This is a genomic window from Paenibacillus shirakamiensis (assembly GCF_017874255.1).
Taxonomy (GTDB): Bacteria; Bacillota; Bacilli; order Paenibacillales; family Paenibacillaceae; genus Fontibacillus; species Fontibacillus shirakamiensis.
In genome coordinates this window covers 1-114052 of record NZ_JAGGLD010000006.1, presented here as the reverse complement: position 1 = coordinate 114052, position 114052 = coordinate 1, and the positions used below count along the sequence as shown (strand labels likewise).

Annotated in this window: 121 protein-coding genes, 14 tRNA genes, 1 riboswitch and 1 other annotated feature (1 of these 137 cut by a window edge); of the genes, 39 read left to right on the top strand and 96 right to left on the bottom strand. The window is 43.6% G+C overall.

Features of this window, described 5'->3' with window-relative positions; translation table 11 throughout:
- The 15 genes from J2Z69_RS15630 to J2Z69_RS15560 form a co-directional block, all read right to left on the bottom strand.
- Nucleotides 1-978: the 5' portion of a glycosyltransferase gene (locus J2Z69_RS15630; protein WP_209864651.1), read on the bottom strand. It extends 525 nt beyond the left edge of the window; only the first 978 of its 1503 coding nucleotides appear in the window; the start codon lies at nucleotides 976-978; the stop codon falls past the left edge of the window.
- Between the two features lie 62 nt (nucleotides 979-1040).
- The gene (locus J2Z69_RS15625) at nucleotides 1041-2177 is read right to left on the bottom strand and encodes a CgeB family protein (protein WP_209864648.1); all 1137 of its coding nucleotides are present in this window, start codon (nucleotides 2175-2177) and stop codon (nucleotides 1041-1043) included.
- A 45-nt stretch (nucleotides 2178-2222) separates the two neighbouring features.
- Nucleotides 2223-3317 (bottom strand): CgeB family protein, encoded by a 1095-nt coding sequence (locus J2Z69_RS15620; protein ID WP_209864645.1) that lies wholly within the window; start codon nucleotides 3315-3317, stop codon nucleotides 2223-2225.
- 317 nt (nucleotides 3318-3634) lie between these two features.
- A complete protein-coding gene (locus J2Z69_RS15615; RefSeq protein ID WP_209864642.1) occupies nucleotides 3635-3997 on the bottom strand; it encodes a hypothetical protein in 363 nt (120 codons plus the stop codon).
- 2 nt (nucleotides 3998-3999) lie between these two features.
- Nucleotides 4000-4305 carry a hypothetical protein gene (locus tag J2Z69_RS15610; protein WP_209864641.1) on the bottom strand — a complete coding sequence of 102 codons (306 nt, stop codon included), beginning with the start codon at nucleotides 4303-4305 and terminating at the stop codon, nucleotides 4000-4002.
- The gene (locus tag J2Z69_RS15605; RefSeq protein WP_209864639.1) at nucleotides 4302-4643 is read right to left on the bottom strand and encodes an alpha-helical endospore appendage domain-containing protein; all 342 of its coding nucleotides are present in this window, start codon (nucleotides 4641-4643) and stop codon (nucleotides 4302-4304) included. Before J2Z69_RS15605 ends, J2Z69_RS15610 begins: the two co-directional genes overlap by 4 nt.
- Nucleotides 4644-4666: 23 nt before the next feature.
- Nucleotides 4667-4954 carry a nucleoside-diphosphate sugar epimerase gene (locus tag J2Z69_RS15600; RefSeq protein WP_209864637.1) on the bottom strand — a complete coding sequence of 96 codons (288 nt, stop codon included), beginning with the start codon at nucleotides 4952-4954 and terminating at the stop codon, nucleotides 4667-4669.
- A 116-nt stretch (nucleotides 4955-5070) separates the two neighbouring features.
- Nucleotides 5071-6420, bottom strand: coding sequence for a glycosyltransferase family 2 protein (locus J2Z69_RS15595; protein ID WP_209864635.1), 1350 nt, complete (start codon nucleotides 6418-6420; stop codon nucleotides 5071-5073).
- Between the two features lie 22 nt (nucleotides 6421-6442).
- Nucleotides 6443-7561 (bottom strand): GT-D fold domain-containing protein, encoded by a 1119-nt coding sequence (locus J2Z69_RS15590; RefSeq protein ID WP_245339386.1) that lies wholly within the window; start codon nucleotides 7559-7561, stop codon nucleotides 6443-6445.
- Between the two features lie 27 nt (nucleotides 7562-7588).
- Nucleotides 7589-8581, bottom strand: a complete 993-nt coding sequence (gene rfbB / locus J2Z69_RS15585; protein ID WP_209864632.1) for a dTDP-glucose 4,6-dehydratase — start codon at nucleotides 8579-8581, stop codon at nucleotides 7589-7591.
- Nucleotides 8578-9309 (bottom strand): sugar phosphate nucleotidyltransferase, encoded by a 732-nt coding sequence (locus tag J2Z69_RS15580; protein ID WP_209864629.1) that lies wholly within the window; start codon nucleotides 9307-9309, stop codon nucleotides 8578-8580. The genes rfbB and J2Z69_RS15580 overlap by 4 nt, the downstream gene beginning before the upstream one ends.
- A gap of 27 nt (nucleotides 9310-9336) precedes the next feature.
- Nucleotides 9337-10080: a glycosyltransferase family 2 protein gene (locus J2Z69_RS15575; RefSeq protein WP_209864626.1), complete on the bottom strand. Its 744-nt coding sequence runs from the start codon at nucleotides 10078-10080 to the stop codon at nucleotides 9337-9339.
- Nucleotides 10080-10937, bottom strand: coding sequence for a glycosyltransferase family 2 protein (locus J2Z69_RS15570; RefSeq protein ID WP_342591603.1), 858 nt, complete (start codon nucleotides 10935-10937; stop codon nucleotides 10080-10082). The genes J2Z69_RS15575 and J2Z69_RS15570 overlap by 1 nt, the downstream gene beginning before the upstream one ends.
- Before the next feature lie 81 nt (nucleotides 10938-11018).
- The gene (locus J2Z69_RS15565) at nucleotides 11019-11846 is read right to left on the bottom strand and encodes a glycosyltransferase family 2 protein (RefSeq protein WP_209864621.1); all 828 of its coding nucleotides are present in this window, start codon (nucleotides 11844-11846) and stop codon (nucleotides 11019-11021) included.
- A gap of 182 nt (nucleotides 11847-12028) precedes the next feature.
- Nucleotides 12029-13201: a glycosyltransferase family 4 protein gene (locus tag J2Z69_RS15560; RefSeq protein WP_209864618.1), complete on the bottom strand. Its 1173-nt coding sequence runs from the start codon at nucleotides 13199-13201 to the stop codon at nucleotides 12029-12031.
- 207 nt (nucleotides 13202-13408) lie between these two features.
- Between J2Z69_RS15560 and J2Z69_RS15555 the strand changes: the two genes are divergently transcribed.
- The gene (locus J2Z69_RS15555) at nucleotides 13409-14491 is read left to right on the top strand and encodes a YheC/YheD family endospore coat-associated protein (RefSeq protein WP_209864615.1); all 1083 of its coding nucleotides are present in this window, start codon (nucleotides 13409-13411) and stop codon (nucleotides 14489-14491) included.
- Between the two features lie 202 nt (nucleotides 14492-14693).
- A complete protein-coding gene (gene asd / locus J2Z69_RS15550) occupies nucleotides 14694-15482 on the top strand; it encodes an archaetidylserine decarboxylase (RefSeq protein ID WP_209864612.1) in 789 nt (262 codons plus the stop codon).
- Nucleotides 15483-15647: 165 nt separating this feature from the next.
- On the opposite strand, the gene J2Z69_RS19325 is transcribed toward asd, so the two are convergent.
- From J2Z69_RS19325 to pdxR, 3 genes are all read right to left on the bottom strand, one after another.
- Complete coding sequence (locus J2Z69_RS19325; protein ID WP_281069417.1) at nucleotides 15648-15770, bottom strand: hypothetical protein; 123 nt, start codon at nucleotides 15768-15770, stop codon at nucleotides 15648-15650.
- 92 nt (nucleotides 15771-15862) lie between these two features.
- Nucleotides 15863-16648 (bottom strand): AraC family transcriptional regulator, encoded by a 786-nt coding sequence (locus J2Z69_RS15545; RefSeq protein WP_209864609.1) that lies wholly within the window; start codon nucleotides 16646-16648, stop codon nucleotides 15863-15865.
- A gap of 37 nt (nucleotides 16649-16685) precedes the next feature.
- Entirely contained in the window at nucleotides 16686-18176 is a 1491-nt protein-coding gene (gene pdxR, locus J2Z69_RS15540; RefSeq protein ID WP_209864606.1) for a MocR-like pyridoxine biosynthesis transcription factor PdxR, read from the bottom strand.
- A gap of 113 nt (nucleotides 18177-18289) precedes the next feature.
- Here pdxR and J2Z69_RS15535 point away from each other — a divergent pair, with 113 nt between their 5' ends.
- From J2Z69_RS15535 to J2Z69_RS19320, 3 genes are all read left to right on the top strand, one after another.
- Entirely contained in the window at nucleotides 18290-18907 is a 618-nt protein-coding gene (locus J2Z69_RS15535) for a pyridoxamine 5'-phosphate oxidase family protein (protein WP_209864603.1), read from the top strand.
- A gap of 303 nt (nucleotides 18908-19210) precedes the next feature.
- Nucleotides 19211-20509, top strand: a complete 1299-nt coding sequence (locus J2Z69_RS15530; protein ID WP_209864852.1) for an aminotransferase class I/II-fold pyridoxal phosphate-dependent enzyme — start codon at nucleotides 19211-19213, stop codon at nucleotides 20507-20509.
- 88 nt (nucleotides 20510-20597) lie between these two features.
- Entirely contained in the window at nucleotides 20598-20729 is a 132-nt protein-coding gene (locus J2Z69_RS19320) for a hypothetical protein (RefSeq protein ID WP_281069416.1), read from the top strand.
- Nucleotides 20730-20913: 184 nt separating this feature from the next.
- Here J2Z69_RS19320 and J2Z69_RS15525 read toward each other — a convergent pair whose 3' ends face one another.
- The 5 genes from J2Z69_RS15525 to J2Z69_RS15505 all read right to left on the bottom strand — a co-directional run bounded on the left by J2Z69_RS15525 (nucleotide 20914) and on the right by J2Z69_RS15505 (nucleotide 25724).
- Entirely contained in the window at nucleotides 20914-22131 is a 1218-nt protein-coding gene (locus J2Z69_RS15525) for an ABC transporter permease (protein ID WP_209864600.1), read from the bottom strand.
- Between the two features lie 4 nt (nucleotides 22132-22135).
- Nucleotides 22136-22882 carry an ABC transporter ATP-binding protein gene (locus tag J2Z69_RS15520; RefSeq protein WP_209864597.1) on the bottom strand — a complete coding sequence of 249 codons (747 nt, stop codon included), beginning with the start codon at nucleotides 22880-22882 and terminating at the stop codon, nucleotides 22136-22138.
- Between the two features lie 52 nt (nucleotides 22883-22934).
- Complete coding sequence (locus tag J2Z69_RS15515; protein WP_209864595.1) at nucleotides 22935-24245, bottom strand: DEAD/DEAH box helicase; 1311 nt, start codon at nucleotides 24243-24245, stop codon at nucleotides 22935-22937.
- A gap of 165 nt (nucleotides 24246-24410) precedes the next feature.
- Nucleotides 24411-25184, bottom strand: a complete 774-nt coding sequence (locus J2Z69_RS15510) for an SDR family NAD(P)-dependent oxidoreductase (protein ID WP_209864593.1) — start codon at nucleotides 25182-25184, stop codon at nucleotides 24411-24413.
- A 78-nt stretch (nucleotides 25185-25262) separates the two neighbouring features.
- On the bottom strand, nucleotides 25263-25724 hold the full coding sequence (locus J2Z69_RS15505) for a chemotaxis protein CheX (RefSeq protein ID WP_209864590.1): 462 nt from the start codon (nucleotides 25722-25724) through the stop codon (nucleotides 25263-25265).
- Between the two features lie 223 nt (nucleotides 25725-25947).
- Between J2Z69_RS15505 and J2Z69_RS15500 the strand changes: the two genes are divergently transcribed.
- Nucleotides 25948-26850 (top strand): LysR family transcriptional regulator, encoded by a 903-nt coding sequence (locus J2Z69_RS15500; protein WP_209864587.1) that lies wholly within the window; start codon nucleotides 25948-25950, stop codon nucleotides 26848-26850.
- Between the two features lie 33 nt (nucleotides 26851-26883).
- Complete coding sequence (locus tag J2Z69_RS15495) at nucleotides 26884-27696, top strand: histidinol-phosphatase (protein WP_209864583.1); 813 nt, start codon at nucleotides 26884-26886, stop codon at nucleotides 27694-27696.
- A 243-nt stretch (nucleotides 27697-27939) separates the two neighbouring features.
- Here J2Z69_RS15495 and J2Z69_RS15490 read toward each other — a convergent pair whose 3' ends face one another.
- From J2Z69_RS15490 to J2Z69_RS15470, 5 genes are all read right to left on the bottom strand, one after another.
- Nucleotides 27940-28488, bottom strand: coding sequence for a GNAT family N-acetyltransferase (locus tag J2Z69_RS15490; protein ID WP_209864581.1), 549 nt, complete (start codon nucleotides 28486-28488; stop codon nucleotides 27940-27942).
- On the bottom strand, nucleotides 28469-29158 hold the full coding sequence (locus J2Z69_RS15485; protein ID WP_209864579.1) for an ion channel: 690 nt from the start codon (nucleotides 29156-29158) through the stop codon (nucleotides 28469-28471). Before J2Z69_RS15485 ends, J2Z69_RS15490 begins: the two co-directional genes overlap by 20 nt.
- A gap of 150 nt (nucleotides 29159-29308) precedes the next feature.
- Nucleotides 29309-30070 carry a succinate dehydrogenase iron-sulfur subunit gene (gene sdhB, locus J2Z69_RS15480; RefSeq protein ID WP_209864577.1) on the bottom strand — a complete coding sequence of 254 codons (762 nt, stop codon included), beginning with the start codon at nucleotides 30068-30070 and terminating at the stop codon, nucleotides 29309-29311.
- A gap of 17 nt (nucleotides 30071-30087) precedes the next feature.
- Entirely contained in the window at nucleotides 30088-31830 is a 1743-nt protein-coding gene (sdhA, locus tag J2Z69_RS15475) for a succinate dehydrogenase flavoprotein subunit (RefSeq protein WP_209864575.1), read from the bottom strand.
- A gap of 21 nt (nucleotides 31831-31851) precedes the next feature.
- Entirely contained in the window at nucleotides 31852-32523 is a 672-nt protein-coding gene (locus J2Z69_RS15470) for a succinate dehydrogenase cytochrome b558 subunit (RefSeq protein WP_209864573.1), read from the bottom strand.
- A gap of 290 nt (nucleotides 32524-32813) precedes the next feature.
- On the opposite strand from J2Z69_RS15470, the gene J2Z69_RS15465 reads away from it, so the two are divergent.
- Nucleotides 32814-33719, top strand: coding sequence for a LysR family transcriptional regulator (locus J2Z69_RS15465; RefSeq protein ID WP_209864570.1), 906 nt, complete (start codon nucleotides 32814-32816; stop codon nucleotides 33717-33719).
- Nucleotides 33720-33738: 19 nt separating this feature from the next.
- Here J2Z69_RS15465 and J2Z69_RS15460 read toward each other — a convergent pair whose 3' ends face one another.
- The 3 genes from J2Z69_RS15460 to J2Z69_RS15450 are packed head-to-tail and all read right to left on the bottom strand — an operon-like array spanning nucleotide 33739 to nucleotide 36944.
- Nucleotides 33739-34893, bottom strand: coding sequence for a nitric oxide synthase oxygenase (locus J2Z69_RS15460; RefSeq protein ID WP_245339385.1), 1155 nt, complete (start codon nucleotides 34891-34893; stop codon nucleotides 33739-33741).
- 31 nt (nucleotides 34894-34924) lie between these two features.
- Nucleotides 34925-35593: a potassium channel family protein gene (locus tag J2Z69_RS15455; RefSeq protein WP_209864567.1), complete on the bottom strand. Its 669-nt coding sequence runs from the start codon at nucleotides 35591-35593 to the stop codon at nucleotides 34925-34927.
- A gap of 16 nt (nucleotides 35594-35609) precedes the next feature.
- Entirely contained in the window at nucleotides 35610-36944 is a 1335-nt protein-coding gene (locus tag J2Z69_RS15450) for a TrkH family potassium uptake protein (protein WP_245339384.1), read from the bottom strand.
- A gap of 128 nt (nucleotides 36945-37072) precedes the next feature.
- Here J2Z69_RS15450 and J2Z69_RS15445 point away from each other — a divergent pair, with 128 nt between their 5' ends.
- Together J2Z69_RS15445 and J2Z69_RS15440 are read left to right on the top strand one after the other, a co-directional pair.
- On the top strand, nucleotides 37073-38761 hold the full coding sequence (locus tag J2Z69_RS15445) for a CPBP family intramembrane glutamic endopeptidase (RefSeq protein ID WP_209864565.1): 1689 nt from the start codon (nucleotides 37073-37075) through the stop codon (nucleotides 38759-38761).
- Nucleotides 38758-38964 carry a hypothetical protein gene (locus J2Z69_RS15440; RefSeq protein ID WP_209864561.1) on the top strand — a complete coding sequence of 69 codons (207 nt, stop codon included), beginning with the start codon at nucleotides 38758-38760 and terminating at the stop codon, nucleotides 38962-38964. The genes J2Z69_RS15445 and J2Z69_RS15440 overlap by 4 nt, the downstream gene beginning before the upstream one ends.
- An 81-nt stretch (nucleotides 38965-39045) precedes the next feature.
- Here the strand turns inward: J2Z69_RS15440 and uvrC are convergent, their stop codons facing one another.
- Nucleotides 39046-41262 (bottom strand): excinuclease ABC subunit UvrC, encoded by a 2217-nt coding sequence (gene uvrC, locus J2Z69_RS15435; protein ID WP_209864558.1) that lies wholly within the window; start codon nucleotides 41260-41262, stop codon nucleotides 39046-39048.
- An 82-nt stretch (nucleotides 41263-41344) separates the two neighbouring features.
- The gene (gene trxA, locus J2Z69_RS15430) at nucleotides 41345-41656 is read right to left on the bottom strand and encodes a thioredoxin (RefSeq protein ID WP_209864554.1); all 312 of its coding nucleotides are present in this window, start codon (nucleotides 41654-41656) and stop codon (nucleotides 41345-41347) included.
- Between the two features lie 221 nt (nucleotides 41657-41877).
- Here trxA and J2Z69_RS15425 point away from each other — a divergent pair, with 221 nt between their 5' ends.
- Nucleotides 41878-42036: a YqzM family protein gene (locus tag J2Z69_RS15425; protein WP_209864552.1), complete on the top strand. Its 159-nt coding sequence runs from the start codon at nucleotides 41878-41880 to the stop codon at nucleotides 42034-42036.
- A gap of 55 nt (nucleotides 42037-42091) precedes the next feature.
- Here the strand turns inward: J2Z69_RS15425 and dnaI are convergent, their stop codons facing one another.
- The 3 genes from dnaI to J2Z69_RS15410 form a co-directional block, all read right to left on the bottom strand.
- A complete protein-coding gene (gene dnaI, locus J2Z69_RS15420; protein WP_209864549.1) occupies nucleotides 42092-43051 on the bottom strand; it encodes a primosomal protein DnaI in 960 nt (319 codons plus the stop codon).
- Nucleotides 43052-43107: 56 nt separating this feature from the next.
- A complete protein-coding gene (locus tag J2Z69_RS15415) occupies nucleotides 43108-44619 on the bottom strand; it encodes a DnaD domain protein (protein WP_209864546.1) in 1512 nt (503 codons plus the stop codon).
- Nucleotides 44620-44768: 149 nt separating this feature from the next.
- Nucleotides 44769-45989 carry a helix-turn-helix domain-containing protein gene (locus J2Z69_RS15410; RefSeq protein WP_209864543.1) on the bottom strand — a complete coding sequence of 407 codons (1221 nt, stop codon included), beginning with the start codon at nucleotides 45987-45989 and terminating at the stop codon, nucleotides 44769-44771.
- Nucleotides 45990-46168: 179 nt separating this feature from the next.
- On the opposite strand from J2Z69_RS15410, the gene J2Z69_RS15405 reads away from it, so the two are divergent.
- A complete protein-coding gene (locus J2Z69_RS15405) occupies nucleotides 46169-47311 on the top strand; it encodes an MFS transporter (RefSeq protein WP_209864540.1) in 1143 nt (380 codons plus the stop codon).
- 243 nt (nucleotides 47312-47554) lie between these two features.
- Here the strand turns inward: J2Z69_RS15405 and J2Z69_RS15400 are convergent, their stop codons facing one another.
- A complete protein-coding gene (locus J2Z69_RS15400) occupies nucleotides 47555-47821 on the bottom strand; it encodes a YuiB family protein (RefSeq protein WP_245339382.1) in 267 nt (88 codons plus the stop codon).
- Between the two features lie 190 nt (nucleotides 47822-48011).
- On the opposite strand from J2Z69_RS15400, the gene hemQ reads away from it, so the two are divergent.
- Nucleotides 48012-48758 carry a hydrogen peroxide-dependent heme synthase gene (gene hemQ, locus J2Z69_RS15395; protein WP_209864534.1) on the top strand — a complete coding sequence of 249 codons (747 nt, stop codon included), beginning with the start codon at nucleotides 48012-48014 and terminating at the stop codon, nucleotides 48756-48758.
- A gap of 67 nt (nucleotides 48759-48825) precedes the next feature.
- Here hemQ and J2Z69_RS15390 read toward each other — a convergent pair whose 3' ends face one another.
- Nucleotides 48826-49083, bottom strand: coding sequence for a hypothetical protein (locus J2Z69_RS15390; RefSeq protein WP_209864531.1), 258 nt, complete (start codon nucleotides 49081-49083; stop codon nucleotides 48826-48828).
- Nucleotides 49083-50276, bottom strand: a complete 1194-nt coding sequence (locus J2Z69_RS15385; protein ID WP_209864528.1) for an NAD(P)/FAD-dependent oxidoreductase — start codon at nucleotides 50274-50276, stop codon at nucleotides 49083-49085. Before J2Z69_RS15385 ends, J2Z69_RS15390 begins: the two co-directional genes overlap by 1 nt.
- Nucleotides 50277-50644: 368 nt before the next feature.
- Between J2Z69_RS15385 and J2Z69_RS15380 the strand changes: the two genes are divergently transcribed.
- Entirely contained in the window at nucleotides 50645-51646 is a 1002-nt protein-coding gene (locus J2Z69_RS15380) for an NAD(P)/FAD-dependent oxidoreductase (RefSeq protein WP_209864525.1), read from the top strand.
- A gap of 360 nt (nucleotides 51647-52006) precedes the next feature.
- Here the strand turns inward: J2Z69_RS15380 and sda are convergent, their stop codons facing one another.
- Both sda and J2Z69_RS15370 read right to left on the bottom strand, forming a co-directional pair.
- Nucleotides 52007-52162 (bottom strand): sporulation histidine kinase inhibitor Sda, encoded by a 156-nt coding sequence (sda, locus tag J2Z69_RS15375; RefSeq protein ID WP_209864522.1) that lies wholly within the window; start codon nucleotides 52160-52162, stop codon nucleotides 52007-52009.
- Between the two features lie 293 nt (nucleotides 52163-52455).
- On the bottom strand, nucleotides 52456-53124 hold the full coding sequence (locus tag J2Z69_RS15370) for a YheC/YheD family protein (RefSeq protein WP_342591602.1): 669 nt from the start codon (nucleotides 53122-53124) through the stop codon (nucleotides 52456-52458).
- A 221-nt stretch (nucleotides 53125-53345) separates the two neighbouring features.
- Here J2Z69_RS15370 and J2Z69_RS15365 point away from each other — a divergent pair, with 221 nt between their 5' ends.
- From J2Z69_RS15365 to J2Z69_RS15355, 3 genes are all read left to right on the top strand, one after another.
- Entirely contained in the window at nucleotides 53346-53549 is a 204-nt protein-coding gene (locus J2Z69_RS15365; protein ID WP_209864870.1) for a hypothetical protein, read from the top strand.
- Between the two features lie 50 nt (nucleotides 53550-53599).
- Nucleotides 53600-53818, top strand: coding sequence for a hypothetical protein (locus J2Z69_RS15360; RefSeq protein WP_245339380.1), 219 nt, complete (start codon nucleotides 53600-53602; stop codon nucleotides 53816-53818).
- Nucleotides 53819-53963: 145 nt separating this feature from the next.
- Entirely contained in the window at nucleotides 53964-54866 is a 903-nt protein-coding gene (locus J2Z69_RS15355) for a hypothetical protein (protein WP_209864514.1), read from the top strand.
- A 51-nt stretch (nucleotides 54867-54917) separates the two neighbouring features.
- Here the strand turns inward: J2Z69_RS15355 and J2Z69_RS15350 are convergent, their stop codons facing one another.
- Nucleotides 54918-55280, bottom strand: a complete 363-nt coding sequence (locus J2Z69_RS15350) for a HesB/IscA family protein (RefSeq protein WP_209864511.1) — start codon at nucleotides 55278-55280, stop codon at nucleotides 54918-54920.
- A gap of 389 nt (nucleotides 55281-55669) precedes the next feature.
- Here J2Z69_RS15350 and mqnE point away from each other — a divergent pair, with 389 nt between their 5' ends.
- Complete coding sequence (gene mqnE, locus J2Z69_RS15345; RefSeq protein ID WP_209864508.1) at nucleotides 55670-56788, top strand: aminofutalosine synthase MqnE; 1119 nt, start codon at nucleotides 55670-55672, stop codon at nucleotides 56786-56788.
- Nucleotides 56789-56835: 47 nt separating this feature from the next.
- Nucleotides 56836-57897 carry an NAD(P)/FAD-dependent oxidoreductase gene (locus J2Z69_RS15340; RefSeq protein ID WP_209864505.1) on the top strand — a complete coding sequence of 354 codons (1062 nt, stop codon included), beginning with the start codon at nucleotides 56836-56838 and terminating at the stop codon, nucleotides 57895-57897.
- Between the two features lie 2 nt (nucleotides 57898-57899).
- Here J2Z69_RS15340 and J2Z69_RS15335 read toward each other — a convergent pair whose 3' ends face one another.
- Nucleotides 57900-58154 (bottom strand): YuzB family protein, encoded by a 255-nt coding sequence (locus J2Z69_RS15335; RefSeq protein WP_209864502.1) that lies wholly within the window; start codon nucleotides 58152-58154, stop codon nucleotides 57900-57902.
- A 75-nt stretch (nucleotides 58155-58229) separates the two neighbouring features.
- Between J2Z69_RS15335 and J2Z69_RS15330 the strand changes: the two genes are divergently transcribed.
- Nucleotides 58230-58475, top strand: coding sequence for a NifU family protein (locus tag J2Z69_RS15330; protein ID WP_068620113.1), 246 nt, complete (start codon nucleotides 58230-58232; stop codon nucleotides 58473-58475).
- A 246-nt stretch (nucleotides 58476-58721) separates the two neighbouring features.
- On the opposite strand, the gene J2Z69_RS15325 is transcribed toward J2Z69_RS15330, so the two are convergent.
- The 8 genes from J2Z69_RS15325 to J2Z69_RS15290 form a co-directional block, all read right to left on the bottom strand.
- Complete coding sequence (locus J2Z69_RS15325) at nucleotides 58722-59495, bottom strand: SDR family oxidoreductase (RefSeq protein ID WP_209864500.1); 774 nt, start codon at nucleotides 59493-59495, stop codon at nucleotides 58722-58724.
- Nucleotides 59496-59928: 433 nt separating this feature from the next.
- The gene (locus J2Z69_RS15320) at nucleotides 59929-60756 is read right to left on the bottom strand and encodes a MetQ/NlpA family ABC transporter substrate-binding protein (protein WP_209864497.1); all 828 of its coding nucleotides are present in this window, start codon (nucleotides 60754-60756) and stop codon (nucleotides 59929-59931) included.
- A gap of 80 nt (nucleotides 60757-60836) precedes the next feature.
- Nucleotides 60837-61466 carry a methionine ABC transporter permease gene (locus tag J2Z69_RS15315; protein WP_209864849.1) on the bottom strand — a complete coding sequence of 210 codons (630 nt, stop codon included), beginning with the start codon at nucleotides 61464-61466 and terminating at the stop codon, nucleotides 60837-60839.
- Nucleotides 61467-61498: 32 nt separating this feature from the next.
- On the bottom strand, nucleotides 61499-62515 hold the full coding sequence (locus J2Z69_RS15310) for a methionine ABC transporter ATP-binding protein (protein ID WP_209864494.1): 1017 nt from the start codon (nucleotides 62513-62515) through the stop codon (nucleotides 61499-61501).
- Nucleotides 62516-62591: 76 nt separating this feature from the next.
- Nucleotides 62592-62710, bottom strand: a riboswitch (SAM riboswitch).
- Between the two features lie 94 nt (nucleotides 62711-62804).
- The gene (locus J2Z69_RS15305) at nucleotides 62805-63536 is read right to left on the bottom strand and encodes a Cthe_2314 family HEPN domain-containing protein (RefSeq protein ID WP_209864491.1); all 732 of its coding nucleotides are present in this window, start codon (nucleotides 63534-63536) and stop codon (nucleotides 62805-62807) included.
- A 62-nt stretch (nucleotides 63537-63598) separates the two neighbouring features.
- Nucleotides 63599-65365, bottom strand: coding sequence for a UbiD family decarboxylase (locus J2Z69_RS15300; RefSeq protein WP_209864488.1), 1767 nt, complete (start codon nucleotides 65363-65365; stop codon nucleotides 63599-63601).
- 48 nt (nucleotides 65366-65413) lie between these two features.
- On the bottom strand, nucleotides 65414-66424 hold the full coding sequence (locus tag J2Z69_RS15295; RefSeq protein ID WP_425355017.1) for a COX15/CtaA family protein: 1011 nt from the start codon (nucleotides 66422-66424) through the stop codon (nucleotides 65414-65416).
- Nucleotides 66425-66544: 120 nt separating this feature from the next.
- Nucleotides 66545-66910: a thioredoxin family protein gene (locus J2Z69_RS15290; RefSeq protein ID WP_209864847.1), complete on the bottom strand. Its 366-nt coding sequence runs from the start codon at nucleotides 66908-66910 to the stop codon at nucleotides 66545-66547.
- Nucleotides 66911-67027: 117 nt separating this feature from the next.
- Here J2Z69_RS15290 and J2Z69_RS15285 point away from each other — a divergent pair, with 117 nt between their 5' ends.
- Nucleotides 67028-68362 (top strand): DUF2515 family protein, encoded by a 1335-nt coding sequence (locus tag J2Z69_RS15285; protein ID WP_209864485.1) that lies wholly within the window; start codon nucleotides 67028-67030, stop codon nucleotides 68360-68362.
- A 4-nt stretch (nucleotides 68363-68366) separates the two neighbouring features.
- Here the strand turns inward: J2Z69_RS15285 and J2Z69_RS15280 are convergent, their stop codons facing one another.
- From J2Z69_RS15280 to J2Z69_RS15245, 8 genes are all read right to left on the bottom strand, one after another.
- Nucleotides 68367-70007 carry a putative polysaccharide biosynthesis protein gene (locus tag J2Z69_RS15280; protein WP_209864482.1) on the bottom strand — a complete coding sequence of 547 codons (1641 nt, stop codon included), beginning with the start codon at nucleotides 70005-70007 and terminating at the stop codon, nucleotides 68367-68369.
- 32 nt (nucleotides 70008-70039) lie between these two features.
- The gene (locus tag J2Z69_RS15275; RefSeq protein ID WP_209864479.1) at nucleotides 70040-70519 is read right to left on the bottom strand and encodes a DUF456 domain-containing protein; all 480 of its coding nucleotides are present in this window, start codon (nucleotides 70517-70519) and stop codon (nucleotides 70040-70042) included.
- A gap of 4 nt (nucleotides 70520-70523) precedes the next feature.
- On the bottom strand, nucleotides 70524-71309 hold the full coding sequence (locus J2Z69_RS15270; RefSeq protein WP_209864476.1) for a Cof-type HAD-IIB family hydrolase: 786 nt from the start codon (nucleotides 71307-71309) through the stop codon (nucleotides 70524-70526).
- Between the two features lie 87 nt (nucleotides 71310-71396).
- Nucleotides 71397-72686 (bottom strand): sensor histidine kinase, encoded by a 1290-nt coding sequence (locus tag J2Z69_RS15265; protein ID WP_245339372.1) that lies wholly within the window; start codon nucleotides 72684-72686, stop codon nucleotides 71397-71399.
- A gap of 97 nt (nucleotides 72687-72783) precedes the next feature.
- Nucleotides 72784-73428 carry a response regulator transcription factor gene (locus J2Z69_RS15260; RefSeq protein WP_209864471.1) on the bottom strand — a complete coding sequence of 215 codons (645 nt, stop codon included), beginning with the start codon at nucleotides 73426-73428 and terminating at the stop codon, nucleotides 72784-72786.
- 521 nt (nucleotides 73429-73949) lie between these two features.
- A complete protein-coding gene (locus J2Z69_RS15255) occupies nucleotides 73950-76040 on the bottom strand; it encodes a peptidoglycan D,D-transpeptidase FtsI family protein (protein ID WP_209864468.1) in 2091 nt (696 codons plus the stop codon).
- Nucleotides 76041-76116: 76 nt separating this feature from the next.
- Nucleotides 76117-77253, bottom strand: coding sequence for a transglutaminase domain-containing protein (locus J2Z69_RS15250; protein WP_209864846.1), 1137 nt, complete (start codon nucleotides 77251-77253; stop codon nucleotides 76117-76119).
- Between the two features lie 50 nt (nucleotides 77254-77303).
- Nucleotides 77304-77741 (bottom strand): hypothetical protein, encoded by a 438-nt coding sequence (locus tag J2Z69_RS15245; protein WP_209864465.1) that lies wholly within the window; start codon nucleotides 77739-77741, stop codon nucleotides 77304-77306.
- A 372-nt stretch (nucleotides 77742-78113) separates the two neighbouring features.
- On the opposite strand from J2Z69_RS15245, the gene J2Z69_RS15240 reads away from it, so the two are divergent.
- The 3 genes from J2Z69_RS15240 to J2Z69_RS15235 all read left to right on the top strand — a co-directional run bounded on the left by J2Z69_RS15240 (nucleotide 78114) and on the right by J2Z69_RS15235 (nucleotide 79865).
- Nucleotides 78114-79265 (top strand): MFS transporter, encoded by a 1152-nt coding sequence (locus J2Z69_RS15240; RefSeq protein ID WP_209864462.1) that lies wholly within the window; start codon nucleotides 78114-78116, stop codon nucleotides 79263-79265.
- Nucleotides 79266-79291: 26 nt separating this feature from the next.
- Entirely contained in the window at nucleotides 79292-79396 is a 105-nt protein-coding gene (locus J2Z69_RS19195; RefSeq protein ID WP_425355019.1) for a sporulation protein YjcZ, read from the top strand.
- 124 nt (nucleotides 79397-79520) lie between these two features.
- Complete coding sequence (locus tag J2Z69_RS15235; protein ID WP_209864845.1) at nucleotides 79521-79865, top strand: toprim domain-containing protein; 345 nt, start codon at nucleotides 79521-79523, stop codon at nucleotides 79863-79865.
- A 7-nt stretch (nucleotides 79866-79872) separates the two neighbouring features.
- On the opposite strand, the gene J2Z69_RS15230 is transcribed toward J2Z69_RS15235, so the two are convergent.
- The 3 genes from J2Z69_RS15230 to trpS form a co-directional block, all read right to left on the bottom strand.
- Nucleotides 79873-80472 (bottom strand): SCO family protein, encoded by a 600-nt coding sequence (locus J2Z69_RS15230; protein ID WP_209864459.1) that lies wholly within the window; start codon nucleotides 80470-80472, stop codon nucleotides 79873-79875.
- A gap of 87 nt (nucleotides 80473-80559) precedes the next feature.
- Entirely contained in the window at nucleotides 80560-81495 is a 936-nt protein-coding gene (gene cyoE, locus J2Z69_RS15225; protein ID WP_342591601.1) for a heme o synthase, read from the bottom strand.
- A gap of 227 nt (nucleotides 81496-81722) precedes the next feature.
- Nucleotides 81723-82709 (bottom strand): tryptophan--tRNA ligase, encoded by a 987-nt coding sequence (gene trpS / locus J2Z69_RS15220; RefSeq protein WP_209864456.1) that lies wholly within the window; start codon nucleotides 82707-82709, stop codon nucleotides 81723-81725.
- Nucleotides 82710-82757: 48 nt separating this feature from the next.
- Nucleotides 82758-83003 (bottom strand) — a binding site (T-box leader).
- Nucleotides 83004-83143: 140 nt separating this feature from the next.
- Between trpS and J2Z69_RS15215 the strand changes: the two genes are divergently transcribed.
- The 3 genes from J2Z69_RS15215 to J2Z69_RS15205 all read left to right on the top strand — a co-directional run bounded on the left by J2Z69_RS15215 (nucleotide 83144) and on the right by J2Z69_RS15205 (nucleotide 84948).
- Nucleotides 83144-84115 carry an aldose 1-epimerase gene (locus tag J2Z69_RS15215; RefSeq protein WP_209864453.1) on the top strand — a complete coding sequence of 324 codons (972 nt, stop codon included), beginning with the start codon at nucleotides 83144-83146 and terminating at the stop codon, nucleotides 84113-84115.
- Between the two features lie 160 nt (nucleotides 84116-84275).
- Nucleotides 84276-84512 carry an alpha/beta-type small acid-soluble spore protein gene (locus J2Z69_RS15210; RefSeq protein WP_209864450.1) on the top strand — a complete coding sequence of 79 codons (237 nt, stop codon included), beginning with the start codon at nucleotides 84276-84278 and terminating at the stop codon, nucleotides 84510-84512.
- 142 nt (nucleotides 84513-84654) lie between these two features.
- Nucleotides 84655-84948 (top strand): ArsR/SmtB family transcription factor, encoded by a 294-nt coding sequence (locus J2Z69_RS15205; RefSeq protein WP_209864448.1) that lies wholly within the window; start codon nucleotides 84655-84657, stop codon nucleotides 84946-84948.
- Nucleotides 84949-85058: 110 nt separating this feature from the next.
- On the opposite strand, the gene J2Z69_RS15200 is transcribed toward J2Z69_RS15205, so the two are convergent.
- Together J2Z69_RS15200 and J2Z69_RS15195 are read right to left on the bottom strand one after the other, a co-directional pair.
- Entirely contained in the window at nucleotides 85059-85469 is a 411-nt protein-coding gene (locus tag J2Z69_RS15200) for an O-methyltransferase (protein WP_245339398.1), read from the bottom strand.
- Nucleotides 85470-85753: 284 nt separating this feature from the next.
- Entirely contained in the window at nucleotides 85754-87556 is a 1803-nt protein-coding gene (locus tag J2Z69_RS15195; RefSeq protein WP_209864442.1) for a M3 family oligoendopeptidase, read from the bottom strand.
- Nucleotides 87557-87636: 80 nt separating this feature from the next.
- Here J2Z69_RS15195 and J2Z69_RS15190 point away from each other — a divergent pair, with 80 nt between their 5' ends.
- A complete protein-coding gene (locus J2Z69_RS15190; protein WP_209864439.1) occupies nucleotides 87637-87789 on the top strand; it encodes a YycC family protein in 153 nt (50 codons plus the stop codon).
- Entirely contained in the window at nucleotides 87786-88022 is a 237-nt protein-coding gene (locus tag J2Z69_RS15185; RefSeq protein WP_209864436.1) for a hypothetical protein, read from the top strand. Before J2Z69_RS15190 ends, J2Z69_RS15185 begins: the two co-directional genes overlap by 4 nt.
- A 76-nt stretch (nucleotides 88023-88098) precedes the next feature.
- Here J2Z69_RS15185 and J2Z69_RS15180 read toward each other — a convergent pair whose 3' ends face one another.
- From J2Z69_RS15180 to J2Z69_RS15170, 3 genes are all read right to left on the bottom strand, one after another.
- Nucleotides 88099-88806: a DUF2225 domain-containing protein gene (locus J2Z69_RS15180; RefSeq protein ID WP_209864433.1), complete on the bottom strand. Its 708-nt coding sequence runs from the start codon at nucleotides 88804-88806 to the stop codon at nucleotides 88099-88101.
- A gap of 22 nt (nucleotides 88807-88828) precedes the next feature.
- On the bottom strand, nucleotides 88829-89209 hold the full coding sequence (locus J2Z69_RS15175) for a globin domain-containing protein (RefSeq protein ID WP_209864841.1): 381 nt from the start codon (nucleotides 89207-89209) through the stop codon (nucleotides 88829-88831).
- A 118-nt stretch (nucleotides 89210-89327) separates the two neighbouring features.
- Entirely contained in the window at nucleotides 89328-89474 is a 147-nt protein-coding gene (locus tag J2Z69_RS15170) for a hypothetical protein (protein ID WP_209864866.1), read from the bottom strand.
- Nucleotides 89475-89623: 149 nt separating this feature from the next.
- Between J2Z69_RS15170 and ylbJ the strand changes: the two genes are divergently transcribed.
- From ylbJ to J2Z69_RS15150, 4 genes are all read left to right on the top strand, one after another.
- A complete protein-coding gene (gene ylbJ, locus J2Z69_RS15165; protein ID WP_245339368.1) occupies nucleotides 89624-90847 on the top strand; it encodes a sporulation integral membrane protein YlbJ in 1224 nt (407 codons plus the stop codon).
- Nucleotides 90848-90911: 64 nt separating this feature from the next.
- Nucleotides 90912-91715, top strand: a complete 804-nt coding sequence (locus J2Z69_RS15160; RefSeq protein WP_209864429.1) for an NAD kinase — start codon at nucleotides 90912-90914, stop codon at nucleotides 91713-91715.
- Between the two features lie 153 nt (nucleotides 91716-91868).
- Nucleotides 91869-93035: a copper amine oxidase N-terminal domain-containing protein gene (locus tag J2Z69_RS15155; protein ID WP_209864427.1), complete on the top strand. Its 1167-nt coding sequence runs from the start codon at nucleotides 91869-91871 to the stop codon at nucleotides 93033-93035.
- Between the two features lie 251 nt (nucleotides 93036-93286).
- Complete coding sequence (locus tag J2Z69_RS15150) at nucleotides 93287-94759, top strand: S41 family peptidase (protein WP_245339366.1); 1473 nt, start codon at nucleotides 93287-93289, stop codon at nucleotides 94757-94759.
- Nucleotides 94760-94785: 26 nt separating this feature from the next.
- On the opposite strand, the gene J2Z69_RS15145 is transcribed toward J2Z69_RS15150, so the two are convergent.
- Nucleotides 94786-95418 carry a YutD family protein gene (locus J2Z69_RS15145; RefSeq protein ID WP_425355016.1) on the bottom strand — a complete coding sequence of 211 codons (633 nt, stop codon included), beginning with the start codon at nucleotides 95416-95418 and terminating at the stop codon, nucleotides 94786-94788.
- A 24-nt stretch (nucleotides 95419-95442) separates the two neighbouring features.
- Entirely contained in the window at nucleotides 95443-96369 is a 927-nt protein-coding gene (lipA, locus tag J2Z69_RS15140) for a lipoyl synthase (RefSeq protein ID WP_342591604.1), read from the bottom strand.
- A 159-nt stretch (nucleotides 96370-96528) separates the two neighbouring features.
- On the opposite strand from lipA, the gene J2Z69_RS15135 reads away from it, so the two are divergent.
- Nucleotides 96529-97584: a M23 family metallopeptidase gene (locus J2Z69_RS15135; protein ID WP_209864423.1), complete on the top strand. Its 1056-nt coding sequence runs from the start codon at nucleotides 96529-96531 to the stop codon at nucleotides 97582-97584.
- 28 nt (nucleotides 97585-97612) lie between these two features.
- On the opposite strand, the gene J2Z69_RS15130 is transcribed toward J2Z69_RS15135, so the two are convergent.
- The gene (locus tag J2Z69_RS15130) at nucleotides 97613-98224 is read right to left on the bottom strand and encodes a DNA-3-methyladenine glycosylase family protein (RefSeq protein ID WP_209864422.1); all 612 of its coding nucleotides are present in this window, start codon (nucleotides 98222-98224) and stop codon (nucleotides 97613-97615) included.
- Nucleotides 98225-98390: 166 nt separating this feature from the next.
- On the opposite strand from J2Z69_RS15130, the gene J2Z69_RS15125 reads away from it, so the two are divergent.
- From J2Z69_RS15125 to J2Z69_RS15110, 4 genes are all read left to right on the top strand, one after another.
- Nucleotides 98391-98672: a putative quinol monooxygenase gene (locus J2Z69_RS15125; RefSeq protein ID WP_209864420.1), complete on the top strand. Its 282-nt coding sequence runs from the start codon at nucleotides 98391-98393 to the stop codon at nucleotides 98670-98672.
- A 203-nt stretch (nucleotides 98673-98875) separates the two neighbouring features.
- The gene (locus J2Z69_RS15120; RefSeq protein WP_245339364.1) at nucleotides 98876-99463 is read left to right on the top strand and encodes a bifunctional transcriptional activator/DNA repair enzyme AdaA; all 588 of its coding nucleotides are present in this window, start codon (nucleotides 98876-98878) and stop codon (nucleotides 99461-99463) included.
- A 14-nt stretch (nucleotides 99464-99477) separates the two neighbouring features.
- Nucleotides 99478-99996 carry a methylated-DNA--[protein]-cysteine S-methyltransferase gene (locus tag J2Z69_RS15115; RefSeq protein ID WP_209864417.1) on the top strand — a complete coding sequence of 173 codons (519 nt, stop codon included), beginning with the start codon at nucleotides 99478-99480 and terminating at the stop codon, nucleotides 99994-99996.
- Nucleotides 99993-100811: an SPL family radical SAM protein gene (locus J2Z69_RS15110; protein WP_209864415.1), complete on the top strand. Its 819-nt coding sequence runs from the start codon at nucleotides 99993-99995 to the stop codon at nucleotides 100809-100811. The genes J2Z69_RS15115 and J2Z69_RS15110 overlap by 4 nt, the downstream gene beginning before the upstream one ends.
- A gap of 78 nt (nucleotides 100812-100889) precedes the next feature.
- On the opposite strand, the gene J2Z69_RS15105 is transcribed toward J2Z69_RS15110, so the two are convergent.
- Both J2Z69_RS15105 and J2Z69_RS15100 read right to left on the bottom strand, forming a co-directional pair.
- Nucleotides 100890-101687 (bottom strand): TrmH family RNA methyltransferase, encoded by a 798-nt coding sequence (locus tag J2Z69_RS15105; RefSeq protein WP_209864413.1) that lies wholly within the window; start codon nucleotides 101685-101687, stop codon nucleotides 100890-100892.
- An 18-nt stretch (nucleotides 101688-101705) separates the two neighbouring features.
- Nucleotides 101706-102374: a potassium channel family protein gene (locus J2Z69_RS15100; RefSeq protein ID WP_209864411.1), complete on the bottom strand. Its 669-nt coding sequence runs from the start codon at nucleotides 102372-102374 to the stop codon at nucleotides 101706-101708.
- 147 nt (nucleotides 102375-102521) lie between these two features.
- Here J2Z69_RS15100 and sspI point away from each other — a divergent pair, with 147 nt between their 5' ends.
- Nucleotides 102522-102755 (top strand): small acid-soluble spore protein SspI, encoded by a 234-nt coding sequence (gene sspI / locus J2Z69_RS15095; protein ID WP_209864409.1) that lies wholly within the window; start codon nucleotides 102522-102524, stop codon nucleotides 102753-102755.
- Between the two features lie 66 nt (nucleotides 102756-102821).
- On the opposite strand, the gene J2Z69_RS15090 is transcribed toward sspI, so the two are convergent.
- The 24 genes from J2Z69_RS15090 to J2Z69_RS14975 all read right to left on the bottom strand — a co-directional run bounded on the left by J2Z69_RS15090 (nucleotide 102822) and on the right by J2Z69_RS14975 (nucleotide 114035).
- The gene (locus tag J2Z69_RS15090; protein WP_209864406.1) at nucleotides 102822-104405 is read right to left on the bottom strand and encodes a peptide chain release factor 3; all 1584 of its coding nucleotides are present in this window, start codon (nucleotides 104403-104405) and stop codon (nucleotides 102822-102824) included.
- A gap of 151 nt (nucleotides 104406-104556) precedes the next feature.
- Nucleotides 104557-106104: a glucose-6-phosphate dehydrogenase gene (zwf, locus tag J2Z69_RS15085; protein ID WP_209864403.1), complete on the bottom strand. Its 1548-nt coding sequence runs from the start codon at nucleotides 106102-106104 to the stop codon at nucleotides 104557-104559.
- A gap of 133 nt (nucleotides 106105-106237) precedes the next feature.
- The gene (locus tag J2Z69_RS15080; protein WP_209864400.1) at nucleotides 106238-106999 is read right to left on the bottom strand and encodes a YwmB family TATA-box binding protein; all 762 of its coding nucleotides are present in this window, start codon (nucleotides 106997-106999) and stop codon (nucleotides 106238-106240) included.
- Between the two features lie 158 nt (nucleotides 107000-107157).
- Nucleotides 107158-107808 carry a response regulator transcription factor gene (locus J2Z69_RS15075; protein ID WP_209864833.1) on the bottom strand — a complete coding sequence of 217 codons (651 nt, stop codon included), beginning with the start codon at nucleotides 107806-107808 and terminating at the stop codon, nucleotides 107158-107160.
- On the bottom strand, nucleotides 107786-108865 hold the full coding sequence (locus J2Z69_RS15070; RefSeq protein WP_209864398.1) for a histidine kinase: 1080 nt from the start codon (nucleotides 108863-108865) through the stop codon (nucleotides 107786-107788). Before J2Z69_RS15070 ends, J2Z69_RS15075 begins: the two co-directional genes overlap by 23 nt.
- Before the next feature lie 20 nt (nucleotides 108866-108885).
- Nucleotides 108886-109539: a cell wall-active antibiotics response protein LiaF gene (gene liaF / locus J2Z69_RS15065; RefSeq protein WP_209864396.1), complete on the bottom strand. Its 654-nt coding sequence runs from the start codon at nucleotides 109537-109539 to the stop codon at nucleotides 108886-108888.
- A gap of 205 nt (nucleotides 109540-109744) precedes the next feature.
- The gene (locus J2Z69_RS15060; RefSeq protein WP_209864393.1) at nucleotides 109745-110488 is read right to left on the bottom strand and encodes a PspA/IM30 family protein; all 744 of its coding nucleotides are present in this window, start codon (nucleotides 110486-110488) and stop codon (nucleotides 109745-109747) included.
- A gap of 1 nt (nucleotide 110489) precedes the next feature.
- On the bottom strand, nucleotides 110490-110987 hold the full coding sequence (locus tag J2Z69_RS15055) for a PspC domain-containing protein (RefSeq protein WP_209864389.1): 498 nt from the start codon (nucleotides 110985-110987) through the stop codon (nucleotides 110490-110492).
- 5 nt (nucleotides 110988-110992) lie between these two features.
- Nucleotides 110993-111667, bottom strand: a complete 675-nt coding sequence (locus tag J2Z69_RS15050; RefSeq protein WP_209864386.1) for a PspA/IM30 family protein — start codon at nucleotides 111665-111667, stop codon at nucleotides 110993-110995.
- Between the two features lie 33 nt (nucleotides 111668-111700).
- Entirely contained in the window at nucleotides 111701-111997 is a 297-nt protein-coding gene (locus J2Z69_RS15045) for a hypothetical protein (protein ID WP_209864383.1), read from the bottom strand.
- Between the two features lie 638 nt (nucleotides 111998-112635).
- Nucleotides 112636-112714: transfer RNA gene (locus J2Z69_RS15040), tRNA-Leu, on the bottom strand.
- A gap of 31 nt (nucleotides 112715-112745) precedes the next feature.
- Nucleotides 112746-112822 (bottom strand) — tRNA-Arg (locus J2Z69_RS15035).
- Nucleotides 112823-112842: 20 nt separating this feature from the next.
- Nucleotides 112843-112916 (bottom strand) — tRNA-Cys (locus J2Z69_RS15030).
- A 7-nt stretch (nucleotides 112917-112923) separates the two neighbouring features.
- Nucleotides 112924-112998, bottom strand: a tRNA-Gly gene (locus J2Z69_RS15025).
- Between the two features lie 7 nt (nucleotides 112999-113005).
- Nucleotides 113006-113080, bottom strand: a tRNA-Gln gene (locus tag J2Z69_RS15020).
- A gap of 28 nt (nucleotides 113081-113108) precedes the next feature.
- Nucleotides 113109-113184: transfer RNA gene (locus tag J2Z69_RS15015), tRNA-His, on the bottom strand.
- Between the two features lie 24 nt (nucleotides 113185-113208).
- Nucleotides 113209-113282, bottom strand: a tRNA-Trp gene (locus tag J2Z69_RS15010).
- 7 nt (nucleotides 113283-113289) lie between these two features.
- Nucleotides 113290-113374, bottom strand: a tRNA-Tyr gene (locus J2Z69_RS15005).
- A 9-nt stretch (nucleotides 113375-113383) separates the two neighbouring features.
- A tRNA-Thr gene (locus J2Z69_RS15000) sits at nucleotides 113384-113459 on the bottom strand.
- 18 nt (nucleotides 113460-113477) lie between these two features.
- Nucleotides 113478-113553 (bottom strand) — tRNA-Phe (locus J2Z69_RS14995).
- A gap of 33 nt (nucleotides 113554-113586) precedes the next feature.
- Nucleotides 113587-113663 (bottom strand) — tRNA-Asp (locus J2Z69_RS14990).
- A gap of 15 nt (nucleotides 113664-113678) precedes the next feature.
- A tRNA-Met gene (locus J2Z69_RS14985) sits at nucleotides 113679-113752 on the bottom strand.
- A 43-nt stretch (nucleotides 113753-113795) separates the two neighbouring features.
- A tRNA-Val gene (locus J2Z69_RS14980) sits at nucleotides 113796-113871 on the bottom strand.
- A gap of 89 nt (nucleotides 113872-113960) precedes the next feature.
- Nucleotides 113961-114035 (bottom strand) — tRNA-Glu (locus tag J2Z69_RS14975).
- Nucleotides 114036-114052 lie beyond the last annotated feature (17 nt).

Genomic DNA, 114052 nt, shown 5'->3' with positions numbered 1-114052 from the left:
AATCTCACGAAGTCCACCCGATCCGTAAGCCGCCACAGGCTTACCATGAGCCATCGCTTCCATGGCTGTAAGTCCAAATCCTTCCGGGACGAGACTGGGTACAACAATTAGATCCATAGCGCAGTACACGGCTTCCACACTTGGTTCAAATACAACAAATTGAAATTTGGCTGCGTGTCCGGAGGCATTAATTCGACTCAGACATTCCGTATAGAAATCTCGATCGACAATTCGGCCAATAATGAGAAATCGGAGCGATGGATCACTAGGTAGAAGAGCCAAGGCCATATCCACGAAATCGCGAAGTCCTTTGTCACGAGTTAGAAAGGCAGAGATATATCCGATACAACGCTGATCGGGTAATAATTTGAATTCGCTGCGTTTTTGCTCTCTAAGAAGCTCCCAATACTCTGGATGAATTTCTTCTGTGTCCCAAGAAGGATAGATGAGACTGATCTTCTCAGGGACGGGTAGGTTTGCGAAAGCAGATAAAGCCGATACGGATATGCCTGTGATCCAGTCACTATAACGATCAATTAAAGCCACAGATAGTGGCGTATATTCATTTACGACCATAGACTCAGTAATACTCCATAGCACCGGAATCCCGAGGGAGGAAGCCGCCATGGCAGGGAGTACATTCACACAAGTATTGGTAAGAACCACATCTGGAGCTTCTATACGGATAAGCTCAGCTAAGGTCTGACAAGCTAGACTCATCTTGTGCTTCTCTGCATCTTTGAACAGATGAGCATGGGGTGTATATATTTCGTGGAATAGTGGATAAGCATGAATACATGTTCGAATGCCTGCTTGCTGGGCTAGTAAAGTAATCTGTCCTTCCTGAGGGGCAACAAGCATGACATCGAAGTAGGAAGAGAGCTTACGGCAGAAAAAGAGAAGCAGCTTCTCCGCTCCCGTAATACTCCGGGTATTACTTACATGGGAAAATAACATCATCTTTGCTTTGTGGGCCATAGATCAGGTTCTCTTCATAGATTGAAGAGGAACGGTTCACCTCCTTCTCTTCGCCGCAGTCATCATCCAAATATGGTAGCGAGCAATTGATTCACGCGGTTCGCATAGGTGTGCTCGCGATAAGTCCGCTCCAGAGCTCGTAATGCAATCTTCTGTCTTTCTTTCTCATGGGTAAGATAGAATCGCACTTTGTCCATCATCTCCTGCGGAGAATCAAATGTCTCAATCTCTACTCCAGGAATATAAAATCTTGCCAGATCAGAGCGACGATCAACCAGTTGAAGTGTGGCGCATGCCGAAATTTCAAATGTTCGAGGGTTAGGTGACGCCGCCGATAAGCGTACGGTATTATTGTTGACCGTATCATCATCATGAGCTCGGTGAAGATTTATGACGATTTTGCTTCCACTGTAGGTTTCTGCGGTCTCCTCTGGACCCATCCACTTGCCCAGTTCTATACGATCAGAGTATTCGGAGAATTCAGGCAGGCGGTCCCACCAAATGCCATTAATACTTAATCCATCATTCATCAATTCCTTAATAACAGGGCTGAAGAAATGAACTCGATTCCAGTAAGCTGAGCCTATAAAACTGATCTCTCGCCGAATTTTGGACAGGGTCCGTACAGGCTGGTAATGATCCGTAAAAGCGCCAAAGGGAAGATAATGAACGTTCGCACATCCCATCTGTTGATAAAAGGCCACACTATTCAGTTCTAAGGTAAATACATGGTCATAGTAGCCTGCGATGTTCATAGTGATATCTGTATAGTAAGGGTCATCGGTAAGCCATACGGCACTGCGAATGCCTTGTGCTCTGACGGCCTCCATCTCGCTTACAGCTAGCTCCATCCCATCTAACACAAGGACCAAATCAGGACGGTGTTCTGCGGCAAGTTGCCCGATCGGCTGTCTCACATCACTGACAATAACCTCGGTAGTTAACGTACGAAGTGTAGTCAGTACGGCTTCATCAATAGGGGAATAAGGAAATCCTTTGCCGGATGCTACATACAGCACTTTGAGATTACGAATCGGAAAAGAGGGGCGATGACGATTTACGATAACGTCTGCACGGCCTCGTAAATAACCTTCATCGTATCCATCTTGTCGTCCAGCAGCACGACCTTTGTTAAGAGGATCTAACCCTATTTCAATGGGTGCGTGTAGTGCCGAAGTATGTGCCCTTCTTCTTAACATATCTTCACTCCTGTCTGGCTTTGTGTCCAAAACGTATATATGGATCTAATAAGAAGATGACGTATCAAGAAGCCGCCGAATTCGGTCAGGATACGTGTGATACTTACGCGTTGTACATAGTGATCGCCACGCGACTTGAAGACGTTCCTCTTCATGCGCTAGATAATATTCGATCTTAGACATAAGATCTTGGGCATCGTTGAATGTCTCAATATCATATCCTGGACGATAGTACGTCTTGAGCCCTTCCCGAATATCGGTCATCTGCAGTGTTCCGCAAGCATTGATCTCATACGTTCGAGGGTTAATTGAATGCCCTGGCAAATCTCGACTGTTATGATTATCCATGCCTACGGTCGTCGGGCGATGAATATTGATGACGATTCTAGACCCGTTATAATATCTAGCCGTCTCTTCTGGTGGAATCCAGCCGCTACGGACAAAAGGATTCAAATTCTCTTTTTGCGTCAGCCGTTCCCAGAAGCCTCCAGCTATTAACACTTTTTTATGCTTTAGAAATGTAGCCATCTCATCGAATAAGGCCACGCGATTCCAAAAAGCATTCCCGATAAAAGCTACATCAAAATGATACTTAGGCGCTGTTTTCTGTGGACTATACAAGGTGGAGCTAGCGGCAAGGGGGAGGTAATGCACACGAGGGCACCCCATCTCCTTATAAAAGGATACGGCTGAAATTTCGTGAGTAAATACATCGTCATAGTGTCTGCATAGTAGGGCGGTATCGTCTGTAAAATAGGGATCATCTACAAACCATACTGCGGTTCGGATACCCATTTGACGAACAAGTTGGATATGTTCAGCATGATCGGCAGGGAAGACATGTAAGGCGTTCATCACAAGGACCAAATCGGGCTGATATGTTGCAGCCTCTGCCACCATTTCTGCAGCTGAAGCCACTTTGCATTCTGCCGCAATTTGTTCAAGGGCATCCATGATACTCCGATCGATAGCATCAAATCCTTGTGGGATATAGAGAACACGCCAGTGATGTCTCCCTAAAGGTTCCACCGGAATATCGTCAAGCACGGCCTGACATCCTCCGAATCGGTAACCCTCCCGGAATCCCGGGGCATAGCCGTCTAACCGCCCTTCGTCAAGCAGGTTTCTCACGGCATCCATTCCTATCTGTCTTGGTTTAACTATCCCTATACATATATGCACCGGGTACACGTGCATCATGGACGGTTACCCGTAGACACCTAAAATTGGCGAATGCCCCCTACGTTTGGAAGTACACTACTTCCTTTATGAATTGATGGCTGACGCCTTCTGAACAGTCGCCATCGTTCTATGTATCTAGGTTTAGATTAAGAGAACACCGTCCCCCCTAGAGAATGACAAAAAACCAACCTTCCTGCATTTCCATGCAACAAAAGTTGGTCTGTGGCGGGCTTTACCCTATATCCCTTAATGCTGTAGTCCTTAAGAGCTTAAGCTTACGAAGGTTCAGTGTACGCTAATTTATGCCCATCCTCGAATCCCTGCGCAAATCCAGCATTAAAACCTTCTTGGTAGGTTTCACTATAACCCTGTTGATAGACGGCACCCGCATCGTCTACTTCGGGCGGGGCAATAAAAGACTCGGGAGGTATGCTTACGTTGCGGCGAAGTCTTCGCTTGGCTACTGTTTTTTTCACTTTTCGAGCTGTGTGGCGAGATTTCAATCTTTTCGAGACGGCCCGTTTTTTCGTGGTCCGCTTCCCGTTCCGAAGTGTCCCAGAGCGGATTTTACTCTTCTTCGCGACCTTCGGTCTGCCAGTCCCTTTCTTTAGGCCCACACGCTTTCTCTTCTTCAACATACTTATTCTTCCCCCTGTACTCCCCGCGCTGCATATGCTGCCTGATATAGAGCTTCGTTGATCCACGGTAATGTAGGAGTTCCATAATATTTACGATGAAGACGAATGCCCGTTAAGGACTCTGCCATCGCACACTGATAATCGGTCAACAGACGAATATGCTCTTCCATCTGTTTGGCCGAGATGTCTGCATGATCTGTAACATCTGCCAAGCTATCCAAAATTCGGGCAAGCGCCGTCTGACTTTTGGCGATAGAGAGAATGAGTTCCAGCTTCACTTCTTGTTCGGATAGGCAGACCCGGTTCATTTACCTATATCCCCTAGATCAAATCCACCATCCCCGAACATGCCAGCCCCGCCGCCATCCTCATCTGACTCGGTGACCAATACGGCTTTTAGATTGCTGCTTAACCCTGTCTGCAACTTGGTGATTCCTTCGATGACCTCAATAATCTGTTCATGAACACCTAGAGGCTCCGAGAGCTGCTTCTCCTGTTCATCAAAACTGTGTCCATGGAGATGATTCAAGGTCCAGTTGCGAACTTTTTCAGCTTCGACCGCTTTGGCCTCCAGCATGAGTGATACACTCCACTGAATTTTCGCAGAAGCTTCCAGCATTTTGACAAAAGCTTGTTCCCTACTCATGACATCCTCTCCAATTCCACCAGCTATTCCTCATCGGGAACTCTCATTTCTTTTAGGATCAGACCTAAATTCTCGGCCAAAGCCTCTTGAAGATCAGCCATTGCGTTCAAATAAGAGATCACACTTTTATTGACCTTGCCCGCATTCTCCATCAGTCCGTCGATGCCATCGAATTCCGGTTCGGTATCTGGAAGATCATGAACGATTTGTGCCATACGTACTGTAACTTCACGTTCTGCATCCATGACCCGGGCCATCTGCTGATGGGAATGAGCCATGTGTTCAATTAAGTTGGTAAGCTGTTGCTCCATGCCTAATTCCTCCTTACCTCATGGGCTGGGGGGGCCTGCCCGGCCTGGTCTGCCTAGAATTAACATATGCTAGAGCGGAGAACTCGGTTCCAGCAGCCCTTCTAAAATCCTGTGCTCTACAGATCTGCTGCACCAAGTACAGGAGCTGCAAGGATTACAAGCCCAGGTGGAAGCTCCTTAAGGAACGCTGGCTGATCCAGCCGAATGAACGGTTCCAAATGCCAAGAATTCAACGCATAAGTAGTCAAAAATGGCCGACAGGCTCCCCCCGAGATTTGAACATATTGTCCAGCATCATTTCGGTATAAGGCACCCTCTGTCGGTGCATCCAGATCTCCTTGATACAATAACCATTGCCGAGAGAGGACATCCTCCACCTGTAGAGAATCTCCTATGGACAACCCCCGCAGATCTACCATAGATAAGAGAGGGACATCTTTGAAATGCAGCGCTGCACTTAGAGGATCCTGTAAAGGATACTTTGTTCCACGCTCCAACCAATAGTACCGATCTTTCATATCCTTGACGACTAGATGCGTGGGATTGAATGCTCGCAGCGTTCGATGCTGTAGCGCCCCGCCTTCTTGCATTTCCGATAAAGTCGCATGCACATTCCCCCATTTTTGCTGAAAAAAATGCTCATTGCGCCCATTTACTTGCTCATATCCTTCGCTACCGAGTGTTCTCATGGTGGCACTACCTACATGATGAATGAATACATCCTTTGCGATAATTAGCTTCAGTCCTTGAAATCTCAGCCTAAGCATGTAGTCATCATCTTCATAATTGCCAATGCGGTAGCCTTCATCCAAGTATCCCGTGTGCTCCCAAATGCTCCGTTTTAGAAGGAGACAGAAACCGGCCAGTCGATTCGTCTTGACCCAGCGAGCAGGGTCACTTTGGCTGTTGTACAGCTTTGCGAAGTCCCACATCTCATCTATTACTTGATAAGGGACCGGGATTTGTTGCTCTCCCCCAATATAGTTAGTGACCGGGCCGACCGCACCTATGTCCGGTTCACTATACAGGCAAATCAACATGTGATCCAGCCAATGTTCGGTAACCAGCGTATCATTGTTCAGAAGCAGGACCTGACTTCCTTTTGCCATCATAAGTCCGGTGTTCACAGCTCGAGCGAACCCCAGATTCTCTGCATGCCTTCCAATCCGAATGCCGCCCCCACGCTTTTGAAGAGCACTCACTGTCCCATCTGTTGAAGCATTATCTACGACGATGATCTCATAGGGAAGAGACGTATACGCCTGAATACTATCTAGACATTCAAGTAAAAGCTGTTCCCCATTGTAGGTAGGAATGATAATGCTTGTGCCCTCAAAAGGCTGGGTGTAATCGGCAAGCCCCATAATTTTCCCTTGTTCATATCCTGCCTGATACCCGTTCTTGTACCTGTCTATCGCCTCTTCCCGTGGGAGAGGTTTCCTTACTCTTGATCGCCCGATAGGCAAAGGCTTCACCTCATTGTCAAAATCACTTGAGAATCATCTCTCCGCTCTCTAGCTTATTCGCCAGATGCCCGAAATCCACAGCTGTGATTCCAAGCTCCTCTGTAATACGGGGACATAGTATAACAGCCGCAATACCGGCGGCGACCAAGGCGATATCCAGTTGACCTGGTATCGATTGAATCTCTTGAAGAACGCGGTCAATATCCCTTGCGCCATGCACTGCATCCACCCTACCCATAACCTGCAATCCATAGCTGCTTAATACAGTGCTGAGTTCTGCGGCCTTGTTCCCAATAACCACAATATTTCGTCCTCTAAGAAGGGACAACCACAATCCTTGATCATTTAAGGTATAGTTGACTGTCGAAGAAGTGACGGTAAGCTTGCGGACATCCAGCCCATAATAATGAAGAACCGGAAATAATAGTCCTTGAAAATTAGCATGCCGAGATTCCGGGATACCCATCATCGTGGCTTTCTGCATCGAAGCAGCCAGCTGGTCTCGCACCTCTTCATCGGGTAAGTCTACTCCTGCATACGTAAGGAAGGGTCCTCGTTCTATAGCCTCTTCCGTAGAAATCACTGTGCCATGCGCAAGCGTAAGCAATTCTCCATCGCCGAGACGAACTAAGGACACCGGTATATGTTCATTCATGGCCCGCATAAGAACGGTATGAACATGACTGGCAGGAAGGAGGGGAAGAAGCGCCCCTGCATAATAGCGTATACCCGCTTCAATTAGATCCTCCAAGGGCACACCCGGAAGGATATAATAAGGAGGAATTTGTTGACCTGCCTTAGCTTCTCCACCTTCATAGTATCCTCGCTTGTAACCTGCCTCATAAGACTGCTCAGGCGGCAAGGCCACCATAGGGGGTACTTCCATTAGAGAGGCTTCTTCTTCTACAAGCAAAAGATTCGTTTCTTCTGAAGTAGAGGATGTGGGTTCAAGGCTCACTCTGTGTCTGGGCTGTCCGCAGGCTTTTTTGCGCTTTCTACCTTTGGTATTGTTCCCCTGAGTATTGTTCCCTTGAGTATTGTCCCTTTGAGCATAGCTCCCTCGTGACACGTGCTGTCTAGTACGTTTGATACGTGAGGATGGTCTGATTTTTCGCAGTTTCTTTCTGGGTCTCCCTCGCATGAGCAGGATTCCTTTCTTCCAGATACATCAGTCTAGGCCTTGATGATACGCTCCACTTTGAATACGGCGCAGCCATTCTTGAGATTCTACATACCATGTAATTGTGCTTCGTAATCCTTCGTGCAAACCGATCTCCGGACGCCAACCGAGTTCGCTACTAATTTTGGCCGGGTCAATAGCATAACGAACATCATGACCCAGACGGTCAGGGACATATTCAAGCAACGTCTGAGGTTTACCCAGTGCATTTAGAATTTGTGTAGCGATACTTAGATTGCTTAGTTCGTTATGTCCACCCACGTTGTATACTTCGCCAGGATTACCCTTGCGCAGAACCAAATCTATAGCTCGGCAGTGATCCTCTACGTGAAGCCAATCTCGAATGTTTTGTCCATCTCCGTAGATTGGAATAGGTTGGTCCTGAAGAGCCCGGGAAATCGCTGTCGGTATCAACTTCTCAGGGAATTGCCGAGGTCCATAATTGTTCGAACAACGGGTAATTAATACTGGGAAATCATAGGTTTGATAATAAGAACGTGCTATTAGATCTGAGCCTGCTTTACTCGCTGCATATGGACTATTCGGCGCAAGCGGTGTCTCCTCGGTGAAGTATCCTGTGTCCCCGAGTGAACCATAGACTTCATCGGTAGAGACATGCACAAATTTCTTCACACCATGGTGCTTCGAGGCTTCTAAGAGATTCAGCGTGCCCAGCACATTCGTCCTCGCAAAAATATCCGGAGTTGCAATACTCCGGTCTACATGAGATTCCGCTGCAAAATGTATCACGGCATCAATCTCTTCGGTAAATGCTTTTGCAATATCGGCCGGATTGGTAATGTCTCCTCGAACCCAGCGATAATGCGGATGATCCTTGAAAGCTATGGCATTATCTGGATTTCCTGCGTACGTTGCTGCATCTAAGTTCACAAAATGAATTGAAGGGTATTTACCAAGCATATATTCTATGAAATGACTACCTATGAACCCGAGCCCACCAGTAACGAGTAACCGAATCATGGTATCATCCCCCTCATCATCGTATTGGCTTCTTCAAGAGATTCGAATGTTCCTGCATCCCCCCACCAACCTTGAAGAACATCATATTCCAATTTCCCTTGGCGAGCATAGCGATTGTTCACATCTGTAATTTCCATTTCCCCCCGAGCTGAACGCGTAACTTCTCCTATATATTTGAAGACCTCATCATCATACATATAAATACCCGTGACACAATAACCTGATTTCGGATCTGCCGGCTTTTCTTCAATATGGGAGATGAGTTTGGGGTCCTGATTATCAAATACAGGCACACCGTAACGGTGAGGATCATCTACAGGTTTCAGTAAAATTCTTGCGCTCCCTGGATCCTGCTTCTCGTAGGACTTCACGTATGGGGACAAATCTTCTTGGAACAGGTTATCTCCAAGTAAGACAACGAATTTCTCGCCGGGTGAGATATAACTTCGCGTCAATTGCAAAGCTTCCGCAATGCCGCCTGCTGCTTCCTGAATTTTGTAGGTAATCTGCACACCGTGATCCTCACCGCTACCTAAATACTCTGTATAGAGTCCCGCAGACTGCTTGCTTATGACAATCATCACGTCTGTAATACCGGCCTGCCTCAGTCGCTCTATCGCATAACTGATCATAGGGTGTTTGCCAACCTGAAGCAGATGCTTATTAATTAGTCGGGTCAGCGGCTGTAGACGAGTTCCCGTGCCTCCGGCCAATATCACACCTTTCATCCTTGTTCCTCCTTCTATAGCCATAGTCTAGTGAATAAATTGATGAGGATCGACACCCCACTTGTCTATAAACCGTTGCCGTCCTTGATTTACAATGTCAGACCACCCCTCGGGATGCCCGGCCTTGAAGCTTGCACTTCCCTCATGATGAATGAATGTATCTCCGCAGATGAGCATCTTGTAGCCTTGTAACGCCGCCCGGTAGCAATAATCATCATCTTCAAAATGTCCGGGAGAGAACCGTTCATCCAGCAGCCCAATGGCTATCCTTGTGCTTCGCTTCATAAGCAGACAGAGACCTACAATACGCCGGGTTTCCATCCATTTCGAAGCATCGGGCTGATTATACAGAGAGGCGAATTGTTCAAATTCTGCTGAGGAGCGGTAGCTGATAGGCACCTGTTGTTTTCCGCTAGCATAATTCGTTACGGGACCTACCATTCCAATTTCTGGCGCGCTGTATAAGGCAGTCAGAAGATTAGATAACCATCTTGGGGAAGCGAGACAGTCATTGTTAAGCAGCATAATTTGATCCCCCGAGGCAAGCTTCAATCCACGATTACAGGCACTCGGAAAGCCGATGTTGGTAGGAAGAGAGACAAGAATTAAGCCTTCATGCACACAATACTCTGCCGTTCCATCCGTAGAACCGTTATCCACTATAATAATTTCAATAGGTGTAAATGTATGTTTTCGAATGGAAGCAACACAGGAAGTTAGAAGATGAAGCCCATTAAAGGTAGGAATGATAATACTCGTAAGTGTATTCATCAGGCATTCCTCATTGCCGCAAGATCCGCACGTACCATCTTCGTCTGACCTAGACGAGCATTCCCTTGTGTCATGACTTCGTCAAAAGCTTCCAAATGATCTCCTAGGATTAGAGCCGCAAGTGAATTCCCTATGCCTGTATTCCCCGTTCGCAAGCGATTGCGAGTGATGACATCAGCAGAACTCTGTGCGCCTACTCGTAAACCATGAAATAGCGCCAAGGCCTGAGCTTTAGGAGGGACACTCAGACACTCACAACCTAGAGTCTGAATTGCTTTACGTGATAGAGCATGAGGAACAGCAGTTAAGGAATTACTCCTCAATTTCGGATGACCCATAGCCACGTTGAGAAAAGATTTGAGTCGCGTTACGCCATCTTGCCGATCAAATGTTGGAAGCCATGGGGAAATATCATTCAGTGCCACATCTAGACCCTGATCTATCGCGATAAGGAAAGGCGCTAACTCCTCCGCTGGAACCGGTACATCTCCATCCACGAACAAGAGAATGTCCCCAGAAGCGATACTTGCGCCGATAGATCTGCCCACATCGTGACCTAGTCGTTCTGGATAGTGTAACAGCGTGATGTCCTCCATCTCCTGTACGATAGCGAAGCTGCGATCCGTACATCCATTCAAGATCACAATCGTCTCCAATAAAGGAAGCCTGCTTAACTGCTGAAGTACTTGGAGCAAAGTATCCTCCTCATCACAGGCAATAACAATCGCCGAGACTGTGCCTTGGATAGCGCGGGTAAGCGATTCTTCCCTTTGTAGCCGGCGTGTACGCTCTTGAACCATTCGTCCTCTAGCGGGAGCTGAGGGACGAGGGGCAGCGGGACGTCGCCGCTTCTTCACAGGCTTTATTGTGTGTGAAGAACGCGGGTTTCGGGCCTTGATTCCTGCTCGATTATGTCGTTTTCGCCTACGGACCATCTTCTATGTCCCCCTCACTCGATCCCGCTGTCTTCCTAAGTCCGGTTGTCCCCCGCGAGGTCCCAAATGTTGTACTAACCAATGAACTGCCTCCAGATGGTCGCCAATGACCAGTGAACTAAGGGGGTCTGTGCCTTGGATTTTAGGCCGGGAAGCATTTAGTTTCCCGGCAGATACTTGATGTACACGCCGAACATTCATGCCTCTCGTAATTGCTATTGCCTGAGCAAGGGGCGGAATTTCAAGCGAAGCCATTCCAATTTGATACAAGGCATTTCTACTTAAGGCATGAGGAACAGCTGTCATCGAAGCGCCTTCCAAGTCTGGTCTTTGCAACATCAAATTCAAAGTATGTTTGGCAAGAACTACAGGATGAGCGACAAGACGATGCACAGGTCCAGAATAATCATTTAATGCCACATCCGTACCCTGTCTAATGGCTTCAACAAAATGCCTCAGGTCTTTAGCTGGAACTCGCATATCCGCATCCAAAAAGAGTAGAATATTCCCTCTTGCGGTCTCCGCTCCTACACGGCGGCCTACATCATGACCTAGTGCATAGGGATACCTGAGCAGCTTGGCTCCATGGAGCTGGGCTAATCCATCTGTACCGTCGGTAGAACCATTTACCACAACGATAATTTCGCTTTTGGGGTCTACTTGGTTCGCTTCCCACAAGACATCCACAATTGTAGAGCGCTCATTCATCGCTGGGATGATAATCGACACTTCGGGATTAGGATGCTGCTGAATCTGCCATGGATCAGGCTTTTTAACCCGGGCTGTTCTCGGGCGCGAGCGTCTAGGAGCCGGAGTACGCCGAGTACCCATGGTCATTCACCTCCTGATTTCTGTAGAATCTGTAGAATATACACCATTGTATGTAGTTTGAAAGTAAGGGTAACGGCAAACGTACAGTCGGCACAGTCATACCAAAAATTCGATGCGTAACACAAAAAAGGCGTCTCGTCGTAACGATCCGCCTTTTTGAATGTAGATGAGCGAGCGATACACTAAAGTAACGAAAGTTCTGGCGTTCGTGTGTCCCTGATTACATCGGCCCAGCGCTGTGCGGTATGTTGCCAGCGGAACTGACTCCGGGCTAGTTCGCGCCCCCGTAGACCCATACTTCGGCATAGATCTTCATGACTCAGAAGAAGCGCTAGGCTATCTGCCCATACCTGAGCATCGCTACTTCCTGGAAGGAGAAGTCCCGTCTCCCCGTCCTTCACAATCTCCGGGATTCCCCCTACCCTTGAAGCTACTACGGGTATGCCTGAAGCCATAGCTTCGAGGTTGACTAACCCAAAGGCTTCATCGTCCATAGATGGAACGACGACTACATCCGCTAGATTATACATATCGGCAATCTGAGGATAAGGAATATAAGGGAGGAATACCGTGTGATTCGGATAAGTATCCGCCATCTGCCTGAGTTTGTGGACATAGGCAGTCTCTTTATTCACACCATAAAAAGCACTACCTACCATCACTATAAGTGCATCTTTCTCCCGCTCAATTAAGGCTGGCAAGGCTTCCAGAATACGATGTACCCCTTTACTAGGAATCAAGCGCCCTACGAATAAAATAATTTTTCGATCTTGCCATCCATAATCAGCCAGTCTAGCTTTACGTACAGCCTCTCCCGCTGGGGTCCAGCGAGGGATGAAATCCTCTAAGCTCACACCCAGTGGGTTCACTGCAATCGGTGTGCGAAGCTGAGGGAAGCGCATCTGCACTTCATCCCTGAGATAGTTACTATTTACGATCAGACCGTCCATCGCTTGGAGCATCGGAAGGGCTTTGCTGGCTGGAAAACAGGCAGGACTAATAAATGTAGTCGAATGCAGACTTAACTGGACATGAAGCTGAGGAAGTTGTCTTTTCAGTCCATAGGCAAGAGCTGGACGATTGTGCACATCCGCCGTGTCCGGCATCCAGTTCCTAAGGTGCCTTAGAATTCCCGGAAGATAAGAACTGCCGCCTGCAATCCGGCAACAGGGCACCGAACCTAGGTAACCCTTCGCAGGAAATTGGCCGGCAGAGCGACCGAATACCCTAAGGTCCAGTTCGGCAGCCATAAGAGGTACGATTTTCTCGATAACGCGTTCAACGGAGCTACTCCGTCCGGAAGGAATGACGAATACCCCCGGTGTAATAACAGCTACTTTATGCTGGACAGACAAGGCAAGCCCTCCCTCAGTTCTATCCTATTTATATATTGCCAAGGACGGGCAAATGTGACTTCCTTTACCGGAAAAGCCTAGAAAAGTTTTGAAACAGGCTAGTGCCATGGCACAGTCGTCCACGCCTTTAGTCATTTGACACATAGACTATGAGCAAGGTGCATAACGAGGGATGCCCGAGCGAAGACAGAAGAGGAGGACCTGCACATGGGGTTAAAACATGTCGGTATTCTGCTTAATGCAAGAATGCACCGAGGTATACCGCGCCGAAAAACAGGCCAAGAATCGATCTCAAATTATGAAGAAGCTGCCGCTGAATTCGGCTTGCTCCCTTGTTACCTGAGAGTGAATGATATCGATCTACATTCCGGTACGACAGCGGCATATATTTACAACAAATATGAGTTCAAACGCGTTATCGTCCCGATTCCTGAAGTCATCCACAATCGTGCTATTTATGAGGATGCTTCAGCTCATCGTAAAATACAGGCACTGATCCAGCAGGGATCATCCATATTCAATGTGAACAACCGCTATGGCAAAGATGAGATGCACCGCTATTTAAGAGCCAATCCTTTCATAAGCCATTATCTACCAGACACGGCAATCATCACACCTTCTACCCTACGAAGGTTCATGGAGAATTATGATGATCTTATACTCAAACCCTGCAGGGGGAGTGTAGGCCGAGGGGTAATGCGACTCCAAAAATCCCATGCTGGATGGAAAATCACCTATGTCTCCTCCTTAAAGCCAGGGAACTGGCTGACCACCAGGTTACGCGGGGAGGAATTCCCTCCCGCCGTCAAGCACCGTCTTTCTCTTACCCCTTATCTTGTACAAGAAAGGATTCCACTCGCTGAATATGATGGACGATCCTTTGACCTTCGGGTAACTGTACAGCGTGGAATACAAGCCGAATGGGCCGTAACCGGCATGTTCGCCAAACGATCAGCGGCTGGAATCTTTATTTCCAATCTAGCCGGAGGAGGTAGCGCTAGCTCGGCCTACAGCCAGTTATCAGAAGTTATGCCTTCCTTGCAAGCGATGAGTGTCCTTGCTGAAGTCGAGCACTTATCGCTAGCTATAGCAAGCTATCTTGCAAGCCATCTCCCCCTCCTAGCTGATCTTGGACTGGATATTGGCGTCACCGCACAAGGTCATATATATTTCATTGAATGTAACGGGCGGGATCAGCGCTACGGCTTTAACAAAGCCGGAATGTCAGGAACTTGGAAAGCGACCTATCGCCAACCCATGGCTTTTGCTCGATATCTGCTCAATCAATAACATATGACAATATACACCAAAGATAGGGCATGAAGCCTAGTCTTTGGTGTTGTTGTAGTGCGTTCTTTTGCTCTAATCAAATGGATGAATTCCAACTATCATCAACTGGAAAATTAGGCAGATGTCAGGAATATATTGATTTACCTAGGCTTCTGTGTCAATATAGGCTTTGTCTTATTTGCTTGTTAAGGAGGATGCCCCTATGGCAAAAAAAGTGATGAAGCTGATGACAGAACTTTCCTCAAGGAAATGGATCTCACAGCTAATGGGTCACTTTTCCCATTCTGGAATCAGCCGCCATGTTATTCCAACCTTCGCAAAAACCTATGGAATTCCCGTACATGAAGCTGAGAAAGAAATTGGAGATTATCGTTCACTCAATGAATTCTTTACCCGGCGTCTCAAGCCTGGCATGCGCCATATTGATGCCTCACCGGATGCACTGGTCAGTCCCGTAGATGCTCTGATTACAGCCATGGGTAGCGTAGATAGTGGACTCATTCCGAACGTTAAAGGACAAGACTATTCTCTTGCCGAGCTGCTCGGCCACTCCCCGCATTTGGAGACCTATAAGAATGGGTTTTTCTTCGTCCTCTACCTCAGTCCTACGGATTATCACCGTATTCACACCCCAGTTGCGGGGAAGAAGCTGGAGAGTGAGCATTTCAAGGGAAAAGTGTATCCTGTGAATGATTTTGGTATGACTCACATGAAAGCGGTGCTCAGTCGCAATGAAAGATTAATTACTTACATCTCCCATGAGCTTGGGGAAGTAGCTGTGGTTAAAGTAGGTGCCATGAATGTAAGCAGCATCAAATATGCAGATGCTACCCAAGATTTCTGGAATCGTGGGGATGATTTAGCTTACTTCGAATTTGGTTCTACGGTAGTTCTGCTTACGGAAAGTGGAACTTTTGAACCGTTACCTACCCTTCATTCTGGCACCCCAGTCAAGATGGGAACCCGGCTTGGAACGTTCCACCGTAAGTAGCTTCTGATTACATTCACGAAATAGATGAAGAAGAGGCTGCCATGAAAGATGGCAGCCTCTTCAATATGAATACATGGACGTAAACGATACACACAAGTGTCGTGTCAATCTCATGTTCTATGTTTTAGATGAATAAGTCCTTAAGTATAGAGTGTGAACCACTTATCAGAACCAGAACTCTTCGTGTTCTACCGCAGCTGCAGGCCGCAAACGGCGCAGGCGATTTCTGAAAATGTTACCCCCCGGTACAAAGCTCTCACGGCTACGCATCCGGCGTCTTCTGCTCATTTATATTCACCTCCCCTTTTCTCATTCTTGGCACATCATATAAAGACAAATTACCCAGAAGCACATAAGCTGAAACAAGCTAACTCACCAGCTTATCGAATTTCAGATGGGCTTTTGCCGGTATACTGTTTGAATTGTCGGCTGAAGAAAAATATGTCTCGGTATCCTAGAGCATCCGCGACTTCTGTTACATTCATTCCTGCGTGAAGGAGTAGATGTTGGGCTCGGTCAATTCTAGATTTGATGATGTAAGACTGGACGGAAGCCCCTGTAAGCTCCTTGAATTTGATCGAGAAATACCTAGAAGACAGTCCCGCACGTGCAGCTAAGTCTTCTACACGATGCGTCAGGCCTGGATGCTGAAGTACATAATTGGCTATCTCGTGGATGACTTCAGTTAACTGGTTGCTAACCTTCTTCTCTACAGGTTGCTGCCGTTCTTCTCGAAGTAACGCAATCATGAGCTGCTTCAAAATTAGGCGAGCTTCCTCCTCAGCTGCATAGGCCTTCACCAGGAAGAGTCGAACGTATCTTGAGAGCATATATTCGAAATCGAGCGTATCTTGAAGTAATCTATAAGAAGAAGGGACTTCATAGACCGGCTCGTCAATATCAAAATGGATATAAGTTAATACAAGTGGTTTCTGTGGATTATGTATTGCGCTAGTATGATCGCCGGGACGAAAAAGAAAACAGCTTCCCCGACTCACCGCAATAGCCTGATCGTTCAGTGTCACCGTTCCTTCCCCACTCCACACGTAAAATAAATCATAATTCTGTAAAGCCTGCTCCCGTTTTTGCCATTTCCAGCCGGGTTCACAGACAATTTTGGCAAAGGCTGGCTTGAGGATAAAAGAGGACGGTGAAGCATGAAGCAAGATGAATCCCCCCTGAACTGTATGTTTCTTCTATATACTATTTCATTCTGCCTTGTTGTACAAGCGCCCAGGACTCCAGCATCAGCTGTACGCCTTCGCGTAGTTCCTTCTCGTCCAAATGGGGGAATAGAAAGCAGGCTGCCGGGTCACCCGAACTATATTGATACCGAACGGCATCCCGAATATCGACCTTATGGTATGCACAAGCCCTCTGAAAATCAGCAAATTCTCTAGGAGACCTCCTCCACTTTGCATACAAGTGCAGACCGGTATCCGAGGGCAGGATTTCGAACAACTGCCCTGCTATTCCCGAGGACAATAACTCACATAGATAATCATAGCGAGCATGGTAGATTCTTCGCATTCGCCTAAGGTGCTTATCGTAGTCTCCTCTAACCATGAACCGGGCTAGTGCTCGCTGCTCCAGCAGTGCCGGAGAAGTGGGTTCATAGAGCATCTTAGCACTTCGAAGAATCGCCGCTACATTCGGCGGAACCAGTGCATAGCCGATGCGTAAAGAAGTGAACATCGTGTTGGTGAATGAGCCGATAAATACCACTCTTCCTTCTCGGTCCAACGCTCTTAAGGGTTCTAAAGGCCGTCCACCCCAGCGAAATTCACTATCATAATCATCTTCTATGATGATTGCTTCCTTGCGCTGAGCCCAAGCTAGTAGCTCTCGGCGCCGCGATGCTGACAGCACAGCTCCTGTCGGGAACTGCCGCCCTGGCGTGACGAACAGGAGCCGCGCGTCCCACTCCTGCGGCACCATGCCGCTTGCGTCCACGGCCGCGGGCAGTACCTTGCCGCCGCAGGCGCGCACTGCCCGGAAGATCCCCGGATACCCGGGATCTTCCACCACTGCTTGCTCTCCCTCCCCCAGCATAAGCTGGGTCAGGAGAGCAAGGGCCTGCATCGAACCGCTGAATAGGCAGATATCCTTCGGATCTGCCTGAATGCCGCGGCTTCGACGCAGGTGGGCCGCAATCGCGGCCCGAAGCCCCGCATCGCCGAATACATCGGCGGTAGCGGTATTACGCCCCTTTGCTCCAGCCCTCGCAGCGCGGCCAGCATAAGCCAACGCGCTCTTCCAATCTGACGCAGATTTGGCATCGAGCGCGGCCCCTCCATCCGCGAACGAGATCCGCGGCTTTGCAACAAGGTCCAGACTTCCCGCTGCTAAGCTCAGCTCGCTGTCCAAGTCCGCCTGTATCCGCGCTCCCCATGCAGACAGCGGAAAAGCATGGCTACCAGACTGTTTCTCGCGCATGCCTTGCATTAGTCCAGCTACAAACGTACCTCTACCCACAGTCGCTTTTAGATAGCCTTCGGCTACTAACATCTCATAGGCCTGCGATACACTTCCACGGGAAACACCATAGAGCTCAGCCAGTTCACGGCTAGCCGGGAGCCTAGAACCTACTTCAAGTGTTCCAGCGTGGATCGCCTCTCTCAGTGCGTGGTAGAGAGCCAAATATTTATACCGGTATTGCTCGATATAACGTGCCAAAGGCAATACCAATTCCATTTTTAGTTCCCTCCTATATTGGACTATATATTTTAATCTAAATTGGTTATTTTTTCTTGTCAATGCGTGCTTTACTCTAGAAGAAAGAGACCATAAGGATGGAGAGAATATCAATGAGAAGAAAAGAATTTGATGTATCCGAGCAGCAAGAAATCGAAACCTTTCTGAAAGGTCAGACCTTTGGTTTCTTAGGAACTACAGCGCCTGATGGTTCCAGCCGAGTGACCCCGCTTAACTTCGTCTACTTTGGCGATTGTTTTTATTTCCACGGAAGTCTAGCTGGGGACAAGATGAAACATCTCAAGCATGACAACCGGGTCAGCTTTACTGTTGCCGAAGAATACGCGCTAATTCCCTCTTATTTTTCAGATCCAGAACTTGCTTGCCCAGCTACCGCTTTTTTTAAAAGTGTCATGTCCTATGGACGAGCCTACCCTGTGACCGAATCTTGCGACAAAGCAGAGGCCTTAACCCATTTCATGGAGAAATTACAGCCAAAAGGTGGATATGATCCCATTTCCGCTTCAGATCCCCGGTATACAGGGAACCTCAAAGCCGTCTCGGTCTTTCGACTCGTTCCCGATCAACTGACAGCCAAATTCAAATTTGGTCAGAACCAACCGCAAGAGCAGCTCAAATCTACCCTAGAAGCACTGACCCACCGCAATCAAATACACGATGCCGAGACAGTAGAGAATATGCTGAAGTATTGTCCATATCATTTAGAATGACCTTTCATTATAAGTACATCCTATGCAATCAGCCTACCTAACAGATAGTTAGGGGGCTTTTTTCTTCACCTAGAACACAGCCTGCCTAGCATGAAATTAGAAAGCTTTTTTCTGCTATTAAAAGATTTATATCCCAAGATCCTGCACTCCCTGAAATCGGAACTCATGCAATAGAATACTCTCCTTTTGATACGGTAAAAACGAGTTTTTTGTCCGTGACGTTGGCAAGGGAGAATGATATAATGTTAGGCAGTTAAAATGGATACTTTGGAATCCAAACCGACTGGAAGGATGAAACTTGCGATGAATCCACTTGCTGAACAACTTAACGAGAAGATTAAAGCCGGTAATGCCAATGTGTACGAGGTACTCTCTACACTTGGACGGGAGATTTATTTCCCGAAAGAAGGCATTTTAAGTCAGTCTGCTGAAGCCTCTACCCATGCTAAGAAATTTAACGCTACCATCGGGATTGCAACAGAAAATGGTGGACCCATGCATCTATCTGTTTTTCAGGATACGTTGTCTGGATATAAGCCTCAGGATCTGTATCCCTATGCCCCTCCAGCTGGCAAACCTGAACTCCGTAGTGTATGGCGTACCAAAATGCTACAAGAAAACCCGGGTCTTGAAGGCAAAAGCTTTGGCAATCCTGTTGTCACCAATGCCCTTACACACGGATTAAGTATTGTAGCTGATCTTTTTGTTGGGCCGGATGACGCGGTCATTTACCCAGACAAAAACTGGGAGAACTACGAGCTTACCTTTGGCGTTCGTCGCCATGGCCGTATAGTGAATTTTCCACTGTTTACAGAATCCATGACCTTTAATAGTGCAGGTCTGCGCGAAGCCCTTCTAGCTCAAAAAGATAAAGGGAAAGCTGTAGTCATTCTCAACTTCCCGAATAACCCTACAGGGTACACCCCTGGTTCAGTAGAAGGTCAAGAAATTATTGATGTACTTTATGAAGCTGCCGAAGCTGGCATTAACTTGGTTGTCGTTACAGATGATGCCTACTTTGGTCTCTTTTTTGAAGACTCCATTCAGGAATCCCTCTTCAGCAAGTTAGCTAACCTTCATCCTCGTATTCTGCCAGTCAAAATTGACGGAGCTACCAAGGAAGAATACGTCTGGGGATTCCGCGTTGGCTTCATTACTTACGCCCATGAGAATCAAGAGATCTTGTCTGCACTGGAGCAGAAGACCCTTGGAATTATAAGAGCTACTATTTCCAGTGGAGCACACCCTTCCCAGACCTTTGTGCTTCAAGCATTGAAGTCCCCGGATTTTGCTGCTCAAAAACAAGAGAAATTCGGCATTATGAAAAGACGTGCGAATAAAGTAAAGGAACTGCTGGATAGCGGCAAATATGGTGATGTCTGGACATATTATCCTTTCAACTCTGGTTATTTCATGTGCCTCAAACTGAATACCATCGCAGCAGAAGCACTACGTCAGCATTTGATTCATCAATACGGGGTTGGAACCATTGCGCTTGGGGAGCATGACCTAAGAGTCGCCTTCTCCTGTATTGCAGAAGAGAACTTGGAAGAGTTATTTGATCTCATCTACCAAGGTGTTCAAGACTTGCAACAACTGTAATCTTTAGGCGTTATCTGCCCAAGCACTCCCTTTCTCACTCACATAAGATACGATGTAATCCAAACCAAGAGTTGAAAGGGGAATGAACATGAGCGGAGTAGTAGAAGAAAGAGGTTGTGGCGGCGGTTACGGTGGAGGTTATGGCGCTTTCACTAGCACAGGTGCCATCTTGGTACTGTTCATCTTGCTGGTAATCATCAGCCGTACTATCCTTCTGTAGTTAAATATAGCCATTAGAACAGCCCCTCAGGATAGCGCCTGAGGGGCTGTTCTTTATTTAAGTGATTCAACTATCATCAACTAAGCTCACTTTATCCTAATTCAACTATCAGTAAGCTTACTTTCTCCAACAAAAAGACCTCCTTTTCACCTTAAGGTAAATGAATGGAGGTCTTTGCTATGTTTCACTCGTCTTCGTCTTCTTCTCGCCATGAACGGGCAAACCTAGCTCTAACGATGAACACCAGAGCTATACCTACAATCACACTGAGCAGGGTTACACTTAGTTGAGCATAACCAAGTATTAGCATAGGTAGCCACATTAGTATGGCTAAGACCAGCTGAACCTGAAATACTAAGGTCAGTGCAGTTAGACTATGCGAACCCTCCGGTACGGGATAGAATGCAGCTGCCGGAGAATCACGGTGCATTTGGCGGATGCCCGATAACTGCATCCCTGCTGCAAAGAGAAAGAAGATATAAATTCCTGCTCCCCATAGACTGCCTCCAGTCCACCAGATCAGCAGCATCGCTAGAAGGGTAAGACGAATTAGAATACCGAATAATTCACTTCGAACAAACGACTTGATTAACAAATAACGAAAAGCCTTGTCCTGCCCCCAGGGTACCTTGTTCCCTAAGGAACCTAACCAGCGGCGAGGGTAAATCTTCTGACCTTCTGCGGGTACATCAACGAACCAGCCTAGAATTAGCATGACTCGGGAGGATTGCGCTTTTTCTGTAGCGATCAATGTCTCCCAAGCCACGTTATGCTGCACAGCAAAACGTAACGACAGTACATAGTTCACTCCCACCAATACCATAAAAATTGAACTATTCAGAATGGATTGCGACAACCAAGCCGCAAGCATTAACGTAATTAAGGCCCACCGAAGCACTCGATATCCTGCTTTAGCTCGTGAGGACACCATACGTAGTTCCTGCCATCCTCCGTAAGAACTAAGCCCTTTCAGTACCACTAGAACCAGCACAAGCAACCATAGCGGCTTCGGATGTTCTGCACTTCGAACGTATAAGGGCCAAATGCCTAATAAAAGAATGAATAACCCGAGAAGCTTGTAGATTACTCCACTGCGATATGCAGGCTTAAAATAATCCTTCATCCTGTATTCTTGAGGAAGTAGAAAACTTAAATCCGCTGGATGAAGATACGTTCTGAAGCTTGCATAGACCGTAAGGGGAGTCAGAAGAATGAGCATAATCCAGCGAATCGGTAGATCTGGTGGAATATGTTTTAAGAAAGAGGTATACCACGCTGCAAACGCAATGAATAATATGAACAGCAAGACAGCTACGCCGCTCTGAATAATATACGGAATATAAGGGGCAATCTTGCCCCAAAAGGCAGCCTTCCGCCGGCTGCGAAGGGTGCTCAGATCCATTAGGCTACACGCCGCCCTTCACAAGTTCATAGAAGATATCTTCAAGCGCTGCGCCCGGAAGTTTTGCTTGCTCAGCTACTTCAGCTAAGGTCCCTTGTGCTATAACCGCTCCGCGGTGCAGCACAACAAAGCGATCACAATAATTCTCTATAGTAGACAAGATATGAGAACTTAGCAGAATCGATGCACCCTCACTTTTCATCTCCAGCATGAAGTCTAGTAAGGAGCGAATACCTAGCGGATCTAGTCCTAGAAAAGGTTCATCTATGATATATAAAGGCGGACGAGCTACAAAGGCACTCATAATCATGACTTTTTGCTTCATTCCTTTGGACAAATGCATCGATAAGCTGTCCGCCTTTTCAGTCATATGGAACAACTTGAGCAGACGTTCGGAACGCTGAGCATAATCTTCTGGCTTCACGCCATAAGCTCGGGCTGTGAATTCCAGATGCTCCCGCACCGTAAGTTCTTCATACAAGAGTGGTGACTCTGGAACAAAAGCAAGCGAAGACTGATAAGCTTGAGCTTCCTCATCCCGTGTTCTCCCCTGCACTAGAATTTCGCCCTTGTGAGGCGTCATGAGGCCAAGAATATGTTTCATCGTTGTACTTTTTCCCGCACCATTTAATCCGATTAAGCCTACCATCTCACCAGGCTGTACATCGAATTGAATGTTATGAAGAACGGGCTTGCCGAGACTATACCCTCCGCTTAAATCTTCAACTTGTAACACGGATGTCTGCTCCACGTTGCTCCTCCCCCTTTTCCCATCTTCTAAATAGTTAAGCCTCACTTTTCATTCAAGAACGTGGCTGGTTATCTTTCGACCATTTTGGAGCTCCCTTGTTCTTTCGATCTCGGTGGCGATCCGATTTGCGGTCATCGGGTTGTGCATCTGAACGCGTTGTAGAATTGGACCGATGCGATGATGAAACTTGCGTGCGTGATGCGCTAGTTTTTGAACGTTCCGCCTCTGCAGGATCGACGATCCGGCCCCCAAATAAAGCACGCTGAACAAATTCAACATCCAGCTCTCTGGAGAACTTGCGGATAATGAACTCTTGTCTTGATGTGACCAAAGAGATGGAGATGCCTTGGCGCCCCATCCGGCCTGTACGACCAGAACGGTGAACATAATGATCGGAATCGGTTGCTGGATCATAGCTAATAATCAAACCTAAGTCCTCTATATCCAGCCCACGTGCCGCAACATCACTAGCGACCAGAACTTGGATACTGCCTTCTCTGAAACGGCGGAGAACTAAGCTACGAACGGTCTTATCCGCATCTCCATAAAGCGCTTGTGCTTTGATACCCACATAGTTCAATTTAGCTTCCACTTCACCGATATCATCCGTCTGATTCACGAACACAATCGCCTTCTGTGCATTATACGTTCGAACAATTCGGCGCAGATATTCTGGCTTCTCCCGCTCTTCCATCACAAAATACAAATGTTCAAGCGTCTTAGATGTCCGTTGTTCCGGCTCTATCCCCACTTCTACGGGTTCTTTCATTTCGCGGAAGGCTAAATCTGCAATATCTCTATTAATCGTTGCTGATAAAAAGAGCAATTGCCGATCACGCAGCGCAGATTTGATGATATCTTCCACGTCTCTCGATCCACCTAGTTGGAAGACTTGGTCTACTTCATCTACGACAATCGTTCTTACAGTATGCATTTTAATTTTGCGAGCCTTAATTAATTCTTTCACTCGTCCTGGTGTTCCTACGAGTAGCTGTGGATGTGATCTTAGCTTCTCAATCTGGCGTCCAACAGCTGCCCCCCCTATCAAGGCTTGAGCTTCAATATTAAGCGACTCGCCGTAGCGCTGACTCTCTCTTAAAATCTGCATCGCCAACTCTTGTGTAGGCGCTAGAATTAACACTTGAGAAGCGCGCTGCTCTGGTTGAATTCTCTGTAATATCGGTAATAAATAAGCTAGCGTCTTGCCTGTCCCTGTCTGAGATTCCGCAAGGACATCCTTGCCGTCAAGTACAGCTGAAATAGTCTCCGCTTGTACAGGGGAAGGCTCTTGTATTCCAAACTCCGCCAGCCGAGTAACCAAGGCATCCGTTACCCCCAGGGAGTTAAAAGTGTGAACCGTCATATCCTATCATCCTTTGTTAAAATGGAGTCATACCTTTACGTATACTTTCATTATATGCGATAATCCCTACTCCCAACAAACCAAACCACAAAACAGATGGACTTCCTGCTCGATGTTACCTATTATAAAAACCGTTCACTCTTCAACAGAGTAAACGGTTTGTGTTTATTTCTTATTCATAAAATTATAACTTAGGGCTTCGGCTAAACGCGGAAATAGCTGATACAGCCTAATTCCTATGCCTGCCACCCGAGGAAGATCAACCTCCGCCTTCTTTTTTTCTATGACGGAGACGATCTCACGAGCCACTTTGTCAGGCTTCATCATGAACCAGCTTACATTTTTCACATAGGCTCCTGAAGGATCGGCTAAATGGAAGAAAGGTGTATCAATCGGCCCTGGGTTTACGGTCGAGATCGTAATGCCATGCGGTCTCATTTCTTGCCGCAAAGCGCTGCTGAATCCGACTACAGCATACTTGGTCGCTGTATAGGCCGTGGATTTGGCCGAGCCAATCTTACCTGCCAATGAAGCAATATTCACTACTTGCCCTGAACCCCACTTCATCATGGAAGGAAGCACCGCTTTGGTACAACGCACAATGCCCATATAGTTCACATTCATCATATCCGCAAACTCCTGAACCGACATGTCTTCCATCTGCTCAAATTTCCCGTAGCCTGCATTGTTGAGCAGAATATCAATTCGTCCATATTTGCTTAGGATCGTTCGAAAGGTCTCTTCTACGCTTTGATCATCAGATACATCTAGATTCATGATCTCGAATTTGCCTGTAAGCCCTGCTGAGACTTGTTCAAGCTTGTCCATAGAGCGCGCAGCCAGTATGACAATGGCTCCCTTTTCTGATAGCATTTGCGCTGTCAACGCTCCGATTCCGCTGGATGCACCTGTGACCACAATCACTTTTTCTTTTAACATATGTGTGACATCCTTCCTGTCAGCGGTCTTAATCGTCCGTGGAACCCCCGTTCCCTTTGCCGCCGTACAGGTACTATCTTACGAAATCATCACTTGAATATCCAGTTCTCCCACTTCGCCGATCTGTAGAGGGATACACAAAGCCTTAGTACTAAAGTGGCTTGGCTTGCCTTCTTCTGACTTAATTACCGTAGGTGGTGTGATATCTACAACAAATCCTTGATTAGATAAAATGGTACTTGCATTTCCGCTAATCATATTTCCGAGCTCAGAAATAGCACTTGTCCCCATCTCGTCCATCTTTTCTATTACAAATCCGCCCATCATCATCGATACAATACGCAGAGCCACCTGCTCTTGCAGCCCAAAGACTACAACTCCACTTAATTGTCCCGTCATCCCGACCTGAATCCAGATGTGATCATCAAGATGAACAACATCTTTAATTCCAAGACTTCCTGCAGAAGGTGAAATTTGAATAAGCTGTTCAATGACTCGTTTGGCGGACTCTAAAAAAGGATTAATTACTTCTGCTTTCACGTAAAATGCGCCCCTTTACACTAGGAAGTCCAGATTCCACACCTTTAGTCCCATCTTTTGGTTATGGATATTATACTTTATAACTACAAATAAATCATTAAAAATCAGCCCCATAGCCTCTAACTTCCTCACATTGCTCTAATCTAGGGAATCCCCTATAATTATAGGAAAAGAATGTCTTTAAGATCCGTGACACGTATGGTCATTTGTAAGGAGGCGTACGATGAACATAAGCCAGTTGGAGACACTACTTACGATCTCCAAAACCAAAAGTTTTCGTAAAGCCGGAGAACTTTTGAATTTAACACAACCTGCGGTGTCTGCTCAGATCAAAAGTCTGGAAGACGAGTTCAAGACCATACTTGTGGATCGAAATCAACCGGTGACATTAACGGACCGGGGTCAGGTTTTTCTACAACATTCTGAGAGAATTCTCGACATCGTAGAAGAACTCAAACAGAAACTTTCAGATATGGAACATATCCCTCAAGGTCACATTGTTCTAGGCACTACCACTTCCATTGCCATTCAGATATTGCCACGAATCCTGTCGTACTTCCAAGATCAATTCCCACTCATTAAGACAACGATTCAATCCATGGCCTCTTCCCAGATCTACCAGAATGTCGAGAATGGACTCGTAGACATTGGTATCGGGTATATTATCGAACGCAATCCGCAGATACATGCTTCTGCACTATATTACGACACGTTCGAATTGGTCGTCTCCCCTTTACACCCCTTGGCTCAGACCCGCAATCCAGGGCTCAAGGATCTTCAAGGCGTCCCTCTTATTTTACTGTCTCCTGATACGGTCGGTCGCAGATTTGTCGAGAGTGTATTCAAGCAGCACCAGATTGAACCCAATGTGGTGATGGAGCTTTCAAGCAGTGAAGAAGTAAAGAGATTAGTCGAGATTAATCTAGGTGCTGCCATTATCTCCAAACAGTCCATTACCCGAGAGCTTCGCCTAGGTACACTCCGAATAGTACCTATCATCGAACTTGAAGTGACGCATCCTGTCGGTGTCATTTACAAATCCAGCAGATATATTAATTCAGCCATGCAGCAGTTCTTGAATGATCTAAAAGGAATGCCCGAAACTCACTTTATCAGTTCAGAATAAGACCAGAGTTCTCAACTCGGAAGGAGCCGCCCCATGACTAAATTTGATTTGCACACGCATCATTTCCGGTGTGGACATGCCGATGGGAATATCCGTGACTATATCGAAGCAGGAATTGCTGCCAATTTGCAGGTAATTGGCATTAGTGATCACACGCCATACTTCGGAAGCGAAGAGGAGCAGCCTTTTCCCAAAATCGCAATGGCCAAACAAGAATTGTCCCATTACGTAGAGGAAGTGCTAAAGCTTAAAACCGAATACGAAGGAAAAATCGATGTACTGCTTGGGATCGAATCTGATTTTTTTCCAGAGCATGCTGAGATATACCGAGATACATTATCTCGTTATCCCTTCGATTATATTATCGGTTCCGTACACAGTACTTTTAATAACAGCATTTTTAATAAGACACGTTGGAATGAATTAAATGAACAACAACATATTGAACACAAAGAAGAATACTACCGTCTGATTCGAGAATCTGCACGCAGCGGCATGTTCCAAATCCTTGGTCATATTGATGCTATGAAAGGTAACTATCCGTTATTCTCTGCCATTCCTGCTTCAGAAGCTATTGATGAGACCTTGCAGACGATTGCATCGTGCCAAGTCGCCATTGAGATCAACACTTCAGGCAAGACTAAATTATCTGGAGGATGGTATCCTTCCCATGAAATATTAGAGCGAGCACATCATTTTGGGGTAGAGGTGACGTTCGGTTCGGATGCGCACAAGCCTTGGCGTGTAGGCGATGAATTGGAAGACGTAGCTGCCAAGCTACGAGAGATAGGCTTCGAGGAATGGGTATATTTCAAAAACAAACAAAAAATAAGTGTGTCCTTGTAAGGCCGCTTAGCCTAAAAAAGTCTTGTAACCTTTATGGTGCAAGATTTTTTTATTTGTGTCTTTAGCCTTTCAAGATTATAGATGCGAAGATTATAGATGCAAAAAAAGAGAACCCGAGAGCTTCCGCTCTACAGGTTCCAAAAGCATTCAATATATTCAAAAGGGGGTCATGTCTCTATATTAACCTGTTTCTGTTATGGTTTAATCACAGTAATATTTCATTTGTGTAACAAAGCATGACGTTTACCGGGCAAAATTGAGAATATAGGTAAAAAAACCAGAATCTATAGGAGTGAAATGAGCTTGGGGATCCTTCATGTGATTCAATCTTGTCATGCCGCAGGCCAGCATCACTCGCTGTGAAGCCACATTATCCTCTTTACAACGTCCCTTAATCTGTCTCATGCCGAGCTCCTGTATTCCATAGCTTAATATTCGACCTGCTGCCTCTGTAGCAAGACCTTGATTCCAATATCTCGGATCGATGCAATATCCAAGTACAGCAGAATGCTGAATGGCATCAAGCTTTTGGAGCGAGACAAGACCGATGATCTCTGTATGTTGCTCAAGCCTTATGACCAGATGTAGCCCTGACTGCGTATCTTGAGCTTCCTCAAAATAGCGATATAGACGAGAAGGGAATGCATATAAAGAAGGATGGAGACCTAAGTGCGGAAGTACTCTGGGCTGTGTAATCAGACGAAACAAAGCTTGCTCATCTTTCTTCAAGATCGATCTATAGTTTAAGCGCTCGCTGCTTAACTCTATCGCCTCAAATTTTTTCAATCTCATCGACCTCTTCCTGGATTTCCTCCACTGCTTCCTCCACTTTCTCTTCTACAGCATCCGCGGTCTCATATTTAAATATAGAACGAAAGACACCAATCATGGATAACGCATAAGCAATCGTTACGAAGCTGAAAAATACTTCCATTACTACAACTAGCCGAGATGTACTATCCATAGGACTGATATCTCCAAAGCCTACAGTAGCAAAAGTAACTACACTGAAATATAGAAAAGAAATCCCCTGATTCACCAAATCATCGCCAATTGTGGAACCTTTAAAACTGCTCTGCCCGAACAATTTATAGATGGACGTATATACAATCGTAAAAAAGAAAATGCATGTGATAATAGCACCGAAAATACGAAGAATCGTAGACTTAAGTTGAACTTCTTTATTTACGGATTGAGCAATGTTTCTAAATATAAATAATATGTAAAAAATGACCGAGAACAACACGAACAATAAGATAACTCCGCGCAGTATAGCTTTGGACGTCAATACGGAAGGGAAATCAATCCACCCGAATAAATCCTCGAGAGATAAGGCTACATAAATAAGAATGGGTGCAAGTAAAATGACCCTACCTGTAATCTTGTTATCCACTCGATAAAACACGAAACCAAGCAGTAACAGAACAATGATATCCAGCCATATAATCATAGTCTGTCCCATCACTTACACCTCCAAAAATATAAAAATGTTGTAAAATTTCCGAACATGACACTGAGCTTATATTACCCTACTGTTGCCTGTTATGTATCATTGTTATTCTAAAAACAAAAAAACGGGCCCAAAGGCCCGCTTCTTAAAAGAATGTAACTATTATACGCCCAACCAACGCTTGAACATATGCTTGGTTGTTTGTTTGTTCATTTCAGCAATAGATGTGGTAAGTGGAATGCCCTTAGGACAAGAACGCACACAGTTCTGTGAGTTCCCACAACCTTCAATGCCTCCATCTTCCATCAAGGCATCCAGACGCTCTTCCGAATTCATCTCGCCGGTTGGGTGAGCATTAAAGAGTCGAACTTGTGAGATGGCAGCCGGCCCAATAAAGTCGGTCTTCTCATTCACATTCGGGCAAGCTTCAAGGCATACACCACAAGTCATACACTTGGATAGCTCGTAAGCCCACTGACGCTTCTTCTCAGGCATCCGAGGACCTGGACCTAGATCGTAGGTGCCATCAATCGGAATCCATGCCTTCACGCGCTTGAGGGCGTTGAACATCCGGCTTCGGTCAATAACCAAATCCCGAACTACGGGGAACGTCTTCATCGGTTCTACACGAATCGGTTGCTCCAGCTTATCAATTAGAGCAGCGCAAGCCTGACGTGGTTTGCCATTGATGACCATAGAACAAGCGCCACACACTTCTTCCAGACAGTTGGACTCCCAACATACAGGGGTTGTTCCCTGTCCTGAATTCGTAACTGGATTCCGCTGAATTTCCATCAGTGCACTGATGACGTTCATTCCTGGACGGTAATCAAGTTCAAATTCCTCGGTGTAGGAAGCCGATTCCGGCTGATCTTGGCGTGTGATAATGAACTTCACTTTTTTTGCAACAGTTGTTGTCGCCATAACCTTTTTCCCTCCTATTAATCCTTAGAATAGTCCCGGATCCGCGGTGGAATTAGAGAAATGTCTACAGGCTCATAAGAGATCTGCGGACCTTCTTTTGTCCAAGAAGCGATCGTAGTCTTAAGGAATTCTTCATCATTACGTTCAGCAAAATCTGGTTTGTAGTGAGCTCCGCGGCTTTCATTCCGCAGCAAGGCACCTAGTGTCATCGCTTCAGCCAATTCAAGCATGTTCCATAGCTGACGTGTAAAAGCAGCACCACTATTATTCCATCCTGAAATATCGTTAATGTTAATATTTTGGTAACGTTCTTTAAGCTCTTTTATTTTAGAAATTGTAGCTTCTAGCTTAGGATTATAACGTACTACCGTCATATTTGCAGTCATCCACTCACCGAGCTCTTTATGAATCACATATGCATTCTCTGTACCCTGCATGGATAGAAGTCGTTGGTATTTCTCATCTTGCTGCTTCTTCGCTCCTGTAAAGATAGATGGAGAAAGATCTTCAGCTGACTTCTTCAAGCCACGAATATATTCAACGGCTTTAGGTCCTGCTTGCATGCCGCCAAAGATAGCAGATACAAGAGAGTTCGCGCCCAGACGATTGGCACCATGATATTGATATTCACATTCTCCAGCTGCGAACAGCCCCGGAACATTCGTCATCTGGTTGTAATCGACCCACATTCCGCCCATGGAATAATGCACGGCAGGGAAGATTTTCATAGGGATTTTACGTGGATCATCGCCCATGAATTTCTCATAGATTTCGATAATACCGCCAAGTTTAACATCCAGCTCTTTAGGATCTTTGTGAGAAAGGTCAAGGTATACCATGTTCTCTCCGTTAATTCCCAACTTGTCATCCACACAGACGTGGAAGATTTCGCGAGTAGCGATATCCCGTGGAACCAAGTTCCCGTAGGCTGGGTATTTCTCTTCAAGGAAGTACCAAGGTTTGCCGTCTTTGTAAGTCCAAATTCGGCCGCCCTCTCCACGTGCAGATTCAGACATCAATCTGAGCTTGTCATCGCCTGGAATCGCGGTTGGGTGAATCTGAATGAATTCGCCATTCGCATAATTAACCCCTTGCTGATACACCGCACTTGCTGCCGTACCAGTATTGATAACGGAGTTCGTCGTTTTGCCAAAAATAATACCAGGACCACCCGATGCAAGTATAACTGCATCCGACAAGAAAGTCTGAATTTCCATGGAACGAAGGTTCTGTGCACAAATACCCCGGCATGTTCCCTCATCATCCAGAATGGCCGAAAGGAATTCCCAGTGCTCATGCTTGGTTACAAGGCCTGCCGCTTCATAGCGACGAACTTGTTCATCAAGCGCATACAGCAATTGTTGACCCGTTGTAGCTCCGGCAAATGCTGTCCGGTGACGCTTCGTTCCGCCAAAACGACGAAAATCAAGCAATCCTTCAGGTGTGCGGTTGAACATAACGCCCATGCGGTCCATCAAGTGAATAATCCCTGGCGCAGCTTCGCACATGGCTTTGAGGGGAGGTTGATTCGCCAAGAAATCTCCACCATATACCGTATCATCAAAATGTTCCCAAGGAGAATCGCCTTCTCCTTTTGTATTTACTGCACCATTGATCCCGCCCTGCGCACACACAGAGTGCGAACGTTTAACAGGAACCAAGGAGAACAGGGTTACATGTACGCCTGCTTCTGCAGCTTTAATTGTAGCCATTAAGCCAGCTAGGCCGCCGCCTACAATAACGATGTTTTGTTTAGACATAATCTTTTTGTCACTCCCTTATTATCCGATAACTGTTCTAAGGATCTGAATCATAGCTTCGCCGCTCGCTTGGAATTCCACGTTACGGAATACAATTAGCGACCATACGAACATGATCGAGATAATTACGAAAAGACCCATACAAATGTTAGATGATACACGTTGAGCACGTGGCCCTACAGTAACGCCCCAGCTCACTAAGAATGACCAAAGGCCGTTCGTAAAGTGGAAGGAAGCGGACAATACACCAATAAGATAGAAAGTAAAATAGACCGGTTGAGTAACGATATCATGCATAACACTGCCCAGTTGTTCATGTGTAATATGTCCGAGTGCCACTTGCACACGCGTCTCATAGATGTGCCACACGACGAAGATTAAGACAAGAACCCCTGTTATTCTTTGCAAAAGATAACGTAAGTTCCGTTCGTTACGGAATCTCCCATTGTTCGGCTTCGCTTGAAAAGCAATATACAATCCATAGACTGCATGATACAGAAGTGGCAACCATATACCGAAAATTTCAAGAATAAGTACCAGTGGCAGACTGTTCAAGAAAGCAACTGCATCCTTAAACCCTTGCGGACCGCCTTCTACGGCAGCAAAGTTCGTAATCATGTGTTCCAGAATGAAGAAACCAAGCGGTATAACACCCAGCAATGAGTGCAGTTTTCTGGAATAAAACCCTTTCATAAATGCACGTACCCCTTTCCAATATCCATCGTTGTTTCCGTTTGAAGCGCAAATACGAACTCATGCGCCATTTGTACATGATGCAATTCACATAGATCGACGAAATTTCGTTACAATGTGAACAACCTTTGTCAGTTTTTATGTTACTCCTTTTGATCTTATAATGGAATTGCAATATAATTATTAATTGTTATACCTTTATTGCATAAGTAGATTGATTTGGACAAGGAACTCTATAAATGGACAACATCTCGTGACAAATTTCCGCATATGAAAGGAGTCATTATTCGATGTACGAAGATTTATTAGCTTTTATCATTGTTGTAGAACAATCGAGTCTGAATAAAGCCTCCAAACTGCTTAATCTTTCTCAGCCCGCGCTCTCTCGTAAAATATCAAAGCTAGAAGAAGAACTTGGCGTTCTTCTGTTCAGCCGCAAAGGGAAACGACTGGAGCTGACCCGAACTGGGCAGATGGCCTATACTTACGCTTTGGAACAACGCAAAAAACATCTGCAATTCTTGCAATCTATCTCTCGCTATAAGCAGACTGAGCGAAGTGTCCTCACTTTGGGCGCGAGTCTTACTACGATTCAGACCACACTTCCACTACTGGTGACCGCACTGATGAACAAATACCCCGAAACCGAGCTGAAGCTGGTCACAGGGAAAACACATGAAATCGTATCGTACGTGCGAGATAAAAAAGTCGATTTTGGTGTAGTTGCTTCTTCTATAGATGAACCTGGACTTCTATGTATTCCTCTATTCGAGGATCACTTAGAGCTGGTCGTACCTCGGCAACATGACCTGCTCCAAGCTGGACGTACCATTTCTATGGAAGACTTGGGAGGTCTCCCTATGATTATTTTCTCCAAAGGGACATGGTATCGTCGAGTCATTGATGACTTATTCGGACGCTATAATATCGTACCCGATATTCGAATGGAGATTGATTCCTTTGAGGCGATTGTCCGCTTGTTGCCTACTTGCAAAGCCGCAGCTTTGCTTCCCAAATCTTATTTGAGGACTTCTTTATTAGAAGATAATGATGTCGTAGCTATTCCTATGAAAGAACTGGAGCAGACGCAGCGCAAGACTTGCCTCATTTTTGGTCAAAAATCTGACCTTAATCTTGAGACCCGCCAGTGGATAGCCGATATGAAGAGAACGCTTGCCGGAGCCCTTTCTCTTTAATGTAGACTTTTCATGGAAATCAGCTATGAAATGGGCACCCAGCTCCTAAAATGTGTGTATCTTTTTTGTCGTTCACCTGTGGTCTTGGGTCATCATGATAAGCCGGCGATTGGTACACGTAATTCGGACTGACTTCTCTCTCCTTATAGGAGTGATGCCATACCGGGGTTGTTGCTGGTGATAAAGGAGGAATAAGCCAAGACCAGCGGGCATTCAGCTCTCTTCCCTGTGCTTGTTCTTGATCACTAAATGTCATGAACTGTGCTGCAGCCGTATGGTGGTCTACGATGCTAACCTGATTCTCTTTGAAAGAATGTAGAACTGCGATATTGAGCTCGACCAGGGCACGATCCATCCATAGTGAAGTATTCGATTCTCGTTGAAGTCCCAGCAGGTCGGCCACGGCAGGCAGCTGGTTATAACGATCTTTATCTGCAAGATTTCGGGCCCCAATCTCAGTCTCCATATACCATCCATTAAAAGGAGCTGCCGTATAACGGATCCCGCCTACTTCTAGAGCCATATCTGAAATAATCGGAACGGCATACCATTCGAGCCCTAACTGAGTAAAGTCAGCCACATCGGGATGACGAAGGGGAACGCGTAGAATCATCTCATCGGGTATCATGAACCACTTCGGCTGATGCTGTCCGATTTGAATCACTAGGGGAAGAATATCAAATGGAGTCCCGTGTCCTTGCCAGCCAAGTTCCTGACAGCGCTGCGTAAATTCTAACGAAGCTGGATCTCCTATGATCCCTTCGGGCGTCTCATATCCTGCGTACCGAATCAGTTGATGATTCCAGAGCCTGATATCTTTATCTGGAGCAAATATCGTAATTACAGGCCGAATCCGGCCTTCGTTCGTAGCATATTGGATATGTCTAAAAAGAGCTTCTGCTATGTCATCTGTACTTTGCAGAGAACGTTCATCGAACGTAACAAGCGAATCCCAGAACAATCTCCCGATGCAGCGGCTGTTATTTCTCCAAGCCAATTTTGCTCCATAGGCAAGTTCTTCGGCGGTGTGTTGATAGGTCCCCGAAGACTTCAATTGTTGCTCAATATCTTCAATCCGCTGTTGTATTTCTTCCTGTGATTTACCCAATTCTTGATACGTCATTTCGATAAAGGAAATCGCTTCTTCCCGTATATTTCCCATCTCTGATGTCATGTCATCACTTCGCTTCCTTCTGTTAAGAACTCTAATCTTCCTCGTTAATTACATCTTCGAACTCCTGAATATTCTCATTGGCTCCGATAATTACCATCGTATCCCCTTCATCAAGTCGATCCATGGCCGTAGGCGCAATGAGGACACCCGTGTCCTTTTGAAGAGCCACAATACTGCAACTAAACCTTGCTCTAGGATTTAAATCACCAATTAGGTGACCATGTAAATGCGACGGAACTTTGAGTTCCACAATCCGGTAATCTTTAGATAATTCAATGTAATCCACAAGGTTCGGAGTAACTAATTGATGGGCAACTCTTACCCCCATATCCCGTTCTGGATAGATTACCCGGTCAACTCCAAGCTTCTCTAGTGCCCGTCCATGGAGCGTTGAGATTGCTTTGGCTACAACAGATTTCAAGCCCATTTCTTTAAGTAAAATGGTGGCTAAAATACTCATTTGAATATCATCCCCAATAGCCACAATCCCGCAGTCAAAGTTACGAATGCCTAGAGATCGCAACATCTCTTCATCTGTCGCATCAGCTGTAACCGTATGTGTAAGGAAATCCCCCATCGTATAGACCACTTCCTCATTCCGATCAATGCCGAGTACTTCATAACCCAATTGTACTAGCTCCATGGCTACACTTGAGCCGAACCTCCCAAGACCAATCACTACATATTGCTGTCTTTTCATATTTAAAAGTATCCCCTTATCCTAAAAACATTTTGCCTTCTGGGTGACGATATAATTCCCTGCTTTTCTTCGGCCCGAGGGCGTAGGCTAGCGTAAGTAAACCAAGTCTACCTGCGAACATAGTTAGACAGATTAACAATTTACCAAACGAAGTTAAATGTGGAGTCAGACCCATTGACAACCCTACTGTGCCAAAAGCGGATGTGGTCTCAAACATGATACTAAGGAAACTCCCCTCTTCCGTAGCTGCAAGTGTCATCGTGACGGCAATGATGAGAAAGAGGGCTACCATTGTAATCGTAACCGCCTTAAATATCCGCTCTTGCGCCAAACGATAATGAAACAGTACTACATCTTCACGTCCTCGAACCATCGCAATAACAGCCCCAAGTAGAACGGAGAAGGTTGTCGTCTTAATTCCTCCACCCGTAGAACCCGGAGAGGCACCAATGAACATAAGAATCATGATGAAAAATTGCGTTGCTTGCCGAAGAGAGCTAATATCCAGCGTGTTCGCACCCGCCGTTCTCGAAGTCACGGACTGGAACATCGCTCCCCAAATTTTACTGCCCCAATCTAAGGATTCTAGGGTCTTGGGATTCGTTAGTTCGAATATAAATATAATTAGAGTACCTAAAGTTAACAAAGCCACGGTCATGGACAAGACAACTTTGGACTGTAGTGAAAGCTTGGGATTTGTACGGTATGAGATTAAATCGGACAAGACAATGAACCCAAGTCCCCCCGTAATAATGAGAACCATGGTCGTGAGGTTGATCCAAGGATCACCTACATATCCCATCAGACTCTGATAGTGCCCAAACAAGTCAAATCCCGCATTGTTGAACATACTGATAGCATGGAATATTCCGAAATATACGGCCTTGCCTACCGGCATATCCGCAGACCAACGTATGGCAAAGATAATCGCTGCACATAATTCGATGACCAGAGAGTACTTTAATACTTTGCGAATAAGCCTAACAATTCCCTCCATTGAATTCTGGTTCAAAGATTCTTGCAGGAGAAGGCGGTCTTTTAATGAAATTTTACGTTTCAATACTAGCGAGAACAAGGTAGCCATAGTCATGAAGCCCAACCCGCCAATTTGAATTAAAGACATAATGACAATTTGTCCGAATATAGTGAAATCTAGTCCCGTATCTCTTACGACTAGCCCTGTTACACAAGTTGATGACGTAGCTGTGAATAAGGCATCCACAAAAGGCAAAGCATGTCCCGACATATTGGACAAAGGTAACATTAACAAAATCGTGCCCACCATAATGATAAAAGCAAACCCAAATACCAGAATTTGTGGAGGGGACAGGCGTATTTTATTCCATTTCAAATCTCTTCCACCTCTTTATATCTTCAGCACTCTCTTGTCCCCGTATATGGCTTGCTGAAAGTCTTTATGTTATCGTGTATCTACAATCATTCTAAAGTGTTTCTAGTATAAACTAAAGGAGTTGACTCATGAAAGTAGCTAAACCACTGCCCTTCCGAACTCAAACCCTATGGATTGCCGCAATCATTTCATTGATTATCTTTGTGGTTCTTCAAGTCGTACCAATCTCCGATGCTAATTCGGAGCAAGATCAGCAGCCTCAAGGAGATATCATTTCTAAAGAAGATGCACGTATGAGTGCAACCCGCTTCGTCTCAGACAGTCTGCATTTGAACCTAAGTGACAACGTAGATACACTCGTTACCTACAAATCCAACTCCAAATTTTATGGTTATCTATCTAGAGAAAATCTAGTGAAGGAATACATATCTAAATACGAGAAAAGATTTCCTTATGATGTGTACCGTGTTACTTTTAACGATCCAGCAACCTATCTGAACAGCTTGAATGTGGACGTCCAGATGGTGACAGGCAAAGTGCTCGGCTTTGAAAAGGTTCAGGATCTCAGTAAAGATGCTAAGGCTTTGATGGCTGAGAAAAAGGATGGACTGGATAAGCTAAAAGAAATTGAAGGAAACTTAACACTGGCACAAAAAGAACAGCTAGCCCTTCCCTATCTGAAAGCACTGGGATACAACACAAATGAATTAACAGTTGATCGGGATTCTCAAGATCTTGGACTTCATTACAACTTAAAAGGCGCAACTATTGGAAAATCCCAAGGTCAGCTTGTGTTTAACTATGAATACGGTGAAGTGTCCTCATTCGATCCAGCGTTCACCGTACCCGATGAACACACCGCTTATGTGGACAGTCAAAGTAAGCTAGCCAATTGGCTCTATTTCTTAGGTTATGCCCTACTTTCCTTTGTACTTGGAATCTTGGCCATTGTATACAGCAGTACAACAAGGCCATTTGCTTCCTTTCGCCGTGGTATATTTTTAACTATGTTTTACTTTATCGTCAATGCGATTTCAATTATTAACCTGCTTCCCGTATTCAAAAGTGAAGAATTTTCAACCAGTACATTCATCATCTTACTTATTGTCCAAGGGATTTTCACACTAATTGTGACCGCCTCTGTCTATTTCTCCCTTGTAGGAGGAGATGGATTATGGAGACAACAGGGTAAAGTGAAATGGATGAAATCTTCAGAACCCGGATATGCAAAACATGTGCTTCATTCTATGAGCAACGGCTACGCATGGGCGTTCATCCTGCTCGGGGTGCAGTCTATCATTTATCTAGCCTTGGAAAGAATATTAGGCACTTGGTCTACGACAGATGATACACAGTCTACGTATAACATGTTATTCCCGTTGATCTTCCCCCTTATGGCTTGGACAGCAGGTATTGGCGAGGAAGCCGTATATCGACTATTTGGTATTCCCATGCTTCAGAAGTTATTTAAAAACACATTTATTGCAGGCTTAATTTCTGCTCTCATCTGGGCATGTGGGCATACGCTGTACCCGATTTATCCGGTCTACTCCAGACCGATTGAACTTGCCGTTATAGGCTTACTTTTTAGCTTTATCTTTTTAAGATATGGCTTCATTACCGTTCTGTTCGCTCATGTAATCTTTGACAGTATTCTTATGGGCCTCAGCCTGATCCTGATGAAAGAACCACTGAATATCGGTGCCGGCCTGTTCTATATTGTGCTTCCTGCTATTGTAGGTTATGTTATTTATAGATGGAACTTACGCAGATCTACACCTAATTTAATATTATTAAAAGGTGAGGACTTACGATGAGTTTTTCTAGAAAATTAGCGTACCATACTGTTGATATAGCCATATTTATTGGCATCGCCTACCTCTTGGTTGCAGTAACCTATCCTTGGCTACATCTTCGAGGTATTGGATTTGCGCTTGCACTTGGAGTCTATACTTTCATCACTAGACCGCTTGTACGAAAGTGGTTCCAACCTAAGATTCCAATACCTATAAAGGAATAATTATTACAATTACAATTAAGAAAACAATTCAAAAAACAAAAGCTATCCTCGGCTAAGTAGCCCTAAGGATAGCTTTTTTTGTCAATCCAATCCCACTTCAGCTTCTGAGGCCACTTTCTCATCCTCTTCACGCAGTGCAGCAATGATTTGTCTTGCTAGTTTGTCTCCAATAGATAAAGGACGGAAATCTTCAATCGAAGCTTCTTTAATCTTTTTCAAAGAACCAAAGTGCTTCAGCATCGCTTTACGCCGTTTTTCTCCCACTCCAGGAATAGAGTCGAGCCTTGAGGTAACCATGGATTTGCCTCGTTGTTCACGGTGGAAGCTGATGGCAAAGCGATGGACTTCGTCTTGAATCCTTTGTAAAAGATAAAATTCTTGACTGTCTCGAGGAAGTGGGACCGGTTCTGGTGGATCGCCCACCATAAGCTGCGCTGTTCTATGCTTCATATCTTTCACTAGCCCACACACCGGGATGAACAAGTTGAGCTCATTTTCCAGCACATCCGATGCCGCTGAAATCTGACCTTTCCCTCCATCCACTACAATGAGATCAGGTAAAGGCAGTCCTTCTTTTAGAACTCGCTCATATCTTCTACGAACGACTTCACGCATTGTCTCATAATCGTCCGGGCCTTGTACGGTCTTTACTTTATACTTCCGATATTCTTTCTTATCTGGCTTACCATCTATAAATACAACCATCGCGGATACTGGATTCGTACCTTGAATATTGGAGTTATCAAAGGCCTCAATCCGATGCAAGCTTGAAATCCCAATCGATTGGCCTAAATTCTCAGCCGCTTTTGAGGTGCGCTCCTCATTTCGTTCAATTAAGCGGAACTTCTCACTTAAAGATACTCGGGCATTCTCAATCCCCATCATCACCATCTGACGCTTAAGGCCACGCTGAGGAACCAGCACCTTGATCCCAAGCCATTGCTGAAGAGAAGCCGCTCCTGAGACTGCATCGGAAATTCCGGAAGAGGAAAGATCTTCTGCCGGGTCCTCTTGATCCTGCATCTGATCTTCTTCAGCTAACCGAGCTTCAAGCTTAGCCGTAGAGGTAGTAAGGGAGAGGGGCCCCTGATTACCTCCAGCTTCATTTTGCAGTCCTGACTGCAAAAAATCCTCATTACTTCCAGGTTCATTTTGCAGTCCTGACTGCAAAAGTTCCTGTTTACTTCCAGGTTCGTTTTGCAGTCCTGACTGCAAAAGTTCCTGTTTACCTCCAGGTTCGTTTTGCAGTCCTGACTTCATAAGTTCCTGTTTACCTCCAGGTTCGTTTTGCAGTCCTGACTGTATAACACCCTGTTCAGGTTCTTCCTGAATGCCAGGGAGGAGAATCTCCTGAGGTAAGGCAGGGTTGTTACTGTAATATTGAGTGACGAAAGAAAGGAAGTCGCTGTAAGCTTCTCCGTAGAACGGGAAACTGGAAGCATGTCGCTCAATCATTTTTCCTTGACGCATATACAGAATCTGAACGCACATCCAGCCTTTATCGACGGCAAATCCAAAAACATCCCGGTCTCGCGTATCATTCATAGAGATTTTTTGTTTCTCCATTAAGGCATCGATATGGATAATCTGGTCGCGAAGCTCTTTCGCACGTTCAAAATATAAGTCCTCAGCAGCCTCTTCCATTTTCCGCTGTAGATCCTTCTTAATCTCTTCTTGTCCCCCACTTAAAAAGCGGGTAATCTCCTGAGTTATATCTTCATAAGAGTTCTCGGGTACATCCTGTACACAGGGCGCCATACATTGGCCCATATGATAATACAAGCATACTTCTTTCGGCATGATATTACATTTTCTCAGCGGATACATCCGATCCAGCAATTTCTTGGTCTGATGGGCAGCATAAGCATTTGGGTATGGCCCAAAGTACTTGGCTTTATCCTTAAGAATGCGCCGAGTTACCTCCAGGCGAGGATGTTCTTCATAAGTAATTTTAATATAAGGAAACGTTTTATCATCTTTAAGCAGCACGTTATAGCGCGGCATATGCTTTTTAATTAAATTGCATTCAAGAATTAAAGCCTCCATGTTGCTAGAGGTGACTATATACTCGAAATCTCGAATTTCACTGACCAATCGCTGCGTCTTCCCATTATGACTACCTGTAAAATAAGACCGTACACGGTTCTTCAGCACCTTAGCCTTGCCTACATAGATAATGGTGCCTTCTTTGTTTTTCATTAAATAACAGCCCGAATGGTCGGGTAACAGAGCAAGCTTATGCCGAATGGCTTCAAGAGCTTTCTCCTGCTCATTCCACTCTTGGACATAATCATCCATGCCGAATTCTCCTTTCCGCAAAAAAACACAGAAAACGCCCCCGGAAGCTTACCGGAGGCGTCTTAGACACCGCAAAAAATTCTTATTGGTGTTTAGCGATCATATTTTTGAGTGATTCTTTGGAGTTCACTCCGACCACTTTATCGACCGGTTGGCCGTCTTTGAAGAAAATAAGAGTAGGAATACTCATCACACCGAAGCGGGATGCAGATTCCGGATTCTCGTCTACGTTTACTTTTGCAATTTTAACATCCACTTCAGATGAAAGTTCATCCAAGATCGGAGCTAACATTTTGCATGGTCCACACCAAGGAGCCCAGAAATCAACGAGTACCGTGCCGTCGCCTTCTACTTCACTGCTGAAAGATTGATCTGAAACATTAACGATTGCCATGTATATCTCCTCCTTATGTGTACAAACATAATTAAAATGTAGAATAGTGTGCCACAAAAGTAGCATGGATAGTATACCACATTTATTTAGTAAATGGAAAACGGTAGGTGCCGTTCATCTTTACAAATGATTTAGCCTTTGGTTATACTAATATTAACCCAAAACGGTTTAATCTATGACAATGTTCATGGATTATTTTTTTAACAAGGAGGCCCAGCAACATGGATACCCCTACTTTTGCAGCGAATGATCCGCGTAATCATGTCAATGAAGAACCACGTAACGATTTCGGTGATCTGATGCTTGGCTTTGGTGGCATGTTCGGATTAATGTTCGTTATTTTCTTCGGTATGGTCATTTGGAAATTTATCGCTAGCTGAACAACAAAACCTTCCAGCGTGCATGCGCGGAAGGTTTTTTGTATGTTTATTTCAATTACTTGTTACGATTACCTCGCTTGTTACTACCGTTCACGGACACCACATCCACAAAGGGAGCAATGCGGTCCATTAAGCGTTGCCCTTTATGATTCTCCTCACCATCTTTGTTAGTGAAGCTTAAATGTCTCTCAAGCGCCTTCATATCATAATTCGATGTATAAAAAGTTGGTTTGCGGTTCATCCGGTAATTCAAGATCGCCCCCATAACGTGGTCACGTGCCCAAGGATTCAGGTTCTCTGCCCCGATATCATCAAAGATCAGCAAATCCGCCTGTTTCATCAGCTCGACCGTGTCTTTGAGTTTTTGGCTATCCATCATCATGGACTTCAAATCTTCTACGAATTCAGGCATATAGACAATTACGCCTGAATAACCCGATTTTGCTAGTTCATGCAATAGATAAGACATAAGGAAGGTTTTACCCGTACCAAAATGCCCTACCATATATAAACCTTGCGGAGATAATCCATTCTCTCGTGTCTCATTTATATAACGGAATACTCGTCCTACCGCTGGGGATCTCATACTGTCCTTGGACATGATCTCGACTTCATCATACCCTTCTTGTAGAGCACGCTCATCGACATAAAAACTATAAATACGCTTCTTAATTTGGGATTCCGTCTCTCTAGCCTGAAGCTTCGCACAAGGAACCTGTCGATCATAAATCCGGCTTTCTCCGGTCACATTCTCAACGGCTAGACGTGTATAGTGCCCCTGAAAGTCATTAGGACATAAATCCAGTCCAGGGCATGCTGCACAGTGCTTGCAGTCTTTTACATATTGATATAATCGGCTTAAATTCAAGGTTAACTGTTGTTCACTAATCTCTGGATATTGAGCACGAAATTCAATCACTAATGGATCATGAAAAAGATCATGTACTAGTTGCTGAGAACGTTGTCTAAGCTGAGGACTGGACATTTTTTGAACCATCTGACCTAAGGATTCCATGAATCGCTCCTTTCTTGGCAGCTCATAACCTATAACCTGTCTGAGTTCATATCTAATTAACGACCATTTTTCTTATTGGCCTGCATTTGTTCTGCCATTTTAATTAATTCCGCAAATTCTTCTTCCGATACGCCTTCATGTTCAGCTGAACGCTGTACAATTTGTATTTCTGGCTTAGCCTTAACAGGACGTCCATAGTTCGTCTTAGGACGAGGTGCGGAGGTAGCAGCAACCTCACTGCGGTTCTTAACTTTGGATTGTTCCCGAATATACTGAACAGCCTGCTCGTATGTACTCACCTGCTTCATCAACATATTCGAAGCAATGGCATCCACGAAATTCCGATTAATTCGCTGTTCCCCACCAGAAGTAAGCAGCGCCATCAAATAATGAATCAATACGTTAATAACTTCGCCTGGCAATTTGTAATTGTGATCAATCTTCTCGAAAATATCTAGCAAATTATCCGGTACAGATCCAGGAAAGAACGTTTTGAGAAGCCTAGTGTAGGGTTCGTTACGTAACATCATATTGTACTGATGGATATCGCACTTCTTCATGAACTGCGGCGGAACCTCAACATAGAATTCCATCTGTACCGCATGTTCCACAGGAAGATCTGAGGATGGTGTCACTTCCGGCTGTCGGAGTGAAATCACCTTGCCCCCCTGAAGCTGTCGTTCCTCTTGGCGTTTTTTCCCTTGTCGGAAAAATAAATTGGCTTTATATTCAATCTCTTGTTGCAAAATCCCTCCATCTGGACTGAATACGCCATCTTCATCCAGCAGACGACATAGATCCTGAACAGATAGTTCATATTTACGAGCGATATAATTCACAGCACCTAGCTGTTCTCCGTTATATCGAAGCCCTTCTACAAACACGCGATTGCTTGAATTGCGAGGGAACCTTAAAATAATATCTGCATAATTAAAACTTTCTTCATTCATGTGCAAGCTCGTCTGGCGCGAAATGGAGACTTCCTCAATCGCCTGCTCTAACTCATAATCTATCGAATGCGCATTTAACTCGAAGATATCATAGAACACAACCGAAATATTCTCTTTGTTCATTGATTTCGAGGCTATAATTCCTTTTTCCCGGCTCCATAATTGTTCTTGAAGAGCTAACACTGCAAATTTGCCAATCTTGTCCCGCAGAAGCAAGGTTAAATGCTGCGTCTTAAAAAATTCTGCCGGTGACAAAGGAGGTTGTAATTCATATTCATACATGTAATCATCGTTCTCTGGCAAATACATCCGGTGCGTCTGTAACAATCCAACAGCTTCAAGCCGGGATGTCTGCTCGATCATATATTTTTTACCCTTTTCACTAGGCTCAAGCCCAAGCGTAAGGAATAATTTGCGCTGTTGTTCCGCGGCGGAATAGCCAACCTGTTCAAGCGGAACTTGCTGGACTAATAAATGGTATAGAGAGACTGCAAATGCACCGATCATAGGCTGATACACCTGACTTAGCATTCTCCCGTCTACGGATCCCAGACAGAAATCACGATAGACGCAGTACGTATGGTTCTCTGAGAAATGGTGCATATTGTGAACTCGCACAGCGAACGCTCCTTCTTAAGGTCAAATGTAGACTTTATCTATTCTAGCATAAATGACTTCCTTCGGAATCGTTAAAAGATTACAATATTCGTCGATTTTGGACGGTTTATGAGTGCATTGGAAGACCATGCTTCTCTTTTTGGCTAACCTTAAGACTTGTTAATTTCATCATAGGTTTCTTTTATAAATGTCTTAGCGCGACTCTTGGGAAATGATTTCACAAGCTCATACGCCTTAGCTGAATGTTCCTTCGCTTTGTCTAGATTTCCTTGGGCTGCATACATTCGTGCTAGATAAGCATCGACCGTATGAAGAAGGGAGCGATGTAAGGGATGATAGGCTACTTCTGGGATGGTAACTTTACTGAAATCATCATGCGCTTGTTCCATCATGCCTTTGTAATAATGATAAATTCCCATTTCCAGCCAATAACTAGGCAGCCTGTCCTTTAATTTGACTTCATTGTCCTTTATTATGCAGCCAAGCTTCTGCAAATGAGTATAAGCCTCATCATACAGACCCTCCATATTTAATCTCCATGCTTCTGTATAATGCAACATAGCATGGGTCTCAACTCTATCCGTTAGAGCAGTAAAATGGCGTAATTTTACTAGGTAACTCTCTGCAAGCTGATATTCACCTAATTCATAGTTAACGTTCCAAAGCATTCTCAAAAAATGATCTGTTAAATAATATACGCCCTCTTCTTGAGATAATGCCAAGGCGGCAAGCATACTCTCGTGACTATCCTCAAATAGTCCCAGCGCTGCGAGCGTAACCGACTGCGCATAGAATAGGTCCAATTCGAAAATGATATCTTTACCAATTTTTTTAGATTCATATTCAGCCCATACTTCTCGAATGAGATCCAGACTAGATCCTAATTTGTTTTGAGAGAATAAGTGAGCATAGTTCATATACTTAGCTTTGGAGCTCTCCATATATAGACCGAAATGCTGATAGATTTCAATCGCACGATGAATGGCCTCTTCTCCACCAGGCTGGGCTGTATAAAAACATGCAGCAGCATAAAATTCCATTAGACGCGCTGTGTGAATTGTCATCGGCAGCTTGGTATCTAGTAGTGGTTCTACCCAGTCTAAGATTTCCTCATATGCACTTCGCTTCTCACACACCTCTAATATTTTAAGAAGTTCAACCACTTCCTGATTGCCTTCATCATCTAGAAAATAACCGGCTTCCTGACCTAACTGTTCCGCTAAAAATCTCAAGCTGCGCATAGAGGGCATCGCTTTACCATTCTCAATTTGACTAAGCATACTCTTCGTCATATGTTCCCCGGCCAGATCGGTCTGCGTCATTCCTCGCTGCTTCCGAAGATGTTTAATTCTTGTCCCGATCGTATTCATTATCCGCTCATCCTTCAATTCATAATAGGTTTCTAGTATAACGCACCCATATATAGAGTGGAAGTTTCATAGTTCTACACTTGAGTTTAATTATTTTTAACTTTTTGTTGTACAAATTATCTATGTTTAATACAACAAGTTTAATAATATTTAACCTATATAGAGGGGAGCCTTTTCGGATGTATGAACAACCATTACCAAAGACATCCCGCAATATTAAGCTTTTATTCATAGGGAAACTCATTTCCCTACTCGGTGCCAGCATGTACACCTTTATTTGTGGAATGTATATTCTAAAGCTCACAGGGTCAGGAAGTCAATTTGCGCTGGCCGCCATTTGTGGTACACTACCCCGAATTTTACTCAGCCCCCTCGTAGGTGTACTAGCCGATCGATGTAATCCAAAGAAAATAATAATATGGGCTGATCTAGTAAGTTGCGCTGTCATGATTATGACTTTCCTCATGTTATCCGTTACAGGAACTCCTCTATTTTGGATTTATCTTTCCATAGTTCTTATGTCAGGATGTGCAAGTTTTTATAGCGTTACACTTAGCTCATCTCTCATGAAGCTAGTGGACCTATCCTCTATCCAGCGAGCAAGCTCAATGAATCAAATCGCCTCTTCAATCGGAAATATTTCAGGGCCGATCGTAGGAGGAATATTGTTTGCACTTATTCCGCTGCAACTATTTTCTCTGTTCAATACTGCGGGGTATCTTGTCTCTGCCTTGATGGGGATGGCTCTTACATTTCATGTCGTGAATCAAATTGTCCCTTCTGCCTCGCAAGGTACGTTGTCCATATGGAGCAGTCTCCGAGAAGGCATCGTATATATTCGCTCTTCTCCTCTAATCTGGACACTTCTCATCTTCTGTTTTTGTATTAATTTCTTCGCAATTGCTATAGAAGTGACTTTACCGTATATCACGGTTCATACCATGCATCTAACGACAGCAGCATTCGGATGGATCGAAGCATCCATGGCTATGGGCATGCTGCTTATGGCAAGCATTATGTCTTTTCGCAAACCTCAGGAGGATGTAATTACCACTCTGATTCGGGGTCTACTCCTTCTTTCGTTGCTTATTATAGGGATGTCGCTTCCTTATATTGAGGTCTTTAATTCTTATAACTCTAACTATATTACCTTCTATTATTTGGTTTATGGGGGTAACATTAATTTTGATCAATATCCCTGTGCAGATCCTCTTACAAAAAATGATCCACGAACAGTATCGAGGGAGAGTCCTAGGTATCGTGGAGACGGTGGCCAGTGCTATTATTCCACTTGGCACAGCTATCTTTGGAGTCATGCTTGACTTCATTCCCACTTCATATATTCCACTTAGCTCCGGTATTGCGCTTGCATTGATTACATGCATGGGTTCTACCCCTCTAAAAAAACATGTTCACAACGAAAGGCAGCGTTCATCTACCATCCAAATGTAGAAGCTATTATGTAACATAATATTGCTATAATTAGTAATCTACCTTTTATCTAGTTTAAGTTGGCTAACACAAAAAGGCACAGTCTCTTAAATCGAGGCTGTACCTTGAACAATTTAAAACATTTTATATCCACCGAGACGCAATTTCTGGATGGTCCATCCACTCAGGATAGCACCGATTAGTCCAGCCACAGCAGTAAGATAATCCACTAAACGGAATGACTCTAGATAGATTCCCAAAGATTGTGAGTGATCCCATAAGGAATAGACGACAATCGGTAAAATCACAATAATAAAAACATAGGCAGGAAACCATGTTGTCTTCATCAGCATATTAAGAATGAATCCGATTCCAAACATCATAACAAAAAATAGTACCATTAGAACTATTACTACGATAAACCCTAGTCCCATAACTCTTTCGTACTCCCCTCTATCAGACACTATAGCCAGTTTACTAAAAAAGCCCAGGACAATCAACGCACATCTTGAACAGATTGTGACAGGATTTGCTCGCTTGGATTACTTCGGATACAATGAGGAAAGAGCTTTCATAATAGGAGTGATAAAATTGAACGAAGCCGCATTAACCCTTGAAGGTTGGTATGCCCTTCATGATTTCAGATCTATTGATTGGACCGCTTGGAAAGCAGCAGATGATGAAGAACGTGCAGTAGCTTTAGATGACTTACATCTTTTTTTACAAGAATGGAGAATGGTAGAAGAATCGAATGCTGGTAGCACGGCTGTCTACTCTATCGTAGGTCAAAAAGCAGACTTTGTCCTTATGCATCTCCGCGAGACTTTAGAAGACCTTAACGCTGTCGAAACTGCTTTTAATAAAACAACGTTTGCTCAATATACAACCAAAGCCTATTCTTACGTAAGCGTAGTAGAGTTAAGCAATTATCTAGCTTCTGGCGAAGGGGACCCTAAGCAAAAGCCTGAAGTCATTGCCCGCCTTCAACCGATTTTGCCTAAAGCCCGTCATATTTGCTTCTACCCGATGAATAAGAAACGTGAGCTTGCAGATAACTGGTATATGCTCTCCATGGACGAGCGCCGTACATTAATGCGTAGTCACGGTCTAATTGGCCGAGGTTATGCAGGAAAAGTAAAACAGATCATTACAGGTTCTGTAGGTTTTGATGATTGGGAGTGGGGCGTTACTTTATTTGCTGAAGATCCTCTCCAATTCAAAAAGCTCGTCTATGAAATGCGGTTTGATGAAGTGAGTGCACGTTATGGCGAATTCGGGGACTTCTATGTCGGCAATTTGCTAACAGATGAAGGATTCCGGGACATGCTTAAACTGTAAAAATAAAAGAAAGGGTGCACTCTGGAACAATTCCAGAATGCACCCTTTTGTATGTCTACTGCGTCTATTAATCCTCATCTTCCTCTTCTTCTAGTCGCTTGAGCGATTCCAGAAATTCCGCCGTAGCTCGGTCTCGATCGCGGCTCTTCTCTTTTAGACGCTCAATCGCAGGCAAGATCAGAATATCTACTTCCTTTTGAACAATATAGGAGAGGTCATATTGTTGCTCGCTCTCTAAGTACCCTCCTACTTGCATAAGTGCATTATACCGATCCAATTCAGCTCTAGTCAGCAACCCTCTAACTTGAACACTGCAATGACGCATTATAGAAATCTTCCTTTTCTCAGGACCAAAGTGATTCCCCCAATAGTAAAGAGGTACCTTAGATCCACCAGTTTCTTCAATTGAGCAGCTTTCCAGCCCATATATTTCTTGTGTCCTACCACCGCAATCGCTTCCCCTTTTCCTAAAGAAGCTACCGTTCCTTTATGGCTGAAGTGGAAAGGTTTGAGTTGTTGCCCACGAATAAGAGCCACTATATTTTGAGCACAACAAATTCCCTGTTGCATGGCCATCTGTGCTGTAGGCGGATAAGGACGTCCCTCTGAATTCAACATGAGTGAATTGTCCCCGATGATGAAGATTTGCTCTTGATTAGGGGCACGTAAATATTCATCAATCTTCACTCTTCCGCGCATGGCCTCAAATCCCGCTGCTTCAACAAGACGATTCCCACGAATTCCACCAGTCCAGACCACTGTTGCTGTCTTAATCAGTTCGTCAGTGGCTAACAGGACCCCTTTCTCCGTACATTCTTTGATGGCGGTGCCTATCTTGAAAGTGACTCCCTTCTTCTTCAGGACATCCATGGCGTATTCCACAAGCTCTGCATCAAATCCAGGTAATGCTGTAGGAGCAGCTTCTATGTTATAGATGTGCACTAAAGCAGGGTCCACATCATATTCTCTGCATAATAACGGAATCCGATCTGCTAGTTCGGCAACAAATTCTATTCCACTAAATCCAGCGCCTCCCACAACGAAATTCAAACGATCTTTGCGGGATTCATCTCCTTTGTATTGGGCAAACTGATATTCGATATGCTGCCGAATGAGACGTACGGAATTGATGCTACGAATTGTAAAAGCATAATTGTCTAGGCCAGGTATCCCAAAAGATTCCGGTTCACCGCCCAGCGCAACGATAAGATAATCGAAAGATAAGGTACCATCTTCCAAAATTACTTTTTTATCAAACAGTCGAATGTCTTGAACGTTAGATTTAACCAAATCAATCTTAAATTCATCGATCAGTCTAGAAATGGCTACACGACTGTGATCGACTGAATCTGTACCGGCGGCCGGCATATGCAAATGAGTAGTAAAGTAATGATAATCATGTCGATTCACTAGTGTGACATCCGCTTCGTTGTAATTCAATTCCTTTTGCAGCTTCTGAGCGGTCAGAATTCCGCCATAACCCGCACCAAGTATGACAATTTTGGGTATGGAACTCATTAGGTATTCTCCTTCCAAAGTGCTTCATCTATATATTTGGGATAATCGCCAAAATTATTTGTGAAATTATACACATAAATAGTTAAAGGTTAACGATATGATCATAATTATTCTTCGTGTACGGAATGTAATCCATGCTAAAAGCCGTAAAAGTGCTTATTTTGACACATTTTCCGGGAGAAGCTCTATAGAATGATAAAGGCTTTAAATGAAAAGATCAAGTCTTATTTTAAGCCTCAAAAAGCGCTTACTTTCGTGTATAAATCCTTATATTTGATGCGTTTTTGAGCGACTTTCCAAGTCTCAGGATGAAGCTTATAATAAAGTAGAAATGACATTATTCAAATGGATCTGGAGGTGCTTCATCTATGTCAGTCATACAACCCACTCAAGAAAGCACAGACTTGCTTATTATAGGTGGCGGTCCTGCAGGGATGTTTGCCGCCTTTTATGGCGGAATGCGGCAGGCGACCGTGAAATTAATAGAAAGTATGCCACAATTAGGTGGGCAACTTGCAGCGTTATATCCTGAGAAATATATTTATGATGTAGCAGGCTATCCTAAAGTTACGGCACAAGAGCTCGTAAATAATCTTCATCAACAGATGCAACGATTTAATACTGAGATCTGCCTTGAAGAAAAAGTGATACATGTTGAGAAAAAGGACGAGCGACACTTTGTAGTTACGACCGATCGCGGGGAACATCATGCCAAAGCTGTGATTATCACCGCAGGCGTAGGTGCATTTGAACCTCGGCGTCTGGAGCTTGAGGATGCTGTTAAGCATGAAGGTCGCAGTCTTCACTATTTCGTGAATGATTTGAGCCGCTTTGCCGGACGCAAAGTATTAATTAGCGGTGGCGGAGACTCTGCGGTCGATTGGGCCTTAATGCTTGAACCTATTGCGGAGCAAGTTACCCTTATCCACCGTAGAGATAAGTTCCGTGCTCATGAGCACAGTGTAGAGAATTTAATGGCATCCAGTGTGCAGGTTATCACGCCTACCGAAATTACAGCACTACACGGAGAAGACATGATTCATCAAGTCGAATTAAAAGATGTTAAATCACAGGAGATTACGCTCATTGACGTCGATGATGTAATCATTAACTTTGGATTTATCTCTTCACTCGGACCGATTGCCGATTGGGGTATTGATATTCATACGAATTCAATTGTGGTGGATTCTCGCATGGAAACTTCGGTTCCCGGTATATTTGCCGCTGGTGACATTACCACCTATCCAGGTAAATTAAAATTAATTGCCGTCGGATTTGGGGAAGCTCCAACCGCTGTAAACAACGCCAAAGTATATGTTGATCCGGAAGCCAAACTTTCCCCCGGACATAGTACAAATCTAAAAATGTAACGGGAGACATGAATTTCACAAAAAAGGGTATCTTACTTCTGAACAAATGTTCGAAGGAGGATACCCTTTGTTCTATATATGTTATCTTTGTAATGGCTTAGCTCCACTCAAGCTTGCTTGTCCAGACTGCAATTGCCCTCTTCAGGACCAAGGGAAAATGGAGGATTATATAGGTCCATACAGTCCCTATATGAATACTGCATTCATTTCCGATCTTGAAACGATGGAATACACAGGTGAATGTGAGCATAGAATACAATGCACACAATGTGGCGAAGCCTTTATATATCAGGTGGACATGTCCTACATTGGATAAGAAAGCTAAACAATCAAAACCCATGATGGACTTACAGATTCCCTTTAATGAAAGATCGCTTGTAGTTGTCTATGAAGTTGCGAATTGAGATTCCGCTTACGGATCTCGGCCAACAGGAGCGCTAGGAAATCTCTATCCAATTTAAGCTCTGTAGCTCGCTTAAATGAATCTAGTAGCAATTCATCTGTTAACGTCGCCAATATTCACACATCCTTTCTAAATTTCTATATTTTACCTTAAATCATCATACCAAGAATACTTTACAAGAACAAGCGTTCCTGTTATCCACATCAGGGTGTGGAAATCCTGTGAATAATATGTTGGTAAGTGTTGAAAAGCGTATGTTTTGGCTTGGGATAGTGTGGATAAAAGTTATTCACAGGTAACAACTAGCTTGGATTTGTAAAAATAAATACAATTTTTTCTAATTCTAACTTACTGTCTAGTTCAATTTTAACCATAAGATTTAACGTTAAATCAGATTAGAATTCGACTACTGAGGACGTGTATTCACCTCGAAAATCCATACTCTACCCTTGCGATCAATGCCATAATCAAAGCCAAGCTGTCCTAGACCAGGAAATTTATTTTCTAATAATCCTGTACAAATTCTAGTAAGATTACGCATCTCTGTCCGTTTCTTCTGAACCATATGCTTAGGTAAGGATTGCTGCAAAGCCGTCCGTCCTTGCAACATCGTGCCTCCCTTACATAGATTCGTTACAAATAACCCTGGGCGCGCAAGTCTGCCTACAACAGCTCTTGTCTCCCAGACTCCATTTTCCTTCACTACTTTCACTCGGTAATCAAGTGGTCTTCCGCCAATTGTAGACAAATGAATGCCTTGTTGAATGATGTAGGGACGATTTACTTTTACTTTGTTAAGAGCCTTAATCATAAGATTGTAACTTCGATAGATATGATTTTTTTGTAGATTCGTAAATGTATATATTCCAGCGCTTAATTTGACTCGAATAACTCCATATCCGCCTCCACCACGAATGGGCTTAATGACGACCATGCCAAACCGCTGTAGCATCTTTTCCAAGTTCGCCGCTGTATACATCTTCGTCTGTGGAATATGGGCTGCGATTCGGCTATCTTGAAGTAGCACTTCTGTTTTAAGCCACTTATTCGCAAGTTGTCTTCCCGTCAATTGCATCGTCCCCTCTCAAATTCCTATCCCTCGTGTAACGTATACAGTTATCTTTACTCGGGACAAGGCAATTGTTCTTGGATGTCTGTCCTCTGGCCCCGCCTGATTTTATCAAAAATAGTCATTTTTCCCGATTTAACGTTCTGTTTTCCACTTTTCAAAAGTCTCTATCTGGTATATAGTAGACCCGTAATGCTTGTTTATATGTAAATGGGGGGTTCCTCTACGTGGAGCAGCAAATTTTCACATTACTTTATTGGATTGCTATGATTGCCATGTCGATTGTGCTTATTGGCGTGACGGTTGGCGTATTTGCCATCGGGATTCATTTTATGAAAAATACACGTAAAGGATTGGGGAGCTCTTGCATTGTCTTCTCTTTGATCTCAGCCGGTATGATTACTCTAATGCTGAATAAACAGTTTTTTTGATTTTTTCTGATTCTATTTTTTCTGATTCTATTTCAATGAAGGAGATTTGTATGAACCAACTTTTAACCGCAGATCTTGATTTCTTTGCTGCGGCCTTGTCCCAAAAGATGATTTCTGCCTGGCAGGAAGATGAAGCTGGCGTATACTGTGAAATAGGCCGTGGGCCTGTGGAGAAATATACACCGGGGTACGTAAGAATTCGCAACATAGAGACAGGGAGAAAATCCCACTACGCCAGAGAAAACACCATGTTTCACGTCGTAGAATAGTCATAATAGAGATAGCCCTTCATCCTGTGGATGAGGGGCTACTTTTATGTAATTATATGAGTAAATTATATTTTATTGTTAATTAATAGATTAATTTGGTTAATTTATTTTGGAGGCCAAACAAATTCATAGGAGGTAATTTATAATGAAGAAAAGATTAATAGGATTGTCTTTATGTTTTAGTCTGCTGCTACCTAGTTTTACCTTTGCTGATTCCATTCATGAGGGGAGTAGAGAAACTCAGGAAGCCTTTGTAATGAAATATTACGGAATGTCTTCTGAGTTCGCAAAAGAACTCAAAGATAGTGATCTCAAAAAATTGTCTTCTGAAGCGCCCGTTAAATCTAACAATAAAGAAGAATATTTTAGAATTGAGCGTCCTACCTTTAACTCATCATTCTCAACTAGATCATCTCTAAATTCTCCTGTAGTTACTAAGATTTCTAAAGAAGAAGCCTTACAAGAATCTACTCAAGCCTCACTCAATGAAGGTCTTATTTCTCCATTAGGCAATAGCGACTCTGTTACAAAAACAACCGACTGGCTTAAATTAGAAACAAATATGACTTATTATACACAGAATGGTTCAGTATCCGTATTAGCTTCTTGGCTTAAATCTGCTTCTTCTAAGAGAAAAGACGTTTTAGCTATAGGATTAAGTAACAACGTTGCTCCAATTAAAGATACGGCTAGTTTTAATCATAAAGTAGAGTTATATAGCCCGGCCGATTTCATTTGGAACAGTTTTTCTGACACAACCGCAGATATCTCATTTCAACCGGGTGGAGTTTCAGCCAAATTTGATTTAGCTAACCCTCCAGTAGCGATTAGAAATGAGAAAGCTTATTTAACTTTCAAAGTAGCTCCAAGAGAAGGGAACACTTGGAAAACCAATTCGTTATATGACACCTTTGGTTATTATCGTCACCTACAAAAAAATATCTCACTAAGTTATGGAGTATCCATTCCTCTTGGAGGAAATATAAGTTTAGGTAGTAGTACAAGCTTCGATGAAGTGAATTCATTTGCACAAATTAAATTTCAATAATAAAGAAAGACCTTTCTGCAATTACAGAAAGGTCTTTCTTTATTATTCTTCTTAACACTCGCCCGCTTCAGCAGGCTGGCCTGCATCGTCTTTCGTTCGGAAGCTTGAGCCACAACCACAAGTAGCTACCGCATTCGGGTTATGAATGGAGAACCCTCCGGACATTCCGGAAGCTTCATAATCAATTTCCAGACCGTTTAAGTACTTGAGACTTTCTTTATCTACGACCACTTTCAGGTCAGCAACTTCTAAATATACATCCTCTTCGGACTCTACATCGTCAAACCCCATGCCGTAAGAAAAACCACTGCATCCTCCAGGCTGAACGCCAAGACGAAGGAACATATTGGGGGTCTCTTGTTGAGACAACATTTCTTTTATTTGAGCAACGGCTGCATCACTGATCTCAATCATGAATCCACAACTCCTTTTTATACACAAATGTCCACCTGAATGTAGGAGGATTGTATCTCTTTCTCTTTAAGTATACTCCACATTCTAAGCACCCTCAAGAGAGTATACTTGAAGGACTTACCTAACTGTGCTTATTGCCCGAACAGAAAGTGAGGTTTATAATAGTAGGGCGACACCACATTGTCACACGATTGTCATGCATTTTCACAGGATGGATACGTAGTAATCTGTTCTAAATTTCACAATGATGGTGTAACGCTTTACTTCATTAAAAAGATGGTTTGCTTCAATCAGCTACATCTTTATTATATCCTAATGTGCAATATTCTACTTATCTAGACTCACTACATCGACTGAAGCTTGAGAACGTGAACAAGGAGGAAAATGATATGCTAACCAACGATACCCTAACGTTACTTCCGCATACCGATCAAAGAATGGCTGAGATTGCCGATAAAGTCCGCCGAGGCGAACGTTTGAACCTAGAGGATGGCGTATATCTTTATCAAAGCGATGATCTGCTGACGATTGGTCAACTAGCTAATGAAGTTAATCTCAAAAAAAATGGTAAAAAGGCTTATTTTATCGAAAATATGAGTCTCTATTTCACTAATGTATGTGAATCCTATTGTGCTTTCTGTAATTTTCGTAAGGATCAAGGAGAAGAAGGTTCATACACCCTTTCCGGAGAACAGATGGTTGAGTACGTAGAGCAACATATTCATCCCGGCATTCGTGAATTCCATATCGTTGGAGGTCACAACAATCACGTGCCTTTCCAGTATTATGTCGATTCATTGAAAGCTCTACACGAACGATTCCCTGAAGTAACGCTCAAGGCTTATACAGCTGCGGAAATTGACTTCTTCACTAGAATTAGCGGGCTAACCATTCGTGAAGTTCTCACCGAACTACAAAAAGCTGGTCTCCAATCCCTCACTGGCGGCGGTGCGGAGATTTTGTCTGACCAATATCGTGAAAAGATGAAAGTCGATAAAGCCAATGTCGATCAATATTTAGAAGTTCATCGGACCGCGCATCAGATGGGGATCAAGACCGGAACGACTATGTTATATGGATCTATAGAAAGTCACGAAGACCGCGTACGCCATATGATTCAAATTCGTGATCTTCAAGATGAGACAAATGGATTCATGGTATTTATCCCTCTTTCCATGCAGCCGAAGAGTAAGAATGCCAACATCATGCGACGTAATTCCGCATATGAGGATTTGAAGACGATTGCAATTAGTCGCCTTATGCTCGATAACATTCAACATATCAAGGCTTATTTCATTAATATCGGAACTCAACTTACCCAAGTAGCCCTTACCTTCGGAGCATCCGACGTACACGGTACGATACTTAAAGAAAGAATCAGTCATGCGGCTGGTGCCAATACTCCGGAAGGCCTTACACGCAAAGAGTTGATTTGGCTTGTTAAAGGTGCGGGTCGTATACCGGTAGAACGTGATACTTTTTATAATGAAATTCAAGTATTTGAATAGTCTGATTTGAATCCAGTTTCCCGTACAGAAAGGATCCGATAATTGATATGAGAAATTTTGTTATTCTTGGGGGCGGCTATGGAGGAGTAACGATTGCAAATACACTCCTCAAAGGTCAGCTTCCAAGCGACATTCGTATAACTATGATAGATCGACTTCCTTACCAAACGATGAAGACCGAATATTACGCGTTAGCGGCAGGAACTGCTTCTGACGTTGAACTTCGTGTTCCTTATCCTGTGCATCCAAATCTAAGCATAAAGTATGGAGAGGTCATGTCCGTAGATTTAGAGAACAAGCAGATTATTATGACTAACGATGATCCAGTAAGTTACGACCAATTGGTCATTGCCTTAGGATGTACGGACCGCTTTCATGGTATCCCTGGAGCTGAGGAATTTGCTTGTACCATTCAATCTATGAAAGCTGTACGCCAGACTTACCGCGAGCTGAATGATATCCGTCCCTACGGCAATGTAAATATTGTTGGCGGAGGACTAAGTGGTGTGGAGATTGCTGCTGAACTTAGAGAAAGTCGTCCAGATTTGAACATATCTCTAATCGACCGCGGTTCCCGAGTACTCTCTGCATTTCCACCAAAAATGTCGGGTTATGTAGAGAAATGGTTCCACGAACACGAAGTACAAACTTTATCTCATATCACCATCACTTCATTAGAGCAGGGTGTAATTCATACACTAGGTGATGACATTATATCGGATGCGACGGTATGGACTGCTGGAATTCAACCCGTAGAATTGGTACAAAAATTAAACGTCCCCAAAGATGTTCAGGGACGTGTGCTTTTGAATTCGTATTATCAAATTCCTGAATATACCGAAGTGTTCGTATGTGGAGATTGCGCCAGTCTTCCCTTTGCCCCTAGCGGTCAAGCCGCTGAAGGACAAGGAGAGCAAATTGCTCACATCGCCTTAGCTCAGTGGCGCGGAGAGACTCCTAAGTTGTCACCCATCAAGCTAAAAGGTACGCTCGGTTCTTTAGGTAAAAAAGCAGGATTTGGTATGATGGGCAAACGGCAAGTTATGGGCCGAGTCCCTCGTATGCTGAAAAGTGGCGTGCTCTGGATGTCAAAGCACCACTTCGGCTAGGTTTATTCGATATCCAACTCCAGCCAGGCATCTAATTCTTTAATTTTGCTCATAATAGTATCGTACAGTTGATCTGCCGTATCACTTTCAAGGATCTCTCCATTGAAAAGTACAAACGGTGTGCAGGCACATTGACCACAATTCGTTAAGCAGCCATATTCAATTACATCATATTCGGGATTTTGCTCTAACTTCTCCATCACTTCGTCTGTACCGAAATTCATGTTGTTTGTGCAAAATTCAATAATCGGTCTCATTCGGAATCCTCCGTTGTTAGCCATTTAATTTTAATGCTAAGTGTACTATAATAAATAAGAAAGGAGTTGAGAAATATGAGCCAAAACGCACAAGATACTTTGTACGATGAAGTCCTGGAAGTTCTTGATAAACTTCGCCCTTTCCTTCAACGCGATGGCGGTGACGTCGAACTCGTTGATGTGGAAGATGGCATCGTTAAGCTAAAATTGGTGGGTGCTTGCGGCAGTTGCCCAAGTTCCACGATTACCCTCAAAGCAGGGATCGAGCGCGCACTCTTCGAAGAAGTAGAAGGCGTTCAAGAAGTCGTTCAAGTATTTTAATTATAAAGCATCAACACATCTAATCTGTACGGTAATTCCTTCCGTCCGATTCAGCAAGAGTCTTGGGAACTTCGGTGATCTACCGAATTCCAAGACTCTTGTTTGCTTTATTATGAATTTATTATGAACACTTCTTAAAGAGTACTTCTTAAAGAGTACCTCTTATTAATACATACTGACTCGCAGAAATGGTGTTACTCATGTTTATGCAGAGGGTCTAATCATTTAACCAAGCGATACTTAGGGTTACGAAGTTTTAATCCATGGCCGAATCGGATCGAGTCCCCCTGAAATATCCATGATATTTCCCGTAATAAAATCAGATTCAGGGAGGCAAAGGAAGGAAATCACCCGAGCAATATCTTCTCCGCTCCCCGGTCGACCTCTCGGTGTCTCACCATCTTGCTCTTCCTGCACGTCAGAGATGGATCTTTCTTTATTTATCCCACGAATATCACCGGGGCAAATCATGTTCACCGTAATTCCATAGGAGGCTTCTTCAACCGCGAGTGTCTTAGTAAAGGATACTAAGCCCGTCTTGGCTGCCGCATATGCTGCACGATGGGGCCAAGCTCTGGATTCCGCGGCATGTCCAAATCCAAAATGGATGATGCGTCCCCATTTATTTTGACGCATACCTTGTAATACTAGATGATCTAATAACATGGGTCCAATTAAATTACCTTCAATTAAAGATAATATTTCTTGGGTAGAATATTCAGCAAAATTTCTCCGTTCTCTTATAAATGGCCCTGCATTATTTATGAGAATATCCACGCTTCCCAAAGCCTTTTCCACTTCTTCAATCATCCGAATAATATCTTCATGTTGAGATACATCGGCCTGCACCGTAATGCATTTCACACCTTTATGTTGAATCACAGCTTGAAGTTCAAGAGCTTCTTCTCTGCTGTGAACGTAATTCAGCGCAATATGACAACCCAAATCCGCTAACGTAAGCGCCGTCCGCTTTCCTAATCCTTTGGCACTTCCTGTAATTAGAGCAACCTTACCTCTCAATGCGGATTCCCCTCTCAGCTCATCGTGAACTCATCCATTTAAGTATAAAAGATTTATGTATTCCCTACAACTCATCAGCCTTCAATAAAAAAAGCCCTTCTCCAATGGAGAAGGGCTTTGCTGGGACGATTGCACCCTGGTGACAACTCGTCTCCTGCTTAGAACGCTGGGACGATTGCACCCTGGTGCCAACTCGTCTTCAGCTTAGAACGCTGGGACGATTGCACCCTGGTGCCAACTCGTCTTCAGCTTAGAACGCTGGGACGATTGCACCTTGGTGCCAACTCGTCTCCTGCTTAGAATGCTGGGACGATTGCACCTTGGTGCCAACTCGTCTTCAGCTTAGAACGCTGGGACGATTGCACCTTGGTGCCAACTCGTCTTCAGCTTAGAACGCTGGGACGATTGCACCTTGGTGCCAACTCGTCTCTGCTTAGAACGCTGGGACGATTGCACCTTGGTATTTGTCTTCAATGAATTGCTTCACCTCAGGGGTAGTAAGGGCTTTAGCCAGCTTTTGGATCGCATCGGAATCTTTGTTATCGGGGCGTGCTACCAATAGATTGGCGTAAGGTGAGTCTTTATCCTCAATGAATAAGGCATCTTTAGTTGGCACAAGTTTTGCTGCTAGTGCATAGTTCGTGTTGATTAGTGCCAGATCTACTTCAGGTAATACGCGTGGCAATTGGGCTGCTTCAAATTCTTTAATTTCAAGGTTCTTTGGATTCGCTATAATATCTTTTTTCGTTGCTGAAATGCCAGCACCCTCTTTAAGGGTGATTAATCCATTTTTAGCAAGAAGTAAAAGTGCGCGTCCACCATTAGTAGCATCGTTAGGAATGGCAATTATGCCTTTGTCTGGAATCTCAGTGATGGCTTTATGTTTTTTTGAATAAGCACCAAATGGCTCTACATGGACAGACGTAACTGGAACCAAGTTAAAGTTGTTTTTCTGATTTTGATCATCAAGGTATGGTTTATGTTGGAAGAAGTTCGCATCCAACTGTTTTTCGAACAATTGCGTATTTGGCAGAATGTAGTCTGTAAATATTTTGACTTCAAGATCCACGCCCTCTGCTTTCAACTTAGGTTTGATGAACTCCAAAATTTCCGCATGAGGTACAGCAGAAGCTCCAACCACCAGTTTAACCGGTTTTGTACTGCTTGTGTTAGATGAAGCCTCATCTTTTGTTTTGTTGCCGCAAGCTGCAAGCACCACAACCAAGGTTAATGTAAGAAATGCTAATGCCCATTTTTTCATAAATCTTTTCCTCCTCCAATGTACATCTAATTTTTTTGAATAAGGACACTGTGGACGTACATATATCTATGTGTTTAGCCTTATTTCCGAGTGAAATGGGTGACCAACCGATCCCCTAACATTTGAAGCAGTTGAACCATCACAATAATAATCAACACAGATACGATCATAACTTCCTTTTCATAACGCTGGTACCCGTATCTAATCGCTAAATCCCCTAGTCCACCGCCACCCACCATACCTGCCATCGCCGTATAGGACACTAAGGTAACTACAGTGATAGTCATTCCAGCGATGAGTCCTGGCAAGGCTTCGGGTAAAAGCACTTTACGAATCACTTGAAACGTAGATGCCCCCATGGCATGTGCCGCTTCAATGACGCCACGATCCACTTCACGAAGTGCCGTCTCTACTAGTCTAGCAAAGAAAGGCGCTGCACCAATCACTAGTGGAGGAATCGTGCCCTCTACCCCGTACGATACGCCCATAATGGATCTTGTTAGCGGAATCATAGCTACGATAAGAATGATAAAGGGCAAAGAACGAAGAATGTTAACTACAAAAGATAACACGCCATACATCCATTTCATTACGGTAAGCTTGGAACGAGATGAAAGAAATAAAATGATACCCAGCGGCAGTCCTAGAATGAAAATAAATACAGCAGAGTAGCCTAACATTTGAAGAGTGTCCAGACAGGCCTGTCCCATCTCTTCCCAATCGATTAGTGAAAAATCTAAATTCAATTCATCACCTCCACATCCAGATTTCTTGCCCGAAGTTTTGAGATCGTCTGATCAATGCCTGCAGGATCTCCTTCAAAAGAAACCAGTAATTGTCCATAAGGTACTTGTTTGATCGTGGATATCGTCCCTTGCAGGATGGCAAAATTCACACCCGTTTCTCTCACGATTTGGGATAAGACAGAATCATATGTCTGTTCACCTAAGAAAGTAATTTTGACACGTTGTGTAAAGCCTTTGTTCGAATTCGGCAAGATCAGGTTGTAAGCATTCTGCCCTGAAGACTCCCGATAAATGAATTCGCGAGTAACCGCATGTTGCGGTTTCAAAAAGACTTGAGCAACAGGCCCCTGCTCCACGATATCTCCATCATGAATAACCGCTACCCGGTCACAAATGTTCTGAATGACATGCATTTCATGCGTGATCAATAAAATGGTCAGTTTGAAGCGCTTGTTGATATCCAAAAGTAAATTTAAAATGGAATCTGTCGTCTGTGGATCCAAAGCAGAAGTTGCTTCGTCACAGAGCAGTACATCCGGGTCACTTGCTAATGCTCTAGCAATGCCTACTCTTTGCTTCTGTCCACCCGACAGTTGAGCAGGGTATTTATCTTTGTGTTCCTCAAGCCCTACAAGACTTAGCAGCTCCATAACTTTTGCTTTAATGGTGGAGTTAGGTGTGCGAATTAGGGTCAAGGGAAATGCAATATTATCATAGACTGTTGAAGAAGATAACAGATTAAAGTGCTGAAATATCATACTGATTTTTCGTCTTTGTATTTGTAGTTCTTTCTGTCCAAGCGACGTAAGGTTCACACCCCCTACCCATACTTCACCGGAAGTAGGACGTTCTAGCAGATTGATACAGCGGATTAGCGTACTTTTGCCTGCACCAGAGTGTCCAATCACCCCAAATATTTCGCCCTTTTGTACCGACAAGTTCAGATTAGCCAAAGCCGTCGTTGGCTTATTCCTTGTCTTATACGTCTTGGTCAGCTGTTTAAGCTCAATCAAAGTTCAAATCCCTCCTGATTATATAAAAAAGAGCCCTAGGCAGAATCGCAGGGCTCTCATAAATTTGAGATATACCTTCTCATCTGTCAGAACCGCAGTATGCGACTCCGAGGATTTAGCACCATGTCATTCACACTATTGTGAACCGGTTGCCGGGTTTCATAGGGCCTGTCCCTCCACCACTCTTGATAAGAAATATGAAATTGTAAATGAGTTGTAGTTTGCTGTTGTGTTTCTGAAACTGTTTCCAAGTATAGAGGCTTTTCAAACGTTTGTCAAAGGAAAATATTCACTTAATCATATTATTCCGACAAGTTTGCCTGCCAATATAATCATTAGTATAAGAGAAAGCAGTATGAAGCGATTTGAGAACCACAAGATAACTTTCTGTAAGATCATATAAATGCTTATCCAAGTCTTCAAGTTCCAATTTGTTATGAAGTGATTGATGCTTCTGCCACAAGTCATCCTGCATCTCGGCATTCATGTAATGAATCTCCATATTACGTCGTCGTCTTAAGTTAGATAAGGGTTCGTTGTGTTCCTCTTTGATTGCAAGAAGCTTCTCTCCGAGGTCCGTGTACAGCTTCATGTATTCAAACTGCCTAAGAATTGTAAAATAGGAATAGTGCGGTTTGGTCTTGGCCGTCTCCAGATGATACAGCTCATTTAACAATGTAGCTAGCTTATCAAGAAGAGAGAACACTCGAATGAACCCATCTTTGTAAAAGTACACATATCTTGCATAATCGCCCTTTTCTTGCGGTCCCATGTCTTCCATAAGTTTCGTGTGGACTAAGTTACGGAAATGCCCGGCAGCATACGTACATTGCTCCAATTCATCTAGTGATGAAATAATACCCAACGTCCACACCTGGAATTTGTAATAATCTTTTTCATGCTCCCGATGGATATGACCGTCTACTTGGAACAGTTGAACGGCTTGTTCCATTTCCTGAAACGTCTGTAAAAGCAATCCTTCATTATGCCTTGGCGGCTCTCCAAGCAGACTTCTCAGCAAAGGGTACCACCTCTTTCGGTTAGGAAAAGAACTACTATCCAATGAACTACATTCCACCAGCTTTAAGCAAAATACGTCTTCCACCGATCATTTACCAGCTTCACAATATCTTCGCGAGCAAAGAGTTCATCTGGATAACCCGGCTTCATTCGTGCATCAATTACGATAGGCAAGCTATACGACAAGTGATGCTGCTTCACTTCCGCATCGGCAAAGATATCTGTAGCGGGGTTAAATCTTGTGAATACGGTCCATAAGAATGCATTCGAAGTCTGAGCAACTGCATGTGCATGATCCGTCAGCACGACCATTGGCCACGCCGTTCCCCTTTCACGCAAGCGTCCTAACACACGCTCAGCTAGCTCAGGCTCCTCTTCATAGGATGCTCCAGACACCACTAAACATCCATCATGGAATGGGGCAATTTCAGTAATTTCTGCAATATCCCCTTCTGTGTACTCACGAGGCAGTTCACGAACGGGATCGCCTACGCCTATGAGGATGGCTTTGCTACCATGATTAAGATGTAGACCTGTATAATCCAAGGTATCATTGGACGTTTTGTTGAAGATCAATAGATCTGTACGTGGATCGAATCGTTCCAAGATGGTACGTAACAAAGTTTTGAAATCAGATAATTCCACAGGTACATTAGTAAGCATTAGAAATTTGGTTAATGATAATTGCCCTTCTCCCAAGATACGGAACCCAGCTACCAACGCTTCTCTAGAATAACTTTCCCGCACTACCGCAGAAGCTAGAGCATGGAAACCGGTCTCCGAATACGTCCACAATGAACGCACGCTTGGCATGACAATTGGAAAAGCCGGAGATAATAATTTTTGCAAAAATTCTCCAATATAATAATCTTCTTGCCTTGGTTTGCCTACAATAGTTGCTGGATAAATCGCATCTTTGCGATGCCACATATGATTGACCCGAAGAAACGGGAATTCGTGCGCTAAAGAATAATAACCAAAATGATCTCCGAAAGGGCCTTCCATACGTCGTTCATGCGGAGGAACCAGTCCTTGGATAGCAAACTCCAGTTCTGCTGGGATGCGATGCCCACCCATCGGATTGTCCGCCATAGGCAATTTCTCACCCAAAATGAATGAAGTTACCAATAATTCGGACAAGTGTTCAGGCACAGGTGCTATAGCCCCTGCAATTAGAGCTGGTGGCCCCCCGATAAAGATCGATACCGGCAAAGCTTGATTCAGCTTCTCCGCTTCATGATAGTGAAACCCTCCACCCTTTTGAATCTGCCAGTGGATGCCTGTAGTCTGATCATCAAATATCTGTACCCGGTACATCCCTAAGTTATTATCCTTCGGCTGATTCGGGTTCTCTGTGTATACGAGTGGCAGGGTAATAAAAGGACCTCCGTCCTCCTGCCAACTCGTCACTTTGGGTAGATCTGCAAGCGGCTGATCAGTACGACATACTTGAAGAATCGGTGCTTCTCCTTTGACGGTCGTCTTCATGCCCACTTTCATGACTTCTCTAATTAAACCTCGTTCATTCCATAGCGCCTTAGGTGTTGGGGGTAATAAGGTGTTCATGGCTCCCACTAATCGATTAGCTAATTGCTCAGGGCGCGGCCCGAAAGCCATATCCACCCGTCTTGGGGTGCCGAATAAGTTCGTTGCCACCGGGAACGGAGTACCTTTTACATTTGTGAATAGAAGGGCAGGTCCTCCTTCTTCAATGACGCGGCGGTGAATCTCCGCAAGCTCCAAATAGGGATCAACTGGCGCATCGATAATCGCCAATTCTTTTTCCTTGCGAAGCGCTTCGATCCACTGTCTTAAATTCCGATAACTCACAAACATTCCTCCTCAAAATAAAACCCGGCGCTGCACTTATAAGTGTAATTATACGTGTTTTGTCATACGTTCTTCTCTCACTGCCGATCTGCTAAGCTGCCATGTTCTAACGCTCATATAACAGAGAACACCGAACAATGTAGCCAGTACAAAGATATGGGCGAGTGAAGCAAAGATATACATTCTAGGGTTGTACAAGTTAAATACCAAGAAACCCCCAGTTAAAATCTGAATAAGTACGAGAACCGTAGCCCATACGCCCAAAGAGCGAATCTCTTTGTTGTAAGGATTATGACGATATGCGAAATGTCCTACTATACCAATCACTATGAACAATAAAAAAGCGCCTAACCGGTGAATAAAGGCAATGGTCACCCCGCCGCTTAGCTCTGGAATCAATGCTCCGTTACATAAAGGCCATCCTGAACATCCGCCAGCGGAATTCGTATGACTAACATACGCTCCTAAGTAAACCACGATATACGTATATGCCGTTGCGAACCATACCCAATTTCGTAATCCTTTAGTCACAGGTGCTGCTGGAGGAAGCGGTGCAAGATGCTGCTGTTTGTCTTCTTGACGCATCCCTAAAGCTAACATGACCGAACTTGCAAAGGCAATTAGTGAAAACCCGAAATGTAAGGCCATAATAGCAGAGGACTGCGAAAATACAACAGCGAATGCGCCCATGCCTGCTTGTATTATAACAAATATTAATGAAAGTGTAGCGTACATCCGAAGATCACGCCGCTCTTTTCTATAGATCATGAAAGCAATGAAAGCAGCTAGAGCCACCATGCCTGCAGCCCCACTTACAGCCCGGTGCGAATATTCAATTAAAGAAGACAAAGTATGTGCCGGTACAAAAGTACCGTTACATAGCGGCCACTCTTTACCACATCCAAGTCCTGCGTCCGTTTTAGTTACTACTGTTCCTCCGAGCGTTGCCATCAGCATGATGAAGCTGGTTGCATAGCTCAGCCATTTCAGTTGTTTGGTATTCAAGATATCCCCACCTGCTATATGAATTTTGAGTACGTCCTCATGTAACATCTTCATTATAACCGATGGTGTGCGCCTTATCACAAACCACTTGTGACAAAATGTTCAATTTAAAAAAGGACCTCATCCTCAAGAGGATGAAGTCTTTTTATTGTTGCATATCTAAGAAAAATTGGGCTATTCTTCCTTGCGTTCCGCTGTATCATGCAAGGTCCGATAGACATCGAGTGCGCGATTTAAGAAATCTTCAATCTCTTCACGTGATTTACGTGCCTTGTTCACATACCGCACTAATTCCCGGCCATCTGTAAATGCAACAAAACTCGGTATACCTAAAATATTCAATTCATCCACGAGATCTGGAACTTGCTCGGTATCCACTTCGATAAAGGTAATACGATCCCCATACTTCTCTTCAATTTCAGGCCAGAACGGTTCAATGAATTTACAATCTCCGCACCAATCTGCTTTAAATACTCCGATCACTAAATTACTTGATTGGGTATGTACTCGAAAAATTCCTGAGTTCGATACTTTTTCCATGGACTCTTCAATCCCTTCACTTGTTCTCATTCTTAGTCAACCAAAACCAAGAGTGGAAGTCAATTATTTCGGCGATACTATACGTATACCCAATTTTTGCGAAAGTGAGTGATGCGGATGCCTAAAATACCCGCTTCTACGAAATTATCTGATCGTGGACTACTATCTGTAGTAAAAGAATTTCTATTTTCAGTACCTGCTATTGTAGGTGAGACCATCAAAGGCAAAGCCGCCGCCTATTCTTCTTCTAGTCAATTACGCGAAGAACGTGTCAATCTGGACTGGAATGAAGCCTCTGCACTAAATGTGTATTCGGAAATAGAAGATTTGCTCCGTCGAAGCGGACAAGGACGGAAGGAAGAACAAATGGTGCAGACGGGAGAATGCTCGTTCCTTAACCCAGAAGAGGAGCTTATAGCTAAGGAAATTGCTGCCCGGACGCAATCCAGCAACATTAGCAACCTCAGCCGAACCAAAGCCTATTGGGAATGCTATCAGATTTATCCCGAACTCCACTGGGCCTTTTTAGCGCACATGGTATCCCGCAATGGAGGATGGAATATGAGCGATCTACGCGGGGGACAGATGTATCCTTTGCTTGATGAAGCTTCGAAGGAAGCGGTCTATCGATTTTTGGAGCGAAGCAATGCTTTGATTTTCCAAGATGCTTATCCGCAGCTGCTACTATACATCAAGAGCCGGGAACTGGGCAGAAGTCTTTTCCACCTGCTTCCTTATTTCCATGTGTCTAGGTTCATGCAGCCTTTCTGGGATAAATTTTGGCTAGAGCGGGGAAGTGCTTTGCTCACGGTCGGACTCATTATCAATGAACAAAATTATATTGAGCGAAGAGTCGTTCAGCAGCCTTATTTCCAACAACGTGTCACAGACAAAGCCAGCTTCCACATTCACAACCTTGCAGGACTTAATCAAGTAATCCTTCCGATGCTAGATCAGCAGGATGTGCGGATGCCTTGCGCATTAGAAGAACAACCCCTGCGCCTAGCAGGGCGAATTCTCAGTGATTTCACCAGTCTGACTACCCGCATATCATTTGGCAAAAGTCTATATGCCCTGTTGTTTGGTCTTCCTGCTCTTCGCAAGGGTACCGAAGCATTTGCTTCACGTATACCGCACACAGGATCTCGAGCCGATTACTGGCCTTCTCTGTTCACAACACGCAAAGAAGAAGCGCTGACTGCCTCTTTAGAGGAATCAACGCTTCTCGGGAAGGATAAGCTCCCTCTTGGGCAAAGATTATATGCACCTGTTTTACTTGAAGCTTGGGGTGATACACCCTATGAACCCATTAACCGTGAAGATTGGATGCAGGATCATCGTGCATTAGATGGCCTAAGCAAGCCAGAATCCCCATATCTGTGTGACATTAGTTACGAACACCGACTAGGAATTCTGAAGACGGCGATTGCCCATGATGCCGCAAATATCTGATGGCTTACAATCCGCTTGTTGCATCTGTTCCTCGTTGCAGTCTCATAAGTGGGCGTAGCACTTTTTGTAAAACCCGTGGATAGCTAGCCAGCTCATCCTTGCGTACTACGCGGAGAATAACGAGCATGACAGGGTAGAGGGCCATGATAACTAGACCTACCACGCAGCAAATGAGGAAGAAAATCACTCTTGGGTACCATGAAGTGTGATCCACAATCCATACACCCAACTGATTCAAGCTATAACCTGCGCCATACAGCAAAGCAATTGTAATTAAAAATCCTGCCCATCTCCCCTTTAGAATAGAGAACGGCACCATGATCTTAACCTTACGTAGATTCAATAATGTAATCACCAAGAAACAAAGACCTGTTGATACAATAATTCCATATACACCGAAGAATGGTGCTAGAGCAAAACTACCTACAAGTTTCACGGCAATCCCGATAATAACATTGAACATCGATACCTTTACTTTGTTCATTCCGATCAAGATAGAGCTTGAGGTAGACATCGTAATTTGAAAAATAGTACCTAATGTTAGCAGAGCTATTATGCCGCTACCGTCCCGAGTTGAAAATATCATGGCATTTAACGAATAAGCTGCGGAGCACAATATAATTACTATCGGCATACCCGTAAGTATCGACACCCGCATCGCAAGTGTAATTTGCCGCTCCATATGAGGGCGATCGTTCCGTGCAAAAGCAGCCGCAATCACGGGAAGCAACGATGCGCTGAGCGCTATCGAAAGGATCGGCGGAATACCTGCAATACTTTGTGCACGGCTTCCTAATATACCTAACGTATGTGTTGCCAGATCATTGCCTATTTGACTAATAAGTAAGGGTTTAACAAGTGTACTATCGATGGCATACACCGCTGGAACAGCAAGGGATGACAACACAATAGGAATGGATAGCTTAAAGATATCCATATAAATTCGGCCCATAGGCAAAGGCTCATTTCCTATTGCCAAATCTTCTAGTTGAAGCTTGCGATCATCTCTTTTTAATTTCATCGAATAATAGAGCATTATAATGAATGCCCCAACACTTCCAAGCACGCCTCCAAAGGAGGCCCCCGCCGCAATTTCCTGATCGGCATACCCTGCATGTAAAAGAACAAAAGCGAGTCCTACCCCAGTGATAACTCTAAGAATTTGCTCCATAATCTGCGATATACCGTTGGCCGCCATCATCCCTCTACCTTGGAAATAACCTCGCATCATAGCAATAGCGGGAAATAACAGAAGCGCTGGAGCGACAGCACGAATTGCACCTGCGGCCTCAGGTTCCTTGGAATAGTTAGCATAAGCAGGTGCAAGCACATACAAAAGAACTGTCATAATCACACCGATAACCACAGCAAAAATTAGAGCAGCATGATAGACTCGCTTCGCTTCACTTGGGCGCTGTAGAGCATATCGTTCAGAGACCATTTTACTCAGAGTGCTGGGAATACCTGCAGTAGCTACCGTCAGTAGCAATAAATATGTAGTATTGGCAATCGTATACGATGCATTACCTACAGAACCTAAAATATGCTCGAGAGGAACCCGTTGGACAAGTCCTAATACACGCGCTACTAAAGCCGCTGCAGCGAGTATAATTGTTCCCTTGATGAATGATTCTTGCTTCGACAAACGATGTCCCTTCTTTCTTAACAAACCATTCCTTAGTTAATCCAAATAAAAAATACAACGATCATAACGATTTGCAATATGATCTTCACAACCATACTGCTAAATAAACCGACTACCGAACCAAATCCGACTTTGACAGATTTCTCTAATGAAGATCCCGTTACGAGTTCACCGATGACAGCCCCTACGAACGGACCAATAATCAGACCAAAAGCTGGAATGACAAAGGGTCCAATGATTGCACCGATCGTACTTAGCCATACGGATGCTTTGCTTCCTCCAAATCGCTTCACTCCCCAAGCACCTACCGCATAATCAGCCGCTAGCAGGACAATGACGATTAACGATTGCAAGGTCCAGAATATCCAACCGAAGTGTGCAAAGGTAAAGAACCACCCATAGACGAAGAAGGCGGCATAAATGGCGACAACTCCAGGTAAAATAGGAACCACAGCCCCCGCAATTCCTACTACAAAGAGAGCGATAATAATAATCCAGCCTAGAATATCCATCCGGTCAATCCTGCTCCTCAGAGAATATAAATTTGCGAATGACTTCGGCAATACCATCATCGTTATTGGAAGATGTCACGTAATCCGCATTTTCCTTGACAGTAATTTGTGCGTTACCCATCGCAACGCCAAGTCCTGCGGCTTGTATAACTGCAAGATCGTTCAAGCTATCACCGACTGCAATCACCTGATTCATCTCAAGCCCCAGCAGCTCACAAACCACCTTGATTCCAGTGGCCTTGTTCACCCCTGCAGGATTAATCTCATAATTAGTCAAGGAAGAATTCGTGATTTCAAGCCCCTGTACCTCTTGGAGTTGTAATAGAATTTGATGACGAATCTCAGCATTCTCGGTATGGTATCCAAACTTAATCCACTGATTCGTATCCAGTAAGGAAGAGTCCCAAGATTTTTTGTTGTAAGCTCCTTCTACAGCATAGGCCCAGAACCACACATCATGCTGCTCGGCAATGGCATAAAGCTTACGTATAATAGCTGTATCGAACAATTCCCTATGATACAACTCATGCGGGCTTCTCCAGATTTCACTTCCGTTCACTGTGACCATTGGCGTGCTGAGTCCCAGTTGATCACCAAAGGGAACGGCTTCTGAGAAAGGCCTCCCCGTAGACAGACAGACGTGAATTCCTGCATCTTTTGCTTTGCCGATCCAGTGTGCCGTTTCCGGAGAAATCTCGTGATTGTCATTGAGTAAAGTTCCGTCCATATCCAGTGCAAGCAATTGATATTTCAATCCGTTCACCCTTCCTGTCCAACTTCTTATACACATATAAGGCCATTCTACCACAGCATACCATGGACCAACAAAGGTTGTCCGTATACTGAATAACTTCGTCAATCTGGTATATCACTACAATTATGCTTTTCCTGAATTAACTAAAGGAAGCTCAAAGTAAAAGGTGATCCACGAATGATCTACCTCATAGCCATATGATGAATCGTGCTTTTCTAATATAGCTTGAACAATAGATAGACCCAGTCCCGTGCCTGTAAGTTGCTTGTTTCTTGAGTTTTCAAATACATAGAAGGGTTGCCAAATGTGTTCAGTATGCTCTATTTTCCACTCGTATACTTGATTTGCGATTGTAAAATGAATGCATCCCTTTCTTTGGCTTATAGTTATATTAATTTCAGCTGTAGCACTGTATTTCATTGCGTTCGTGATGAAGTTATCCAGCACAATAGCAATTTTATCTCGATCCCCTAGTACATCAGCGTTAACGTCTTCCAACATGACCAAATGCAATTTCTTATACGTTTGATCTAACCCTCTTCCGTACTCACCCATTTTACTTCTGATCAGATCTACAAAATCAAATGTTTCTACATGATACGTCTCACTTTGAAGCTTAGCCAGAGATAACAATTTGCCTACCATGATAGACATAGACTCGTTCTGACGATCAATGACATCTAAGAAGGTCCCATCATCCATACCGTCTTTAATCCCGCTTAGATAGACTTTAATTAAAGCTATAGGACTTTTTAGCTCATGAGAGGCATCCGAGATAAATGTGCGAAGATTCTGATTTTTCTTCTCTAGATCTTCCTGAGCTTGCTCTAGTTTATCACTCATAATATTGATACTCTCGGCAAGTTTCTGAATCTCATCCCCGGTGTGTATGTCTGCTTGCCTAAATTTCAGCTTAGCTATATCTTCAGCCGTATGTTGCAAACTCGTGAGAGGCTTAACAATCTGCCGAGATATTAGCCAAGACAGCCCAATCGTTAACAGCAAGGCACCGGCAGCAATATACAAATTGAATCGGTTCACAGCACTTAATAACTGATCCGTGTGTGCAACTGCATCCCCGATGATGAATACAGTTCCTTCCTTGTTCATTAGCGTTACTAAGTAGCTCGTATTCAGCTTCGTCTGATTAAATAGCTTTCGGACCGTATTATTGTGGTGCAGTTTCTCGATGGTCTCTTCTGTAATCCAAAACTTAGAAAGCACGATTCCCTTTTTGTTCAGTGCCTCTAGAGCAGCCGTGTTAAATTCATTTACGGATATACCTAGCTTCACCTTCACTATAGTCACATGATATTCCTGTTCCAATTCAAGATCCTTATTCTCTAAAAAAAACAGGGATTCATGTTCCATATACTTCGATAACTGTGCCAGATTAAGCTTTTTTTGATACAAAACATATTTAGGCAAAAAGAATTCATTTACCACGAAAGAAAGTATGAATACAATGCACATCATAAAAAGAATACGGATAAATATTTTATAGCCCAATTTATTCATGCTTCATTTCCAAGCTATATCCCATACCTCGGTGTGTTTTAATCCAATCTTCTCCAATTTTCTCTCGCAGTCTACGTATATGCGTATCCACAGTGCGTTCCTCCCCGATGTAATCGTAACCCCAGACTCGATCTAATAAAGTTTTACGATTAAGAATCTTCCCCTTATGATCAAGCAGACATTTCATAAGTTCGAATTCTTTAGAGGTAACGCCCACATCCCTTCCGTCTTCATATATCTTTCCACCTGTAGTGTCCACTCTTAACGACCCAAAACTAATAGTATCCTCAGCTTTAAGTAATTTTTTGGATCGCATGAGCAGAATTCGAGCTTCAAAAGGCTTTCGGATGTATTCATCAGCCCCCATCTCTAGCGCTCTTAGCTCGTCCTCATCTTCACTTTTAGCTGTAAGTATAAGCACCTTCACTGCCCGTTGTTTTAGCTCCCTACAGACCTCTATCCCACTTAGCTTGGGCATCATCCAATCCAGTACAGCCAAATCAATAGAATGTTGATAGGCAAGCTCTAGAGCTTCTTCCCCATCCAAGGCAGTAAATACAGTAAATCCTTCTTTTTCATAATACAGCTTAAGAATAGTAACCATATCTATATCATCATCAGCAATTAATATATTCACCGTGCACTTCCTTCATCTGTAAAATTGAATTGCACATGTTCTTGTAGATAAAGTTCTCCATTATGCTAGCCCTTATCCCTGAAATGTAGGTACTTATCCAGAAAAATAGGTAGTTAAGATACAACGCTAAGGGTTGCATTTCAACTACCTGACTCCTTTGATTCAGTACTATTAAGTATAGCTGTCAATTTCATTAAGCAGTTAACACAATGAACACTACAACACCTAGAGTTACACGGACACGCTGAAATGCACTTTTTTTTATATAGGCCTCCATCTCTACCATCCCCCTTATGCATTAGCTAAAATATTTCTTGTTAATTAGCAATAATGTTTCCTTACTGCAAATATTATGCGTGTAAGCTTGGTTTTGATACGGCATATTTCACGATAACATGGAAATTTCTTTTTAGATAAATTGATTCTTATTATTCATTTGGATTGGTAATTTATAATAGAAAACCACCCTCCACAACTCCTTCTATGCAGAGGGAATTATGGGGATGGCCATTCATTTGTATCTATCGACCGTTGGTCGTCGTGTTTTCTGGAGAAGTTGTACCGTCCCCAGACGGGTTGGTAGCTGAAGCCTTAGATTTTTTTGGTACGCCATCTAGTCCAATCTCCCAATCATACGCATCAAAAATTTTACGCGCAACAGGTGCAGCACTTTGTGCTCCGAATCCACCTTCTGGTATTACTACGGCAATGGCTAATTTAGGATTTTTACGTGGGGCGAAGGCAACAAATACTCCATTATCTACATCTTTACCGCCGACACTCTGCGTTGATGTTCCCGTCTTACGAGCAAAATCATAAGGGAAATCATCAAATGCAGTAACGTCCGTTGCCATTCCTCTAATGACGGTATTCCAGTACGTTTCACTGTACTTAGCTTGATTCGGATTTAAAAGTTTGGGTTCAAATTTCTTTACAATGTTACCATTGGTATCTTTAATCATATCTACAATTTGTGGCTGCATCCGCTTACCGCGTGTTGCGAGCATCGCAGTATACTGAGCAAGTTGCATGGTCGTGTATTTACCTTGCTGACCAAATGAGGCATAGGCTAAACGTGAAAGTGATGTTTCCTTATCATTCATATATTCTAGGATTCCTAAATACTCATTGGGTAAATCCACCCCTGTAGCAACACCTAAGCCGAATTCCTTCATTTTTTCATCCCAAAGATCAATACCTTTGTTACCATATTTTTTATATAGTCTTTCGCCTACCATATCTACCATAAACGTATTCGAGGAGTGACGAATAGCATCTGCAGGATTAATCCAACCATAGACATGCCCTTGGGAGTTACGAACCTTGGAGGAATCATTTTTACCAAAATAAGCTACTCCACTATCATAATAAGTTGAACTCGTATTAAACAATCCATCATTTAGACCGATTAGTACAGACAAAGGCTTAATCGTAGAACCCATAAGTACTACGGATTCGGGATGCTGTCCCTTTTGACCTGATCCGAAGGAACGGATTGTACCATTTTGATATACATTTTCGATTTTAGAGTAATTCTCTGGTGAAATACTTCCACCACTCCATACCGTAGGGTCATAGTCCGGCATACTTGCAACAGCGACTACTTTTCCCGTGTCCACTTCCATAGCTACAGCAAAACCCGTTTTTGCATAAGGATGATATTTTCCTGATACAGGGTGCGTATGTAACCAGCTTAGCTGATCGGTTATAGCATTCTGTGCAGCCATCTGAACATTTTTATTGATATTAAGATACACATCATTTCCCTTTTTAGGGGCAACAAACTCTGGCTTACCGTTTGCATAATTGTAGGCATCAATAGGAACCGTCTTGTAAGCGTTATTGCCTCGGAGTTCGTCTTGGTACTGATATTCTATACCATCAAATCCTACATCTTCTTGAGCTGTGTATTGGAGTGAGGGATCTTTAGCTTGAAGCTCTTTTTTCTTATAAATATCTAAAACCGTAGAAGCGCCTTTAAATTTCTTAATATATCCGACCGTTTGGACGGCCTCACCATGTGACCCATTTTTATTCTCAGAATAATAATTCCGAACACTTTCCTCGACAATATCTATCCCAGGAAAATCATCTTTATTTTCCATGAAATAAGATATTTCTTTTTGGGACAATCCTTGTTTGAGACGTCTAGGAATAAAACCACTGTTCAGACTAGCTTTCAAATCCATCGCTTTTAAAACTTCTTCAGCAGTCAGCTTAGCTTTAGAAGGATCCCCAAGCTTATTGAATTGCTCAACTAACTTAGCTGCTACCGCTTTGGCTTTATTATTACCAGGATCATTTTTGTCTGTATAATCACTAGTCAGCGTGAAGTAAAGTGATTGTACTGAGGTGGAATAGGCAAGCTTAGTGCCCGTAGAATCAATAATAGAGCCTCTAAGCGGAGTAAAAGGTATATTTTTTGTAGTTAGACTGCCTTGCTTATTCACTAGACTTGGACCCTCAACAAACTGCAATATTGCTAACCGTACGATAATGACAGTGAAAATGGTAAACGCACTAAAGAAAAAAAGATTCAATCGAATATTAAAATGACGCTGCTGCTGGGCTTCCATTTCCCGCGGATCGTCTTGATATTTCTTCTTGCTCATGTGTTCCTCCTGTACCCTTAAAATCTTGATAATGTTATCGTATCATACCTCTTAGGGGTCCTGCGAATATGTTGGATTAGATCGCCTTTTCAGGAATATGGGTCTCATCAAATCCTTTTGGATTGAACCAATCACCACTGCTAGCCCACGTCGAATCGATTGGGATCCATGTGTCGCTTTCTTTCAGATACACTTCATTCCATGCATGTGGCCCATAGCCACCTTGTCCATTGTATCCAAGGCCTGTAATTACTTTAACTTTTAGGCCCTGAGAACGCCCCATCACAGCAAAAAGCCTTGCATAATCTATACAGACTCCTTTGCGCGTATCAAACGTATTTTGTGGCGTTTGTTCATGCCAAATCTGCTTCGTCTCATAATCCTCAACCTTCTGATGATCGTAAGCAATTCGTGTACCTACCCAATCGTAGAGAGCTCTAGCCTTTTCTTCATCCGTATGGTCTTTCTTGGTCACTTCCGCCGCAGCCAAAATAATGTCATCTGGTACCTGTGCATCTACAATCTCATATTTCCGCTGCATAATTCCATTAAGTTCGGCTTCCACACTACGTGTAAATACAGGCAGTTTCTCTTTAATTAACTTCCCTGTGATGGGTTCAATAATCGTCTGGGCTCCCTGTCTGTATACAGGAGATGCCTCAATATAATGACTGAACTTGCTGGCTGGGCTAAGCGTTACTACAATGAACAAGCCTGCGATAATGACGACACATCGAGCCATGCCAATCACTGCCCCAATTCCCGCTCCAGTCATACGACTGATAAGGGTAGAAGGAGTATCTTTTTCTTGGGGAATTCGGCTTACCATAGAACTGCGTCCAAAGAATACAGCAGCCCCAATTCCTAGTATAGAGCGAATCAACCAATATCCTACGATAAATACAACGGCAAAACGCATTAATGGGAATTCTCGAACAGCTGTAATTAACGTATAGTATATCTGTTCCCACTGACTAAGATCCCGATTAGGCAATACGATCTCGGACAACCATAACTGCAGTTTGGGAGATAGCCATAAAGCAAGGGGAATAGCCATAGCTAAACTCACTAGTGTCATCAGTCCCCCACTAATTAGCGAGACAAGTCTTCCCGCTGAGCGTGACGCTCCCCTCGCCACACCTTGCAGTACAGAGATCAACAATATGATAATAAACAGAAGGTTAACTAAGTTGTAATCCTGCACATGTTGCATCCATTCAGGCACGTAATGAGGTCTCCTCTCTCGTTACATTGATGTCTATGTTAATAGTTTTGTTTGGCTTGCTGAATAAAAACATTTAATGCATCACTTCTACTCCATTGTCCCAGCGAGACTCCTCGGAATTCCACTTTTACTTTATCCTCATTAGCATGTCCGCTTACTTTAAGATTCGGTGAGGTAATTACAAAACTTCCATCCTGATTTGTAGTCAGCTTCGCATCCTTAGCTTCGCTTTGCATCATTTTGATCGCTTCGTTCTTGACTGCACTTGTCGTCTCCTGTGTAAGTGTAGAGGCTACCTGTCCTAAGTCCTTCAGCGAGATCCCGCTATAGATGACAAGAAACGCTACAATGACTAAGATCAACCCCCACTTCACCATGGTCTTAACTAAATTTGCGATGAGCAACAGCACTACAAGAGCCACGACGAACAGCAGCCAGTTTTGCTTAAAGAAATCCATCCATACTTGTACATCCATTCGTTATAACACTCCTAAGCATTTAATAGGTTGGATCCTTCCGGTTAAACCATTTCATTATCCTTTATTATACATGATGGCCCATCCCATTGTTAACTTAACCCCTTGGCTAGGCCTAATTATCCATATTACTCTCACAAATAGAATAAAAAATAGCATATGTTTGTCCTTTTACACGTACAAGTAAATCATATGAGTCGTCCGTTTGCTTCAGAAGTCGGTTTGCTTCGCAAAACTTAAGGTCTATGCTTTCGAAGCAGTTTTGCTTCGCAAAACTTAAGGACTATGCTTTCGAAGCAGTTTTGCTTCGCAAAACTTAAGGACTATGCTTTCGAAGCAGTTTTGCTTCGCAAAACTTTTAGGAGGTGCCCCATGAAAGTAGCATTTTGGCTTTATTTTTTTATGTTTATTGCTTTCTTCGATCTGCATGCCGGGTATCCAATCCTCACGCCCTTTGCTTTATCTATTGGAGCTGCACCCACATTCATCGGTTGGATGATGGGCATCTATTCACTCACACATTTACCGGGCAATTTACTAGCTGGCCGCGGTGTAGATAGACATGGTAGCCGAAGATATATGATTTTCAGCCTAATTACCGCTGGCGCTATTTTATTAATTCAAGCCCAAGTGACCGAGCCTTGGCAACTCTTAATCCTTCGTTCGCTGAGTGGATTTGTATTAGCTTTTCTTGCGCCCGCCTGCTTAGCATTACTCGCATCTTTATCTGCAGATCCTATACAACAAGGAAAGCTCATGGCAGGACATGGAGTTACGCATACGCTCGCATCTGTAATATCCCCAGCCGCCGGTGCTTTTTTAGTAGCTAAGGTAGGGTTCTCCATGACCTTTCAATCCTTAGGATGGCTCTTAATGGGGACGGGCATCATTGCCGCTTTTCTCGTCAAAGAAAAACAAGGTCGCACCCTACCCACTTCTAATCAAGCTAATGAGCCGATGGAACGACTTAGTTATAGGGTAATTCCCCTCCGATTCTACCTTCTTCCTCTAGCCGTAGCCTGCTCACAGGGCATACTTTTCTTTGAACTTCCTCTGCAAGCTGGGGGCACAGCAGGCATCCTTCATACGGGCATTTACTTTTCTATCATTAGTATAGGGGCGCTGATTACTTTAGCTATGCTCTTCCTTAATCGATACTCACCTTATCTACGGGCTTCATGCGGGGTACTCGGCATGGCTTTATCCTTTTACTCCATGGTCTCGCCTTGGAGCATTCCCTTACCGGTATCTCTGCTTTGCCTCGGGATGTCGAAGGGAGTGACATTTCCCGCTATGGCCTCCTTATTCATCGAACTTAGCGGAGGTCGCCGGCTAGGCACCGTATTCTCATTGCAATCGATTGCTATGTCCGTAGGGGCTTTTGCAGGTCCTGTCCTTGCGGGACAACTCAGGACCTATTTCTCCCCTTATTTTCTGGCATTCTTATTACTGATGCTCTTACTCACTCTCGTACCTCCATTAAAAAGACATACACTTCCGGCCCATCCAACTCCTACCCTTTAGGCAGGGGCCAATGTGCACCGACTATTATCGAACCCGGTCCTGCCGCTGAATTTTGGACTTCCACCGGCACCATTTTTGTGCTTTTCATTTTGCTTGTCATCATTTCGCGCACTACGTTCTTAGCGCTATAGGTCCAGCTTCCATATTTTTTCTAGGCTTGCCTTAACCGAAAGGCAGGTCTTTTACTTTGTTTGCATGGAAAAATGTTTTAGGATTAGACTACATACATCTAACATGTTCAACGAGGTGATTCTCATTTCTATATTTATCATTGTCGAAGGCAAGAACGATCGAAGTAAAGTCCGCCGCTTGGTACATGAAGATGTACAGATATTATGTACATTCGGTACACTGAATGCCTTAAAGCTTGAGCAATTAAGAAAAAAAATAAAAACCGAAGAGACCTATCTCTTCCTGGATAATGATGCATCCGGCAAAAAAATCCGCGCAATTCTTCAGGATACCTTTCCTGATGCAGGACAGATCTATACAAGACGTGGATATGCCGGAGTAGAAGGTACGCCCGACGAGTATGTTATTGCCCAATTAGAAAAAGCCGGACTGGAAGAATACATTCAGTATCCACCCACCGACTTTTAAATTTGGTCTATTCTTTGGCTAATCTACTCACATCTGCCGCAATGTCTTCGGCGGTTACACTATCCTGATAATACTTACGGTAATTCCCGTCCTTATCGACTAGAGCAATCAAATCCGCATGAATAAAGTTACCTTTATTGTCTTTGTTGATGAAAATTTGGAAGGAGTTCATCGCAAGGTCTTGTATCTTTTTCTCGTCCCCACGTAGGAAATACCAACTGTTGAAATCAGCTCGAAATTTGGTTCCGAATTTCTTAAGCTCTGTAGGCGTATCGCGTGTTGGATCAAAGGAAATGGAAATAAATGAAGCATCCTTTCCAAAGACCCCTTCCTTTTTCAACTGATCTTGAACTTGGGACAGCTTGAAAGTTGCTAGCGGACAAACGTCCGTACAAGAAGAGAAAAAGAAGTAAAAAAGCCTGACTTTTCCATTCGTATTCTCAAGCGTCACATTCTTCCCATCCCAATTAGTAAGTGAAAAATTCTGTACTGGCCGAATGGTGGGGATTTTGGGCTTGGTATATGTATTGATCAGAAGGTAACTTGCAAGAACCAGACAGACTGCTAAAAGAATCCATGTTAATTTGTACTTTTTTAAGATGTACATCCTAGTCCCCCGTTCCATTATTGTGTATAAGAATACTGTATATAAAAAAAAGAATCCCAAAAGGTATGGGATTCTTGAGTAGACGACTTATTTATGCACGGTATCTAGAATCATCACAATCAAGCTGACGGTCAGGTAATTAATGGAGAATAAGAATACTCTCTTCGCCCAACCATCCACATCCTCATTGCTCCGAATTCCCATAAGCGTGATAACCAGCCAACCTACAGATAATAACTCCCCAATGACGAGGAACCACATCCCTGTATAATCGTACATATACATTAATACTGGAATTGGAAGCAGCGCTACTAAGTAAGGAATCATTTGATATTTTGTTCTTTGAATTCCCTTCACTACGGGAAGAAGCGGATAACCTGCTGCGCGATACTCTTCAACACGGCGAATGCCTAGTGCCCAGAAGTGAGGAGGCTGCCATAAGAATAACAAGGCAAAGAGCATAATAGCTGCCAAATCAACTTTTCCTGTTACGGCAACATAACCAATTAGTGGTGGCATTGCCCCAGAAATCGCACCCACGGAAGTACTCCAAGTTGAAGAACGTTTCAACCATAAGGTATAAATAAATACATAGACTACAAAACCGATAATACCAAACAATCCAGCAAGCAGGCCAGAAAAACCGAAAAGAACACCAAAGCCAGCGGCTCCAAGTATAATTGCATACCACATGACAACGGTTGGCGACATTTTCCCTGTGGGTAGTGCACGTTCTTTGGTGCGAGCCATCTTCGTATCCAGCTCACGATCAAAGAAATTGTTAAAGACACAGGCGGACGCCATAACTAATGTAGTACCCAGTAAAGTCCATAATAATGTCGCATATTGTAAATGCCATCCGGAAGCTACCCAGAATCCTGCAAAAGCTGCAATAAGATTAGAACGTAATATGCCTGGTTTGGTCAAAGCGACAAAATCTCTCCATGTCACGGTATTATTCGGCGGTGAGGATAACGCAGCTGCGGAATCCGAAGAAGCATGATAACTATATGGTTTGCTCACGCGGATATTTCCTCCTTTAATATTCGGAAAGGGAATGCATGACATCTCAACTCCCGATATAAACTTTATCATACCAAGCACAAGAAGTGTTTGACAATAAGAGAACAATCTCATTCTTTGTATGACAATTCAGTGAACCACCCTATTTCTGGTTAAAATTCGCCTAATAAAAAGGAGCCGATACGCAAGTTCGGCTCCCCTTCTTTGCTCTCATATTTATCGTTCCCTTAACCCCTTGGCACAAATCCCATCAAATCTTGGGCTCCTTTAAGCGTCTGTTCGGCAATAATCTCTGCTCGCTCCGCGCCTTGTCGCAAGATCTGCTTCAATTCACCAGATTTCCGAATTTCATGATATCGCTGTTGGATGGGTTCTAATAATGCAACCACAGCCTCACCCAAATCCTTCTTGAATGGTCCATACATTTGTCCTTCATAACGCTGTTCAATGTCAGCAATCGACAATCCCGTACTTTGGCTGTAGATCTCGATAAGGTTACTAACTTCTCTTTTCGTAGATGGATCATACTTAACTTCCCGGCCAGAGTCCGTTGTTGCGCGGCTTAATTTTTTGCGAATGACATCTGGGGTATCCAGCATTGAGATAAAGCTACCCGCCACCGGACTGCTTTTACTCATTTTATTGGAAGCATCATCTAAAGACATAATTCTCGCTCCAACTTTAGGGATCAGAGGTTCAGGAATCGTGAAAAATTCACCATATTTATGATTGAATCTTCCAGCTAGATCACGAGTAAGTTCCAAGTGTTGCTTTTGATCTTCCCCAACTGGGACCAGATCCGCTTGATACAGTAGAATATCTGCCGCCATTAGCGAAGGATACACGAACAATCCCGCTCCAATGGAATCTTTGCCTTGAGACTTATCTTTGTATTGCGTCATACGCTCCAGCTCACCCATCGCCGTCAAAGTAGTCAACATCCATCCAAGCTGAGCATGCTGAGGCACGTGAGACTGGAGAAATACGTTAGCTTTAGACGGATCAATGCCTGAAGCAATGTAAAGCGCAGCAACGGCTTCAGATTGTTCTCTGAGCGAAGCTGGGTCTTGGGCTACCGTAATCGCATGAAGATCGACCACCATAAAATTACAAGCATGATCATGTTGAAGTTCTAGAAAATTTCGAATGGCTCCAATATAATTTCCAATAGTTAAATTACCACTTGGCTGTATACCTGATAGCACTCTTTTCATACAATTACCCCCTAATTTATAATTATGGACACAAAAAAACCCACATCCGCAAGGGACGTGAGCCGTGGTGCCACCCTATTTTGCTGTATAACTTAGACTAGACATCCTACAGCCTTTCATTATCCTGTAACGGGGACAGCCGGCTCTCATACTAAAAATAAGCAATTAGCTCATTTTGTTCTGTCTAAGCACTCCAGGGTCCATTCAGTAAAAGTGGCTCCATCGGTTCGCATCAACCACCGACTTTCTGCAAAGGGCCAATCTCCACTTACTTATCCCTATCTACGTATTGAATATCTCTTAAGTTTATGTTTCCATAATAAAGGTGTTCAAACACTACTGTCAAACTCAATTACCGTCTTTTCAAAAAAATGTTATGATAGGACTTAGCTTTGTATTTGATTCTTGATTACAGTCGGAAAAGGAGCAACGATATGAATAAAGTGACCAAAGGGCAATGGAACGGCTTTGATACATATATATTGCACAGCCGCGAACTTGAAGTCACACTGCTGCCTAGGCTTGGAAATAATGTGATCGGACTGAAAGATAAGGTTCTTGATCGCGAAGTGCTTCGGCGGCCCGAAGAGGAAGAACTGGAATTCTATTTACAAAAACCCTACCACTTCGGCATTCCTTTACTCATTCCGCCCGGAAGAATACGTAGAGGCCAATTTGAATATGCGGGCCAACACTATCAATTTGATCGCAATACAGCGAATGACAATCACATTCATGGTCTACATCGAACGCAGTGCTGGCGAGTAAGTGATATTGAAGAGGATGAGGAAGGCTGTGCAGTTACTACAGAATTTATTACTTCCGATGATCCGGATTGGATACGTCAGTTCCCTGAACCTCTTAAGCTAGAAATGACGTTAAGACTGCAAGGTACACATGTATCTCAAACTTTCAAGATTACACATATGGGACAGCATGCCGCTCCTTTCGGACTTGGACTGCATACTTGGTTCCTACTGGATGGGTCTCCGGATCAATGGAAATTACGTCTACCTGTTAGTCACACCTTCCTGCTGGACGAAGAGAACGTAACGACTGGAGCCATGGCTGCGCTTGGTGAACTTGATGCATTGAATGAAGGTCTAAATCTAGAAGGTACTAATTTCGATACGATGCTAAGCATTGAAGGCAAACCCGTAGAAGCTTACCTTCAGCGAAGTGACGGTTATGCGATACGATATTCCGCTGATCCAGCCTACTTCAAACATTGGGTACTCTATACTAAAGGAGTAGCCGATCAATTTCTTTGCATTGAGCCTTATACTTGGCTTCCTAATGCTCCTAATTTAGATCTCCCTCAGGGCACCACAGGCTTGATTGACCTGCAACCTGAGCAACAAATTGAACTTGTCGTAGATCTTCATATTGAACATCCCACTCGTTAAAAGAAATGAGATAAGGTATCCGAATCTGGATACCTTTTTTTTGTTGTCTCTATGTCAAGAGATTGTAATAATTACCACCCTTTTACGTGCTATGAATGACGCATATTTTGTGAGTCTTGAACCATACTAACATCACAAAGGACGAGGAGGTGACAAACACATGGCAGGTCAAAACCAAGGTCGCGGAAGCCGCTCTAACAATTTGGTAGTACCTCAAGCAAATGCTGCTCTTCAGCAATTGAAATATGAGGCAGCTCAAGAATTGGGCGTAACAATTCCTCAAGATGGTTACTACGGTAACTATACTTCCCGTGAGACAGGTTCCCTAGGGGGCTATATCACAAAACGTCTGGTACAAATCGCAGAACAGCAATTATCAGGTCGTTCTAACCTATAATTTGCGTTCTCTCCTCATCGAAGCAACAGCAAGCAGTTCGCCAAAGCGAGCTGCTTGTTTTTTTATGTGTTGTAATTTTAGTTATTCTTCAACCACTGTATACAGCCCTTGACAATCCCCCTCATTTTATTATGATTATTATATGACTATTGAACAACAACTTATGACGGATGACACTCGAGTCCAAATGCTCAAAGCTCTTGCTGACCCGACCCGGCTGCAGATTATTCGCACATTAAGAGATAGTGCAACTGAACTGAGCTGCGGAGACGTGGGGGAGACTTGTGAAGCCTCGAAATCTAATGCTTCTTATCATTTTCGTACACTAAGAGAAGCTCAATTAATTCAGGTTCGCAAAGAAGCGCAGACCAAATATATACAACTTCGCAGAGACACCTTCTCTACATTTTTACCCGGATTCCTGGATACCCTGTAATCCGGCTTTTTTTTACCCAAAAAAACCCGGACAAGGATGAAAGTATCCTTTTATCGGGGTTTTTGTACGATCTATTGGGGGGAGCTCTAGATTACTATCTAGGAAAAAAGTTATGATAATTCTTTATTTACTTTCTGATATGTACTTGCTTTAGTATACCGAATCATGAGATTAGCCATGTTATAGTTGGATTCCATCGTTGCATCTACAACGACCATATCCTGACGTAAAGCAAATTCAAAGCTGATTTCGCCATGCGTCCAAGATCTTTTGTAATTCAAAGATTCAATCGCCATATTGCGGAAGTTTAATTGCTGCGCTGCACTAAGCCCTTGACTCGACATGCCCGAGAACGAACCATTTCGACCCATTAAGGGCACTTGCTTAATACCAAACTTACCAACTACATTATTTCTGATTTGTACGAAAATAGTCCCAGAAGTTAATCCCGATAATTCTAATTCTAGTTCTTTAAAAACTATAGCTAACTGCCGTTGTAATGATAAATCCTCGATATTCAGACCTTTCACACTCCTTCGCATATTAATCCTATATAGGACTTACGACTTATTATATTCAATTGTTTTGCAGTCTTCAACAGTCATATACAAAATTGGGTATTTATGCCTATTAATTTATATTTATTAATTTTTTCTTTTCTTAAAGTTCGATAATCTGTCTTATGATACGACAAAAATATTATGATTTCGCAGGCTTGGACTCATATTTTGTCAACACTCTTCCATTATAAAAAAGACGACATCCGTAGAACATTACGGATGCCGCCTTTAGCTTAATTATTCTATTATTTTGTCATGTCAAGGAATTGTTCTACGTCAGCAATGCACAAAGAGATCGCTTCTCGCCAGAAATCCGGTTGAGTTAGATCTACATTCAAATGCTTTTGTGCTAAATCTTCGACAGTCATTCGTCCTGTGTCTAACAACAAAGCATCGTATTTGTCTGCGAACGCTTGACCTTCACGCTGAGCACGAGCAAAGATGCCTGTGCTGAATAAATACCCAAAAGTGTACGGGAAATTATAGAAAGGTACACCTGTAATATAGAAATGCAGCTTGGATGCCCAGAAATGCGGATGATATGAATCCAAGGCATTGCAGAATGCTTCTTTTTGCGCTTCTTCCATCAGGCTGGAGAGTTCTTCAGCACTTAATAGTCCTTCACGGCGCTTGTCATAAAAACGAGTCTCAAACAAGAAGCGGGCATGAATGTTCATGAAGAAGGTTACGCTACGTTGTATCTTATCTTCTAACAAAGATAATTTTTCTTGGTCATTTGCGGCATGATTCACCTGTGCATCAGACAGAATCATCTCGGCAAAAGTAGAAGCGGTCTCTGCCACATTCATCGCATAATTTTGATTGAACACCGGAAGCTCATCCATAACATGCTGATGATACGCATGTCCTAATTCATGTGCCAATGTAGATACATTAGAAGCTGTACCGCTGTATGTCATGAATATACGCGTTTCTTTACTTTCTGGAAGTCCTGTACAAAAACCACCCGGACGTTTGCCTGGACGATCTTCTGCTTCGACCCAGCGCTTATTGAATGCATCTACAGCAAAATTGGCAAGCTTAGGACTGAATCCATTGAATTGTTTTACAATGTCTTTCGCTGCATCATCATAGCTTATTTTTTTGTTGGATTCACTAACTGGGGCTTCTACATCTGTCCAGCTGAGACGTTCCACACCAAGCAGTTTTGCTTTACGTTCTAGATACTTCACAAATATAGGTTTAGACTCTATGATGGCATTCCACATGGCATCTAACGTTTCCTTAGACATGCGGTTAATGCTAAGTGGTTCTTTAAGAACATCTTCCCAGCCGCGCTTATTATACAATCCAAGTCTGAATCCAGCTAAGCGATTCAACGTATCGGCACTATAATCTGCTGCATCTGTCCAAGCTTGTTCCCATTTCACGAACATGGCTTCTCGTACTTCACGTTTCGGATCATCGAGCTTATTTGAAGCTTGTCCCGCAGATAGTATAACTTCTTCCCCATCTTCGTTAGTAAATGGAATCTTCACTTTGCTCACAATCGTATCATAATGCTCGCTCCACCCATGGTAACCATCGACGGCTAACTCTAACACTAGACTTTCTTGCTCAGGAGGAAGTTTTTCCCGTGTTTTCTCACGGCTTTCTGTTAATACGAATGCAATGGGAGCAACATCTTCACGCTGGATCCAAGCATTGAACACACTATCCTCCGTTGCACTGAGAACACTATCAAAAACTGTGACTAAGCTTTGCAAACGAGCATCTAATGACGTTACTTTACCCGATAATTGTATCGCTTTCTTGTCATCTTGATCCTGAGAGGCCAAGCACCCAATGAAACTTCCCCCTTCAAATGCGCGCGTGTACACGCTTTGCAAATTCTGGATAAATAGGTCCAGAGATTTCGTTCCTTCAACCGAAGTAGGGGCGGCAAGGGTCTTCACTTGGTCTTCAAGCTCCTTGATATCTTGCTCTAAGGTATCAATAAAAGACTTAAGTTCTAGAGAAGATGATCCTCCTGGGAATACAGAATCTAAGTCCCATGTAAGGGATACTGGTAATTTTAATTGTGACATGTTTCTCATCCTTTCAATGTGGTAATGTACGGTGTATAACTAATATATAGCCCACCCGGGGCAAACAGGAGGAACACACTATGAAACCCTTACAAATTTCTGCTGACACAGCGGTCAAATTATCCAAGAAGCTTGGCGTACCCATAGAAAGTCTGATGCATATGCCTCAGCACATTCTGTTACAAAAAATCGGTGAACTCGCTAACGAGACCGATAAGAACCAACAATCATGATCCCTTTTGAACGGACACTTCCTTATGACATTATGATGGGAGATGTATATGTACCTTCCTGTCCCTTTTGTAATGCAGAAAATGTACTTATTCCTATGAAGATTCATGAAATCCAAAGTGTAAAAGAAGGGAAAAAGAAACTTCTCGTGTTCCCTTGCTGCCATAGTCGGCTGACCCTACTTGACAGTGATGGTGATTACCTACTGACGGATCAGACTATTCCACGCCACTAGCAAAGGATTAGTCCCTATGCAAAGCTAAGTTAGGACTTGTACATAAGATGCTCCGTCTATGACATCCTTCTTAGCTTTATTTTGGTTCAATTTTTAATTCATCAGGTACAGCAAGCTTAGCTGCTTGCATATCCTCTCGGAGCACGGACCATTGCTCTCTAGATTGCCGAATCATAGCGGCATCCATAATCTTCGTATCATTAATTACACGTGAGAACCAACGCACAGCATCATTATACTTGCCTAGTCTACGACTTAACTCCCCAATAAAATACATGAGCTTCGCGTCGTTTGCTCCCACGCCTTCTTTTTCATATACAAGTATGTACGCATCTAGGCTGTAGGTAAGGAAACGCTGCTCCTGCTCAGATTGATCCTTATATCGATATAACCAAGCAATGTGATGCAGCATACTAGCTATAATTCGCTCTTTCTCGCCGATGGTTTGTGCACAGAGTAGTCCTAATTGATAAGTCTCTAGTGCATTTTGCCAAAGGCGTTCACCGCCGAAATCCCTAAGTGCAAGGCGTCCTCCAAGTTGATTGCGGAAGGTGGAACGCTGATTATCGTTAAGACGTTCTTCGAAATTCTCCGTAAAAGCAAAACCACAAAAAGGGCATACTCTAACTACATAAAAATCAGGATTGTCTTTGGCATAATAACGACAAAAATCTGCATCGGTACGTACAGCGCGCTTAAAGCTTGGACGAACACGCGAGGTCATAAACGGCTCTTCACATTGAAGACAATGGACCTGAATAGTATACAGCGGCTGCAATTCCAAAATAACACTTCTCCTCTTTGGTTCAAAACTGCGTATTTACAAAATGATTTGCGGGTCCTGATAATCGCTGTACGATGAATGTTTTTAATGGATCGTCAATCCCGATCTCTTCCAATGCCGCTTGCATACAGCTTAACCAAGCCTCAGCTCGCTCTGGCGTGATCGGAAACGGTAGATGACGCGCCCGCATCATGGGGTGACCATATTCATCAGAAAATAGCGAGGGCCCTCCAAAAAACTGCGATAAGAACATAAATTGTTTCTCCATCACAGGATAAATATCTTCCGGAAAAAGGGGTGCTAATAAGGGATGGGCCTGAACCCTTGGATAAAAAGCTTCCACTAACTTACGAAGAACCTCTTCTCCTCCCAAATTATCATATATACTCAGACTCGGATTCATATTCATGGTGCTTTTCGCCAACCTCCCTGTGTAATGACATCATTATAACAAAATTAAATATGGTTGAACAAAAAAAGACGCTACATCTCGTTAGCGTCATAGCCTGTTTTATAATGAATTAGTAGCTGCGCCAGTCCTCTTCACCGGAGTGGACAAGGGAAGCGCGAATTACATATACAAAGGCGCATACGAGAACACCGGCGACAAAACTCATATCCTTCACTCCATCCATATGAATGATTTCAAGCCGAAAGGTCAAGCGCATCTTGTTTATATTTTAGCATAACCCTACAAAAAAAACAGTATTATTGTAATCGCTTACTTCATTTTTTTGGAATGATTGTCCATTTTATATCATAGGTTTAGAGTACACATTAAAGTGAATGAACTGTAATCTGGGCGGTGAGTGTATTCATGAGAAAATGGAATGTCCCGCTACTTCTGATCCTCTTGACTATATTATTTATACTTATGCTGTCTTACCCTCATACAGCTTGGCAAGCTGGAGAACGTGGATTAGCGATATGGTGGGACGTTCTCTTCCCTTCTCTATTTCCTTTTTTCATCCTATCTGAACTAATGCTGGGCTTTGGCATTGTACATTTTGCAGGCATGCTCATGGACCCTTTAATGAAGCCGCTGTTCCGTATCCCAGGTAGTGGAGGGTTCGTTGCTGCCATGAGTTTCGCTTCCGGGTATCCTGTTAGCGCCAAACTTACAGCCAAACTTAGAGAACAACAATTGCTCACCCGTGAAGAAGGTGAACGTTTAGTAGCTTTTACCACTACATCAGATCCGATCTTCCTAATCGGTGCTGTAGCTGTAGGCTTCTTTCACAACGCCGAATTGGCCGGCACCCTTGCGCTCGCTCACTATGGTAGTGCGATCCTCGTAGGACTTTTGATGAGGTTCCATGCCAAAAATGCGGCGCCTAGTCCCCAAACCAGCTACAAACGGAGCGGCTTCAGTATGCGTAAAGCTATACATGCCATGCATCAAGCTAGAATTTTAGATGGACGAAGTCTCGGTGAAATGCTGAAGCAAGCGGTGACCTCAGCCTTATCATTAATGACCGTAGTAGGTGGATTGGTTGTCGTATTTTGTGTCCTGCTTGAGGTGCTACGCGTCTCAGGTATGATGACTATTCTTTATCAAGGCATTGGACAAGCATTATTAGCCATGGGGCTGCCCTCACAATTAGCCGAGCCTTTCGTAGGAGGGACCTTCGAGGTGACTTTAGGTGCTCAAGCTGCTGCTACAGTACCCGCTGGAATCCCCTTAGTCTACAAAGTAGCTGCTGCTGCCTTTGTGCTATCTTGGGCTGGTCTATCCGTACATGCTCAAATATTAAGTATTCTAAATGCTACAGACCTCAGATATTTACCTTTTGTTATAGCCCGATTGATTCATGGGATATTCGCATTTGTTATAGTATTCTTCCTTTGGCCTTTTACAGGACCAGATCAACATCCCGTCTTCCAGTCCACATTGTCGGTCTGGCACCATCCCGCTTGGTCAGAGGTTCCGTCAAGCTTAACACTCTGTCTGCAAATAGCTTTGGTACTTCTTATATTGTCCTTTAGTTTTTATTTCATACAGCGAACTTGGTCCAATCGAAAAGGCTCCTCACACAAATGAACATTGTTTTCTGTGCCGTAATTGATTATGATCGGTACAAGACACAGACAAAGGAGCTTTCATCTTGAGATATTACGTTCTTGACCGCGGAGATCAACTATCTGTCGATTTAAGCGAGCAGTTTCATAAGCTAGCTGCGGAGAATGGGTTTGAAATGGATGCAGAATCTCCCGAAATTGTGATTTCCATTGGTGGAGATGGCACTATGCTTCATGCCTTCCATACCTTTATCGATCGCATTCCATCCATCGCTTTTGTAGGCGTTCATACAGGGCACTTGGGATTTTATGCTGACTGGAAAGCGAATGAGATTCCTGAGCTCATTCAGTTAATGAATGGACATGCTGTTCCGAATCAACCTCGCCCTCGGATTGTCAATTATCCGTTAATCGATCTACAGGTACATAAAAAGTCAGGTTCATCCTCCTATATTTGCTTGAATGAGTTTACGTTAAAGGGTATAGACGGCACTGTTGTCGCACAAGTAGACATCAACGATCAACAATTCGAAATGTTCCGGGGAGACGGGATTTGTGTATCTACCCCTGCTGGGAGCACGGCTTACAACAAAAGTCTTGGAGGCGCCATTATCCATCCCTCTATCGAAGCGCTTCAGATAACGGAAATTGCCTCTATTAATAATAGAGTGTTCAGAACTGCTGGATCTGCTCTTGTGTTACCTAAACATCATCACAGTGATATCTACTCTAGAAAAGATCAAAAGTTGCTACTCACCCTAGATCATATTAATATCTCGGTGGATGATTTAATTTCAATTCGCTGCCAAGTGGCTAAGCAAAAAGTAAGTTTTATTCGTTATCGCCCTTTCCCTTTTTGGAATCGAGTGCGCAATGCTTTTCTTAGTTAACAGAAAAGATTACTCCAAAAACCAATTATGCGTTGAGCATAGTTGGTTTTTTTTACAACCTTGTCCAAAAAAACATTAGACAATATATATCTACGATGGTATAACCTATCTAGTTCTTCCAAAGAAATCATCTAGATTAAGGAGTGTTATGCAATGAAACGTCTTTTAACCGTATTAACCGTTATGATCTTGTCCTTCACCCTAGTTCTCCCTGCGCAAGCTGCATCCAAGCCGATTCAAGTATATATGGATGGTACAAAGCTTACTTTCCCTTCTGGTGCTCCCTTTACCCAATCGGGAACGACATTAGTCCCATTCCGAACGATCTTTGAAAAGCTTGGGTTATCCGTAGACTGGAATGCCAAGACCAAAGTGGTAACCGGTAAGAAATCAGGTCTGACAATTCAATTAACAATAGGGAGCAACCGAGCAACAGTAAATGGTGTAATAAAGAAGCTCACCATAGCTCCAACGACCGTTAAAGGATCTACTTATGTACCCCTACGTTTTGTGGGAGAAGCTTCAGGTGCTGAAGTACAGTGGAATGGTGCCACAAGCACAATTAATATTTATTCTCCTGTCAATACAGTTCAGCTTGAGAAAGAAGCATCCACACTAATTCACAGCGCCGTAGGCTATTTAAATGATAGAAATGGACCCCAATTCTTGAAGCTCCTCTCCAAAAAAAGCTTTATTAGTAGCAATGAAGATTTTGATGCCTATCTTGAGGAATACCATTATAAGCTTACAATTGAAGAATTGAGTCTGGTGTCCTACGACCGAGCTTCCAAAACCGCCGTAGTGGAGACTACAGAATACGGCACTTGGGATAAAAGTGGAGCGTACAACCCGGATATCCGTGATCATAATACCTATACTCTTGTAAGAGAGGGATCTGTCCTCAAATTACAAATCATTGATAACGAATATTCAGACAATGTAATCTCCAAGAACACACTGGCTAACAAAGTGAACGTCCCTGCTACAGAAGAAACAGCATTACTTGGACAACTTAATTCATATTACAAAGCGTTAAATGAAGAAAAGGTTGAAGAGAGTGCAGCACTATATGCCGATGCTGATCCAGATTTCAAAGAAAACCTTGAGAAATTTTTCAGCGACAACAATTTCAGATTTACAAGCGAGAAGGCACAAATCATCTATTACTCTAACAATGAAGCTGCAATCTATAATGTTGAGACCACAAAGGATCTAGATGATAAGACCTACCAAAGTAAAGATGAGGACATTACCGTATTCAAAAAGAATGCAGCAGGAACTTGGCTCATTAGTGACGTGTACACCCTGTACAACGATTAATATTTCACAGCCTTTACAGGATTAACTATAACAATTCTTTTATTGTCTGGGCTCTGTCAGATGGCAGGCCCAGCCTTTAACAGGAAAGATTCACCTCTTCGCTCTTCCTTTACCCTACTGATTATTTATTATCCGTTTCATCTACTCTCTATTATCTCTAAGCCCTGACACAGTAAATTACATAACTTCTATAGGATAAAGAGATCCCGTAATTTAATATCTAATTCATATCAAGGAAGGACGTTATCATCTTGAAATTTTTATTCTCCAAAGCCCTTATTTCTTCAACTTTAGCCCTATCTTTGCTTCTACTTCCTGCTTCTTCATTTGCAGCGGAGGCACAGCAGACGACGGACAGTTCTACAACAACCCAAACGCAAGCAAAAGCTACCTCAGATACTCAAGTTATTCAAGAGATACTAGACTATTTAGATAAATACAATATTTCTGGTGTAGAGCGGGAAGAATTAATACGAGCTGCTATTGAAGGCATGATCTATTCACTTGATGATCCCTATACGCAGTATTTCACATCAGAAGAGCTTGCCGAATTTCAACAAAGCATCAACCAAGATTACGTGGGCATTGGAGTTACGCTTAGATATGCAGAAGGTCAATTATATGTGGATACGGTACTTCCCGACTCCCCCGCTTCCAAATCAGGCATACTTAGCGGTGATATCATCGTCCGTATCAATGGTAAATCAGGCGATGTGGAAGAGTTAGCCGGAGAACTCTCAGGTAAAGCAGGTACAGAAGTAAATGTAACCGTAAAACGACAAGGAAAATCACTGACTTTCAAAACTACTCGAGCTGCAATTTCGATTCCTTCAGTAACGGGTCAATTAGGAAGTTCCAAAGTAGGCTACATTCAGATTAGCAGCTTCTCTGAGACCGCAGATGAAGAGTTCTCTACAGTCCTTAGCAAACTCCAATCGCAAGGTCTGAAATCCCTTGTACTGGATCTAAGAGATAACGGCGGTGGCTATATTGAATCGGCAGCCAACATTGCCAAACAATTCATTGATCAAGGAATTTTGATGTATACCCAAGATCAAAGTGGTAAAGTTGTTCCTGAGTTAATTAAAAATGGTACGAAAATTGGCGTTCCCGTTGTTGTACTTACCAATGAGTACACAGCTAGCGCGTCTGAGATTTTAACGGGAGCCCTACGGGATAACCATGTAGCCACGATTGTAGGTACCAAGACGTATGGCAAAGCCCGCATCCAAAATATTCTTCAACTCTCTAACGGAGATGCGCTTAAGCTTACGGTTCAAAAATACCTCACGCCTAGCAAAGAAGATTTTAATCGCATCGGTCTACAACCTGATTTTGAAATTAAAAATGAGACCGCTCAATTAATTACCGCCTTTTCCTTAGCAGGACTTAAAAATATTTCTGCTGTTGGAGATAATCATTCCTTAAAGATTAACAAACAAAAATTTAGCGGTACACTCGACTCGATTACAAAAGGAGCCAAATTATATGTTCCTTCCCGTGTATTGGCAGCGATGGTAGATACCGATGTAGCATGGAACGCCAAAGACAAGAAAATTATATTTACCGATACAGCCTCCCGTAGAAATGGATTTACCACTCAGACCAACGAGGTGGTCTTCCAATATGCTGAGAGCTACGTAGAGATTCATGCTTTTGTGAAGAAATATCCTCAACTAAAGTGGAGTATGACGAACAAACAATTGAACCTTTCGGTTAAATAAATCCACAGAAAAACAACGGGTTCCGATTATTCGGAATCCGTTGTTTTTTGTTCCTTCTCTAACTCTTTTTCAGGCGGTGGTGTGTTCTTCACGATTGATAGATGAGGCTTGACTTTATCTTGTAATTCATCTATAGGTAATTCCTGTATATTCACTGCATTATCTGAAGACTGTGATGGTGTCTCCTCCATCTCGATCTCCGCGGTAGCATTGGAATCCAATTTTACAACTTCTATTGAAGCTGCCTTATTGGATTTCGATTGAGCTCTCTTACCTGATTCCTTATTCGCTTCAGGAGGACGCGCTTCCTTTACTTGAACAAGATCTGCTGACCCCTCTTCTGATTGGTGATCTTTCGGAACAAGTGTAAGATCTTTAGCTACATCTTTGACCCGTTGAAGAACAAAATACGGACATCCAAAATTACAATATTCATTAATATAATCAACAATACCTGAGATTGAGGTATCGCGATTTACTTTGGGATGGTTGTCCCTATAAAATCCTTTGAGACGTAGTTGATTATATCCCCAGTCCCCAATAATATAATCATAACGTTCAAGAACGTCGCTATATCGCTGTTTGAAAGCTTCTATATCCCAACCATTTCGGTTCTCTTGGATTAACTCATAGCTCTTGCCATTAATCTGAATCAACAACAGTAGTACCTCCCCCATGACCCATTAAGCCGGTGTGTGTACACCTTCCTTATGGCCTTTCGCCGATTTCACCTGCTCGTGTGCTCGGTAAGAACTTCGTACGAGTGGAGCGGATTCAACATGGCTAAACCCACGCTTTAGCCCCTCTTCTTTCAGCTTCACGAATTCTTCTGGTCTATAATATTTCTCTACATCAAGATGCTTTGGTGAAGGCTGAAGATATTGACCCAGTGTCAGAATATCGCATCCTACCTCTCGCAGATCATCCATGGCCTGAATAATCTCATCCCATTCTTCCCCCACGCCAAGCATAATGCTGGACTTTGTAGGAATATCGGGTTGCATCTCCTTGGCTTTCTTTAACAGCTCCAGAGAACGACGATATTTAGCCTTCGCCCTTACCCGGTCTGACATCCGCTCAACCGTCTCTATATTGTGATTGAGAATGTCTGGCTTAGCATCCATGACAATTTTAAGGGAATCGGTGTCTCCCAAGAAATCAGGAATTAGCACTTCCACGCTACAAAGCGGGAGACGACTACGGATCGCATGAATAGAACCCGCAAAAATTGAAGCGCCTCCATCTTTGAGATCATCTCGTGCCACACTTGTAATAACGCAATGCTTCAAATTCATATTCACAGCAGCTTCAGCTACACGTTCTGGTTCTTGCAGGTCAAGTTCCGTAGGTAACCCTGTGTTCACTGCACAGAACCGACATGCACGCGTACAGATATCTCCGAGAATCATAAAGGTAGCGGTACGGTTAGCCCAACATTCATATATATTCGGACAGCGCGCTTCTTCACAGACAGTATGTAATGTTTTAGAGCGCATCATCTTCTTAATTTCTTGATAATTTTCTCCAGTAGTCAGCTTAATCCGAATCCAGTCGGGTTTTGGCTCTTTTACTTTTTTAGACAACGGGTTCTGACCTTCCTTCTGGTAAATTTGCAGTAGTTAACCCTTATTATATCATGAAAAGGTGTGAAATACTTCCTCACGAACTCAGAATAAATTTTATGGTTTTGTTCCATCTTAAAGAAATCACTTTGGAAGCTCTAGCCATAATTATCGTTCAATAAATTCACTGCTTGAGGAGGATTATATATGTATTTCCATCGTTATACACAATATACTGCATCTTTATTCGTAGTGTCTGTTACGCTATTCCTTTTAATATGTCACCCTAGACTGGCTGAGGCAACCTCAAAGCAATCCGACTCAGTTAAACCTACCCCTGAGCAAGATGTATACTTAGCGCGAAAAAATCTCTATGAGGAATATAGTCATTTACTCCATATGCCTTGGTATCGTCTAGCCGCCTTGGATCAATATGAGCGAACTCTGGTACCTAGTGCCAAACTACAAAAAGATCCGAACAAACTCATTCATATCTCTCTCGTCCCCCCTCAGTGGTCCGGGTGGCTCAACCCTGAAATGGAAGATACGAACCCCGTGACCATCGCGCTGTTCGGTGGAATCGGTAAGGATGCTTCCGGAGATGGGATTGCCGATCCAACTAATGACCGAGATGCCCTCTTTACGCTCGGAAAATATATATCCACGTTCGGCTATAGTGAGGATGATTTTCGGATTGGGTTATGGAAGTATTATCAGACCGATCGTGCAGTAGCACGCGTAACACAGTTCTCTAATATCTACCAGCATTTCGATAGGCTGAATTTATTCGATGGAGCATTCCCACTGCCTGTCGGAAGCATCTATAGCTACCGAGATACGTGGGGGAATTCTCGCCACTGGGGCGGCTTCCGCATTCATGAAGGGAATGATTTGTTTGCTCCAAATGGCGTTCCTGTGCGCAGTGTGTGTTACGGTACCGTGGAAGTGAAAGGCTGGAATCCTTTTGGGGGCTGGCGTGTAGGTATCCGAGATTTGAACAACAGGTATTATTACTATGCTCATTTACACGGATATCGTAAGAACCTAACGGAAGGTGAGATGGTCAAGCCTGGAGATATTATTGGTTGGGTAGGCAGTAGTGGGTATGGTCCACCCGGGACTCAGGGCAAATTCCCCCCTCATCTGCATTTTGGCGTATATCGTGATAATGGACGAACCGAGTGGGCCTTTGATCCCTACCCTCTGTTACGCAGATGGGAAGCGACCGATAAACGGAAGACAAAAGCGTCACCTTCTACATGAGGTTGACGCTTTAGCTTTGTTTTATCCTTTAGGAAAGTTCCCACAAGTAGATGGAAGCGACCGTTCCATAAGGAGCATACAAAGCACGATATTCTTCAAATTGTGACTTACTTAACGTTTCTAAACCATACAGTCTCATCACGCCTCTTCGGATAGCGATGTCCCCCCAACTTAAGACATTGGGCCGTTCCAATGAATGAATGAGCAACATCTCAGCCGTCCATACTCCAATGCCCCGAAGGCTGGATAACCTCTGTATAACTTCATTATCAGATAGGGAGTCTAGTGCTTGAATGGAGAAGTCTCCTTGAGCGATGAGACAGGATACTTCATGAATTGAGCGTGCCTTTTTCATCGTCATCCCTAATTGTTGAATGGCCTCAGGAGTTAGTAAAGCTAGATGTTCCGGGGTGATGTGTTCCACTCGGTCCTGCAATCTTCCCCAAATCGTCTGCGCTGCCTTCACAGATATCAATTGGCCAATTATGGCATAGATTAATGCAGAGAATAAGTCCGGCATAATTATTCGTTCCGGCATCCCTATTCGCTCTATCACTGCGCGCATCGCTTCATCCACATGTTTGAGATGCGCAATGGCCTCTAAGTCATATTTAAAGAGCTTGGTGACTACCGTTGCCATACTATCCCCTACTTCCTTTATATTTGCTTTCACTATATCCCAGGTAATCCTTTTGTGATCAATTTCCGATTAAAAGCACAAGATTACGAAATTTCCTTATGATTAGATAGTTGATATATAAAAGAGTATAATACATTAATATCAGACATCTAAGGAGCTGCATGCAATGATTATTTTGAATGTATTTATTGAAGTCCGGGCGGACAAGGAAGAAGAGTTTCTAGCCTCTGTTCATGATCTATTAGATCCATCCAGACAAGAAGAAGGGAACATATTGTACTCTTTGTTCAAACAGACAGATGCCGAGCAAAAATATGTGACGATTGAGCATTGGCAAGATCAGCAAGCTGTAGATCAGCACATGAATAGTGAACATTTCAAATCGTTTGCTGTGCAATTAAAAGATTATGTTGTAAAACCTTTAGACTTCAAAAAGTATGAAGCTTAATTATTAAGCAGTTAAATGATGTATTCACTGACAGCCTGCTCAGGTTGTCAGTTTTTTTGCTATGCTAGTTAGTTAGTTAGTTAGTTAGTTAGTTAGTTAAAAATTTTAAGCTACATATTGAATTTCGTTATCTTGCTATAATGTTGCTATCCTCTACTTCTGGAGTAGAAGCAAGATATAATACAAGAAGGAGGTGAGCCAAGATGAGTTTCTCAGTAGAAGTGGAAAGTTCCATGCCATTGATTCAGGAGAAAGATTACCTTGCAATCCTAATGAACGACACATCATTTGATGGGAAATTCTTGTATGCTGTACGAACTACAGGTATTTTCTGCCGTCCTTCTTGCAAGTCTAAGCCACCTAAGAGAAGCAATGTTACTCTTTTTGCAACAGCTCAGGAAGCTTTAGAAGAGAACTATCGACCATGTAAGCGATGCAAGCCAACCGGCAGTAGGCTTCCCGATCAAGAGTGGATAGATCAAGTGACAGCCTATATTGATATACATTATAACGAACCCTTAACCCTTGATCATCTTGCTGAAGTTAGCCATGGCAGTCCCTATCATCTGCATCGCACCTTTTCGCGAATTGTGGGGGTAACACCGATGGGGTATGTTCAGGAGACCCGAATTAATCATGCCAAACAGTTACTTGAGCAAACCCAGCAGAGTGTATCTTCGATTGGACACCTTGTGGGGATGAACAATACACCGTATTTCATTACTCTTTTTAAGCAAAAAACAGGTCTCACCCCGCAGTTCTATAGACAAACATTCGATATTCAAATTTAGGAGGCTTCCTTTTTATGAAACACGATCAAATACATTCTCCGGTCTTTTGGACACTTTTTCAATATGAGGATTGGAACCTACACCTTGCTGCGACCGAGGAAGGACTATGTTACGTCGGTTCTCCCAACCAACCTCTAGATGAATTAACTACATGGTCTCATGCTCGTTTGCCTGGTCATCTTTTAATCCGTGATGACGAGCGTCTCGCCCCTTATACCCTAGAACTAACAGATTACTTAAAAGGTGCACGGACATCATTCACTTTCCCTGTACACTTTCGGGGCACAGCCTTTCAGACTGCGGTCTGGCAAGCGCTCTGTAGCATTCCCTATGGACAGACTTCATCGTATTCAGAAATTGCTGAGCAGATTGCTAGACCTGCAGCTGTACGTGCGGTAGGCGCAGCTATTGGAGCTAACCCTGTTCTCATCTCGGTACCTTGTCATCGGGTAATTGGCAAAGGCGGCGCATTAACCGGTTACCGCGGGGGACTGGATATGAAAACCAAACTTTTGGAACTTGAACGCAAATGAATCCTACCTATGCCTACAAACAACCTAAGACCCTCCTCAATAAAGGAACGGGGTTTCTTTCTGGCTATACACATTCTCTGAATCCTTATACAGGGTGTGCATTTGGCTGCTCATATTGTTATGTACGTCAGATGCCTGTCTCTACATTTAAAGGCTTTCCTTGGGGAACATGGGTGGATGTGAAAACTGAAGCAGCCACAATTCTTCGCAAAGAATTACAACGAGCCAAACTCAAAGGGCCAGTCACCATTTTTATGTCTTCCAGTACAGATCCTTATCAGCCTATAGAATTCAAAGAACAAGTAACAAGGACTTTACTTCAAGTGATGACAGATGTCATACCTGACTTCTTGTTCGTACAAACACGAAGTCCGCTGGTACGTAGAGATATCGATCTGCTCCAACGACTCGGCAATCGGGTGCGCGTTAGTATGACGGTAGAAACAGACCGTGAGGATATACGTAAGCTTTTCACACCTCATACGCCCCCTATTGCTGCACGCATCCATACGCTAAAACTACTCAAAGAAGCTGGTATTCCTACTCAAGCGACAGTAGCTCCTATCCTCCCTAGTACAGATAATTTTGCTCATACGCTTTACGCCGTCACGGAACGAGTGTGTATTGACGATTATTTTATGGGAGATGGCAGTGGCGGGAGAAGAACTCGTAACCTTGGCATTCAATCTATTTACGAACAAGCTCATCTTGAGGAATGGTATCATCCGCAGGCTTACCTTCAGGTGCTAGAACGAATGAAAACAGTATTTCCTGAGAATCGGGTATTTGTAAGTCAACGAGGTTTTGAGCCCTAAGCTGTCCCTACTGCATTGATCTAATTTTCTTAAAAGCAAAAAGACCCAGCACTTCGCTGGATCTCTAAAATAGTTAAATCACCGTCTATATTCCCGCTGCCGCAGCGCTTCATACAGCAGTACGGAGGCTGCCATCGCCACATTTAGAGATTCTGATTTCCCTTTCATCGGGATAATCAATGCATCGTCCAGCAAGGCTTCCACGGTTCCCGAGAGCCCTTGGGCTTCGTTCCCGAATACTAACCAGACCGATTCGCTGAAATCATACTCATAACATAGGGAAGCCGACTGCAAGCTTGTCCCCGCTAGCCGTATTCCCTGATCCTGTGCCATAGGGAGTATCTCAGAAAGATCCCCCTCTACAATAGGGATATGAAATACAGATCCCATTGTAGACCGAAGGGTCTTAGGGCTGTATACGTCAGCACTTCCTCGTCCCACGATGACCCCATGAGCCCCTGCAGCATCCGCTGTACGAATGATGGTACCTACATTCCCTGGATCTTGGACACCGTCCAGTACGATAACCAGACTGTTTTTGTGCTTGAGCAGCTGCGCGAGTAGGGTTGAAGGATGCTTGCGCACTACCGCAAAGACGGGCTGTGGCGTCTTCGTATCACTACATTTGGCGATAACCGCTTCGGATACACCAATCCATTCTATTGCTAAAGAAGCCGAAGTAAGTGAAGCCAGTTCTGACGGAATGGCACGTTCCATTAAAAATGCAATACATTCCACATCTGCACCGTTCTCCAGCGCTTCTTTTACAAGATGAACTCCCTCAATTAGATAGCGTTGTTGCTGATCCCTATGCTTTTTCTCCAATAGTTGAGCCCATTGTTTAACGCGCGCATTTTGCGGCGACATAATCTCCATCGAACCTCATCCTAGCTTTTAAATTTGTGCATATGCCCGTTCAAGCTTCATCAAATCATCTTTATGACCCACGATTACAAGGATATCTCCATCCGAGAGGCGATCCGAAGCATCCGGAGAAATATTCATTTTGCCTTCTCGCTTAATGGCCATCACGTTACAACCATATTTGGCTCTCACGTTCAGTTCCTTCAGGTTCTGTCCAATGACTTGAGTACTTGCCCGGATCTCAAGAATACTGTATTCCTCAGACAATTCAATGTAATCTAAGATATTGGGAGATGTTAAATGATGCGCTACCCTTAGACCCATATCTCGCTCTGGATAGATGACTTTATCGGCGCCAATCTTTTGAAGCACTTTGCCATGCAGTTCATTCTGGGCTTTGACCACTATAACCGGGCCACCAAGGTCTTTCAATATAAGCGTAGTCAAAATACTAGCCTGAATATCTTCACCAATGGCTACGACTACCACATCAAAATTACGAATACCCAGTGCACGCAGAGCTTCTTCATCGGTAGAATCCGCAGATACCGCATGCGTAACAATGTTAGAGACGGCTTGCGTCCGGTGCTCATCGGAGTCAATAGCCAGCACATCATAGCCCATTTTACTCAAAGAATCGGCTACACTGAATCCAAATCGGCCCATGCCAATTACTGCAAACTGCTTTTTCGTTGCCATAAATCTATATTCACCGCCCGAGACCTCTATCTGTTTGCCTCAGTATACCATAATCGCTGAATAACTTGAATTTGGAGAGAATGTTTGGGGAACAGTAAAATGTGCCTTTTAGAATGTAAAGGTATATTACGAAGGAGGAGATTGTTCGTGGGAATTATGCTTGATTTAAGACAAGCCGTTATTCATAAAGTGCATGGCCAGGATGAAGAAGGTCTCAAAAGCATGATTGAAGGTTCGATTGATGCGCAAGAAGCTGCGCTTCCAGGACTTGGCGTCATGTTCGAGATCATCTGGAAGAACATCGACCGTCAAAAGCAAGATGAATTAGTCGGAATTCTCAGCAAGCACATCAGCACGATGAATCTACAACCACTCTCGTAAAAAAAATCCCTCCCCACATTATTGTGAGGGGGGATTTGTCTAATACCATGATCGATCCAGCTTATTTTAAGGGGCCATCTCCAAGAATTTTGCGGTAGGATTTTTCTCCATCGCCGTACGCATAGCGTATTCGTTCTCGAACAAGACGACATAATTGCCTTTTTTATCTTTGACCAAAGTAGAGTTAATCCGGAATTTAGAAGCATCAATCTTCTCATCTATAATCCAGCGAGCAAATTGGTAAGGAACACGCTGAAGCTGAACGTCCACACCGTATTCGCCCTTCATTCGGTATTCAAATACTTCGAATTGCAACTGGCCTACTACACCCAGAATCGTATCATCAAAACTAACGGTGTTGAACACCTGAATCGTGCCTTCCTCCGTGAGTTGATCAATACCTTTTTGATATTGCTTATGCTTCAAGGCATTCTTCACGGTAACTTTAGCGAAAATCTCTGGTGAGAATGTAGGAAGTTCATCGAATACAATTTCTGTACCCTGACTCAAAGAATCCCCAATACGGAAAATCCCTGGGTCGAATAGACCTATAATATCTCCCGGGAAGGCCTCGGTTACAATATCCCGATCTTGGGCAAGAAACTGCTGAGGCTGCGATAATTTAATATCTTTGCCTGCGCGAATATGCTTAACGGACATGCCACGCTCGAATTTGCCTGAGCATATACGGAGAAAAGCAATTCGATCTCGGTGCGCCGGATTCATATTCGCTTGAATTTTGAATACATACCCTGAAAATTTCTCATTGGTTGGTTCAATTAGACCTTTACTACTTGGACGAGGTTCTGGTTTGGGCGCAAGATCCAAGAAATTATCTAAGAACGTCTGTACTCCAAAATTGTTGACTGCACTCCCGAAGAATACAGGTGTCAATTCCCCGCGCTTTACTTTTTCTAGATCAAATGGATCTCCCGCTACATCAAGCAGCTCTAGATCCTGACATAATTGGTCATGGAGATAGTCCCCCGCCATATCTCGGATCACCTGATCCGCATAGCCATCCACTTCTTTGACTTCAATATTTGAATGGTCATCTCCTTGGAACAATTCTACACGGTTGTGCATACGGTCATATACTCCGCACAGCTCACGCCCCATACCGATTGGCCAATTCATGGGGACAGAACGAATACCCAGAACAGCTTCAATTTCTTCCATCAATTCAAACGGACTACGGCCTTCACGGTCCAACTTGTTGATGAATGTGAAAATAGGAATACCACGCTTCGCACATACTTGGAACAGCTTTACCGTCTGAGCTTCGACCCCTTTAGCTACGTCAATTAACATCACTGCGCTGTCCGCTGCCGTAAGCGTACGATAGGTATCTTCACTGAAGTCTTGGTGACCTGGGGTATCCAAGATGTTCACCCGGTGCCCTTTATAATCAAACTGCATAACGGAAGAAGTTACGGAGATCCCCCGCTGCTTTTCAATTTCCATCCAGTCACTTGTCGCATGTTTGCTGGCTTTACGAGCTTTAACGGAACCTGCAAGGCGGATGGCTCCCCCGAACAGAAGTAACTTCTCGGTCAGCGTTGTTTTCCCGGCATCCGGGTGGGATATGATCGCAAATGTTCTGCGTTTATCTACTTCTTGCTGTAATATACTATCCAAAGCTTTACTCATCATCACTATTCCCTTCGTTCCACAAGTCATGTGTAATATTGTAACATATTTTACTCGTTTCTACGCAAATCATCCTCATACGAATACCGCATGAGGACGAGTAATTTTTATGATTATAACTATAGTACCACAGCTTTTTTCTTGCTAAAGTCTAAGACTTAATCCAGATGACATTGTCTTCTTCCTGACCATTGACTGGCCACCAGTGGAATCCATCTTGTTCGAGCAGATCGCTTGCTTCCTTAGGTCCCCAAGTTCCCGCAGGATAATGGTTAATATCGCCGGGGTTCTCAGACCATGCTCTAGCAATCTTATCAATGAACGCCCAAGCTGTAGCCACTTCATCCCAACGTGTAAAATAAGTCGAATCCCCTTCGGCAGCATCATGTATTAGACGCTCATAGGCTTCCGGTGAATTGATGCCAATTAAGCAGCTTTGACAGAACTCCATAGCCAGTGGCTCGATTTGAGACTCCGTACCAGGTTTCTTGGCATTAATCTTAATATAGATCCCTTCCATGGGATTCACACGAATGACTAGAAGATTAGGTTCTAGTGTATGCCGCTGACCTAAGTAAACGTTCGTGGGCATATTTTGAAATTCAACCACAACCTCAGTCGTCTTTACTGGAAGTCTCTTTCCTGTGCGTATATAGAAGGGTACACCCGCCCAGCGGAAATTATCTACCATCACTTTAGCTGAGAAGAAAGTCTCCGTATTGGATGCTGGATCCACTTTGTCTTCCTCACGGTAACCTGGCAGTGTCTTGCCCCCAGCCTGTCCTTGTGTATACTGGGCGCGAACAACATTGTTCTTCACTTCATTCGACGTAGCATAGGGACGAAGGGAACGAAGAACCTTTACTTTCTCATCACGGATATCCTCAGGCAGCAGACGACTTGGCGGTTCCATGGCAATCATCGTTAACATCTGTAGCATGTGATTTTGACCCATATCCCTCAAGGCACCCGCATGATCATAGTAACCACCGCGTTCTTCTACCCCTACGGTTTCACTAAGGGTAATTTGTACGTTCGCAATATGTTTATTGTTCCAAAGAGGCTCAAATAGAGCATTTCCAAATCGAAGCACTTCGATATTTTGCACCATTTCCTTACCTAAATAATGATCGATTCGAAAAATCTCTTCCTCTTTGAACACTTGATTTAATTCTTCATTTAACTTCTGAGCAGATTCTAGATTGTAGCCAAATGGCTTCTCAATCACAAGACGGTGCCATCCTTTGCTATCCAGCATACCACCCTTTTGCAAATTCAATGACACGCTACCAAATAACTCTGGCGCCAAAGCCAAATAGAACAATCGATTACCCGGAATTCCGTAACGCTCTTCCAGACTTTCGGTTTGCTCTCTAAGTTCGTGATAACCTTCTACATTGTTGATATCCAACGATTTGTATTCAAAATGATCAGCAAACGCTGTCCACTGTTCGCCTTCTTGAGCCTTATAGCGGCAGAACTCCTGAATAGATTGATAAATATCATCCCGAAATTCATCCTGCGTTCTTGGACGGCGAGCTACGCCAATTACTGCAAAATCCTCCGACAACTTACCTTCGCGGTATAAGGAATACAGGGCAGGAAATAACTTTCTACGTGCCAAGTCTCCCGTTGCACCGAAGAGAAAAAATACGGTTCCAGGGGTCTTAGGTTTGTTGTTCATCTGTTGTTCAGTCATGGCTCCTCATTTCTTTCTATGTAGAATGTAGAATGGAGAAAATGTAATGCCAACACAGTAACGCTTTGATGTGATGTCATTTTAGCATATTCCTTTTGAGGAAGCTATATACAAGAGAAGGACAAGTTTCCTTTTAATATTCAACGGTTAAAAGAGGTGAACCGATAGAGAACTCTTGCTCGCCGGTCTCCATGTTGAAATGAATTGCCAATTGAATACCGATGGAGCCGTGTGCACCTTGTACAGAAATGGGAAAATGGGGCGCATCGTATGAGATGGATGCTGTCGAGTCGTCTTGGAAACGTTCCTGCTCCTGAAGCTGTATGAATGATGATGCTTTTTTCTCCAGCTGCTGAACCGCAACATTTACATTCTTACTCAGAGATGACGAATGACCTTGAACCGCTCCATTCCAATTGGCAGCTATGCCTAATTGATTCAACACAACCCCTGTCTGCTGTTGCAGAATACTTAGCTGCTCATTTCCTTCTCTATTTGCAGACTCTACTTGGACAATGACATACACCTGTCCCACGGCCGCTTGCATAACAGATATCTTTAGGCTCACCGGCCCATGAACTTGCTCAGAGCGATATACCTCATGATCTTGCACCTGAATTTTGACAGGTGCAGACATATATAGTTGACTAGTCAAAAGCCCAGATGCCTCCGATAAAGTCTTTGAAGTCCTCCATATTCCTTGCCATTTAATAATGGTATGTAGCGAACTGGATTTCACTGACTGACCTAGCTTTAAAATGGATTGCAGCTGCTCATGGGCAGCTTTAATTTGTATATCTTGATGTACAGCCGCAGCTGGGTTCCCTTTTACAAAACCTACTACGCCTAGCATTAGCAACCCCATCAGACTCATAATCATCATCCATCTCTTCATAGGTCAGCACCCTCTCCACCGAATCTCTTAGTCTATGAATTCAGTTTTCCCTAGAGAGAGATTTATATACTTTGCCAACAAAAAAAGAGACCCCTTTATATGAGAGGGATCTCTTACGATATTTTACAAATAAGGTCTCTAGTCTATTTTGCTTCAACTTACTCAGCAAGGCCATTCTTATAAGCATAGATGGCAGCTTGTGTGCGGTCTTCTACACTTAATTTAGCTAAAATATTGGTTACATGGAACTTCACCGTCTTCACACCAATAATCAGATCATCCGCAATATCTTGATTGGATTTTCCTTTAGCCACCAATCTAAGGACGTCCATCTCTCGCTCAGTCAGATCCTCATGCGCTGGCGCTTCCAGCTTCGGTTGGCGGAATCTACTCATCATCTTAGAGGCCACCTGAGATTCAAGTACAGACTGCCCCCTCGCTGCTGCGCGAATGGCCTCTGCAACTTCGGAGGCACGAGAGGTCTTTAACAAATAGCTAAATGCCCCAGCTTCAATGACAGGATACATTTTCTCATCGTCCAAATAACTGGTGAGCACAATCACCTTACAATCTGGGTACAGCTTGAGTAATTGACGAGTCGTCTCAATCCCGTCCATGCCTTCCATCACGAGATCCATAAGCACCACATCAGGTCTATACTCTTGAGCTAACCTGATTCCCTCTTGACCACTACTGGCCTCTCCGACCACTTCAATGCCTTCCTCGGTTCCTAGCACAGCGGCAAGGCCAATTCGAACCATTTCATGATCATCCACAAGTAATACTTTAATCGGATTCTCTGTCTCCATCGTTCTCTGTCCACCCGCTTTCTTCATTCACTATCGGTACAGTAATCTCAATTCGCGTCCCCTTACCCGGCGCTGTAATAAACTGAACGGACCCCCCGATCTCGAGCACTCGTTCTTTCATATTAGATAGTCCATAAGAAGCTAATTTGCGTTCATCTATCTGAAATCCAATTCCATTATCCCTTAGAAAAACTTTAATTGCCTCTGGACGCTGCTGAATTCTAATTTCCATCTTATCTGCCTTAGAGTGACGAAGCGTGTTAGATAAAGCTTCTTGAATGATCCGGAACAAATGATTCTCTATTCCTTTAACGAGACGAATTTCTGGGTCCATATCCAGCAGGATTTCCATCGGAACTTTGGCTTTCAGTTCTCTTACGAGATCAGCTACCCCTTGAGCTAATGATTTCCCCTCTAAGTATACAGGCCTTAAATGCAGGAGCAGCGCTCGCATTTCAGATTGAGCCACAGATGACATCTCTTCAATGAGTTCTACTTGACGCTGAGCTTTGTCGAAATCCTTCTCTAACGTTCGCCCGACAGCTGTAGCCGTCATAGATATTGCGAATAGTTGCTGAGATACCGCATCATGAAGCTCTCTGGCTAGTCGTTGTCTTTCCTCAATAATAGCAGATACTCTAGCTTGTTCCGCAAGCTGTGCATTATGGGTTGATAACCTTTGAAGCGAATTCACCTGTTCTTCCCAACGTTTGCCGATCCGAGTGAGCTGTTCGGATAACCTTCCGACTTCATCTTCGCCAAGCTGGGGTACAGCCCCTGACAGATTTCCTTTCTCCCATTGTAAAAGAGAATCGGTGAGAATATCGAGTCGCTTTTTAATTCGATATACTTGATAAATGCCATAACCTGCTCCCACTCCTATAAGCATTAACAATAAGGTTATCGTAGCTGGAAGTACTCTAGTCCATGAAGCTGATGGGGTGAGGTAATGATATGTAATGAGGATATAGAGAATAGCTGCACAAAGAAAAAACGACAGAAGTATCCCATCCCGCATACCGCGGGAAATCATATTCACCGGCTTTTTCTTTCTCATCGGGATGAGCCTCCTGTTCATTATGCTAAGCGAATATCTACATCGCCGACTAAATAAGAAATAATAATTTTTACTTTTTGCTCACGCTCATGATAATTAGGAGATCTCCAGTATATCCGATTGACCATACCCGTTTCTTTGTGTGGACCAAATTCAATTTGTCCGAACAAAATAAAGGCCTCAATCTCTACTCCATAATCCTCAGAAATGATAAGATCTACATCACCAACAACGCCTTGTAGCATCAAGACATTGTGCGTATCTTCTACAATCGCTAATGAGAGATCAATGTCATGTTCACCCAATACGTGCCACATGCTTGTACTTTTCAGTATCCAAGGATCTCGGTCCCAGTGCATTCCCGCTATGAAACTTTGTTTCTGTATATGAGGTCCACGAGGGTGCATTTTTCGCACCTTAGCATAGAAAAACCCGAGGGAAATCATAACTACAGCTACCACGAGCATGATATGTTCTAGTAAAATGAGTCCACTTCCAATAATAAGACAGGTGTATCCTGTACGAGTATCCTGGCCCTGACGAATTTTATACACGCCCAACACTAGAAAGAACAGAGCCGCAATGGTTAGAAAATTGAGGTTGCCTTGACCTAAAAATATTAATAATCCAAACCCGATTAACAAAAATGCCAAGAACGATCTTCTTCTATCCATGCTGCACCTCCTATTCCCTATGTGTTCCGAAATTCGGTTCATGGCCTGCATCAATGCCATAAGCTAGGAAAAGCCATAACGGTAGCATGACCGCATGGCTTCACCTTATCCAGAATAACATACCCTTAAAGCGTCTTACAGCTATTCTTTAAGAGTTTCAATTTGATTGACCCTATGACGGGCAAAACAAATTCTAAGTCTAGAGCTATTCCTTAGGAGTTTCATTAGCTTCTTTAACTTCTTTAATTTCTTTAACTTCTTTAGCTTCAAAAGAAGGGTTTAACTTATTTTTTAGTGCATTCAGTTGCTCATCGACGCGAAGTTGCTTTTCTACATCTACAGGATGTACGTAATTAGAAGAAGATGCTGTCCGGTGGAAAGGTGTACCCATCACATCGGCTTCGGCTTCCAATTGCAGGATTTTTTCTTCCATTCGGCTGAAGCCCATCGCTGCGCCTCCACCTTGGATTTGGTTCAGTGGACTAGTCTGCGATAATTGTTTTTTGGCTTTAGCCATTTGAGCACGAGCCACAAGTTCATTACGTTTGTTGCGTAGCTTGTAGAACTCATCCTTCATATCATGAAGCTGTTGTTGAAGTTCGGATGCATGGACCTCTGCTTGAGCATGCAGGTCATTAAACTCTGTTTGCTTTTGATCAAAATGAATTTTCTCTTCCAGCAACCTACGTGCTATATCTTCTTGACCATTCTTCAATGCAGCTTCAGCTTGAGCTTCTCGCTGAGAGGAGATCCGATACGCTTCATCTAGACGTTGCTTCATTCGGCGCTCATTAGCCATTTGTTTCGCCACAGTAACCTCGGCTTCTCGAATTTCACCCTCCATGTCACGTAGATATTGATTCAACATCACTACAGGATCCTCCACTTTATCCAACATCTCATTGACTGACGCTTTCGTGATATCCTTTAATCTTTTGAATACTCCCATTTTACTTGTCCTCCTTCTCTAATTTAGATAATTTCAGGCGTAGTTCCTCTAATTCTTTTTTCATAGCCTTTTTCTCGATATCTTCCATCATGGCATCTAAATTTGACGCATCGTTCGTACGATTAGTTTGAGATGATTGTTGTTGCTGAAAAGGGTTGCCCCCAAATGAATTTCCTCCAAAGGGATTAGATCCGAACGAATTTCTTCCTTGCGGTTGACGCTGATTATACGAAGAGTCTTGATATGAATCATAACCACCAGGACCTCCCTGCTGCCAGCCCCCAGGCCCTTGAGCATAAGGATCGTACGGAGTATAGGGTTCTTTAGAGATTACTAAGGATGCCACAAGATAGATTAGAATCGTGGTACCACTGGAGAAAGGGATACTCACTACTAGCAATAAGCGTAGTAGTCCTGGTCTTATTCCAAATGCTTCAGCCAAGCCTCCACACAGTCCTGTAATCCAACGATCTCGCCGAGAACGATATAGTGTGCGCATTACAATTACTCCTCTCCCCGTTTGTTCAGCTTTTGTCTTAGACGGGAAAGCTCCTGCTCCAGAGTAGATTGAATTGCGGAACTGGCTTCGTTCACCAAATCCTGTCCTGTTCTACGTAGATCACGAAGACTGCGAGCTTCCCATTCCATACCCGATACACGATCCTCTAAGCGATTGAACATCTTCGGAACATCAGGTGTTCCATGACTACCCATACGTTCATTCATTCTTTGTTGTAGACGAAGGGTTTCCATTCTTGCATGATAATATTGCCGCTTGCTATATACCGCTTGATATTCAGACTTTAACTCATGTAACTGATTCTCAAGCTGCTGAAGCGATTCCAGACTTTGTTGATACAACTCAGTGTACTGCTCCATTTTTTCTTCATATAATAGCTTCTCTTGCAGCGCTAACTTCGCTAGATGCTCCTCACCTGCTTTTAACGCCAGAAGGGCTTGGTCTTCTCTTTTAATCAACATCGTTTGTGCATGATCCACCTGCTGCTTCAACTGACGAGTATGCCCACCTACCTGCTGTTGCAACTTCTCTGCATCTGCAATTTCCCGGCGAGTCTCTCCAAGAAACTGATCAATCAGTTGAACCGGGTCTTGAGCCTGTTCCAGACGTTCATTGAATGTAGCCACGGTAATATCTCGTACTCTGCGAAAAACACTCATTGTTGTTCATTCCTCCTCACACTGTTGGTTAGATTAATAAGTACGTCTCTTTTTAAGAGCCGAAAATCCGTATACGATTAATCCAATTCCTAATAAAGGAACGATGATCCAAGCTAATTTGGACAATAGGGACACTACACCGAAGAATAAAATAATCCAACCAAAGAATGCATTACCTTTACGAATTCCATAATAACCAAGACCAATTACAACTAGAGAAATCAGAATACCGAACAGACTTCCGAGTAAAGGAGTCAGCTTGCCGATTAGAATTAGGACTCCTAATGCAATCAGTACTACAGCAAAGCCGCTAGGTCTGTTTGTTTTCATTTGTCCACCGCCTCTCTTTCATATCAACCTTATGTCCTTATTCTAGCCCTCTTGCAAATTTTCCAAAACGGACCCCAGACGGTTTTTCGTCCTAGACTTTGGTCGAGTATAGGCTAAGACCTTCTAGTATCAGAGAATCTCATAAGGCTGTACCATAAAAAAGCACATTATAGATCTGTCAAATCAAGGATTTCGGAAAAGAATGTCTCTTAGCAGCCTTATTGTTGTTTCTATTTCTTACATCTTATTAAAACAAAGCAATCTAATTTATATAAATGTATCTCTACATTCCCAAAAGAAATAATCCCATTTCTAATAAGCGCTAGCTCAAAAGATTCATGGAATTTAACATTACTCATCCAGATATAATTCTATTCATTTTCAAAGTAATTTTTTAATCGTTATCTTGCTTATCTGCTTAGCTGCTTATAATTTTACAATTTGCCAATTTCTTAATTCATTTCAGTCCTTATATGCGTTATATATTAAATAAATATTTTTGCTGTATTCCTTTAATTATAAATTAATTCTTTTCTTAAGTTTATATATGCTTCTAACACGTTACGTTTTATGTTTTTTATTGATAAGCATAGAAAAAAGGATTGCAAGGTAGCAAACACCTTACAATCCTTTTAGTATACCGGCGAGAGGACTCGAACCTCCACGGTTTCCCACTCGATTTTGAGTCGAGCGCGTCTGCCATTCCGCCACGCCGGCACACTTTATAATTACTCTAATAGTAATTATATGGCGCGCCCTGAGAGATTCGAACTCCCGGCCTTTTGATTCGTAGTCAAACGCTCTATCCAGCTGAGCTAAGGGCGCAAATTTAGTTTTTCAAAAAATGGAGGCGCCACCCAGATTTGAACTGGGGATAAAGCTTTTGCAGAGCTGTGCCTTACCACTTGGCTATGGCGCCATAATATTGGAGCGGACGACGGGAATCGAACCCGCGACCCTCGCCTTGGCAAGGCGATGCTCTACCGCTGAGCCACGTCCGCATACAAATGGCTGGGGATATAGGATTTGAACCTATGCGTGACGGAGTCAAAGTCCGTTGCCTTACCGCTTGGCTAATCCCCAACATTGTAATTTTCATATGAAAGTAAAATGGGGCGATCGATGGGACTTGAACCCACGAATGCCGGAGCCACAGACCGGTGCGTTAACCCCTTCGCCACGACCGCCATAATACTATTTAAATTAAAAAGTGGCAGGGGCAGCAGGAATTGAACCCACACCAACGGTTTTGGAGACCGTTGTTCTACCTTTAAACTATGCCCCTATAAAACTGGTGGAGGCTGATGGATTCGAACCACCGAACTCGTAGAGAGCAGATTTACAGTCTGCCGTGTTTAGCCACTTCACTAAGCCTCCGTAAAACTATGGTGCCGGCGAGAGGACTTGAACCCCCAACCTACTGATTACAAGTCAGTTGCTCTACCAGTTGAGCTACACCGGCATACCTGGTAATAGATAATGGTGGCTCGGGACGGAATCGAACCGCCGACACGAGGATTTTCAGTCCTCTGCTCTACCGACTGAGCTACCGAGCCTTAAAAAATTGTACCTTTACTCATAAAAATGAATGGCGGAGCCGACGGGATTCGAACCCGCGGTCTCCTGCGTGACAGGCAGGCATGTTGGGCCTCTACACCACGGCTCCACACTAAAAGGTAAATTGCGGGGGCAGGATTTGAACCTGCGGCCTTCGGGTTATGAGCCCGACGAGCTACCGGGCTGCTCCACCCCGCGTCATTGAAATATTCATCCTTATTGTTAATAGATAAGGATATTATGGTGGAGGCTGAGGGGATCGAACCCCCGACCCTCTGCTTGTAAGGCAGATGCTCTCCCAGCTGAGCTAAGCCTCCATATTGAACATAATCTTTATATTACCAGATTCAAGATTAAAAAATCAACCTATTTTATTGGTAATATTCTATTGAGATAAAAATTAAAATGGTGACCCGTAGGGGATTCGAACCCCTGTTACCTCCGTGAAAGGGAGGTGTCTTAACCCCTTGACCAACGGGCCTTACATAAGAGAGAAAT

Coding starts and splice junctions, on each gene's coding strand:
- J2Z69_RS15625 (WP_209864648.1), bottom strand. CDS start 2,177: ATGTTAAGAAGAAGGGCACATACTTCGGCACTACACGCACCCATTGAA.
- J2Z69_RS15620 (WP_209864645.1), bottom strand. CDS start 3,317: ATGGATGCCGTGAGAAACCTGCTTGACGAAGGGCGGTTAGACGGCTAT.
- J2Z69_RS15615 (WP_209864642.1), bottom strand. CDS start 3,997: ATGTTGAAGAAGAGAAAGCGTGTGGGCCTAAAGAAAGGGACTGGCAGA.
- J2Z69_RS15610 (WP_209864641.1), bottom strand. CDS start 4,305: ATGAACCGGGTCTGCCTATCCGAACAAGAAGTGAAGCTGGAACTCATT.
- J2Z69_RS15605 (WP_209864639.1), bottom strand. CDS start 4,643: ATGAGTAGGGAACAAGCTTTTGTCAAAATGCTGGAAGCTTCTGCGAAA.
- J2Z69_RS15600 (WP_209864637.1), bottom strand. CDS start 4,954: ATGGAGCAACAGCTTACCAACTTAATTGAACACATGGCTCATTCCCAT.
- J2Z69_RS15590 (WP_245339386.1), bottom strand. CDS start 7,561: ATGCGAGGGAGACCCAGAAAGAAACTGCGAAAAATCAGACCATCCTCA.
- rfbB (WP_209864632.1), bottom strand. CDS start 8,581: ATGATTCGGTTACTCGTTACTGGTGGGCTCGGGTTCATAGGTAGTCAT.
- J2Z69_RS15580 (WP_209864629.1), bottom strand. CDS start 9,309: ATGAAAGGTGTGATATTGGCCGGAGGCACGGGAACTCGTCTACAGCCG.
- J2Z69_RS15575 (WP_209864626.1), bottom strand. CDS start 10,080: ATGAATACACTTACGAGTATTATCATTCCTACCTTTAATGGGCTTCAT.
- J2Z69_RS15565 (WP_209864621.1), bottom strand. CDS start 11,846: ATGGGTACTCGGCGTACTCCGGCTCCTAGACGCTCGCGCCCGAGAACA.
- J2Z69_RS15555 (WP_209864615.1), top strand. CDS start 13,409: ATGGGGTTAAAACATGTCGGTATTCTGCTTAATGCAAGAATGCACCGA.
- asd (WP_209864612.1), top strand. CDS start 14,694: ATGGCAAAAAAAGTGATGAAGCTGATGACAGAACTTTCCTCAAGGAAA.
- J2Z69_RS19325 (WP_281069417.1), bottom strand. CDS start 15,770: ATGAGCAGAAGACGCCGGATGCGTAGCCGTGAGAGCTTTGTACCGGGG.
- pdxR (WP_209864606.1), bottom strand. CDS start 18,176: ATGGAATTGGTATTGCCTTTGGCACGTTATATCGAGCAATACCGGTAT.
- J2Z69_RS15535 (WP_209864603.1), top strand. CDS start 18,290: ATGAGAAGAAAAGAATTTGATGTATCCGAGCAGCAAGAAATCGAAACC.
- J2Z69_RS15530 (WP_209864852.1), top strand. CDS start 19,211: ATGAATCCACTTGCTGAACAACTTAACGAGAAGATTAAAGCCGGTAAT.
- J2Z69_RS19320 (WP_281069416.1), top strand. CDS start 20,598: ATGAGCGGAGTAGTAGAAGAAAGAGGTTGTGGCGGCGGTTACGGTGGA.
- J2Z69_RS15525 (WP_209864600.1), bottom strand. CDS start 22,131: ATGGATCTGAGCACCCTTCGCAGCCGGCGGAAGGCTGCCTTTTGGGGC.
- J2Z69_RS15515 (WP_209864595.1), bottom strand. CDS start 24,245: ATGACGGTTCACACTTTTAACTCCCTGGGGGTAACGGATGCCTTGGTT.
- J2Z69_RS15510 (WP_209864593.1), bottom strand. CDS start 25,184: ATGTTAAAAGAAAAAGTGATTGTGGTCACAGGTGCATCCAGCGGAATC.
- J2Z69_RS15500 (WP_209864587.1), top strand. CDS start 25,948: ATGAACATAAGCCAGTTGGAGACACTACTTACGATCTCCAAAACCAAA.
- J2Z69_RS15495 (WP_209864583.1), top strand. CDS start 26,884: ATGACTAAATTTGATTTGCACACGCATCATTTCCGGTGTGGACATGCC.
- J2Z69_RS15490 (WP_209864581.1), bottom strand. CDS start 28,488: ATGAGATTGAAAAAATTTGAGGCGATAGAGTTAAGCAGCGAGCGCTTA.
- J2Z69_RS15485 (WP_209864579.1), bottom strand. CDS start 29,158: ATGGGACAGACTATGATTATATGGCTGGATATCATTGTTCTGTTACTG.
- sdhB (WP_209864577.1), bottom strand. CDS start 30,070: ATGGCGACAACAACTGTTGCAAAAAAAGTGAAGTTCATTATCACACGC.
- sdhA (WP_209864575.1), bottom strand. CDS start 31,830: ATGTCTAAACAAAACATCGTTATTGTAGGCGGCGGCCTAGCTGGCTTA.
- J2Z69_RS15470 (WP_209864573.1), bottom strand. CDS start 32,523: ATGAAAGGGTTTTATTCCAGAAAACTGCACTCATTGCTGGGTGTTATA.
- J2Z69_RS15465 (WP_209864570.1), top strand. CDS start 32,814: ATGTACGAAGATTTATTAGCTTTTATCATTGTTGTAGAACAATCGAGT.
- J2Z69_RS15460 (WP_245339385.1), bottom strand. CDS start 34,893: ATGACATCAGAGATGGGAAATATACGGGAAGAAGCGATTTCCTTTATC.
- J2Z69_RS15455 (WP_209864567.1), bottom strand. CDS start 35,593: ATGAAAAGACAGCAATATGTAGTGATTGGTCTTGGGAGGTTCGGCTCA.
- J2Z69_RS15445 (WP_209864565.1), top strand. CDS start 37,073: ATGAAAGTAGCTAAACCACTGCCCTTCCGAACTCAAACCCTATGGATT.
- J2Z69_RS15440 (WP_209864561.1), top strand. CDS start 38,758: ATGAGTTTTTCTAGAAAATTAGCGTACCATACTGTTGATATAGCCATA.
- uvrC (WP_209864558.1), bottom strand. CDS start 41,262: ATGGATGATTATGTCCAAGAGTGGAATGAGCAGGAGAAAGCTCTTGAA.
- trxA (WP_209864554.1), bottom strand. CDS start 41,656: ATGGCAATCGTTAATGTTTCAGATCAATCTTTCAGCAGTGAAGTAGAA.
- J2Z69_RS15425 (WP_209864552.1), top strand. CDS start 41,878: ATGGATACCCCTACTTTTGCAGCGAATGATCCGCGTAATCATGTCAAT.
- dnaI (WP_209864549.1), bottom strand. CDS start 43,051: ATGGAATCCTTAGGTCAGATGGTTCAAAAAATGTCCAGTCCTCAGCTT.
- J2Z69_RS15410 (WP_209864543.1), bottom strand. CDS start 45,989: ATGAATACGATCGGGACAAGAATTAAACATCTTCGGAAGCAGCGAGGA.
- J2Z69_RS15405 (WP_209864540.1), top strand. CDS start 46,169: ATGTATGAACAACCATTACCAAAGACATCCCGCAATATTAAGCTTTTA.
- J2Z69_RS15400 (WP_245339382.1), bottom strand. CDS start 47,821: ATGGTACTATTTTTTGTTATGATGTTTGGAATCGGATTCATTCTTAAT.
- J2Z69_RS15390 (WP_209864531.1), bottom strand. CDS start 49,083: ATGCGTCATTGCAGTGTTCAAGTTAGAGGGTTGCTGACTAGAGCTGAA.
- J2Z69_RS15385 (WP_209864528.1), bottom strand. CDS start 50,276: ATGAGTTCCATACCCAAAATTGTCATACTTGGTGCGGGTTATGGCGGA.
- J2Z69_RS15380 (WP_209864525.1), top strand. CDS start 50,645: ATGTCAGTCATACAACCCACTCAAGAAAGCACAGACTTGCTTATTATA.
- J2Z69_RS15370 (WP_342591602.1), bottom strand. CDS start 53,124: ATGCAATTGACGGGAAGACAACTTGCGAATAAGTGGCTTAAAACAGAA.
- J2Z69_RS15360 (WP_245339380.1), top strand. CDS start 53,600: ATGAACCAACTTTTAACCGCAGATCTTGATTTCTTTGCTGCGGCCTTG.
- J2Z69_RS15355 (WP_209864514.1), top strand. CDS start 53,964: ATGAAGAAAAGATTAATAGGATTGTCTTTATGTTTTAGTCTGCTGCTA.
- J2Z69_RS15350 (WP_209864511.1), bottom strand. CDS start 55,280: ATGATTGAGATCAGTGATGCAGCCGTTGCTCAAATAAAAGAAATGTTG.
- mqnE (WP_209864508.1), top strand. CDS start 55,670: ATGCTAACCAACGATACCCTAACGTTACTTCCGCATACCGATCAAAGA.
- J2Z69_RS15340 (WP_209864505.1), top strand. CDS start 56,836: ATGAGAAATTTTGTTATTCTTGGGGGCGGCTATGGAGGAGTAACGATT.
- J2Z69_RS15335 (WP_209864502.1), bottom strand. CDS start 58,154: ATGAGACCGATTATTGAATTTTGCACAAACAACATGAATTTCGGTACA.
- J2Z69_RS15330 (WP_068620113.1), top strand. CDS start 58,230: ATGAGCCAAAACGCACAAGATACTTTGTACGATGAAGTCCTGGAAGTT.
- J2Z69_RS15320 (WP_209864497.1), bottom strand. CDS start 60,756: ATGAAAAAATGGGCATTAGCATTTCTTACATTAACCTTGGTTGTGGTG.
- J2Z69_RS15315 (WP_209864849.1), bottom strand. CDS start 61,466: ATGGGACAGGCCTGTCTGGACACTCTTCAAATGTTAGGCTACTCTGCT.
- J2Z69_RS15295 (WP_425355017.1), bottom strand. CDS start 66,424: ATGAAGATGTTACATGAGGACGTACTCAAAATTCATATAGCAGGTGGG.
- J2Z69_RS15290 (WP_209864847.1), bottom strand. CDS start 66,910: ATGGAAAAAGTATCGAACTCAGGAATTTTTCGAGTACATACCCAATCA.
- J2Z69_RS15285 (WP_209864485.1), top strand. CDS start 67,028: ATGCCTAAAATACCCGCTTCTACGAAATTATCTGATCGTGGACTACTA.
- J2Z69_RS15275 (WP_209864479.1), bottom strand. CDS start 70,519: ATGGATATTCTAGGCTGGATTATTATTATCGCTCTCTTTGTAGTAGGA.
- J2Z69_RS15270 (WP_209864476.1), bottom strand. CDS start 71,309: ATGTGTATAAGAAGTTGGACAGGAAGGGTGAACGGATTGAAATATCAA.
- J2Z69_RS15255 (WP_209864468.1), bottom strand. CDS start 76,040: ATGAGCAAGAAGAAATATCAAGACGATCCGCGGGAAATGGAAGCCCAG.
- J2Z69_RS15250 (WP_209864846.1), bottom strand. CDS start 77,253: ATGCAACATGTGCAGGATTACAACTTAGTTAACCTTCTGTTTATTATC.
- J2Z69_RS15245 (WP_209864465.1), bottom strand. CDS start 77,741: ATGGATGTACAAGTATGGATGGATTTCTTTAAGCAAAACTGGCTGCTG.
- J2Z69_RS15240 (WP_209864462.1), top strand. CDS start 78,114: ATGAAAGTAGCATTTTGGCTTTATTTTTTTATGTTTATTGCTTTCTTC.
- J2Z69_RS15230 (WP_209864459.1), bottom strand. CDS start 80,472: ATGTACATCTTAAAAAAGTACAAATTAACATGGATTCTTTTAGCAGTC.
- trpS (WP_209864456.1), bottom strand. CDS start 82,709: ATGAAAAGAGTGCTATCAGGTATACAGCCAAGTGGTAATTTAACTATT.
- J2Z69_RS15215 (WP_209864453.1), top strand. CDS start 83,144: ATGAATAAAGTGACCAAAGGGCAATGGAACGGCTTTGATACATATATA.
- J2Z69_RS15210 (WP_209864450.1), top strand. CDS start 84,276: ATGGCAGGTCAAAACCAAGGTCGCGGAAGCCGCTCTAACAATTTGGTA.
- J2Z69_RS15205 (WP_209864448.1), top strand. CDS start 84,655: ATGACTATTGAACAACAACTTATGACGGATGACACTCGAGTCCAAATG.
- J2Z69_RS15195 (WP_209864442.1), bottom strand. CDS start 87,556: ATGTCACAATTAAAATTACCAGTATCCCTTACATGGGACTTAGATTCT.
- J2Z69_RS15190 (WP_209864439.1), top strand. CDS start 87,637: ATGAAACCCTTACAAATTTCTGCTGACACAGCGGTCAAATTATCCAAG.
- J2Z69_RS15185 (WP_209864436.1), top strand. CDS start 87,786: ATGATCCCTTTTGAACGGACACTTCCTTATGACATTATGATGGGAGAT.
- J2Z69_RS15175 (WP_209864841.1), bottom strand. CDS start 89,209: ATGAATCCGAGTCTGAGTATATATGATAATTTGGGAGGAGAAGAGGTT.
- J2Z69_RS15170 (WP_209864866.1), bottom strand. CDS start 89,474: ATGCGCTTGACCTTTCGGCTTGAAATCATTCATATGGATGGAGTGAAG.
- ylbJ (WP_245339368.1), top strand. CDS start 89,624: ATGAGAAAATGGAATGTCCCGCTACTTCTGATCCTCTTGACTATATTA.
- J2Z69_RS15155 (WP_209864427.1), top strand. CDS start 91,869: ATGAAACGTCTTTTAACCGTATTAACCGTTATGATCTTGTCCTTCACC.
- J2Z69_RS15135 (WP_209864423.1), top strand. CDS start 96,529: ATGTATTTCCATCGTTATACACAATATACTGCATCTTTATTCGTAGTG.
- J2Z69_RS15130 (WP_209864422.1), bottom strand. CDS start 98,224: ATGGCAACGGTAGTCACCAAGCTCTTTAAATATGACTTAGAGGCCATT.
- J2Z69_RS15125 (WP_209864420.1), top strand. CDS start 98,391: ATGATTATTTTGAATGTATTTATTGAAGTCCGGGCGGACAAGGAAGAA.
- J2Z69_RS15120 (WP_245339364.1), top strand. CDS start 98,876: ATGAGTTTCTCAGTAGAAGTGGAAAGTTCCATGCCATTGATTCAGGAG.
- J2Z69_RS15115 (WP_209864417.1), top strand. CDS start 99,478: ATGAAACACGATCAAATACATTCTCCGGTCTTTTGGACACTTTTTCAA.
- J2Z69_RS15110 (WP_209864415.1), top strand. CDS start 99,993: ATGAATCCTACCTATGCCTACAAACAACCTAAGACCCTCCTCAATAAA.
- J2Z69_RS15105 (WP_209864413.1), bottom strand. CDS start 101,687: ATGGAGATTATGTCGCCGCAAAATGCGCGCGTTAAACAATGGGCTCAA.
- J2Z69_RS15100 (WP_209864411.1), bottom strand. CDS start 102,374: ATGGCAACGAAAAAGCAGTTTGCAGTAATTGGCATGGGCCGATTTGGA.
- J2Z69_RS15090 (WP_209864406.1), bottom strand. CDS start 104,405: ATGAGTAAAGCTTTGGATAGTATATTACAGCAAGAAGTAGATAAACGC.
- zwf (WP_209864403.1), bottom strand. CDS start 106,104: ATGACTGAACAACAGATGAACAACAAACCTAAGACCCCTGGAACCGTA.
- J2Z69_RS15080 (WP_209864400.1), bottom strand. CDS start 106,999: ATGAAGAGATGGATGATGATTATGAGTCTGATGGGGTTGCTAATGCTA.
- J2Z69_RS15075 (WP_209864833.1), bottom strand. CDS start 107,808: ATGGAGACAGAGAATCCGATTAAAGTATTACTTGTGGATGATCATGAA.
- J2Z69_RS15070 (WP_209864398.1), bottom strand. CDS start 108,865: ATGAGAAAGAAAAAGCCGGTGAATATGATTTCCCGCGGTATGCGGGAT.
- liaF (WP_209864396.1), bottom strand. CDS start 109,539: ATGGATAGAAGAAGATCGTTCTTGGCATTTTTGTTAATCGGGTTTGGA.
- J2Z69_RS15060 (WP_209864393.1), bottom strand. CDS start 110,488: ATGGGAGTATTCAAAAGATTAAAGGATATCACGAAAGCGTCAGTCAAT.
- J2Z69_RS15055 (WP_209864389.1), bottom strand. CDS start 110,987: ATGCGCACACTATATCGTTCTCGGCGAGATCGTTGGATTACAGGACTG.
- J2Z69_RS15050 (WP_209864386.1), bottom strand. CDS start 111,667: ATGAGTGTTTTTCGCAGAGTACGAGATATTACCGTGGCTACATTCAAT.
- J2Z69_RS15045 (WP_209864383.1), bottom strand. CDS start 111,997: ATGAAAACAAACAGACCTAGCGGCTTTGCTGTAGTACTGATTGCATTA.